Annotated in this window: 90 protein-coding genes, 2 tRNA genes and 3 rRNA genes (1 of these 95 only partly in view); 52 read left to right on the top strand and 43 right to left on the bottom strand. The window is 40.0% G+C overall.

Translation table 11 applies throughout. The features are described 5' to 3' along the window. Both wecC and wecB read right to left on the bottom strand, forming a co-directional pair. On the bottom strand, positions 1–44 hold the start of the coding sequence (gene wecC / locus F959_RS15910) for a UDP-N-acetyl-D-mannosamine dehydrogenase (protein WP_004882130.1). It extends 1,210 nt beyond the left edge of the window; the window shows 44 of its 1,254 coding nt (coding positions 1–44); it begins with the start codon at positions 42–44; its stop codon lies off the left edge, out of view. Positions 45–76: 32 nt separating this feature from the next. Then, positions 77–1,207: a non-hydrolyzing UDP-N-acetylglucosamine 2-epimerase gene (wecB, locus tag F959_RS15915; RefSeq protein WP_004882132.1), complete on the bottom strand. Its 1,131-nt coding sequence runs from the start codon at positions 1,205–1,207 to the stop codon at positions 77–79. 616 nt (positions 1,208–1,823) lie between these two features. Here wecB and F959_RS15920 point away from each other — a divergent pair. From F959_RS15920 to F959_RS15940, 5 genes are all read left to right on the top strand, one after another. Then, entirely contained in the window at positions 1,824–2,924 is a 1,101-nt protein-coding gene (locus tag F959_RS15920) for a polysaccharide biosynthesis/export family protein (protein WP_004882133.1), read from the top strand. Between the two features lie 5 nt (positions 2,925–2,929). Continuing rightward, complete coding sequence (locus F959_RS15925; protein WP_004882134.1) at positions 2,930–3,358, top strand: low molecular weight protein-tyrosine-phosphatase; 429 nt, start codon at positions 2,930–2,932, stop codon at positions 3,356–3,358. 19 nt (positions 3,359–3,377) lie between these two features. Continuing rightward, entirely contained in the window at positions 3,378–5,558 is a 2,181-nt protein-coding gene (locus tag F959_RS15930) for a polysaccharide biosynthesis tyrosine autokinase (RefSeq protein WP_004882135.1), read from the top strand. 176 nt (positions 5,559–5,734) lie between these two features. Beyond that, positions 5,735–6,442: a BamJ family beta-barrel-assembly machinery protein gene (locus F959_RS15935; RefSeq protein WP_004882136.1), complete on the top strand. Its 708-nt coding sequence runs from the start codon at positions 5,735–5,737 to the stop codon at positions 6,440–6,442. Positions 6,443–6,487: 45 nt separating this feature from the next. Then, a complete protein-coding gene (locus F959_RS15940) occupies positions 6,488–7,171 on the top strand; it encodes a BamJ family beta-barrel-assembly machinery protein (protein ID WP_017196978.1) in 684 nt (227 codons plus the stop codon). Positions 7,172–7,218: 47 nt separating this feature from the next. Here F959_RS15940 and murJ read toward each other — a convergent pair whose 3' ends face one another. Then, a complete protein-coding gene (murJ, locus tag F959_RS15945) occupies positions 7,219–8,769 on the bottom strand; it encodes a murein biosynthesis integral membrane protein MurJ (RefSeq protein WP_171056613.1) in 1,551 nt (516 codons plus the stop codon). Positions 8,770–8,831: 62 nt separating this feature from the next. Further along, positions 8,832–9,425 (bottom strand): 1,6-anhydro-N-acetylmuramyl-L-alanine amidase AmpD, encoded by a 594-nt coding sequence (gene ampD / locus F959_RS15950; protein WP_004882139.1) that lies wholly within the window; start codon positions 9,423–9,425, stop codon positions 8,832–8,834. Between the two features lie 145 nt (positions 9,426–9,570). Here ampD and nadC point away from each other — a divergent pair, with 145 nt between their 5' ends. Next, on the top strand, positions 9,571–10,416 hold the full coding sequence (gene nadC / locus F959_RS15955) for a carboxylating nicotinate-nucleotide diphosphorylase (protein WP_004882140.1): 846 nt from the start codon (positions 9,571–9,573) through the stop codon (positions 10,414–10,416). Here nadC and F959_RS15960 read toward each other — a convergent pair. The 6 genes from F959_RS15960 to F959_RS15980 form a co-directional block, all read right to left on the bottom strand. Further along, on the bottom strand, positions 10,413–10,604 hold the full coding sequence (locus F959_RS15960; RefSeq protein ID WP_004882142.1) for an ABZJ_00068 family colistin stress protein: 192 nt from the start codon (positions 10,602–10,604) through the stop codon (positions 10,413–10,415). The two genes, nadC and F959_RS15960, sit on opposite strands and share 4 nt — an antisense overlap. 206 nt (positions 10,605–10,810) lie before the next feature. Further along, positions 10,811–12,991: a phosphocholine-specific phospholipase C gene (locus tag F959_RS15965; protein ID WP_004882144.1), complete on the bottom strand. Its 2,181-nt coding sequence runs from the start codon at positions 12,989–12,991 to the stop codon at positions 10,811–10,813. A gap of 20 nt (positions 12,992–13,011) precedes the next feature. After that, on the bottom strand, positions 13,012–13,155 hold the full coding sequence (locus tag F959_RS16785) for a hypothetical protein (protein ID WP_171054742.1): 144 nt from the start codon (positions 13,153–13,155) through the stop codon (positions 13,012–13,014). 144 nt (positions 13,156–13,299) lie between these two features. Next, positions 13,300–14,016 carry a ribonuclease PH gene (gene rph / locus F959_RS15970; protein ID WP_004882145.1) on the bottom strand — a complete coding sequence of 239 codons (717 nt, stop codon included), beginning with the start codon at positions 14,014–14,016 and terminating at the stop codon, positions 13,300–13,302. Positions 14,017–14,113: 97 nt separating this feature from the next. Then, a complete protein-coding gene (locus tag F959_RS15975; protein WP_171056614.1) occupies positions 14,114–15,256 on the bottom strand; it encodes a fatty acid desaturase family protein in 1,143 nt (380 codons plus the stop codon). 33 nt (positions 15,257–15,289) lie between these two features. Then, positions 15,290–16,315: a ferredoxin reductase gene (locus tag F959_RS15980; RefSeq protein ID WP_004882149.1), complete on the bottom strand. Its 1,026-nt coding sequence runs from the start codon at positions 16,313–16,315 to the stop codon at positions 15,290–15,292. Between the two features lie 577 nt (positions 16,316–16,892). On the opposite strand from F959_RS15980, the gene F959_RS15985 reads away from it, so the two are divergent. Together F959_RS15985 and F959_RS15990 are read left to right on the top strand one after the other, a co-directional pair. Continuing rightward, on the top strand, positions 16,893–17,543 hold the full coding sequence (locus F959_RS15985) for a TetR family transcriptional regulator (protein ID WP_004882151.1): 651 nt from the start codon (positions 16,893–16,895) through the stop codon (positions 17,541–17,543). 107 nt (positions 17,544–17,650) lie between these two features. Beyond that, positions 17,651–18,289 (top strand): TetR/AcrR family transcriptional regulator, encoded by a 639-nt coding sequence (locus tag F959_RS15990; protein WP_004882156.1) that lies wholly within the window; start codon positions 17,651–17,653, stop codon positions 18,287–18,289. 51 nt (positions 18,290–18,340) lie between these two features. Here F959_RS15990 and F959_RS15995 read toward each other — a convergent pair whose 3' ends face one another. Further along, positions 18,341–18,961: a thiol:disulfide interchange protein DsbA/DsbL gene (locus F959_RS15995; RefSeq protein ID WP_004882157.1), complete on the bottom strand. Its 621-nt coding sequence runs from the start codon at positions 18,959–18,961 to the stop codon at positions 18,341–18,343. Positions 18,962–19,141: 180 nt separating this feature from the next. Here F959_RS15995 and ubiG point away from each other — a divergent pair, with 180 nt between their 5' ends. From ubiG to F959_RS16055, 12 genes are all read left to right on the top strand, one after another. Further along, a complete protein-coding gene (ubiG, locus tag F959_RS16000) occupies positions 19,142–19,855 on the top strand; it encodes a bifunctional 2-polyprenyl-6-hydroxyphenol methylase/3-demethylubiquinol 3-O-methyltransferase UbiG (RefSeq protein ID WP_004882158.1) in 714 nt (237 codons plus the stop codon). Further along, complete coding sequence (locus F959_RS16005; RefSeq protein ID WP_004882159.1) at positions 19,855–20,553, top strand: HAD family hydrolase; 699 nt, start codon at positions 19,855–19,857, stop codon at positions 20,551–20,553. Before ubiG ends, F959_RS16005 begins: the two co-directional genes overlap by 1 nt. Before the next feature lie 35 nt (positions 20,554–20,588). Further along, positions 20,589–21,335 (top strand): YciK family oxidoreductase, encoded by a 747-nt coding sequence (locus F959_RS16010; protein WP_004882160.1) that lies wholly within the window; start codon positions 20,589–20,591, stop codon positions 21,333–21,335. A 181-nt stretch (positions 21,336–21,516) separates the two neighbouring features. Further along, a complete protein-coding gene (locus tag F959_RS16015) occupies positions 21,517–21,903 on the top strand; it encodes an RcnB family protein (RefSeq protein ID WP_004882161.1) in 387 nt (128 codons plus the stop codon). A 111-nt stretch (positions 21,904–22,014) separates the two neighbouring features. After that, the gene (gene argA, locus F959_RS16020; RefSeq protein ID WP_004882162.1) at positions 22,015–23,370 is read left to right on the top strand and encodes an amino-acid N-acetyltransferase; all 1,356 of its coding nucleotides are present in this window, start codon (positions 22,015–22,017) and stop codon (positions 23,368–23,370) included. A gap of 315 nt (positions 23,371–23,685) precedes the next feature. After that, the gene (locus F959_RS16025) at positions 23,686–24,678 is read left to right on the top strand and encodes a sulfonate ABC transporter substrate-binding protein (protein WP_004882163.1); all 993 of its coding nucleotides are present in this window, start codon (positions 23,686–23,688) and stop codon (positions 24,676–24,678) included. Positions 24,679–24,690: 12 nt separating this feature from the next. Further along, positions 24,691–25,680, top strand: coding sequence for an aliphatic sulfonate ABC transporter substrate-binding protein (locus tag F959_RS16030; RefSeq protein WP_004882164.1), 990 nt, complete (start codon positions 24,691–24,693; stop codon positions 25,678–25,680). 26 nt (positions 25,681–25,706) lie between these two features. Continuing rightward, positions 25,707–26,882 (top strand): FMNH2-dependent alkanesulfonate monooxygenase, encoded by a 1,176-nt coding sequence (gene ssuD / locus F959_RS16035; protein WP_004882165.1) that lies wholly within the window; start codon positions 25,707–25,709, stop codon positions 26,880–26,882. Continuing rightward, on the top strand, positions 26,879–27,682 hold the full coding sequence (gene ssuC, locus F959_RS16040) for an aliphatic sulfonate ABC transporter permease SsuC (RefSeq protein ID WP_004882166.1): 804 nt from the start codon (positions 26,879–26,881) through the stop codon (positions 27,680–27,682). Before ssuD ends, ssuC begins: the two co-directional genes overlap by 4 nt. Positions 27,683–27,695: 13 nt before the next feature. Further along, entirely contained in the window at positions 27,696–28,496 is an 801-nt protein-coding gene (locus tag F959_RS16045) for an ATP-binding cassette domain-containing protein (protein ID WP_004882170.1), read from the top strand. Between the two features lie 240 nt (positions 28,497–28,736). After that, complete coding sequence (locus F959_RS16050) at positions 28,737–29,348, top strand: TetR/AcrR family transcriptional regulator (protein WP_029424912.1); 612 nt, start codon at positions 28,737–28,739, stop codon at positions 29,346–29,348. Between the two features lie 836 nt (positions 29,349–30,184). Beyond that, entirely contained in the window at positions 30,185–31,105 is a 921-nt protein-coding gene (locus tag F959_RS16055) for a hypothetical protein (protein ID WP_017196975.1), read from the top strand. A gap of 202 nt (positions 31,106–31,307) precedes the next feature. Here the strand turns inward: F959_RS16055 and F959_RS16060 are convergent, their stop codons facing one another. Then, on the bottom strand, positions 31,308–31,874 hold the full coding sequence (locus F959_RS16060; protein WP_004882174.1) for a 5'-methylthioadenosine/S-adenosylhomocysteine nucleosidase family protein: 567 nt from the start codon (positions 31,872–31,874) through the stop codon (positions 31,308–31,310). A gap of 62 nt (positions 31,875–31,936) precedes the next feature. After that, a complete protein-coding gene (locus F959_RS16065; protein WP_004882175.1) occupies positions 31,937–33,070 on the bottom strand; it encodes a TDT family transporter in 1,134 nt (377 codons plus the stop codon). A gap of 207 nt (positions 33,071–33,277) precedes the next feature. Here F959_RS16065 and ribF point away from each other — a divergent pair, with 207 nt between their 5' ends. The 5 genes from ribF to F959_RS16090 all read left to right on the top strand — a co-directional run bounded on the left by ribF (position 33,278) and on the right by F959_RS16090 (position 38,835). Further along, entirely contained in the window at positions 33,278–34,279 is a 1,002-nt protein-coding gene (gene ribF / locus F959_RS16070; protein ID WP_004882176.1) for a bifunctional riboflavin kinase/FAD synthetase, read from the top strand. 62 nt (positions 34,280–34,341) lie between these two features. Further along, entirely contained in the window at positions 34,342–37,179 is a 2,838-nt protein-coding gene (gene ileS, locus F959_RS16075) for an isoleucine--tRNA ligase (protein WP_004882177.1), read from the top strand. Next, the gene (gene lspA, locus F959_RS16080) at positions 37,172–37,702 is read left to right on the top strand and encodes a signal peptidase II (protein WP_004882178.1); all 531 of its coding nucleotides are present in this window, start codon (positions 37,172–37,174) and stop codon (positions 37,700–37,702) included. The genes ileS and lspA overlap by 8 nt, the downstream gene beginning before the upstream one ends. Before the next feature lies 1 nt (position 37,703). Next, positions 37,704–38,186: an FKBP-type peptidyl-prolyl cis-trans isomerase gene (locus tag F959_RS16085; protein ID WP_004882179.1), complete on the top strand. Its 483-nt coding sequence runs from the start codon at positions 37,704–37,706 to the stop codon at positions 38,184–38,186. A 106-nt stretch (positions 38,187–38,292) separates the two neighbouring features. Beyond that, positions 38,293–38,835 (top strand): NADPH-dependent FMN reductase, encoded by a 543-nt coding sequence (locus tag F959_RS16090; protein ID WP_004882180.1) that lies wholly within the window; start codon positions 38,293–38,295, stop codon positions 38,833–38,835. 408 nt (positions 38,836–39,243) lie between these two features. Here F959_RS16090 and F959_RS16095 read toward each other — a convergent pair whose 3' ends face one another. From F959_RS16095 to F959_RS16140, 10 genes are all read right to left on the bottom strand, one after another. Further along, positions 39,244–39,648 (bottom strand): hypothetical protein, encoded by a 405-nt coding sequence (locus tag F959_RS16095; RefSeq protein WP_004882181.1) that lies wholly within the window; start codon positions 39,646–39,648, stop codon positions 39,244–39,246. A gap of 135 nt (positions 39,649–39,783) precedes the next feature. Further along, positions 39,784–39,898 (bottom strand): 5S ribosomal RNA (gene rrf, locus F959_RS16100). Between the two features lie 157 nt (positions 39,899–40,055). Further along, positions 40,056–42,947, bottom strand: a 23S ribosomal RNA gene (locus F959_RS16105). A 329-nt stretch (positions 42,948–43,276) separates the two neighbouring features. Then, positions 43,277–43,352 (bottom strand) — tRNA-Ala (locus F959_RS16110). 71 nt (positions 43,353–43,423) lie between these two features. After that, a tRNA-Ile gene (locus F959_RS16115) sits at positions 43,424–43,500 on the bottom strand. A 59-nt stretch (positions 43,501–43,559) separates the two neighbouring features. Further along, positions 43,560–45,096 (bottom strand): 16S ribosomal RNA (locus tag F959_RS16120). The 16S, 23S and 5S rRNA genes sit together here with 2 tRNA genes alongside, the layout of an rRNA operon. A 431-nt stretch (positions 45,097–45,527) precedes the next feature. Continuing rightward, positions 45,528–46,082, bottom strand: a complete 555-nt coding sequence (locus F959_RS16125) for a peptidylprolyl isomerase (RefSeq protein WP_004882182.1) — start codon at positions 46,080–46,082, stop codon at positions 45,528–45,530. Positions 46,083–46,219: 137 nt separating this feature from the next. Next, complete coding sequence (locus tag F959_RS16130; RefSeq protein ID WP_004882184.1) at positions 46,220–47,290, bottom strand: alpha/beta hydrolase; 1,071 nt, start codon at positions 47,288–47,290, stop codon at positions 46,220–46,222. Positions 47,291–47,649: 359 nt separating this feature from the next. Beyond that, a complete protein-coding gene (locus tag F959_RS16135) occupies positions 47,650–47,892 on the bottom strand; it encodes a hypothetical protein (protein WP_004882185.1) in 243 nt (80 codons plus the stop codon). A 384-nt stretch (positions 47,893–48,276) separates the two neighbouring features. Beyond that, positions 48,277–49,140: an MBL fold metallo-hydrolase gene (locus tag F959_RS16140; protein WP_004882186.1), complete on the bottom strand. Its 864-nt coding sequence runs from the start codon at positions 49,138–49,140 to the stop codon at positions 48,277–48,279. A gap of 106 nt (positions 49,141–49,246) precedes the next feature. On the opposite strand from F959_RS16140, the gene F959_RS16145 reads away from it, so the two are divergent. The 3 genes from F959_RS16145 (at position 49,247) to dnaK (ending at position 52,936) form a co-directional block, all read left to right on the top strand. Next, entirely contained in the window at positions 49,247–50,140 is an 894-nt protein-coding gene (locus tag F959_RS16145) for a LysR family transcriptional regulator (RefSeq protein ID WP_004882187.1), read from the top strand. A 159-nt stretch (positions 50,141–50,299) separates the two neighbouring features. Next, on the top strand, positions 50,300–50,845 hold the full coding sequence (gene grpE, locus F959_RS16150) for a nucleotide exchange factor GrpE (protein ID WP_004882188.1): 546 nt from the start codon (positions 50,300–50,302) through the stop codon (positions 50,843–50,845). A 144-nt stretch (positions 50,846–50,989) separates the two neighbouring features. Next, positions 50,990–52,936 (top strand): molecular chaperone DnaK, encoded by a 1,947-nt coding sequence (gene dnaK, locus F959_RS16155; protein ID WP_004882189.1) that lies wholly within the window; start codon positions 50,990–50,992, stop codon positions 52,934–52,936. A gap of 46 nt (positions 52,937–52,982) precedes the next feature. On the opposite strand, the gene F959_RS16160 is transcribed toward dnaK, so the two are convergent. After that, complete coding sequence (locus F959_RS16160; RefSeq protein ID WP_004882190.1) at positions 52,983–53,867, bottom strand: MBL fold metallo-hydrolase; 885 nt, start codon at positions 53,865–53,867, stop codon at positions 52,983–52,985. A gap of 172 nt (positions 53,868–54,039) precedes the next feature. On the opposite strand from F959_RS16160, the gene F959_RS16165 reads away from it, so the two are divergent. From F959_RS16165 to F959_RS16180, 4 genes are all read left to right on the top strand, one after another. Further along, a complete protein-coding gene (locus F959_RS16165; protein WP_004882191.1) occupies positions 54,040–54,951 on the top strand; it encodes a matrixin family metalloprotease in 912 nt (303 codons plus the stop codon). Between the two features lie 341 nt (positions 54,952–55,292). Beyond that, positions 55,293–56,204, top strand: coding sequence for a matrixin family metalloprotease (locus F959_RS16170; protein WP_004882192.1), 912 nt, complete (start codon positions 55,293–55,295; stop codon positions 56,202–56,204). 352 nt (positions 56,205–56,556) lie between these two features. Continuing rightward, entirely contained in the window at positions 56,557–57,462 is a 906-nt protein-coding gene (locus tag F959_RS16175; protein WP_029424913.1) for a matrixin family metalloprotease, read from the top strand. Positions 57,463–57,582: 120 nt separating this feature from the next. Beyond that, positions 57,583–57,966 carry a hypothetical protein gene (locus F959_RS16180; protein ID WP_165593500.1) on the top strand — a complete coding sequence of 128 codons (384 nt, stop codon included), beginning with the start codon at positions 57,583–57,585 and terminating at the stop codon, positions 57,964–57,966. Between the two features lie 45 nt (positions 57,967–58,011). Here F959_RS16180 and F959_RS16185 read toward each other — a convergent pair whose 3' ends face one another. The 5 genes from F959_RS16185 to F959_RS16205 form a co-directional block, all read right to left on the bottom strand. Continuing rightward, entirely contained in the window at positions 58,012–59,307 is a 1,296-nt protein-coding gene (locus F959_RS16185) for a lytic murein transglycosylase (RefSeq protein WP_004882196.1), read from the bottom strand. Positions 59,308–59,713: 406 nt separating this feature from the next. After that, the gene (locus F959_RS16190; RefSeq protein WP_004882198.1) at positions 59,714–60,685 is read right to left on the bottom strand and encodes an acyl-CoA desaturase; all 972 of its coding nucleotides are present in this window, start codon (positions 60,683–60,685) and stop codon (positions 59,714–59,716) included. Between the two features lie 311 nt (positions 60,686–60,996). Further along, complete coding sequence (locus tag F959_RS16195; protein WP_004882200.1) at positions 60,997–62,118, bottom strand: 5-(carboxyamino)imidazole ribonucleotide synthase; 1,122 nt, start codon at positions 62,116–62,118, stop codon at positions 60,997–60,999. 11 nt (positions 62,119–62,129) lie between these two features. Then, positions 62,130–62,642, bottom strand: a complete 513-nt coding sequence (gene purE, locus F959_RS16200; protein WP_004882201.1) for a 5-(carboxyamino)imidazole ribonucleotide mutase — start codon at positions 62,640–62,642, stop codon at positions 62,130–62,132. Between the two features lie 136 nt (positions 62,643–62,778). After that, positions 62,779–63,135: a DMT family protein gene (locus F959_RS16205; RefSeq protein ID WP_264653411.1), complete on the bottom strand. Its 357-nt coding sequence runs from the start codon at positions 63,133–63,135 to the stop codon at positions 62,779–62,781. 72 nt (positions 63,136–63,207) lie between these two features. Between F959_RS16205 and F959_RS16210 the strand changes: the two genes are divergently transcribed. Both F959_RS16210 and mpl read left to right on the top strand, forming a co-directional pair. Continuing rightward, entirely contained in the window at positions 63,208–63,735 is a 528-nt protein-coding gene (locus tag F959_RS16210) for a hypothetical protein (protein ID WP_004882205.1), read from the top strand. A 153-nt stretch (positions 63,736–63,888) separates the two neighbouring features. Next, complete coding sequence (gene mpl / locus F959_RS16215; protein ID WP_004882207.1) at positions 63,889–65,250, top strand: UDP-N-acetylmuramate:L-alanyl-gamma-D-glutamyl-meso-diaminopimelate ligase; 1,362 nt, start codon at positions 63,889–63,891, stop codon at positions 65,248–65,250. 233 nt (positions 65,251–65,483) lie between these two features. Here the strand turns inward: mpl and F959_RS16220 are convergent, their stop codons facing one another. From F959_RS16220 to F959_RS16235, 4 genes are read right to left on the bottom strand one after another with little or no spacing between them, the layout of a single operon-like run. Further along, positions 65,484–66,227 carry an SDR family oxidoreductase gene (locus F959_RS16220; RefSeq protein WP_004882209.1) on the bottom strand — a complete coding sequence of 248 codons (744 nt, stop codon included), beginning with the start codon at positions 66,225–66,227 and terminating at the stop codon, positions 65,484–65,486. A 19-nt stretch (positions 66,228–66,246) separates the two neighbouring features. Then, positions 66,247–66,945 carry a histidine phosphatase family protein gene (locus F959_RS16225; RefSeq protein WP_004882210.1) on the bottom strand — a complete coding sequence of 233 codons (699 nt, stop codon included), beginning with the start codon at positions 66,943–66,945 and terminating at the stop codon, positions 66,247–66,249. Further along, positions 66,942–68,063: a phosphotransferase family protein gene (locus F959_RS16230; RefSeq protein WP_004882211.1), complete on the bottom strand. Its 1,122-nt coding sequence runs from the start codon at positions 68,061–68,063 to the stop codon at positions 66,942–66,944. Before F959_RS16230 ends, F959_RS16225 begins: the two co-directional genes overlap by 4 nt. A 12-nt stretch (positions 68,064–68,075) precedes the next feature. Next, a complete protein-coding gene (locus F959_RS16235; protein ID WP_004882212.1) occupies positions 68,076–69,308 on the bottom strand; it encodes an acyl-CoA dehydrogenase family protein in 1,233 nt (410 codons plus the stop codon). A 105-nt stretch (positions 69,309–69,413) separates the two neighbouring features. On the opposite strand from F959_RS16235, the gene F959_RS16240 reads away from it, so the two are divergent. Next, entirely contained in the window at positions 69,414–70,349 is a 936-nt protein-coding gene (locus F959_RS16240) for a LysR family transcriptional regulator (RefSeq protein ID WP_004882215.1), read from the top strand. A gap of 38 nt (positions 70,350–70,387) precedes the next feature. Here the strand turns inward: F959_RS16240 and F959_RS16245 are convergent, their stop codons facing one another. Then, positions 70,388–71,584, bottom strand: a complete 1,197-nt coding sequence (locus tag F959_RS16245) for a low temperature requirement protein A (protein WP_004882216.1) — start codon at positions 71,582–71,584, stop codon at positions 70,388–70,390. A gap of 391 nt (positions 71,585–71,975) precedes the next feature. Here F959_RS16245 and F959_RS16250 point away from each other — a divergent pair, with 391 nt between their 5' ends. The 4 genes from F959_RS16250 (at position 71,976) to F959_RS16265 (ending at position 75,698) form a co-directional block, all read left to right on the top strand. Then, positions 71,976–72,929: a TerC family protein gene (locus tag F959_RS16250; protein ID WP_004882219.1), complete on the top strand. Its 954-nt coding sequence runs from the start codon at positions 71,976–71,978 to the stop codon at positions 72,927–72,929. Positions 72,930–73,138: 209 nt separating this feature from the next. Further along, positions 73,139–74,455: a guanine deaminase gene (gene guaD / locus F959_RS16255; protein ID WP_004882222.1), complete on the top strand. Its 1,317-nt coding sequence runs from the start codon at positions 73,139–73,141 to the stop codon at positions 74,453–74,455. Positions 74,456–74,680: 225 nt separating this feature from the next. Continuing rightward, on the top strand, positions 74,681–75,208 hold the full coding sequence (gene hpt / locus F959_RS16260; RefSeq protein WP_004882227.1) for a hypoxanthine phosphoribosyltransferase: 528 nt from the start codon (positions 74,681–74,683) through the stop codon (positions 75,206–75,208). Positions 75,209–75,446: 238 nt separating this feature from the next. Then, complete coding sequence (locus tag F959_RS16265) at positions 75,447–75,698, top strand: GlsB/YeaQ/YmgE family stress response membrane protein (RefSeq protein ID WP_004882229.1); 252 nt, start codon at positions 75,447–75,449, stop codon at positions 75,696–75,698. 51 nt (positions 75,699–75,749) lie between these two features. Here the strand turns inward: F959_RS16265 and F959_RS16270 are convergent, their stop codons facing one another. Beyond that, positions 75,750–76,448 carry a DsbC family protein gene (locus F959_RS16270; protein WP_004882231.1) on the bottom strand — a complete coding sequence of 233 codons (699 nt, stop codon included), beginning with the start codon at positions 76,446–76,448 and terminating at the stop codon, positions 75,750–75,752. Between the two features lie 439 nt (positions 76,449–76,887). Between F959_RS16270 and F959_RS16275 the strand changes: the two genes are divergently transcribed. Then, complete coding sequence (locus tag F959_RS16275) at positions 76,888–78,066, top strand: PilT/PilU family type 4a pilus ATPase (RefSeq protein ID WP_004882232.1); 1,179 nt, start codon at positions 76,888–76,890, stop codon at positions 78,064–78,066. Positions 78,067–78,122: 56 nt separating this feature from the next. Here F959_RS16275 and mnmE read toward each other — a convergent pair whose 3' ends face one another. From mnmE to rpmH, 5 genes are all read right to left on the bottom strand, one after another. Further along, a complete protein-coding gene (gene mnmE / locus F959_RS16280) occupies positions 78,123–79,478 on the bottom strand; it encodes a tRNA uridine-5-carboxymethylaminomethyl(34) synthesis GTPase MnmE (protein ID WP_004882234.1) in 1,356 nt (451 codons plus the stop codon). A 115-nt stretch (positions 79,479–79,593) separates the two neighbouring features. Further along, a complete protein-coding gene (yidC, locus tag F959_RS16285) occupies positions 79,594–81,351 on the bottom strand; it encodes a membrane protein insertase YidC (RefSeq protein WP_004882236.1) in 1,758 nt (585 codons plus the stop codon). 5 nt (positions 81,352–81,356) lie between these two features. Beyond that, the gene (gene yidD / locus F959_RS16290) at positions 81,357–81,677 is read right to left on the bottom strand and encodes a membrane protein insertion efficiency factor YidD (RefSeq protein ID WP_004882239.1); all 321 of its coding nucleotides are present in this window, start codon (positions 81,675–81,677) and stop codon (positions 81,357–81,359) included. 10 nt (positions 81,678–81,687) lie between these two features. Beyond that, a complete protein-coding gene (gene rnpA / locus F959_RS16295; RefSeq protein ID WP_004882241.1) occupies positions 81,688–82,083 on the bottom strand; it encodes a ribonuclease P protein component in 396 nt (131 codons plus the stop codon). A gap of 28 nt (positions 82,084–82,111) precedes the next feature. Continuing rightward, positions 82,112–82,246, bottom strand: coding sequence for a 50S ribosomal protein L34 (gene rpmH, locus F959_RS16300; RefSeq protein WP_000831329.1), 135 nt, complete (start codon positions 82,244–82,246; stop codon positions 82,112–82,114). Between the two features lie 671 nt (positions 82,247–82,917). Between rpmH and dnaA the strand changes: the two genes are divergently transcribed. The 5 genes from dnaA (at position 82,918) to cybC (ending at position 89,604) form a co-directional block, all read left to right on the top strand. Then, entirely contained in the window at positions 82,918–84,318 is a 1,401-nt protein-coding gene (gene dnaA, locus F959_RS16305; protein ID WP_004882244.1) for a chromosomal replication initiator protein DnaA, read from the top strand. A gap of 90 nt (positions 84,319–84,408) precedes the next feature. Beyond that, entirely contained in the window at positions 84,409–85,557 is a 1,149-nt protein-coding gene (dnaN, locus tag F959_RS16310) for a DNA polymerase III subunit beta (RefSeq protein ID WP_004882247.1), read from the top strand. Positions 85,558–85,584: 27 nt separating this feature from the next. Next, on the top strand, positions 85,585–86,667 hold the full coding sequence (gene recF / locus F959_RS16315; protein WP_004882248.1) for a DNA replication/repair protein RecF: 1,083 nt from the start codon (positions 85,585–85,587) through the stop codon (positions 86,665–86,667). Positions 86,668–86,716: 49 nt separating this feature from the next. Continuing rightward, positions 86,717–89,185: a DNA topoisomerase (ATP-hydrolyzing) subunit B gene (gene gyrB / locus F959_RS16320; protein ID WP_004882250.1), complete on the top strand. Its 2,469-nt coding sequence runs from the start codon at positions 86,717–86,719 to the stop codon at positions 89,183–89,185. A 29-nt stretch (positions 89,186–89,214) separates the two neighbouring features. Next, positions 89,215–89,604, top strand: coding sequence for a cytochrome b562 (gene cybC, locus F959_RS16325; protein ID WP_004882251.1), 390 nt, complete (start codon positions 89,215–89,217; stop codon positions 89,602–89,604). A gap of 115 nt (positions 89,605–89,719) precedes the next feature. Here the strand turns inward: cybC and F959_RS16330 are convergent, their stop codons facing one another. Both F959_RS16330 and F959_RS16335 read right to left on the bottom strand, forming a co-directional pair. Beyond that, positions 89,720–90,277: a VTT domain-containing protein gene (locus F959_RS16330; RefSeq protein WP_004882253.1), complete on the bottom strand. Its 558-nt coding sequence runs from the start codon at positions 90,275–90,277 to the stop codon at positions 89,720–89,722. Positions 90,278–90,583: 306 nt separating this feature from the next. Beyond that, the gene (locus F959_RS16335; protein ID WP_004882255.1) at positions 90,584–92,512 is read right to left on the bottom strand and encodes an ATP-binding cassette domain-containing protein; all 1,929 of its coding nucleotides are present in this window, start codon (positions 92,510–92,512) and stop codon (positions 90,584–90,586) included. Positions 92,513–92,723: 211 nt separating this feature from the next. Here F959_RS16335 and F959_RS16340 point away from each other — a divergent pair, with 211 nt between their 5' ends. The 6 genes from F959_RS16340 to erpA all read left to right on the top strand — a co-directional run bounded on the left by F959_RS16340 (position 92,724) and on the right by erpA (position 98,967). Further along, the gene (locus F959_RS16340; protein ID WP_004882256.1) at positions 92,724–93,728 is read left to right on the top strand and encodes a putative solute-binding protein; all 1,005 of its coding nucleotides are present in this window, start codon (positions 92,724–92,726) and stop codon (positions 93,726–93,728) included. A 49-nt stretch (positions 93,729–93,777) separates the two neighbouring features. Beyond that, positions 93,778–94,785 (top strand): putative solute-binding protein, encoded by a 1,008-nt coding sequence (locus tag F959_RS16345; protein WP_004882258.1) that lies wholly within the window; start codon positions 93,778–93,780, stop codon positions 94,783–94,785. Positions 94,786–94,996: 211 nt separating this feature from the next. Then, on the top strand, positions 94,997–95,998 hold the full coding sequence (locus tag F959_RS16350) for a putative solute-binding protein (RefSeq protein ID WP_004882260.1): 1,002 nt from the start codon (positions 94,997–94,999) through the stop codon (positions 95,996–95,998). A gap of 217 nt (positions 95,999–96,215) precedes the next feature. Continuing rightward, positions 96,216–97,223 (top strand): putative solute-binding protein, encoded by a 1,008-nt coding sequence (locus F959_RS16355; protein WP_004882261.1) that lies wholly within the window; start codon positions 96,216–96,218, stop codon positions 97,221–97,223. Positions 97,224–97,506: 283 nt separating this feature from the next. Beyond that, on the top strand, positions 97,507–98,511 hold the full coding sequence (locus tag F959_RS16360) for a putative solute-binding protein (RefSeq protein WP_004882262.1): 1,005 nt from the start codon (positions 97,507–97,509) through the stop codon (positions 98,509–98,511). A 120-nt stretch (positions 98,512–98,631) separates the two neighbouring features. Next, a complete protein-coding gene (gene erpA / locus F959_RS16365; protein WP_004882264.1) occupies positions 98,632–98,967 on the top strand; it encodes an iron-sulfur cluster insertion protein ErpA in 336 nt (111 codons plus the stop codon). A 55-nt stretch (positions 98,968–99,022) separates the two neighbouring features. Here the strand turns inward: erpA and F959_RS16370 are convergent, their stop codons facing one another. Next, positions 99,023–100,156: an anhydro-N-acetylmuramic acid kinase gene (locus tag F959_RS16370; protein WP_004882266.1), complete on the bottom strand. Its 1,134-nt coding sequence runs from the start codon at positions 100,154–100,156 to the stop codon at positions 99,023–99,025. A 61-nt stretch (positions 100,157–100,217) separates the two neighbouring features. On the opposite strand from F959_RS16370, the gene tyrS reads away from it, so the two are divergent. Next, positions 100,218–101,450, top strand: coding sequence for a tyrosine--tRNA ligase (gene tyrS / locus F959_RS16375; RefSeq protein ID WP_029424915.1), 1,233 nt, complete (start codon positions 100,218–100,220; stop codon positions 101,448–101,450). Positions 101,451–101,825 lie beyond the last annotated feature (375 nt).

Here is a 101,825-nt window from a genome sequence, read left to right on the forward strand (position 1 = left end):
TAACCTAACCCTATAACACAGATATGCTTAAATGAACTACTCATACTAAATACTTTTAAAATCAAATGGTTAAAAACTAAATAAAATTTACTTTTAGGAAATCAATAATTCGCTGGCAAGCAGTCCCATCTCCATAAGGATTGTGCGCTTCTGCCATACTGGCGTAAATTGTTGTATTTTCTAACAACTCACTTACAGCAGATTGAATCGCATTCACATCCGTACCCACTAATCGTACTGTTCCCGCATCTACCGCTTCAGGACGTTCAGTAGTATCTCGCATCACCAACACAGGCTTGCCTAGAGAAGGGGCTTCTTCTTGTATACCCCCTGAATCAGTCAAGATTAAATAGCTACGATTCATTAAGTAAACAAATGGTAGATAGTCCTGAGGGGCAATCAGAAAAACATTATCAATATTTGCCAACAACTCATTCACAGGTTGTTGTACATTTGGATTTAGATGGACTGGATAAACGATTTGAATATCAGGATATTTTTTAGCGATATTGGCCAAGGCAGTACAAATATTGAGGAAACCTTGACCGAAGTTTTCGCGACGATGTCCCGTAACTAAAATTAATTTTTTGCTTTTATCTATAAAACTAAATTCTTGTTCAAATTTTTGAATAAGTTGTTGTTCTTGCTCCACTTTAGTTTTAACTTGTAGTAAAGCATCAATCACTGTATTACCCGTAATCACGACTGTTTCAGGGTTAACATTTTCCTTAATTAAATTATTATAAGATGACCGAGTGGGCGCAAAATGAAAGTTTGCAAGAACACCCGTGAGTTGACGATTCGCTTCTTCAGGCCACGGCGAGTAAAGATCTCCTGTGCGTAAACCTGCTTCGACATGACCAATTTTAATTTTGTGATAATAACCTGCTAGAGAAGCTGCGAAAGTTGTAGCCGTATCGCCATGGACCAAAATAAGATCAGGCATCCACTCTGCAAATACCTGTTCTAACCCTTTTAAAACACCCGAGGTTACATCAGATAAAGTTTGTCCTGGTTTCATCAAATTCAAATCAAAGTCTGGTGTTAATTCAAATAAACTCAGCACCTGATCCAACATTTGACGGTGTTGACCTGTCACACAGACTTTAGTTTCAAAATCTTCATTAAACTGTTGTAACTTCAAGGCCAAAGGGGCCATTTTTATCGCTTCTGGTCGAGTACCAAATACTAATAAAACTTTTTTCACCCAATCCACCTTTTTTATATATGACTTTTAACTATGGTTTAAACTCGATTAATCCATAAAGTGCAGCATTTTCACTCATCAAACTTATAGCATATAATTGCTCAAGAACTACAATTCTAAAACAAGTTTAAATAAACAAAAATCAGATAAAAACAAATTATATCAACATCTTAAATAAACATATCTAATGTTGTTTTTACCAAAGTTCTATCACATTAATGTATTACAATAAGATTCTTTAACTTTTCTAATACATTGATGTGAGTTAAATTTAACTCATTATGTCACGGATATCCTATCTTCCAATTACTTTAATTGCTTTAATCAAAAGTTTGCATCTCTGTAATTACCAAGAAACGGGCGTACTATAGCAGATTTTTAATACGTCCCCTATCTGAATTGTATGATTGTGTTTAACAATATATTTTCCTTTGTTCTCAAATCGCAATAGATTAGTTTTGCAAAACTTATTATTAAATTTTTTAGATAAACTAAACATACAAACCGAAATGATTCTCCGATGATTTTTTACTATTTTTCAGCTAGAATTAGCGCAATTCTAAGTCCAAAGATATGTTGTTATGTAACAACAGATATAACTATTTAAGGGTCAAGTGTGAAGCATTATCAACTTTTTTCCATTCTTGCGATTAGTATTAGTGCTACAGGCTGTGCTGTTACTTCTGGCTTACAAACATATGATATTCCGAGTGAAGGCATTTACACTACTGATCAGGGAACGGACGTCAATGTTATAAAAATTACGCAGGATAATTTACCTGCAATTCAACCTGCCCAAATCGACTATCAAAGCAATTACTCAACACTATTTAAACAACAACAACAAGCCTACCGTCTAAGTTCTGGTGATGTGCTTTCTATTCAACTGTGGGCATATCCTGAAATTACTCCACCAGTGAACAATTTGACCAATGATCAATCAATTCAAGCCAATGGCTACCCAATTGACTACAATGGTTTTGTGCAAATTCCTTTAGTAGGCCGTTATAAAGCCTCAGGAAAAACATTAACGCAACTTAATACGGACTTACGTAACCAGTTTGCTCGCTATTTAAAAAACCCCGATGTGATTGTAAGAGTACTGTCTTATCAAGGGCAGCGATATTCAGTCCAAGGGAGTGTACTTAAAGGTGGTCAATTCTTTTTAAATGACCAACCTATTAGTATTTATAGTGCTTTAGGTATGGCTGGTGGTGTCACAGAGAAAGGCGATAATACATTTATCCAGCTCATTCGTAATGGCATCACTTATGATCTTAATACCATCGCTTTAGAGAAAGCTGGCTATTCGCTCAATAAATTATTGGTACAACCTAACGACACGATTTATGTAAGTACCAAAGAAAACCAAAAAATTTATGTAATGGGTGAGTCTGGTAAGAATCAGGCCTTACCAATGCGAGATCAAGGCATGACACTAAGCGATGCGTTGGGTGAAAGTTTAGGACTCAATCCTCTCTCAGCTAGTGCGAGCCGAATTTACGTTCTCCGCACAAATCCAAATGATCGCCATACTGAACTCTATCATCTAAATTTAATGAGTTTAGGGGATTTCGGTCTTGCTAATCAATTTAGATTGCGAAGTAATGATATTGTTTATGTCGATGCAACTGGGTTGACTCGCTGGCAGCGTGTTATCAACCAAATCATTCCGTTCTCTAGTGCTCTATATAATATTGATCGCTTAGGGCAATAATATAAATGAATATTAAAAACGTTTTAGTTGTTTGTGTGGGTAATATTTGCCGTAGTCCAATGGCCGAATATCTACTTAAACAACAACATCCTAACCTGAGAATTGAATCTGCTGGCATATCTGGCATGATAGGACATGCTGCTGACGATAAAGCTCAGCTTTGTATGCGGCGATTAGATATTGATATGAGTACTCATATTGCTAAAAAACTGAATTCAGAGCACCTTAAACAGGCCGATTTAATTTTAGTGATGAGTAACAATCAGCAAAAGCATATTGAGCAAACTTGGCCATTTGCAAAAGGGAAAGTTTTCCGTCTAGGGCATTGGCAAAACAAAAACGTGCCTGACCCATACCAACACGATCAAGCTTTTTTTGATCAGACCTGTCTGCTAATCCAACAATGTGTTACAGATTGGAAAAACTATATTTAACTTTTTTAGATTTAAGATTATGAGCCAAAATACCAATACTGAAGATACAATTGACCTGAAAGAGCTTTTCTTTGCTTTAATCGCACAATGGAAGCTTATTGCACTGTGTATTATTCTGAGTTTGGTCTTTGCTTTGTTATACCTACGTGCAACTCCTGATACTTATTCAGTAGATGCCTTGGTTCAAGTGGAAGACAGTAAAGGAGCCTCTGCTGCTCTGCTTGGGGATCTTTCACAGATGATTGAGCAAAAATCGCCCGCTCAATCTGAAATTGAAATTTTAAAATCTCGTTTAGTTCTTGGTTCAGTGATTCAAGCCCTCCATCTCGATCTAGAGATTGCAAGCGAAAATAATACTTTTTCTCATCGATTACTCAATAAAACTGATTACGAGACGGAATATTCTCCTAAAACCGTTACTTTTAATGATGGAGAAAAGTTTTTTAATATCAATCAATTTGATGTTCCCAATTCCTATTTAGATAAAAAACTTAGTTTAAGTTTTAAAAATAATAATTTTCGTTTGGTCGATCCAAAGACAGATGAGATCGTTCTAACAGCTCCTTTAAACAAATTAAATCAACTAAAAAATCAATTTGGTACTTGGAAAGTTGCAATTTTTACAAATGATACGTTTGATGCTAATTATTTCGTACAAAAGAATTCACTGCCTGCCGCAGTCCAAGCCATTCTTTCAAACTATTCCGTCGCTGAAAGAGGAAAACTAACTGGAATTCTGGGATTAAATTATCAAGGTCAAGATAAAGAACATATTACTAAAGTTTTAAATGCGATTTTGGCTGCCTATAGCGCGCAAAATGTAGAGCGTCGTTCTGCGGAAACAGCACAAACTTTAAAATTCTTAGATGAACAACTCCCAGACTTGAAAAAACAGTTAGATGATGCCGAACGTGTCTTCAATAAATTCCGACAACAATATAATACGGTTGATGTGACTAAAGAATCTGAATTGTATTTAACTCAGAGTATCACTTTAGAAACTAAGAAAATTGAATTACAGCAACAGCAAGCTGATCTAGCAGCAAAGTACACTGCTGAACACCCTGCAATACGCGAAATCAATGCTCAAATTACCGCACTTGACAAGCAAATTACCCAATTAAATAGCACCTTAAAACAGTTACCAGATATTCAGCGTCAATACCTCCAACTTTTTCGTGAGGTTGAGGTCAAAACTCAATTATATACTGCACTGCTCAACTCTTATCAGCAATTACGTATTGCAAAAGCAGGTGAAATTGGTAATGTTCGGATTGTGGATACTGCTGTAGAACCTGTAGAACCAATCAAACCTAAGAAATTACAAATTTTAATTCTTTCTATTTTCCTTGGTGGCTTCTTAGGGACTCTGCTTGCATTATTACGAAATATGCTACGTACTGGTGTCAAAGACTCGACACAAATCGAGAGAGAATTTGATCTTCCTGTTTATGCTACTGTTCCAAGATCTCCTGTACAAGAAACTCGTATGAGTATCTTGAAAAAGAAAAAATCGATCCCGATCTTAGCTGTAAAACATAGTGATGATATTGCAATTGAGAGCTTACGCAGTATCCGTACGGCGATCCATTTCTCTCTTGCGAGTGCAAAAAATAATATCATTATGATCGCTGGTCCAGCTCCAGAGGTCGGAAAATCATTTATTTCGACAAATTTGTCAACTATTTTTGCTCAAAGCGATAAAAAGGTTCTTCTGATCGATGCAGATATGCGTCGTGGCTATATGCATAAATACTTTGATGTTGATATAAAGCCAGGCTTATCTGAATTTTTGAGCAATCAAGCTGAGTTAAGCCAAGTAATTCATCAGACTGAGGTGAATGGACTGAATGTCATCACACGTGGTAAAAGTCCAACAAATCCATCTGAAATGTTAGGTTCTCAAAAATTTAAAGCATTGCTTGATGAACTTAGCCAACAATATGATCATATCATCATTGATACGCCGCCGATCTTGGCCGTAACGGATGGGATTATTATTTCTCAATATGCAGGCGTGAACTTATTAATTGCTCGTTATTCTAAGTCGCAAATGAAAGAGCTTGAGCTTAGCTTAAATCGTTTTGAGCAAGCAGGCGTCAAAGTGAATGGCTTCATCTTAAACGATATCCAACGTACTGCTGGCGCTGGTTATAGCTATAACTATGCTTATGCCTATAAAGCCAATAAAGAAGACTAACTTAACTTGCTTTAAAGTGAGTAAAAAGCCAAATCAATTGATTTGGCTTTTTTGTTAAAAACAAAAACCTAATAAAAAATACACGTATTATTCAAATGGGTTATTCAATGGATCAGCATAGACATGCTAAGATCAATGCCATATTTTTTTACTAAGAACTCATATCGGGACATCTCATGAGTAAAGCTTTACCTTTTGTTGTTGCAGCCGTTTTAGGCGGTGCAGCGCTTGTTCCTGTTTATTACGCTACACAACATCCAACAACTGAACTTGGGGCTAAAGCTGATAAAAATGCAGCACCTGTAGCAAAAATCAGTTATGCCTTGGGTTATGAAGTTGCAAAGCAAACTCCTCCTGAATTAGATACAAATTCATTTATTACTGGTTTCCGCGATGCACATGCGCAAAAACCAGCAGCATATACAGAAGAAGAGCTACAAGCAGCTTATGTTGATTTTCAAAAAGAAATTCAACAAAAACAGTTAAATGAAACGAAAAAAGCAGAAGCAACAAGCAATAGCTTTTTAGCTGAAAATGCCAAAAAAGAAGGTGTTAAAACAACTGCTTCAGGTCTACAGTACAAAATTATCAAAGAAGGTACTGGTAAACAGCCATCTGCCACCTCTGTCGTTAAAGTTCACTACAAAGGTCAGCTCACTGATGGTAAGGTCTTTGACAGCTCTTACGATCGTGGCGAGCCAATTGAATTCCCGCTCAATCAAGTGATTCCTGGTTGGACGGAAGGTCTACAACTGATGAAAGAAGGCGGTAAAGCAACGTTATACATCCCTGCAAATCTGGGATATGGCGAGCAAGGCGTACCAGGTTCTATTCCACCGAACAGTACATTAATTTTTGATGTTGAATTAATCTCTGTAAAATAATTGATATAAGGAGAGCATGTGCTCTCCTTTATTTTGGAAGAAATAATGAAAAAACTAAGTCTAATTTTAATTGCATCAGCTATTGGTACGGTTCAAGCAGCACCGACAACATTAAAAAGCCCCCAAAAGGAACAGTTGGGCTATAGTTATGGATACTTGATGGGTAAAGGAAATGCAGAAACCCTGAAAGATTTAAATATTGAAACCTTTGTGCAGGGCTTAAAGGATGCGACCCAAGGTAAAACAGCATCATTAAGCGATGAAGAAATGGCGAATGTTTTAAATCAATATAAAAAACGCCTTGAAGCAAAACAGTTGATTGAATTTCAAGAATTAGCGCAACAAAACGAGCAAGCTGGTCAAGCTTTTTTAGCTGAAAATGCCAAAAAAGCAGACATCATCACAACAAAATCAGGTTTACAGTATCAAGTCTTACAAGAAGGTAAAGGTAAATCACCTAAAGCCACCTCTATGGTAAAAGTGAATTATGAAGGCCGTTTGCTTGATGGCACTGTTTTTGATAGTTCTATTGCACGCAATCATCCTGCTGAGTTTAAACTCAATCAAGTCATTTCTGGCTGGACCGAAGGTGTTCAAACCATGAAAGAAGGCGGTAAAAGCCGTTTCTTCATCCCTTCTGATTTAGCATATGGTGACATTGGTGCTGGTGATGGAATTGGCCCGAACAGCACACTGATTTTTGATATCGAACTGATCGAAGTGAAATAACAAAAAACCCTCCATCTCGGAGGGTTTAATTTTAGAATAATTGAGTATTAATGTTTTAAATGTCTTGGTCTAAAACCCATTGCCACTAAACCAATTAAATAGGCCAAAACGCCAACCACACATAGACCAATCACTTCTGCAATACGGAACCATTGTGAAACATCGCCTTGATACCATGTTAAGGCATACCACAAAGCTGCAATCATGGTCATATTCGCTACCGCAAATTGGAAAAATAATTTCTTCCAATGCGCGCCAAAACGGTAGATATGACGCTTATGTAAATAGAAATAGAGCATTCCTGCATTCACCAAAGCAGAACCTGATGAAGCGAGGGCCAGTGCCATATGCTCTGCATGCCAATCAATTAATTTAAAGAAACCAATAAATACCACGTTTAAAATAGCATTTGCTGCAACCGCCATTAACCCCACACGCACTGGCGTTTTAGTATCTTGCTGTGCATAAAATCCTGGTGCAAATACTTTGATCAACATAAATGAAATCACCCCAGCACTCATACATTGCAATGCTAAAGCCGTCATTTGAGTATCTTCTAATGTAAACTCACCACGCTGAAACAATGCTTGAATAATCGGTGTCGATAACATGAATAAAGCAATACTGGCAGGGATACCGACTAACATAATAATTTTAGCGGCCCAATCGATCATGCTCTTAAATTTGGCTTGATCTTGCTCGGCATGACGTGCTGATAATGAAGGCAAAATCACCGTGCCAATTGCCACACCAATCAACCCCAATGGAAGCTCCGTCATTCGCTCAGCACTATAAAGCCAAGACACCGAACCATCTTGCATGAATGATGCCCAGATTGTATTGAGCAATAAATTAATTTGCGTTACTGAGACACCAAATAAAGCTGGCAACATCAGCTTTAAAATACGATCTACACCTTCATGTTTAAAATCAACTTTTGGTGGAATAAGTAAGTTTTTCTTCCATAACTCAGGAATTTGAATCGCAAGCTGTAATACACCTGCCACAATGACTGCCCAACCAAGTGCCATAATTGGCTCAGCCATGAACGGCGTTAACCACCATGCCCCTGCGATCATTGCAACATTTAATAAAACAGGTGCAAATGCAGGTGAGGCAAAAGAGCCATAACTGTTTAGAATACTACTTGCAAATGCCGTTAATGACATAAACATCAAATATGGAATCGTTAAACGAAACATATCAACGGCTAATGCAAATTTATCAGGATCGTTATGGAAACCAGGTGCATACAAATAAATAATGGCAGGTGCAGCAACCATTGCCACAAACGTTAATAGGGTCATGGCTGTCAATAAGCAGCCAAATACCCGACTAATTAAAATCTGAACTTCGGCATGCGCACGACTGGTCTTATATTCTGTTAAAACAGGAATAAAGGCTTGTGAAAATGCACCCTCAGCAAATAAACGCCGAAAAAAATTAGGAATACGAAATGCAACAACGAATGTATCGAAGTCCTTCCCTGCACCAAATACGTTGAGTAGTACTACATCTCGTACCAATCCCAACACTCGGGATAACATTGTCATTGCACTGACAATGACAGTCGATCGCCACAATGCCATCGCATTCACCTACGGCTTATCTTTTAAAAAGCGTTATTGTAATGAAAGTCCAAATAGATTTCGTTGTGAAATCATAAATCGAACGATGTTTTTTTGGATAATTTTGCTGCTGATAATTGGAAACGGAACAACGGCCAGTCAAAAAATGGTCCGGGATCAGTCTTACGTTTCGGTGCAATATCAGAATGTCCTGCAATATGATTTTGAATTTTTGGATAAGCTTGCTGAAGCGTTTGTACAACCTCTACCAGTGATTGATATTGTTCTTTTTCAAATGGTAAATCATCACTTCCTTCCAGCTCAATTCCAATCGAATAGTCGTTACATTCTTTTTGAGCCAAATAACTAGAACGTCCCGCGTGCCAAGAACGGTCATTAAAATTCACAAATTGGATGACCTCACCTGTTCTCAAGATCAATAAGTGTGCAGAAACTTGCATTCCCTCAATGGTCTGGAAATAAGGATGCAATGACCAATCTAATTTATTCTGAAAAAACTGCTGAATATAGCCCCCACCAAATTGTGAAGGAGGCAAACTAATATTATGAATTACAATCAGTTGGATATCAGTGCCATCTGGACGTACATTAAAATTTGGAGATGCTATTTGAGTTGCCCCAATTAATACACCATCCTCAACTTGAGCAAATTTAGAGTGTTGCATTGTCATTCGAATCAGCAATTTAATATTTCTATGCTGCATTCTGACATGCTTTATCACGAATAATCGAGACGAAATACTTATTTTTTATGTTGAGAATGCTAATATAACGCACAAGTTTTTTGGCCAAAAATATACTGGAAATGGTATGAGTATTCCTCAATCTTTGCTTGAACAATCTATTCAAATCAATATTCAACAAGCATTACAAGAAGATATTGGGGATGGTGATATTACTGCCATGTTAACACCTGTAGATGAACAAGCGACTGCCACGATCATTACTCGTGAAGAAATGATTCTAGCGGGACAACCTTGGGTTGATGCGTTAATAAAGGCATATGACGAAACTGTACAAATTACATGGTTAAAGCAAGAAGGTGATGTTGTTGCAGCAAATGAAGCTTTTCTAAAGCTTGCTGGTTCAGCACGTAGCCTTCTTACCGTTGAGCGTCCAGCGTTAAACTTTGTACAAACGCTTTCAGCCGTTGCGACCAAAACAGCAAACTACGTTAAACAGCTTGATGGATTAAATACAAAATTATTGGATACACGTAAAACCTTACCCGGATTACGCATCGCACAAAAATATGCTGTGGCTGTTGGCGGTGGACAAAACCATCGTTTAGGTCTATTTGATGCATTTTTAATTAAAGAAAATCACATCATGGCAGCTGGTGGTATTGCCCAAGCGATTGTCAAAGCACATGACATTGCACCGGGTAAACCTGTTGAAGTTGAAGTTGAAACTTGGGACGAGCTGAATCAGGCGCTTGAAGCTGGGGCTGATATTGTGATGTTGGATAACTTTAGCCAACAACAAATGATTGATGCGGTGAATCATGTCGCTGGACGCTGTAAATTAGAAGCATCAGGTAATATCACCATTGAAAATCTACGTGAAGTCGCAACGACAGGTGTGGATTACATTTCAATGGGCGTGCTCACCAAAGATGTAACCGCTGTAGATTTATCGATGCGTTTTAACGCTTAACCTTGTTCGGATTTATTCTCTTGCTCTGAACGTTTTGGCTGAACCGAAACCTCAGGCATCTCTATTTTTCTTTCTTCAGCTCGCTCAGTCCATGCTGATTTGGCTTCGGTTGAATCAGTAGGTCTTGGGTCAGCAGCCATCAAGACAAAAGTAACTGCGGTCAAAAATACGAGAAATACTTGTAACATTCTCATCCCTATTTTGTTTTCTTTCAATTTTATAAATTTAACAAAGCAAAATGAGTCAAATTTGCGTGCTCTGTTACATTATGAAATGCGTCAGTTAAGGTATGTAGAAAATGATAACATCATGTTTTTACATCTCTAACCAGAATAAAGTAAAAACAGCCTAAACTGTGTTTAGACTGTTTTTTTGCAATCGCAAAATTAAAACATCATGAACCAACAAAGCCCATGTATGGATCAGAAATTGAATCTTCATTTGTTTCAATACGACCAGCAAAACGACGGCTATAACTTGGCTCGTTGACCATAGTCACCGTGAAATCATACCAGCCACCAAACTCGCTCATATCCCAGCTTAACTCTTTCTCTGCTGCAGCTGTTTCGATTTGCCATGTTTGACTTGGTAAATACGCATTGGCTTTTACGATGAATTTTGCAGTTTGAGCTGCATCATTACGCACTTTTAAGAAAAGTTTCGGATCACACTCTTCCATACACACGCGTATCTCAGGTAAGGCAGCAGATTGCTCTGCTTGAGATAAATCACCAGTAAAACTTCGATGGAAACCATTTGGCCCAAGTACCCATAAGTCATAACGACTTTCTTTGGTTTGCCAAATGTCATCCAATTGTTTGCCTGCTTCAACCATATAGCGGCGAGGCACAGCATCCAGATTCAATTTGTCATAGACATGGAAAACTGCAGCATGTGTACCTGTATTGGAGAACATCAACTTTACAGTTTTCGCAGCAACATCAACTTTGGCACTGGTATGAAGGATATATGGCAATGCACGTGATGGACGAATGCCTGTTTCTTGTATTGGATAAGCTTGATTCAGCGGGCGGCTCACCTGAGCTAAACCTTCTTGCGCTTTACGAATTGCATCAGCTTCAGCTTTGGTTTTCTTCCCTGATAGATCTGGCAATGGAACAATATTCGGTGTTTCAAAATCAAAAGCTGTCGTTAAATCACCACATACTGCACGACGATAAGGGCTGATATTCGGTTCTTCTACATCAAAGCACTGTTCCAAGAAACGAATCACCGAAGAATGATCAAATACTTGTGAATTGACCCAACCGCCACGACTCCAAGGGGAAATGATATACATTGGAACACGAATCCCTGGTCCATATACCCCAACCCCATTACTCACTTTTGGATCTGTAAAGTTTGGCTGTCCCGATGATGCCTTGTCATGTGTTGCATATTCATACGACATCTGCGCTTCAGTTAATGTCGACTTACCACAGACCTCACCAGACACATCAATTGATGGTGCACTTGGTGATGGCACATGGTCGAAGAAACCATCATTCTCATCAAAATTAATTAAAAAGACAGTCTGACTCCAAATTTCTGGACGCTCCGTTAAAGCATTCAAAACCTCTTGAATATACCAAGCGCCCTGAACTGGGCTTGAAGGTCCAGGATGTTCACTATAGGTCGCTGGAGCGACCAACCAGCTCACTTGAGGTAATTGACCTTGGGCAATATCCTCTTTAAATGTCCCAAGAAATCCGCCATCAGGCATGGTGTTGGCAATCCCTTTATATAATGGTTGATTTGCATCAATCGCAGGATCATAGGCTGGACAAATGGTACTGTTATTGACAGGTTTACCAGACAACTCATTGGCACGACGATACTGTTTAAAACCTGCTAAAGGATTATCTGTAAAGTTATCTGGCATGTTTTGGTAAACTTTCCAGCTTACGCCTGCTTGTTGCAAACGTTCTGGATAAGTTGTCCAATCATAACCTGTCGTTGATGGACCTATCGCATCTAAATCATTGACTACACTGGCCACATTTCCTGTAGTTGGGCCATTCGTTCCCGTCCAAATAAACATACGATTGGAATTAGTTCCTGTATGCATCGCACAGTGATATGCATCACATAAAGTAAAGGCATTGGCTAAAGCAAACTGAAACTCAACTTCTTGCTGTTTGTAATATCCCATAGACTGAGGTTGTTTATATTGCACCCAACTACCCATACGACCATGATCCCACGCGTACTGCCCATCGGTCCATGAATGCGGTGTTCCACTGACACGCTGTGCGTTACCGCGCGTACTGTCTAAATGGTAGGGATAAACTTTGTTTTTGTTCGCATCATATTGCTCCCAAACTTTACGTCCCTGAGTTAAAGGGATGGTAAAACGGTCACCAAAACCACGTACGCCTTTCAAGGTACCAAAATAATTATCAAACGAACGGTTTTCTTGGGTCAGAATCACCACATGTTTAACGTCTTTAATTGTTCCTGTTTCTACTTTGGCATCAATCGCTAATGCTTTTTGAATACTCATTGGAAAGCTCGTTAAAGCGGCTGTTCCAAAAAGTGCTTTGGTTGAATTTAATAAAAAATCACGACGGTTCATTTGTTATTTCCTTATTCTTATTATGGGGCGCAATGGATTTTACAGTTCGAGGTTGGCGGCTCTGGTGTTGGCGTAGGTTTATTGTTATCGCCACTATCATTGTCATTACACGCACTTAATAAGAAGACACTACTACTCAGCAGCACTAAAAGGAAATTTCGCATTTTACTATCCGTTAAAATATTCGTGCAGATAGTCAATACAATATAAATGACAGTTGAATGATTGTTTTATAGCAATTCAATGACATTGAAGATAAAAAAAAGGCGGTCTAAAAAAACCAGACCGCCCGCACTATCAACTGGAACTTACCAACCGAGTGCTTGCTGTTGCTTCTGAATCAATTCCAAGATTCCTTTCTCTGCAAGCTCTAACATGGCATTGCACTGCTGGCGCGTGAACGGTTTTTCTTCAGCCGTTCCTTGAATTTCAATAAACTCACCAGCTTGTGTCATCACCACGTTTAAATCCGTTTGGCAATTTGAATCTTCTTCGTAGCAAAGATCGAGTAGGACTTCGTCTTGATACATCCCGACCGAAATTGCTGCAACCAAACCCTTTAATGGGTCTTGTTTAATTTTTTTGTTGCTCAGTAACACATTCATCGCATCAACCAAGGCAACCGCTGCACCTGTGATTGCTGCAGTACGTGTACCACCGTCAGCTTGGATAACATCACAGTCAATCGTAATCGTGTTTTCACCCAACTTTTTCAAATCAACCATGGCGCGAAGGCTACGACCAATTAAACGTTGAATTTCCTGAGTACGACCTGTCTGCTTACCACGTGCTGCCTCACGGTCACTACGGGTATGTGTTGAACGCGGTAACATACCGTATTCAGCAGTGACCCAACCTTGACCCTGACCTTTCAGAAATCGCGGTACTGAATTATCAATACTCGCCGTACACAACACTTTGGTATGACCAAACTCAACCAAAACTGAACCTTCCGCGTAACGGGTATAATTACGCGTAATTTTTACTTCACGTAATTGGTCTAATGCTCTTTGGTCAATACGCATAACGATTCCTTAAAACTATGGCTCAAATATCATTGCGCCATAGTATAGCTCAATTACACGTACTTTCAGTTTTACTTATTCGTTACAATTCACCAGTTTAAGCAAGCTTCAATTTTGCTTTCAGTTTGCTGAATGCTTGAGTTAGGTTTGCACCCATATCATTTGGCAATGAGCACTTCGCTAAACGTACCCAAACGGTCCAGAACTGTTTCATAAAGTTTGCTTCGTTATAGTTCACGCCATATTCAGCACATAAAGCTCTGATTTTTGGTGCAACTTCTTCATAACGATTGGCTGGCATATCTGGGAATAAATGATGCTCAATTTGATGGCTCAAGTTACCACTCATAAAGTGCATCCACTTACCGCCTGTAAAGTTACTCGAACCACGGATCTGACGTAAGTACCACTCTGCTTTGCTTTCATTTTCAGTGTTATCCGCTTCAAATGTTTCAGCATCTTCAGTAAAGTGACCATTAAAAATCACGGCTGATGACCAAAGATTACGGATAATATTTGCCACAGCATTCCCTGCTAATACAGGAATAAAGTTAATAGTCGCAATCGCTGGAAAGAACACATAATCTTTTAAGACTTGACGTTTAGCTTTCTTACGGAACTCAGCTGCATCTGCCCAAACTTGTTTCCACGTTTTGGTTTTATATACCAAAGCATCTTCAAGATGTAAATTTTGCACGCCCACATACCATTGGAAGAAGAACATCAATTGTAATGCCAATGGGATATTGAACAGATGACGCACTTCCCACTTCTGATCTTCTGTTACACGTAAGATGCCATATCCCACATCATGGTCTTTACCGACAATGTTGGTATAAGTATGGTGCATATAGTTATGGGTATAACGCCAGTCATTACCTGAACAAGTGTTGTCCCAGTCATAATCTTCGCCACGTAAACTTGGATCATTCAACCAGTCAAACTGACCATGCATCACGTTATGACCAAGTTCCATATTCTCTACGATCTTAGACACACCAAGCATGGCTGTCCCCAACAACCATACTGGTGGGATCCAACCACCGAACATCAACATTCCACGAGATGCGATTTCGGTATAACGCACGAAATTACGTACTTTATAAATATATTTTGAATCTTGTTCGCCTAGATTCTGCATCACATCTAAACGAATCTGTTCTACACGACGACCAAACTCTTCTATTTGCTCTGGTGTTAGATGAGCTGATTTTGATGCTGCTTTAAATTCTAATGCCATATTCATTGCGATAATCCTCAAATGTCTTTGTTTTTATAGGTCAATCGTGACTGGGCTAAGGGCTTGGCTCACACATAATTTGATCGCACGGTTTGGCTGATCATCAATTTCACCTGTGAGCACGTTTTGCGTTACACCACTGACTTTGGTACAGCTACAACGATTACATACCCCCATTCGACAACCATGTTGTGGACGTAATCCTGCTTGTTCTGCACTACTTAAAAGATTTGTCGTTGCAATAAAGTTTTGTTGCGAACGACGGAATGTAATGTTCTGAGCTTCATTCGACTGTTCAAGTTGAACAGGTTGGAAAAACTCTTGATGAAAATTTTCGACTACACCATGTTGCGTATAAATTTCTTGTGCTTGGCGCATCATGCTGTGATGACCACAAGCATAGGCTTGCAATTCAGCAAAATTCGGAACCAATTGCTTTAATAACGCATCATCTAAATGCTGCTTTTGTTCAGCCGTATTAAAAAAGTGATATTTCACTTGTGGATATTGCTGCGCCAAATCCAAGATTTCTTGGTGGAAGACTTCAGCACGGTTGAAGTACACCACATGTATTTCTTTTAACTGTTGTGCAATTGCTTGTTTCACTAATGAATAAATTGCAGTAATCCCAGAACCTGATGCGATGAATACCGCAGGTTGCTGTCCTTGATGAAGTACAAAATCACCTTGTGCTTGAGAAATCTCAACACTTTCGCCGACATGTAAAAGTTGTGCTGCACTTGATACAAGACCTTGTACTTTAATGCCTAAACGGATTTCACCTTGTGCAGTGATATCTATAATAGAGTAGCTACGTTGGTGATATACGCCTTGGATCATCAAGGTAATCAAAACACTTTGCCCTGCACATACACGAGAAAGGTCAAAGTTATGATTTGGTTTTAAGGTCAATAAAACCATATCTGTACTTAATGGACGCACAGCTGTCACTTCAGCAAGAATGCGTTTCCAAGCAAATGTTGGTTTTATTTTTTGCAAAATAAAATCAACGAAATCTTCTCTTACCCAATGTGGCTGATAACCTAACTTTGCATTCATACGTTCCTCGTTTTGTATCTGGCTATTTATATTGAGTGAACAAATGTTCATGTAGTGAACATATGTACACTATATTTATTTGTGTTCACTGAGTCAACACTTGTTCACTAATTTTTTGAATATTTTTTATACTTTTTAATAAGTTTTTAAAAAGATTAAGAAAATAGTTTTTGATCACATTGTATTCAGTCCTGCACCAATACATCTATGCATCTTGATTGAACATCATCCGCTCCCGTTCAAATAACTAATCAGCTTTTTGATAAGCTGATAAAGACTTCTCAGCGCTCAGATTGTTTTCTTCTTACGAGGCTTCAGAGGGCTTTTCAAGACACAGTAGCTTTATTTAACCCCATATTCACGGCACAACTGTTCATCTTCTTGCGAAGTTTTAAACGCTTCTCAGGACAAAAGTTGCTTTGTTTAATCCTTATATTCACAGCACAGCTGTTCATCTTCTTGCGAAGCTTTAGACGCTTCTCAGGACAAAAGTTGCTTTGTTTAATCCTCGCTCAGGGCTAAAAAAATCCTGTTTTTTTTGCTAGACTCTGCTGTACGGTTTCAATGAGTCTTATTCATGTCGATTAGAGATGAACGAAAACAACAAAGTCGGCAGGCTCTACTAGATGCAGCACTCCACCTGAGTACTTCAGGGCGCTCATTTAGTAGTATTAGTTTGCGTGAAGTTGCACGTGAAGTTGGTTTAGTACCAACTGCGTTTTATCGTCATTTCCAAGATATGGAAGCTTTGGGGCAAGAGCTTGTTGACCAAGTTTCGCTGCACTTAAAAAGTTTGATTCATCAACTTGGACAAAGTTATTTACAGCATAGTGGCGGTGCGAAAACACGTACTAGTATTGAGCTATTTGTACAGGCAGTTAACCACAGCCCACAACAATGGCAGTTTATGATTGCGGAGCGTTGGGGTGGTTCAGAATCCGTTCGGATCGCAATCGCACGCGAAATTGAGTTTTTAATTGAAGACCTTGCTATCGACTTATGCAAGCTTGAGACCTTTAAGCACATCAAAGAAGCCAAAGATCTGCAAGTCCTATCCACCATATTAATTAATATGTCATTTACATGGGCAATGACATGGATCAATTTACCAAAACAATTTACGATTGATCATCTACTGGAACAGCAAAACCTCTTTATTGATAATGCAGCGACGCAAGTACGCTTATTATTCCGCGGTATCTCAAATTGGGAACCACAAAACGCTTGATCATATCAAAGCTAAAGTTTGATATATAAAAGCATTGCTTAGCATTATGATTGTGTTCAACAATTATGCGATGCCGTTTAGAACACTATGAGGAGCTTATAAGCATCATGAATCCTGATCGTCATACCCAGTTCTTAATTCGTAAAGAAAAAATTTTGCAGGTTGCGGAAAAATTATTATTAGAAAACAACCAAGAAATGACCTTAGATGAACTGGTTGCCGAACTAGATATTGCTAAGGGCACTTTATACAAGCACTTTCGTAGCAAAAATGAATTGCTACTTGAATTAATCATTCAAAATGAAAAAGAAATTCTAAAGATTTCAGACCAGTACAACACTGACTTCAAAGAATACGCACCTCGCTATATGTTGCATCACCTGATGGCACCTAGTCGTACGATTTTGCTGCATCAGCTCGAAGAGCATTTAACGATGACCGAATCAAAGTTAAAGCATCTATTTGATGAGCTTTATGAAGTTCGCCAGCAACGGATTGTTTCTTTGAAAGATATGACTGAGAAATATTTAAAATCTCAGAACTATGATATGTCGATTCGTGACTATTTATCTTATATCTGGTCACTGACTTATGGCGCTGCATTGCTTTTAAACTCAAGTTATTATCAACGTTCAATTGGTTCACGTCAGAAATTAATCAACCTCTATGTCAGTCAAGCGCTCTCTTTGCCAACGCAAACCGTGCAAATTGATTTAAAAGAATTTCATCTCGACGAAAAGAATTAAAAGAAAAAGGACTGTATTAACAGTCCTTTTTTAATCTTTGCGAAACACAAATTATTTTACTTTACGCTCTTTTTCCAATAAGTAATCAATAACTTGAGTCACTTTACCGTCTTCGCCCTGTACAACGTATTTACCGTTTACAACAACTGCTGGTACACCCGTCAACTGATATTGTTGAGCCAATTTATTTGACTCAGCAATTTTTGCTGTAATCGGGAAAGAATTAAACATGCTATTAAATTTCGCTTCAGGGACACCATAACGCGCAAAGAATTTCGCTTGTGATGCTTGGTCAAAAATCTGCTGACCACCTTCATGAATTGCATGGAACAAAGGAATATGTGTTTTCTTACGCACGCCAAGCGCTTCAGACACGTAGTAACCACGCGCACCTTGTTCCCATACTTTGTTCATTGCCGCTGGTGTACGAAGGAAATAAACATCTTTTGGAATTTTCTTCAACCACGTTTGCATATGTGGCTCAAGCTTGAAGCAGTGCGGGCAACCGTACCAGAAAAATTCTCGAACTTCGAGCTGTCCTGCAGGTGCAGCTGTCTTACCTGGATTTGCAACCACGATATAATCTTTACCAGCAACAAAATCCGCAGCCATTGCATTCATTGAAAATGCCATTACAGCCGCACTTAAACCACCTAATACTAACTTTTTCATTGAGTTTGCTTTTCCTCTAAGCATTTTTCGTAAGTTTATATGCTAAATATAAAACAAACACGACCAATTCGTTTTGCTTCTGTGAAGTTTTTTATTGGATTTATCGCTTTTTTTTCCAGAATCGCTACACTACCAACAGATTAAACCGAAATAATCATCCTAAAATATAGAGGTGACACCATGTCGCAATTGAATGTTGACCCACAAGAAATCGCAAAATTTGAAGCACTGGCTGCCAAATGGTGGGATCAACATTCTGAGTTCCGCCCTCTACACCAAATTAATCCATTACGCTTAAATTGGATTGATGAACGTGTTGGCGGGTTAGCGGGCAAAAAAGTGATCGATGTCGGCTGCGGTGGCGGAATTTTGGCAGAAAGTATGGCTCGCCGCGGTGCAAATGTCCTCGGTATCGACATGGGCGAAGCACCACTTGCTGTTGGTCGCTTACATGCACAACAAGACAATGTACAAAATATTGAATATCGCCAGATTCCTGTTGAACAACTAGCGCAAGAACAAGCAGGTCAATATGATGTAGTGACTTGCATGGAAATGATGGAACACGTTCCTGATCCAGCATCCATCGTAAAAGCTTGCCAAAGCTTAGTCAAACCTGGTGGTCATGTGTTCTTTTCAACCATTAACCGCAACCCTAAATCTTATTTATTTGCCATTATTGGTGCCGAATACGTGCTGCGTTTACTACCAAAAGGTACGCATGATTATCATAAATTTATTCGCCCTTCTGAAATGGCACATGATATTCGTAATGCAGGATTGACCTTAAAGGAAATGACTGGACTTCATTACAATCCAATCACCAAACACTATTGGTTAGCACCAAATGTTGATGTGAATTATATGGTTCATACTACGAATACAGGTGCTTAATGAAAGCTGTTTTATTTGATCTTGATGGTACCTTAATCGATACTGCTGCGGATTTCATCCGCATCATCCAGCAGATGTGTCGTGATGAACAACGTCCTGTTGTTGATGCTGAGACCATTCGCACCCAAGTGTCTGAAGGCGCGCGTGCCATGGTCAAACTGGTCTATCCAGAATTAGATGTCACCGACCCTGTATTTTTAGCACATCGCCAACGTTTTTTAGATGTGTATGGTGACAATATTGTGGTCGATACCGATCTCTTTTTAGGGATGTATCCTTTGCTTGAGGAGCTTGAAGCACATCAAATTCCTTGGGGAATTGTCACCAATAAACCACGCGGTTTAAGTGAGTCACTATTGGCAAAATTGAATCTCACTGAACGTTGTGCAGTGCTGGTTTGCCCTGAGGATGTCAGCAAGACCAAACCTGATCCTGAACCCATGTATCTTGCAGCAAAACAGCTCGATATTGATGTGCAAGAGATTATTTATGTAGGCGATCATCCGCGTGACATTGATGCAGGTCGTAATGCGGACATGTACACCATCTTAGCGGCTTATGGTTATTTACCTGTTGAATCACGTGACGATCTCGCAGCATGGCAAGCTGATGCCATTATTTACACCATCCCTGAACTCCATCAACTGCTTAAACAGAAAATCACTGTTTTGTCAGAAAATCAGGGTATGATGGGTTAAACATTATATTGAAGATCATAACAGGAGGCATAACAATGAAATATTCAGAATATCAACCTCGTCCTGATCTATTAAAAGATCGTATTATCCTGATCACTGGTGCAGGTGATGGGATCGGACGTGCTGCTGCTATGAGTTATGCCCTTCACGGCGCAACAGTTGTTTTGCATGGCCGTACCCTCAATAAGCTTGAAGTGATTTATGATGAAATCGAAGGCTTAGGAGCACCCCAACCTGCGATTTTACCCTTACAACTTTCAACGGCATCAAGCCACGACTATGAACTTTTAGTCGATACGCTTGAACAACAATTTGGTCGCCTTGATGGCATTTTGCATAATGCAGGTATGCTCGGCGATCGAGTTGAACTTGCGCATTATCCTGTTGATGTTTGGGATGATGTAATGGCGGTCAACTTACGTGCGCCTTTTGCATTGACCCAAGCGTTGCTGCCATTACTTGAAAAATCGGAACACGCTTCTGTGGTATTCACTAGCTCAAGTGTGGGCCGTGAAGCACGTGCACTTTGGGGAGCATATTCTGTTTCTAAAGTTGCAACTGAAGCCATGAGCAAAATCTTTGCTGCAGAAAATACGTATCCAAACATTCGTTTTAACTGTATCAACCCAGGTGGCACACGTACTGCAATGCGTGCAAAAGCCTATCCTGAAGAAGATCCAAAAGTGCTTCCAACGCCTGATAGCATCATGCCAGCCTATCTCTACCTTATGGGTGATGATAGTTTAGAGATGAACGGGCAAAGTATTGATGCACAAGGTTAATTAATTTTATAGAATAATTCTAAATAACATTGAACACTGTCGTTAAAGATGTTGTTTTCAGCGAAAGGACTAAAGTCTCTTCATTATTTTAATCGAATAATGAATTGATCTTCACAGTTTCTCTGCATTTTTAACGTACAGTAGTTCACATGAGAGACATCCGAAATACATAAGGTGCATCATGAAAAAATTTTTCATTATCTTGATTTTAGGTTCAACGACCATCTTTAGCAGTATGGCTAGTTTTGCAGGTCCGCATTTTGATCGTGATGAAGCTCAGCGTGGTGGTGGCTGGCAAAATGGTCGTGGCTTTGATCGTCCAGATGGTGAAAATCGTCAACGTGAACGTCGTATGCGTGAAGAACGTGGTGTCGAGCGTTTAAAACAACATCGTTGGCAAGCAGGCTATGTGATGCCTCAACACTACCGTGGAAATGGTTATAAGGTTGATTATAAAGATAATAATCTACCAAAACCAGGCCGTAACCAACAATGGTATAAAATCAATAATGACTTTATTTTAGTCAATGCTGACGATAATAGTATTATCCGCATCATGGGCTTTTAAGCTTTTTTGATCATCCAATTCAATTAAAGTTGCCTCGTGAGTTTGAGAATAGATTTATCTTTTCATTTTTTTGGTTAGAATCAGATAAATTGATGTATCTCTGAGATGAACATGGCGAACCAAATGACTGAAACTTCAAATAGTACAACGCAAGATTATGTACATTGGTTTCGCCACTCTGCACCGTATATTAACGCGCATCGTGATAAAACTTTTGTGTTAATGTTTAGTGGTGAAGCCGTTCAACACCATAACTTTCAACATATTATTCACGATATTGCGCTGCTACATTCTTTAGGTATTCGCTTGATTCTCGTGCATGGAGCACGTCCACAGATTAACCAAAATCTACTCGAACGTCATATCGAAACACCTTTTCATCAAAACCGTCGTGTCACGACTCGCGAATCTCTACGTGGTGTCATGAATGCTGTCGGCTCAATTCGCCTCGAAATTGAAGCATTGCTGTCGATGGGACTTGCCAACTCACCGATGTATGGTGCTCGCATTGATGTCGTATCAGGCAATTTTGTCACAGCCAAACCGTATGGCATTCGTGAAGGTATTGATTTCCAGCTGACGGGAGAAGTTCGCTCCGTAGATACAGATGCCATTCAACGTCATTTAGACAATCACAATATTGTTCTGCTTGGTCCAACAGGCTATTCAGCCACAGGTGAAGTCTTCAACTTACTCGCTGAAGAAGTTGCGACCAAAACTGCGATTGCCTTGAAAGCAGATAAGTTGATTTTCCTTGGGGAAAAACAAGGGCTAATGAATGAGCAAAAACAGTTACTTCGTGAACTAAGTTCTCGGCAGCTTGAACCCTATATTCAACAAAATCAGCAACAATATCCAGAATTTGCTTTACACCTAAAGCAAGCACAACAAGCCTCTTTATCTGGTGTTCATCGCGTACATTTAATTTCTTATGCATATGATGGTGCTTTGATTGAAGAGCTATTTACCCGTGATGGTATTGGTACGCTGATTACAGATGCACACTATGAAGAGGTGCGAATTGCCAATATTCAAGATGTGGGTGGTCTAATTAACTTACTTCGCCCTTTGGAACAAGAAGGTATTCTGGTTTATCGCTCACGCGAACGCCTTGAAAGTGAAATTGAACAGTTTGCGGTGATTGAACGAGACGGCATGATCTTGGCCTGCGCTGCACTATATCCGATTCCTGCTGGATCAAATGAAATTCGTTCAGCGGAAATTGCCTGTGTTGCTGTCGATTCAAGCTATCGGAAATCCAATCGTGGTAGCCAGATTTTGCAATTTTTAGAAATTAAAGCCAAGCAACAAGGTATTCAGCAACTCTTTGTTCTGACCACTCGGACAGCGCATTGGTTCTTGGAACAAGGCTTTATTCCTGCCAGCGTAGATGATTTACCGAATGCACGCCAAGCACTCTATAATTATCAGCGGAATTCTTTGGTGTTTAAAAAAACGCTAATATGAAGACTAAATATGGTGAAGAGATATGTTTATTTCTGATAAATAGCTCTCTTCATCATCATGATCTCTGCTTAATTAGTAGATCAGAAATAAATAACACCTAAACTAAAAATTAAAATTTAACATAAAAAACAATATTTTATCCAAATAAACTATTGTTTTTCTTATTCTAACTATCGATAAAGTTATGCAATCTTCTATTTTGCTTTTTTCATCATAAGCAAAGCCTAATTAGTTATTTTTTATGCAATAAAAAAAGTTTTAGCTTAGTTGCTCATCTTATTTAAATCTTTTGATTTGTCGGGGAGCGCAACTCACATGGCTATTTCTATTCATCGTTCATGGGCAACATCTACAATCATTGCAGCAAGTCTTGCCAGTGTAATGGGTGTTGCAGGTTGTGCAAAAAAACCAGAGCAGCAGGAGACAACAAAACAAGAAACCACAACATTAAATATCGGCTTTCAAAAGTATGGCATCTTGCCGATTGTTAAAGCAAAAGGTGAATTAGAAAAAAATCTTGCTGCTCAAGGTGTAAATGTTAAATGGGTTGAATTTCCAGCTGGCCCACAACTTTTGGAAGGATTAAATGTAGGTAGCGTGGTATTTGGCGAAGCAGGTGAAGCACCGCCAATCTTTGCTCAAGCCGCCAATCCCAATCTGGTCTATGTCGCGAACCAACCTGCAGCACCACAAGCCGAAGCCTTGATTGTACAAAAAAATTCTCCTATTCAATCCATCCAAGATCTGAAAGGTAAACGTGTGGCGCTAAATAAAGGCTCCAATGTTCACTATCTTCTACTCAAACTCTTAGAAGCAAACAATCTCAGTTTAAAAGATATTCAAGCCGTTTATCTTCCGCCAGCGGATGCCCGCGCGGCATTTGAAAAAGGTGCTGTAGATGCTTGGGTGATTTGGGATCCATTTTTCGCCGCAGCTGAACATCAAATTCATGCGCGTGTCATTGCAACAGGGGAACATTTAGTCAGCAATCACCAATTTTATTTGGCTGATCGTCAATTTGCTGAGCGTCATCCACAGGTTTTAAATACGGTGGTGACAACACTCAATCAAACGACAGATTGGGTCAAAACCCATCCTGACGATGCAGCAAAATTACTGGAAAAACCAACAGGGCTTGAGTTTGATGTTTTGAAAAGCTCAATTTCACGTATGGGTTTCGGAGTTCAACCCATCTCTAATAAAGTCGCAATAGAACAGCAATATGTTGCCGATGCTTTCTTCGCACAAAAACTGATTCCCAAGCAGCTTGTGATTCAAGATGCCGTATTAAAGAACAACGTTCAATAATAGGAGAGCATCATGACGTTGTTAGCGAAGATTTCTGTTATTAGTTTACTGATCTCTGCATTTTCACTCAGCGGCTGCCAAAAAACTGAGCCGCAAAGTACGGAGAAAGTAACTTCAGCCGAAGAAAATACAGTGGTCAAAACCCTGTCTATTGGCTTTCAGAAATCATCACTGAATTTATTGGTAGCTAGACAGCAACAACTGTTTGAGCAAGTATTTCCGAACGCCAAAATTGAATGGCGTGAATTCCCAGCTGGGCCGCAAATGTTAGAAGCACTTGCCGTCGGTGCTATCGATTTTGGCTATGTTGGCAATACCCCACCGATCTTTGCTCAAGCCGCAGCAAAACCGTTGAGCTACGTGGCTTATGAGGTGGTTGCACCCAAAGGCCAAGCTGTATTGGTTCATGCCAACGATAAAATAAATACCCTGCAAGATTTAAAAGGCAAGCGAGTTGCGGTACAGAAAGGTTCCAGTGCACACGAACTACTCGCCAAAACCCTGCAAAAAGCGGGGCTATCTTGGCAAGATATTCAACCGATTTGGTTACCTCCTGCCGATGCACGAGCAGCATTTGATAAGCAGGCCGTAGATGCGTGGGCAATTTGGGAACCCTACTTAGGAACTGCAGAGTTACAAGGCCCTACAAAAACTTTGGTCGATGGCTCTGCTTTTCCAACCACTTATTCTTTTTATATCGGCAATCCTGACTTCATTCAAAAGCATCCAAATTCAGCGCAGAAACTCATTAACAGTGTAAATAACGCAGATCAATGGATTGTAAAGCATCAAGATCAAGCCTTACAGATTTATGCACAAAGTACAGGTCTGAGCACCCCTGTCGCCCAACAAGTTCTCAATAAACGTCCAAAACCTTCACCTGTATATGCACTCAACAGTGAAGTGATCAAAAGTCAGCAGCAAATCGCCGATTTATTTAAACAAGAGCAACTCATTCCTGTGCACATCAATATTCAGCACAGTGTCTGGTCTGCCCAATAGTCATAATTTTCACAAGGAACATCGACATGAATATTTTCTGGTTTATCCCCACTCATGGTGACAGTCGTTATTTAGGCACCAGTAAGGGTGCTCGTCAGGTCGATCATGCTTATATGAAACAGATTGCCGTTGCCGTGGATAATCTCGGTTATACAGGGGTATTGATTCCGACTGGCCGTTCTTGTGAAGATCCATGGATCACTGCAGCAAGTCTGATTGATGCGACTAAGCAACTTAAGTTTTTGGTAGCACTACGCCCGGGTATTACCACCCCTGCACTTGCGGCACGTATGGCAGCCACTTTTGACCGCCTCTCCAATGGGCGTATTTTGCTGAATCTGGTGACTGGCGGTGACGAACAAGAACTGAAAGGTGATGGTCTATATGAAGATCATAGTACCCGTTATCAGACCGCATCCGAATATGTGAAAATCTGGCGTGAAATCCTGACTCGCTCACATACGGGTGAATCATTTACATTCCACGGCGAACGCCTCAGTGTCGATGACGCCAAACTGCTCTATCCACCTGTACAACAGCCATACCCCCCCCTCTGGTTTGGTGGTTCTTCAGAAGCTGCAACAGAGTTGGCAGCTGAACAAGTTGATACCTATCTGACTTGGGGTGAACCTCCTGCTGCAGTAAAGGAGAAAATTGAATATCTACGTGCTAAAGCAGCTGCCAAAGGTCGCACACTTACTTATGGCATCCGTTTGCATGTGATTGTACGCGAAACCAATGAACAAGCATGGGCCGCCGCCGATGAACTAATTCAATATCTGGATGATGCCACAATTGCGGCGGCACAGAAAAAATTTGCACAGATGGACTCAGTCGGTCAGCAACGTATGGCTGCACTACACGGCGGACGTAAAGATCAATTGGAAGTATCTCCGAATTTATGGGCAGGCATTGGCTTAGTTCGTGGTGGTGCTGGGACTGCTTTAGTTGGTGACCCTGAAACAGTTGCCGCTCGTATTCAAGAATATGCGGACTTAGGCATTGATACCTTTATTTTCTCTGGCTATCCACATTTGGAAGAATCAATCCGTTTTGCAGAGTTAGTGTTCCCATTCCTCCCACTTAAAACTCGTGAAAAATTGGCACAACCTCATCTCACAGGTCCATTCGGAGAAATCATTGCCAATAACTATGTGCCCGAAGAGGAAGTGCCAAAAACCTTGGTCAAGGAGGACGCATGAGTGCAAAACCTTTTTTGAATGATGTTTCACGTGGAACACAAAGAATAGGTAAAGGTCTACTGCCGTGGTTATTCCCAATTCTGCTGTTTCTGATTTGGCAAACAGCATCTAGCTCTGGGTTGCTACAAAATCGAATATTACCTGCCCCAACTGCTGTTGTGAGTGCTTTCTGGCATTTGCTAGTCAGTGGCGAACTTTGGCAGCATGTCAAAGTCAGTGCAGGTCGGGCGCTACTCGGTTTATTAATTGGTGGTGGGCTCGGTCTGATACTAGGACTACTCAATGGCTCATCGCGTGTAGCTTCAACCTTGCTGGATACTACCCTGCAAATGATCCGTAACATCCCTGCACTGGCACTGATTCCACTGGTAATTTTATGGTTTGGTATTGATGAAACAGCCAAGTTATTTTTGGTTGCGATCGGCGTATTTTTTCCGATCTATATCAATACCTATCATGGTATTCGCTCTGTCGACCCACAGCTCATCGAAATGGGTAAAAGCTACGGTCTGAATCGTTGGCAGCTTTATCGAGACATTATCTTACCGGGTGCGATGCCCTCGATTTTAGTTGGACTGCGCTTTTCTCTAGGTTTGGTTTGGGTACTCTTAATCGTTGCAGAAACGATTTCAGCACAGTCGGGAATTGGTTATATGACCATGAATGCACGCGAATTTTTACAGACCGATATTGTCTTAGTCGGTATTTTACTCTACGCCCTACTGGGTAAATTAGCAGATGTATTGGCACAAGCGCTAGAACGCTATCTATTGCGTTGGCACGCAGGCTATCAAAAATAAAAGGCACAGAAATATGAGTAACTTAAATTTAAACTTTTACGATAGCAGTCTCATTCAACCAATAACAGAACCAGAAACTTCTACAGTACCCGCCAATGGCGCTGATATTTTGATTGAGCAACTGTATAAATTTTATGGTGATGTCAAAGTTCTTGAGGATTTAGACCTCAACATTCAAGCGGGTGAATTTGTTGCTATTGTTGGACGCAGTGGTTGCGGCAAAAGTACGCTACTGCGTTTGATTGCTCAGTTAGAAAATGTCAGTTATGGAGAAATTAAATTTCAATCTGCTCGCAATTTCCGTGAGGGCATTACGAGCGCTGATATTCGCGTGATGTTCCAAGATCCTCGATTATTACCGTGGAAAAGTGTTCTGCACAATGCTCAACTGGGTTTAGCTAAAGAACAATATGCGCTTGCAGCAACATTATTAGAAAAAGTAGGCTTAAAAGACAAAGCCAATCAATGGCCAGCACAGCTTTCTGGTGGACAGCGCCAACGTGCTGCTCTTGCACGCGCACTTGCACATACACCACGTATTTTATTGCTGGATGAGCCATTAGGCGCATTAGATGCTTTGACGCGTTTAGAAATGCAAAATTTGATCGAATGTCTATGGAAAGAACAAGGTTTTACTGCAATTTTAGTCACACATGATGTCAGTGAAGCAGTGCAATTGGCAGATCGAATCATTTTGCTGGATCAAGGTCATATCGCACGGAATTTCCAAGTAGACCTCCCCCGTCCCCGTAAAAAAAGCATTGCTTTCACTCAGCTTGAACAACAAGTACTTGATGCAGTTTTAGCAACCTAAAACTGCTTTTTATATTTAAAGGCATGCCAAATAATAGAATTTCAGTGTTCTTGCAAGACCAACACAGATTAATTTTTTACAAAATATGTATTCATATATTGAGATTTCAAGAATTATCAATTACGTAGGGAATTTTCATTTCATCGTAAAGTTTTTTTCGACAAAAAAAATGCGTTATTGTGCACAAATCCGACAAATTATCTTACAATGTCAATGACATTTTTTGAATCAAGCTCTCAGATGGAACAGAAAAAAAGTACACAAAAGCGCAATCAATTGCTGAATGCTGCCCTAGATGTTTTTTCCGTCTATGGGTTCAGTGGTGCAAGTTTGGATGAGATTGCACAGCTTGCAAATATGCATAAATCGAATATTTTCTATTATTATGAAAATAAAGAGTCTCTTTACGTTGAAGTTCTTACAACAGTTTTACAGAAGTGGCTTGCTCCTTTGCAAAACCTTGAGTCAGAACTTGAGCCCACTGAAGCATTAACACACTATCTAATTCAAAAATTAGAAAGTTCAAGGGATCAGCCAAAAGCTTCTCGTTTATTTGCATTAGAAATTATTCAGGGTGCTCCGCATATTCTCCCTATTTTAAAAGGTCCTTTGAAAAAGCTATTTAAACGTAAAACCAAAGTGATCCAAACTTGGCAAGAACAAGGCAAAATTGCAGCAGAAATCGATCCTGAATTGCTCATTATTAATATATGGGCGATCACTCAAAATTACGCAGATTTTTCTACACAAATGGAAATGGTCACTGGGAAAACCTTACGCAATCGCAGTATGTTTCAACGCACCATCGAACACACCGTACATATGATGTTGTACGGTGTATTACCACGTTAAATTTTTGCTGTGAAATCACCTTAATTCTAATGGTTGAGATGCAATAAAAAAGCGACTTCGATAGTCGCTTTTTTTTATTCAATACATGAGGATGTTATTAAGTTGATCTAAACAAAATAATGGAACAATGATAAATAGACCTATATCATGTAAAATCAGTTTCCGTGAGCAGAACACAGAAATGATATTTACTAAGATATTGATACTAAATATAAAATATTAAAGGTTTCGTATAAGCTGTGTTATGTTAATTTTAAAAAAACTTACAAATTAGCCAACTAATATCTATACAAAATAGGATGGATTATGTTGAATAAATATCAATCATCTTCAGTTTAAAACAATGATTTCCCTGCGGGAACAACAGCATTCTTTGGTCAGCTTTCAATAGCAACCTGTTTACCTATCTATGAGGCAAAAATTATATAAAGGAAAAATCCGTGATGGATTAGAAAGTCCTTGTTCTATCAGCACAGGCAATAAGGAGTATTGCCGAAACTCTCTCAACCGCTTAGCAAAGTCAAAGCACGAAGTGCGACGCTTTGGGACACGAATTGAGAAGTTGAGTACATTTTTTTAGATATTTTATGTGTTGTATTCGAATATTTTATTCATTTGCTCAGACTATTGAGGTTCTATAGATAACCAAGTTATTGTTTTTTTAGATATTGCAGAGTATTTAATAGCATTAATTACCTTATAGTTATTACTGTCATATTGAATTCTGTTTCTCTGTTTAAAAATAATTGTGATTTTTTATGCTTAGAATAAAAAAGAAATTCATGATCTATAGTAAGCTATGTTATAGCTAATCATTTTACAAATGAAGTTTAACAATGAAAAAAAACATCCTGGCAATATTTATACCCGTTTTAATGACAGCCTGTGAGGAAAATAATTCTACTAATGGCAATGAAAATCAAATTAAAAGAGAAAACTCTGTAAACTCGCTTTTACAAATAAGTGATGAAAATTCACAATTGAAATCACTCAAAAGAAAAATAACGAGCATAGATGATACTCAACCAGTATATCTTTATTCTCAAAATTTTGATTTTGAACAGGAAAGTTACAAGAAAAGTTATGAGCTGATTTATCAGTTTAAAGTTGAAAGTAATTACTCTCTTAGTATTTCTTTTGAAGAATCAAAAAATCAACCTTCAAAAATGCAATTATGGATAGATAATAATAATCCCGACTTGGCTTTAGTATTTTCTTGTGGTGATCAACAAGTGCCTATTTGTGATAATATTTCTATGAAAATAGATCATAAAACAGGCAGTAGTAAAATTATTTTTAACCAATCTAAAATTTATGATTACGATAAAAAATATTTAACATTATCAGGTTCAATTTCAGGTCACCTCCAGCAGAATCCGACAGTTGTTAATATACCAACATCAGGTTCATACAATATGATATATAGAATTTCCGATAATAATCAAGATATACCGATGACACAACCTAACTTTAGGTTCTATTCTTTTACTAATCATAATATTAATCGTTTTATAACATCAAAGTCTATTTTTGAAAATTTTCTATATATTAAAACTATCAATAGCATTGTGAATGAAGTTTGGTACGCTATCCCAATAGGTCTAGGTCTTCCTTTATCTATATGGGAGCGTAAAAGTAATACTAATATTGGAAATATTTCATTTAATCCAATCAATTTAACAGTAAATTTTAACCAATTTAAAATGTCTAATGATGGTTATCCAGACATTTATCTTGAAGGCACTGTTGGACCTTAAACGGCTTTGTTGCACAAACCTATCACAAAGCCAATTGGTTTGACCAAAGGGAGAAACCATAGCACCGTATGAAAATCGCTAAATACAGGCTTACAAGAGAATACAGCGGAGCTTTCAAGATGGTTTCACCACTTTTTTGCAATCGCTTCCTGAATGATCTCTGCCTTTAATCGTTCCCAAAAAAGCCCAAGATGAACACCTTTTAAAAATGTGCCTGATACAACGCCAATAATTTTTGTGCGCCAAGCAACAAGTTCTCTTCCCAATCCAAATGAGCAGTATCATTTGCACCATCAGTAATGTATTTGACTGAGATCAATCGTACACCGAGCTTTTTACACACTTTAGCCAAGGCATAGGCTTCCATGTCCACAAGATTACAACTGACCTTTGGTACTCCTGTTTCAAACGAATCACCCGTACCACAAATTCCCTTTGGTAAGGATTCAAAGTGGGGTTGTGCATGAATCTCTGCTGGAAAATGCTCATCCATCGGTGTCACCCCAACAGCAAAACCTAAAGGTGAAACATCCATATCACGTTGCACAAAAGTCGTAACCTCGACCAAGCTATGCGCATCAAAGTGCGAACTGCCTGCACTACCTAAATTGATCAGCGTTTTACAGCCTGTTTTTTGAATCACGTCAAAGGCTTTGAATGCTGCATTAATTTTGCCGATTCCACTGTAATGAACGTCAATGCCTGATTGCTCAAATAAACCTTTCGACTCATTTGGCAACGCCATAATCAGGGCAATATCAGCATTCATAAAAAAACTCGTTCAAATCAAAATAGAGACACAAAAAAGGTGTGCTTCGGCACACCTCGATATTATTGCATCTTCTGCTGTAAGGCGACCAAACAAGGAGAGAAAAATAATTGACCGCTATACGCCCCCGCTATGGTTTTCTTCACCACCAACGCCCACAAGCCAACTAACAATACACTTAATATCACCGCCACATACTGTAAGAAGTCGATATGTAACTGATGTGCTAAGTTAAAGATCGCTAAAACAAACACGCCGAATGGGAACGTTAAACCCCACCAACCGAGATTAAATGGAATACCTGTGCGTGTATGACGTAAAGTTGTAAGAATTGCAATTCCAAACCACCACAAACCAAAACCAAATAATACTAAACTTGCCACAATACCCAGGGCTGGAAGTAATACTGCTAATCCATCAAAACCCATCACTTGCATAATTCGTGGCGCTTGCTCACCAAGCAATAATAAAGCTAATGCTCCCGTTCCAATCGGTCCTAAACATAACCAACTAGAAATCGCGACTTCTTTCTCTGGCAATTGGTGCAAAGCCAAACGCAACATTAAAATGGTTAAGATCGCAAAAGCAGGTAGTACTGAAATCCCCCACAACACATAGCCTGTTATCAAGATCATTAACGCATGTTGGTTAGCTGCTAAATGTTGCAATAAAAGACCAGCAGAACTGGCTGCAACTTCACACGCTACGATCGGGAGTAACCATACTGCCGTCATACGATGTAGCTGATGATCTTGGCAGCTAAACATACAAAACGGCACAATCCATGCGATCATCACTGCGAGCAAAACATCGAGATACCAAAGGTATTCAGCAATATATATTGCAATATCCCCGTAGAGATGAATACCAAAACTGAGGAAACCATTGGCAATAGTGGCTAAACCCATGGGAATAGCGCCTAAAAACAAGCTCATATTGGCATGATTAAAAATCTGTTTTGCTTCATTTGGAAATAAAATCCAACGTAAAGCATAAAGCATGCTAAAAGTGCTAAATAACAAAATATTAAACTGCCATAATTTAGTTGCAAGCATAAACAAAACAGATGAAGCAAAAGGCAGCTGTGCTAAAATCATTGCGACAACGCCTGTTCCCATGGTTGCAGTAAACCAGTTTGGGGTAAAATGGCGAATCACATCCCTGCTCTGTTCTAGCTGATAAAATGGCTTTTTCATCTCTATCTCGATATAAAGCGACGATAGCGTTATATTAAAAGAGATTTTAAATAAGAAAAATTGATTTATTTTTATTTAATGAATAAATTAAATTGATATAAAAGTTTTAAATATTGAAATTTTTCTGTGTAAAAACACAACAACAAGACGAAACGCCGAGATTATGGCAATATATAGCCTTTGCAAAATTCACTGTATTTAACGCCCATGAAGTTGCTTCGTCTCAACGCATTATCGCCAGATTTTCAGTTACCTCCGACTGCGGTAACGATTGGCAATTTTGATGGTGTCCATCTCGGTCATCAGGCGATGATTGCTCAATTGCAAATGTTAGCCAAAGCACAAGGCTTAAAAACATTAGTCATGATTTTCGAGCCGCAACCACTTGAATTTTTTAAAGGTTATGACGCACCTCCGCGCATTAGCTCATTACGTGAAAAAGTCGAATATTTAACTGAACTGGGTGTCGATTACATCGCAGTCGCAAAATTTGATCAATATTTTAGAAGTCTCAGTGCAACACAATTTGCTGACTTGCTCAAATTAAAGCTTAATGCACGAAGTCTAGTGCTGGGCGATGATTTTCATTTTGGTAAAGATCGTCAGGGCAATAGCGAATTTTTACGTGATTATGGTTTTGATGTCACAAATTTAAATACCGTTGCCTTAAAAGGTGAACGCGTCAGTTCTACTCGTATTCGCCAAGTACTACAAGAAGGCGATCTTGCTTTAGCCGCACAACTACTAGGTCGTCCTTATAGCATTACAGGTCGAGTTCAATACGGGGATCAGATTGGTCGTACTCTTGATTTTCCAACCATTAACGTGCGTCTAAATCGCCATAAACCCTGTTTAAATGGCATCTATGCAGTGGATGTGGTCTGTGAAAACGCGTCATTGAGTGAAAAAATTAAACATTCAGATCCTGCGCTCAACGGTATTGCAGGCTATCAAAATGATAGTTTATTTGGTGCAGGTCATGTGGGGACACGTCCTGCCATCCAACAAGCACAGCCAGAATGGCGATTAGAAGTACATTTCCCTGATGTTTCTGCTAATCTGTATGGCTTATTGATGCGGGTGACTTTTCTTCACTATTTACATGGTGAATTGAATTACCCTTCGCTTGAAGCACTCAAAGTCGGAATTGATGATGATGTACAAAAATTACGTGATTATCGTAATCGTACTTCAGAATTTCCTTTTTAAATTTAATTTTCATTTGTAATACATGTCAGTTTACAAACTGATCAAACTGGAAGAAAACTTGCATGAGCGATAAGCAAACTCCTGAAAATGCAGTGGATTATAAAGCCACACTCAATTTACCTCATACTGAATTTGCGATGAAAGCAAACTTAGCTGTGCGTGAAGCTAAATGGTTAGAAGAGTGGTATGCCGACAACATTTATCAGCAGATTCGTGAATCGCGTATTGGCAAGAAAAAATATGTACTTCATGACGGCCCTCCATATGCCAATGGTCAAATCCATTTAGGTCATGCAGTCAATAAAGTTTTAAAAGACATCATCATTAAAAGCCGCGTTTTAGATGGTTTCGATGCACCCTATGTACCGGGTTGGGACTGTCACGGTCTACCAATCGAACTGAAAGTCGAAGAAAAAGTCGGCAAAGTCGGTGTTAAAGTTGATGCTTCAACTTTCCGTAAAGCATGTCGTGAATATGCCTATTCACAAGTTGAGCTACAAAAGAAAGACTTCGTGCGTATGGGGGTATTTGGTGACTGGGACAATCCTTATCTCACCATGAACTTCAAACAAGAAGCGGACATCGTACGATCACTAGGTGCAATTGCCAAAGCTGGTCATATTGAACCGGGTCTAAAACCAGTCAACTGGTGTATGGACTGTGGCTCTGCACTCGCAGAGGCGGAAGTTGAATACGAAGATAAAAAATCGGATGCAATTGATGTTGGCTTCAGCGTTGTTGATCTCAAAGATTTAAGCACACGTTTGGCTGTTGATGTGCAAGATGCAACTGATATCGTGATTTGGACCACTACACCGTGGACTTTGCCTGCTAACCAAGCTGTAGCACTACACGCTGAAATCGACTATCAATTGGTTCAAGTGACCACTGAACGCGGCACGCAAAACTTTATTCTAGCTAAAGATTTGGTTGAATCTGCGATCGAACGCTACAAACTAGAAAATCCAGTGGTATTGGCTGATTTTAAAGGCGCGGCAATCGAAAATCTGTTATTGCAACACCCACTGTTAACAGATCGTCAAGTACCTGTGATTTTAGGTGAGCATGTCATCGCAACAAGTGGCACAGGTGCTGTTCATACCGCACCCGGCCATGGTGTAGACGACTATAAAGTCGGTTTACAGTACAATCTAAAAGTAGATAATCCAGTGGGCGGCAATGGTGTCTATTTGCCAACAGCTCCGATCTTTGCTGGCGAGCACATCTATAAAGCAAATCCTCAAATCATTGAGGCATTGGGCGCAGTGGGTCGTTTATGGGCACATCAACCAATTAAACACAGCTATCCGCACTGCTGGCGTCATAAAACACCAATTATCTTCCGTGCAACACCGCAGTGGTTTATCAGTATGGATGCAAATGGTCTACGCCAAAATGCCTTGAAGGCGATTAAAAATGATATCGAATTTGTGCCTGATTGGGGACAAAGCCGTATTCAGTCGATGATCGAAGGTCGTCCTGACTGGTGTATCTCACGTCAACGTACTTGGGGCGTGCCAATCCCATTCTTTGTACACAAAGATACCAATGCATTGCACCCACGCACGCCTGAGTTGATCGAAGAAGTGGCTAAACTAATCGAACAAGAAGGTATCGATGGTTGGTATAACCGTGAAGCGAGTGAGTTCATCGGTGCTGATGCAGAACAATATAATGCGGTACGCGATACCCTAGACGTTTGGTTTGACTCTGGAACAACACACTACGCTGTGCTGCGTGAACGTGATGATCTTCAAGATCCAGCAGACTTATATCTTGAAGGTTCAGACCAACACCGTGGCTGGTTCCAATCTTCATTGCTGACTTCAATTGCAATCAATGAACGTGCACCATATAAAGGCCTACTCACCCATGGTTTCGTGGTTGATGAGAAAGGCCGTAAGATGTCTAAATCATTGGGCAACATCATTACCCCACAAGACATTATTAAAGATATGGGTGCGGATGGTTTACGCTTCTGGATTGCTTCAGCTGACTACCGCTATGAAATGACGGCAGGTAAAGAAATCTTTAGCCGCGCCTCTGATGGTTATCGTCGTATTCGTAATACTTTACGTTTCTTATTGGCAAACTTAAATGGTTTCAAACCATCTACAGATGCACTGCCAGTAGATCAGTTAATTGCATTGGATCAATACATCTTACAACGCGCTGCTGAGGTTCAAAAAACCATTCAGCAAGCTTATGAAGAGATGAATTTCCATATTGTGACCAATGCACTGACTAACTTCTGTATCAATGACTTGGGTGGTTTCTACCTCGACATCATCAAAGATCGTCAATACACCACCAAAGCAGATTCTCAAGCACGTCATTCTGCTCAAACCGCGCTCTATCATATTGTTCAAGCCTTTGTTCGCTGGATATCACCAATCCTAAGCTTTACTGCACAAGAGGCTTGGCCGTTGATTCCTGAACAAACAGGAAAATATGTATTTACCGCTGAATGGTATGATATCCCAACTGCATCAACTGCAAACCTGCTTTCAGAAGCAGATTGGCAAACATTGATTAGCGTAAAATCAGCAGTAAATAAACAGATTGAAGCCGCACGTAACGCTAAACTCATCGGCAGTAACTTATCTGCCAAAGTCGAACTTTGGGCAGATGAAGCATTACAGACATTATTAAATCAATTGGCCGATGAATTACGTTTTGTCTTGATCACATCTCAAGTCATCGTTCACCCTTATGCTGAACAAGGTGAAAGCACAGATCTTGCTGGTCTGCGCGTTCAAGTTTCAGCAGCAGATGGTGAGAAATGTGTACGTTGCTGGCATGTATTGCCTGATGTAAATACGCATGTTGGTCATGCAGGTTTATGCGCTCGTTGTATCATCAACGTCACTGGTGGTGGCGAAGTGAGAAAGTATGCCTAATTCACAAGCAAAAAAAGGCTTGTTTCAGTTTTATCCGCACAATTTACTTTGGCTCGGGCTTTCAGTCCTTGCCATTGTGTTGGATCAATGGACGAAATGGATTGCTAGTACACATTTAAATTACGCCGATCCGATCCCAGTTTTACCATTTTTAAACTGGACTTTACTGCATAACTATGGAGCTGCTTTCAGCTTTTTATCAGATGCGGGTGGTTGGCAGCGTTATTTCTTTACCTCTTTAGCGGGTATCGTATCGATCATTTTTGTGTTTTGGTTAATGCGTATGCCGAAGAAAATGGTGATTTTACCGATGGCGATTGCCTTGATTCTGGGCGGTGCGATTGGTAATTTGATTGACCGCGTCAGTCTGGGTTATGTGGTCGATTTTATCCATGTCTATTACCAGAACAGCCATTTCCCAGCATTTAACCTTGCAGATAGTGCCATTACTTTGGGAACGATCTTGCTGCTGATCGATACTTTCTTCTTAGAGAAGAAACGCAACCAAAATACGGATGCATAACATGAACGAAATTATCCAACCAAACGAAGAAATCCGTATTCAAGATGGCTCAAAAGTTGACTTACATTTTTCTGTATCCATTGAAAATGGTGTTGAAATCGACAACACGCGTGGACGCGAAGAACCTGTAAATCTTGTGATTGGTGATGGTAACTTACTGCCAGGATTTGAAAAGGCATTATTTGGTTTACGTGCAGGCGATCGTCGTACTGTACATTTACCGCCAGAAGATGCATTCGGTCCTTGGAATCCTGAAAATATTCAAACCTTCGATACCGTCAAATTTGAACAACGTCCAATTGTCGGTCACATGATTGAATTTGAAGATAAAGCCAAAGCAACCTTGTTTGGAATCGTAAAATCGGTCAATGATGACATTACAGAAATCGATTTTAACCACCCATTGGCAGGCAAAAATATTACCTTTGAAGTGGAAATCTTCAAAGTTACCCCTGCAGGCCAGCAAGGCATCAAATTGATGTAACAAAAAAGCTCTCAAATGAGAGCTTTTTTTTACGCTGAAGAAAAGTATAAGATCATTTAAAAGCATTCATTTTTTAAGATCAAAGCAATAACACAGGAATTTAAGTATGCTGATTTATATTATTGTTGGTAGTGTTCGGGAAGGTCGCACAGCGATTAAAGTCGCCAATTGGGTGCAGCAAGCAACCACTGAACTCGCATTAAAAGATATTCAAACAGAAATCGTCGATCTTAAGGAATGGGACTTACCCCTATTTGCAGGTTCTCATCCACCAGCAACAGGCATCTATGACCAACCCAAACAACAGCAATGGGCAGATAAAATTGCACAGGCACAGGCGTTTATCTTCATTAGCCCTGAATATAACCATGGCTATAGTCCAGCACTCAAGAATGCCTTGGATTATGTCGGTAAAGAATGGCAAGGTAAACCTGCAGCCTTTATCGGCTATGGTTCAACCAATGGCTCACGTTCAATCAGTCAAATTCGCCAAGTAACTTCAAGCTTAGGTCTAGTTGATCCAAATGCTGTGATTGAAATTCGCGATATCTTTAAACGTAATAAAGACGAGAACTTTGAAGCTAATGAGTTTGAAGTAAAAGGATTAGCAGCGTTGATCAGAAAACTACAGAAATATAATCTCGCTTAATTATGCGCCTAAGCGTACATTGATCAGTGGGATTGACGTCTATCCCACTGCCGACTTGATCGCTAATATATGAGAAGTATAAAGAGACAGGAAGTCTCATTGAAAGCACATTGGATGTGATGTCGTTGATAGGATATCGGCGACAATAAAAAAAATATAAAGCAGCCCCGTCAGGATGATGTGGCTGCTTTTTGTCTATTATTTTAAAGGTGATTTAAAAACATTTAGGATACGCAACCACATCTTGATCTCCTGCCATTACTGCAAGCTGTAATACGGTAATTCTTTTTAAGAATCTGCATAAACTACGATGACCTAATCATCATTCTCAGTGGTTGTTTACAGCGTTATAACCTTCATGATCAGTTAATAGGAACTTCTTTACATTATCGCATGATATCTTATTGCTTATTCATCATTACAACTTAGCCACATGCCAATTGTATTCTTATCAATGACACATAAAAAATAATCCTGAGTATGATTCGTCACAGGTCTCCATCCATTATCTATAAAATTACTATAATACCTAGGATTAGCAAACTCCTTAAGAAACGCATCAAGAATATGTTGTAATTCAAATTTTTCTAATTTTTTATCAGAACCATAGCAAATAGCTTCATTTGCCATTTGCATAAAAAGTTCATTAAACCCCTTAATACATACCTCATGCAATCCCATTTTTGGTAAGGTTATATTTTCAGTGTGACTTAACCAAGGATAAAAATCATATTCTCTTACCTCATGAATAACTAATCCAATAGCTTGATAATCAACTTTATTAGAAATATTAGGGGTATATACATATCCCAAATAACAATCTTCCCATATCTCTCTATATTGCTCAAAAATTTCTTTAATTACTTTTCTTCCTTCTTGTAAAATTATTCATTCTTCACGTAAAAAACACCCCCTCTGCGCTAGCGGAGGGGGTGTTTAGTATTTAAAAGCTGGCGATGACTTACTCTCACATGGCAAGTGCCACACTACCATCAGCGCTAAGAGGTTTCACTTCTGAGTTCGGGAAGGGATCAGGTGGTTCACTCTTGCTATTGTCGCCAGCAAACTGTTTTGGCTTTCGGTGGTCTTACGTTTTGCCACTTAGTACCGAAAGAGTTATTAACGGATTAGTTAAATTGGTCTGTATTGTAACTAGTTTCTTCACTAAATCAAGTTATGTATTGAATTTATCTTGAATACAACAACTGTTTGGGTGTTGTATAGTCAAGCCTCACGAGCAATTAGTATTGGTCAGCTTCATACGTCACCGTACTTCCACACCCAACCTATCAACGTCCTAGTCTCGAACGGCTCTTTAGAGGAATAAATTCCTAGGGAAATCTTATCTTGAGGTAGGCTTCCCGCTTAGATGCTTTCAGCGGTTATCCCTTCCGAACATAGCTACCCGGCGATGCGACTGGCGTCACAACCGGTACACCAGAGGTTCGTCCACTCTGGTCCTCTCGTACTAGGAGCAGATCCTCTCAAATTTCCAGCGCCCACGGTAGATAGGGACCGAACTGTCTCACGACGTTCTAAACCCAGCTCGCGTACCTCTTTAAATGGCGAACAGCCATACCCTTGGGACCTGCTTCAGCCCCAGGATGAGATGAGCCGACATCGAGGTGCCAAACACCGCCGTCGATATGAACTCTTGGGCGGTATCAGCCTGTTATCCCCAGAGTACCTTTTATCCGTTGAGCGATGGCCCTTCCATACAGAACCACCGGATCACTAAGACCTACTTTCGTACCTGCTCGACTTGTGGGTCTCGCAGTTAAGCGCGCTTTTGCCTTTATACTCTACGCGTGATTTCCGACCACGCTGAGCGCACCTTCGTACTCCTCCGTTACTCTTTAGGAGGAGACCGCCCCAGTCAAACTACCCACCAGACATGGTCCTCGCCCCGGATTACGGGGCAGAGTTAGAACCTCAACATTACCAGGGTGGTATTTCAAGGACGGCTCCATTGGAACTAGCGTTCCAACTTCAAAGCCTCCCACCTATCCTACACAAGTAAGGTCAAAGTTCAATGTCAAGCTGCAGTAAAGGTTCACGGGGTCTTTCCGTCTAGCCGCGGGTACACTGCATCTTCACAGCGATTTCGATTTCACTGAGCCTCTGCTGGAGACAGCGCCGCCATCATTATGCCATTCGTGCAGGTCGGAACTTACCCGACAAGGAATTTCGCTACCTTAGGACCGTTATAGTTACGGCCGCCGTTTACTGGGGCTTCGATCAAGAGCTTCGCTTACGCTAACCCCATCAATTAACCTTCCAGCACCGGGCAGGCATCACACCCTATACGTCCACTTTCGTGTTTGCAGAGTGCTATGTTTTTAATAAACAGTTGCAGCGGCCTGGTTTCTGCGGCTGCCAACCGCTCAGGGAGCAAGTCCCATCACCGTCAGCAGCGTACCTTCTCCCGAAGTTACGGTACCATTTTGCCTAGTTCCTTCAGCAGAGTTCTCTCAAGCGCTTTGGTCTACTCGACCTGACCACCTGTGTCGGTTTCGGGTACGATTCCTGTGTAACTGAAGCTTAGAGACTTTTCCTGGAAGCATGGTATCAGCCACTTCACTGTACAAGTACAGCTTGCTATCGACTCTCAGCATAGAGCACCCCGGATTTGCCTAAGATGCATGCCTACTGTCTTCCACCTGGACAACCAACGCCAGGCTGACTTAACCTTCTCCGTCCTCTCATCGCATTACACAGAAGTATTGGAATATTAACCAATTTCCCATCGACTACGCCTCTCGGCCTCGCCTTAGGGGTCGACTCACCCAGCCCCGATTAACGTTGGACTGGAACCCTTGGTCTTTCAGCGAACGGGTTTTTCACCCGTTTTGTCGTTACTCACGTCAGCATTCGCACTTCTGATACCTCCAGCATACTTCTCAATACACCTTCATCGGCTTACAGAACGCTCCCCTACCACGTATACTAAGTATACATCCGCAGCTTCGGCACATAGTTTTAGCCCCGTTACATCTTCCGCGCAGGCCGACTCGACTAGTGAGCTATTACGCTTTCTTTAAAGGGTGGCTGCTTCTAAGCCAACCTCCTAGCTGTCTATGCCTTCCCACATCGTTTCCCACTTAACTATGATTTTGGGGCCTTAGCTGGCGGTCTGGATTGTTTTCCTCTTGACTACGGACGTTAGCACCCGCAGTCTGTCTCCCGGATAGTACTCATTGGTATTCGGAGTTTGCATCGGTTTGGTAAGTCGGGATGACCCCCTAGCCGAAACAGTGCTCTACCCCCAATGGTATTCGTCCGAGGCGCTACCTAAATAGCTTTCGGGGAGAACCAGCTATCACCAGGCTTGATTAGCCTTTCACCCCTATCCACAAGTCATCCCCTGGCTTTTCAACGACAGTGGGTTCGGTCCTCCAGTTAGTGTTACCCAACCTTCAACCTGCTCATGGATAGATCGCCTGGTTTCGGGTCTACACCCAGCAACTAAACGCCCTATTAAGACTCGATTTCTCTACGGCTCCCCTATTCGGTTAACCTTGCTACTGAATGTAAGTCGCTGACCCATTATACAAAAGGTACGCAGTCACACCACGAAGGTGCTCCCACTGCTTGTATGCATGCGGTTTCAGGATCTATTTCACTCCCCTCACAGGGGTTCTTTTCGCCTTTCCCTCACGGTACTGGTTCACTATCGGTCAGTCAGGAGTATTTAGCCTTGGAGGATGGTCCCCCCATATTCAGACAAGGTTTCACGTGCCTCGCCCTACTCGTCATCATTGTGTGTGCCCTTTCGTGTACGGGAATATCACCCTCTACGTTCGCACTTCCCAGAGCGTTCCACTAGAACACACACAACTTAATGGGCTGCTCCCCGTTCGCTCGCCGCTACTAAGGGAATCTCAATTGATTTCTTTTCCTAAGGGTACTGAGATGTTTCACTTCCCCTCGTTCGCTTCAATAACCTATGTATTCAGTTATTGATACCCGCCTTATAGCGGGTGGGTTCCCCCATTCAGAAATCTCCGGATCAAAGGATATTTGCCGCCTCCCCGGAGCTTTTCGCAGGCTATCACGTCTTTCATCGCCTCTGACTGCCAAGGCATCCACCACATGCACTTAATTACTTGACTATACAACCCCAAACAGTCGTTAACACATACAAGTGAGTGTTACCGTTGCAAACTTAATTGCTACTATTCGTTGTCTGTGAACTTAATCACCATACAGCTTCAATCTAAATTCATATACCAAAACGCTTGATTCAGTGTTTTTGCTAGTTCTCAATTTCATTCTTTCGAATGAATTGAGTGAACAATTTATTTCAGACTCAATTCTACTAATCTGTTAATGATTAACTACCACCTCGTCGGTGCGTAGTAAACTGTGATAAATCACAGAAGTTAATAAGCTTTCAACTTACTAAGTTCTGTAATCTTTAGCCCGTACTCCGTAAAGTACGTGGTGGAGACTAGGAGAGTCGAACTCCTGACCTCCTGCGTGCAAAGCAGGCGCTCTACCAACTAAGCTAAGTCCCCAGCTTACAATCATAATGAACGACATATCTTCTCATCTAGCAGCTTGTGATTATTTATCACTTCGTCAGTAGTGGTGGGTCTGACAAGACTTGAACTTGTGACCCCACGCTTATCAAGCGTGTGCTCTAACCAACTGAGCTACAGACCCTCAGATACATCTTCGAAGAACAACTTGTTGTGGATTCTTACCAGTCACCAATCTTTCGTTAAGGAGGTGATCCAGCCGCAGGTTCCCCTACGGCTACCTTGTTACGACTTCACCCCAGTCATCGGCCACACCGTGGTAAGCGTCCTCCTTGCGGTTAGACTACCTACTTCTGGTGCAACAAACTCCCATGGTGTGACGGGCGGTGTGTACAAGGCCCGGGAACGTATTCACCGCGGCATTCTGATCCGCGATTACTAGCGATTCCGACTTCATGGAGTCGAGTTGCAGACTCCAATCCGGACTACGATCGGCTTTTTGAGATTAGCATCCTATCGCTAGGTAGCAACCCTTTGTACCGACCATTGTAGCACGTGTGTAGCCCTGGCCGTAAGGGCCATGATGACTTGACGTCGTCCCCGCCTTCCTCCAGTTTGTCACTGGCAGTATCCTTAAAGTTCCCATCCGAAATGCTGGCAAGTAAGGAAAAGGGTTGCGCTCGTTGCGGGACTTAACCCAACATCTCACGACACGAGCTGACGACAGCCATGCAGCACCTGTATCTAGATTCCCGAAGGCACCAATCCATCTCTGGAAAGTTTCTAGTATGTCAAGGCCAGGTAAGGTTCTTCGCGTTGCATCGAATTAAACCACATGCTCCACCGCTTGTGCGGGCCCCCGTCAATTCATTTGAGTTTTAGTCTTGCGACCGTACTCCCCAGGCGGTCTACTTATCGCGTTAGCTGCGCCACTAAAGCCTCAAAGGCCCCAACGGCTAGTAGACATCGTTTACGGCATGGACTACCAGGGTATCTAATCCTGTTTGCTCCCCATGCTTTCGTACCTCAGCGTCAGTATTAGGCCAGATGGCTGCCTTCGCCATCGGTATTCCTCCAGATCTCTACGCATTTCACCGCTACACCTGGAATTCTACCATCCTCTCCCATACTCTAGCCATCCAGTATCGAATGCAATTCCCAAGTTAAGCTCGGGGATTTCACATTTGACTTAAATGGCCGCCTACGCACGCTTTACGCCCAGTAAATCCGATTAACGCTCGCACCCTCTGTATTACCGCGGCTGCTGGCACAGAGTTAGCCGGTGCTTATTCTGCGAGTAACGTCCACTATCCAGTAGTATTAATACTAGTAGCCTCCTCCTCGCTTAAAGTGCTTTACAACCATAAGGCCTTCTTCACACACGCGGCATGGCTGGATCAGGGTTCCCCCCATTGTCCAATATTCCCCACTGCTGCCTCCCGTAGGAGTCTGGGCCGTGTCTCAGTCCCAGTGTGGCGGATCATCCTCTCAGACCCGCTACAGATCGTCGCCTTGGTAGGCCTTTACCCCACCAACTAGCTAATCCGACTTAGGCTCATCTATTAGCGCAAGGCCCGAAGGTCCCCTGCTTTCTCCCGTAGGACGTATGCGGTATTAGCATTCCTTTCGGAATGTTGTCCCCCACTAATAGGCAGATTCCTAAGCATTACTCACCCGTCCGCCGCTAGGTCCAGTAGCAAGCTACCTTTCCCCGCTCGACTTGCATGTGTTAAGCCTGCCGCCAGCGTTCAATCTGAGCCATGATCAAACTCTTCAGTTAAAATCATTTTGCACCTTAGTTAAGACAAGGTGCTAATTCTGGCTCATCAATTACTGACAAAAAATTTGCTCAAATAAACTTCGAGAAATTTCTACCAATTATCAATGATAATATATATCGATTGATCAACTAGTAAAAATCCACACAAGTTGTTCTTCTATTCTCTTAATGATCTCTTTATCGCCTCGTCAGCGATAAATAAAACGCAATAAATATTTAACAACTTAACCGTAAAGCTAAGTTATTTTTGCTTCATTGCGTCGGGATGTGTGCATTATAGGAGATTTTTTTTGGTGCGCAAGCTTTTTTAACTCTTTGTTTTATCAAGTGTTCTTTTTTTACACACAAATAGCTTTAAAAACACCAAAATAAAGCAGCAAATAATTGAAATAAAAGCAGAAATATATTTTTAATATTTCTGCTTTTATATTTTATTTCTTATTCTTTATCTGTACGCTGATAATTTTAATTGGTTGTTTAGGTACATCTTGATGCATTCCATAGTTTCCTGTTGGTGCATTAACGATTTTATCAACGATCTCCATCCCTTTCGTTACCTTACCAAATACAGCATAGCCAGCATCCATATTCGAACGATTTAGAAAGTTGTTATCAGCCACATTAATGAAAAATTGGCTTGTAGCAGAATTTGGGTTACTGGTACGCGCCATTGCCAAAGTACCACGATTATTTTTCAGTCCATTATTTGCTTCATTGACGATTGGAGCTTTTGTTGCCTTCTCAATCATATTGGCATCTAAACCGCCACCTTGAACCATAAATCCAGGAATAACTCGATGGAAGATTGTTCCTGAATAAAAATTGCTTTTTACATAGTTCTCAAAATTCTTTGCAGATACTGGGGCTTTATCATCAAATAATTCGATTTCAATATTACCCATGCTGGTTTTCATATCCACCATCGTATTTGCAAATAAATGACTACTCGCCAAAATTAGAGCTGTTGTAATGAACAGTTTTTTCATGATTGCTTTTCTCTGTACAGAAATAGATTTGTTGTAGCGAGTCATCTTAGTTTTATCAATCTATTTTTGCTATTTCTATTTGTTATCTTCTAAAAACACAAAACCGATGTTTCACGTGAAACATCGGTTTGAAAGTATTAGTGATGCTTATCCCAAAACTTTCTGAAGTTCTTAGCTATCTCGATCGTATTTCGTTTAGCCTTGCTCGAAATTGGAGTTAAATTAATAAAACCGTGAGTTTGTTCAGGGTAATCGATGTATTGCACTTTAACACCGCTTTGTCTGAGCTTATGGCTATATATTTCACCTTCATCATGCAGTAAGTCATGTCCAGCAGTAATCACATATGCTGGCGCAAGCTTTTTAAGACTGCCATAAGTTGGAGAAATAAGTGCGTCATCCAAAGTAACATTGTGCTGCGTTGCATAATAATCCGTAACGTAGTCTACATCTTTACTTGTTAACACCAGCCCTTCTCCATATGCATAAAATGAAGGATGTCGACTTTTGAAATCGACAACTGGATAAATAAGTAATTGTGCTTGCGGTGCGTATGACTTACCTGCGGCGTGCTGTGCAACAACAGTACTGATGTTTCCACCTGCACTATCGCCAGCAACAGCAATACGGTTTTTATAAATTTTCAACTGACGGCGGTTTTGATAAACCCATGCTAATGCATCTTCACATGATTTGATTAGGAGTTGCGGCGACACTTCTGGCGCAAGTGGATAGTCAATACTTAAGACTTGTACTTTTGCATATTTGGCAATAAGTCGACAGACTTCATCATGAGTATCTAAACCACCTACCACAAAACCTCCTCCATGATAAAACACAATCATTGGAAGTTTTTTATTTGGTGCAGGATGATAATGTCTTGCGAAAACAGTTCCACTTTGTAGTGGTAAGCGGATATCCTCAACTGAATCAATCGATGTTGATTTATTTAAAATCGCCAACATTTGCGCATCAAATTGTCGGCGTGATTCGATTGGATCATCTCCAATAAAGCCAATGCGTCCTTGTTTAATCTGAACAGCCATAAGGCATTTGGTAAATGCATCCAAATCTGGATATTGATACGGATAGCCTAAAAGTTTAGCGAGGGATTCTTGTACGATCTTGGGCAGCTTATCAAGTGCTCGTGCAGCAGGACCTTGTCCTTTATCTAAAATTGTTTGAATTTTTTGAGGTAATGCTGTCACTGTCGTCCCCTTCTCTCACTCTGTCCATAATTCTTGTTCTCGTTGACTATATGCTTTTATAAAGTCATAGATCAAGAATAAGATTTCAAAATATGTCGTACGCTAAAGGGCTATTCTTTAAAAGTCATTAACCATTGTGCTTATTCGATTTCGTTTTTTCTGCCAATTAACAACAGATTTTAATGCTTTGTTTAGAAATTATAAAACCAGAACTGAATGACTCAACTCTGGTTTTATAGCACTTAAAAAGTGTCATTTTTATGAATAAAGTCGCTATGCATGATGTATAGCAGTACATCTATAAATTGATTTTTGGCATCTAACATTCAATCTATTGCAAGCCGACTTAGCATAAAAAATTATTGGCCTGCTGCATCAGCACCAGCTGAGCCAGATACTGAACCTGAAATATCTGCTGAAGCACCGCCTGGTTGAACATCTACAGACGTACCAGCTTGTACACCAACACCACCTTGTACGCCTGTTGGGCCTGCACTAGTTTGAGCTGAACCAGAAGCATCTAAACCACCTTGAGTCGAACAACCCACAGCTGTGAATGCAACACCAGTTACAACCATAGAGATCAATGCTAACTTTTTCATTGTGTATTTCCTTTCATTATGACAAATAGCAAAGTTATCTTTGCGTTGCCTATCATTCACAATTTTTTCTGCTGGCGTGATGCGGATTAGTAGCGGTTTGTTATTTATACAGCGTGCTTTTGCAACTTTTATTTAATCAATTAAAAGCAGATTTCACATATTTTCCTGATCATAAAAATTGGCTAAGCACTTATCTATTCATAACTTTTGTTGATATAAACTGAATTTATTAAAGAAAAATTCGAACATCTTCATTTTTTATAATTTATATAAACCTCGTAGAACATACCCAAAAGCTTACAATTACAAAGAATAGGTTAATAGTTACTTTAATCTAAATAAAAGCCGCAATCAGAAGATTACGGCTTTATGATTAATTTAGGCTTAAGGCCACTGCATCTCACCTTTAACAACTTTAGCACCTAACTCAAGACTACTTGTTTCAGTCAGCGTCGGATATTTCTGTTGCATGGTTTTAATCAACACTTCTGAGTTTTTGCTAGATTTAACGGCTTGTTCGTATTGCTTTAAATAATCAATTGAAAAGTTCACCGCATTTAAACCTTCAGCAGCACCAGCCTTCATATGTGCAGGAACAACAGTTTGCGGTTTAAGTGCTTTGATCGATTCCAATGTTTTGATCACTTCAGCACGATCTTTCGTAGTTGGGGTATCTGCTGTCCAAAGGTGAATACCTGAAGATACTGAAATGCCGCCAACCACTGCTTTTACACTTGGAATCCATAAATAAGTCAGTTCTTTTTGACCCTTGATTTCGATGGTTTCATTCTCAAGTTTCAATGTTTTGGCTGTGTATGCTTGTGGAACAATAATTTTGCTTGGAGCATTGGCACCCATTTTTGGACCCCAGTAATCCACTTTAAGCGCTTGCGTATCCTGAATATGTTTAACCGTTTCAGGCGTAGCAATGATTTGTACATTCGGGAAATATTGTTTAAATACATCTAAACCAAAATAGAAATCTGGATCACCATAACTCACAAAAATTGTTTTCAGCGTTTTTCCACTGTCCAGAATATCCGCTGCAATACGAAGCGCTTCTGATTTTGAAAATTGAGCATTGACCAACAGGACTTCTTTATCCCCTTCAATCAAGGTAGAAGTGACACCAAAATGCTCAGGCTTCGCTAAAAAGTTTTGAAGGGTTAAGTCTTGGGCAAATGTCGTTGATGCTGCTGTTAATGTTGCAATCGTTGCGAATGCAATTGCATAAGGATTCGTTTTCATATGTTGTCTCCGATCTGATAGGAAACACTTTAAATTGCAATTATTGCTGAATAAACCCACTAAATTAAGATAAAATGTTGCATATCTTGCAACAATCAAAATAAATATGGATACCTTAAAAGCCATTCAAGTCTTTGTCTGTATTGCACAACAAGGCAATCTCAGCAAAGCTGCAGAACATTTAGACTACTCTAAAGCAATGGTGTCGCGTTATTTGGAACACCTTGAACAAACATTTTCCACTCGACTGTTTCAACGTAATACTCGCAAAGTTTCACTGACACCTGCAGGTGAAAAAGCACTGGTCTATTGTGAAAATATTTTACAACAACAACAACTCTTGGAAAGTTTAGCAGCGCCAGAACAACATAGCGGTACTATTCGTTTTACATGTGGCTTGTTCTTATTTCAATTGGGTGTCAATGAATGCATCAAGCAATTTAAAAAACGTTATCCGCACATTCATTTTGATGTGTATTTAACTGAAAATACCGTTGATCTAATGGATGCCCAAGTTGATCTCGCACTTAGGATTACGCAAAAAGTTGCTGATGGACTAATAGCCCGCCCTGTCTGTCAAATTGAATCTGTGTTCTGCGCACATCCACATTATTTAAAAGATCACCCTCCTCTCTCTCATCCCAGCCAATTGATTCAGCATGAATGTATTGCTCATCATACCCACAATCAATATTGGACGCTTTTTGATACAGATCAGCAACCACAGAACTATCCGTTAAATGTTACGTTTAAGAGCAATGATGTGATCGCGCTCTATCAGATGTGTCTCAAAGCGCAAGGTGTTTCCATGCTACCGACTTTGTTAGTACGTCAAGATTTTGCCGAGCAGCGCTTAGAACGAGTGTTTGCAGATTTTTCTGCGCCCGATCTCACCTTGTCTTTGGTGTATGCATCAAGACAACATTTACCAAAAATAACCCAAGAATTTATTGCTTTCGTCATCGAAAACTTAAGTTTTTACTTAAATAAGCAAAATTAAAAGATTTAAATCGACCTGAACGCTTGAATTTTGTCGCGTTGCCCATACTTCATCCGTATCTATGAATGACCTATACGTGGCAGTTCGGGTTTGACCCTATGAGCATCAATGCCAAAAGGACTGTACATGTTTGAGAACTTTTTTAAACGGAGATCATCAATGGCTAATGAGCACAATGAGCAAGCTCAAGACATTCAAAATGAGCAACAGACTGAACAAACTCAAGCTGAAGGTGTAGAGCAAGCAAACGAGCTTAGCGTTGAAGATTTACAAGCGCAAATCACTAAACTCGAAGAAAGCCTAAAACTCGAAAAAGCACGTACTGCCAATGCCGTTTACGAAGCACAGAAAAGTGTTGAACGTATTCAACGTGAATCAGAAAAGCATAAAGACACTGTGCTTGAGAAATTTGCGAAAGAGCTATTGGATTCTGTCGACAACCTTGAACGTGCGATTCAAGCAGCTGGTACAGAAGAAACACCTGTATTAGAAGGTGTAAAACTGACTTTAAAATCGTTGCTTACAACGCTAGAAAAATTTGGTGTGGTGGAAGCAGACACAAAAAATGGTTTTAATGCAGACCTTCATCAAGCGGTTGGTATCGATCCAAATGCTAAAGCCAATGAAATTGGTACGGTTTTACAGAAGGGCTATACCTTAAATGGTCGCCTACTCCGCCCTGCAATGGTCATGGTCGGACAATAAATCCAGTATTTTGAGAGTTTTTCAGTTTTTTTTCATAAAAATGCTTGAAAAAAAACGATTGACTCTCATATCGAATAACAAGCAAATCCCCTTTACCGAAAAGCATATGAGGGGGATTCACAAAATTTTAGAGGAACACATCAAATGGCGAAAATTATTGGTATTGACTTAGGTACTACCAACTCATGTGTTGCTGTACTTGAAGGCGACAAAGTAAAAGTAATTGAAAACGCAGAAGGCGCACGTACAACTCCATCGATTATTGCATATAAAGATGGCGAAATCTTAGTTGGTCAAAGCGCTAAGCGTCAGGCTGTAACAAACCCGAAAAATACATTATTCGCAATCAAGCGTTTAATCGGTCGTCGTTACGAAGATCAAGCAGTACAAAAAGACATCGGTCTTGTACCATACAAAATCATCAAAGCTGACAATGGTGATGCTTGGGTTGAAGTAAACGATAAGAAACTTGCACCTCAACAAATCTCTGCTGAAATCTTGAAAAAGATGAAAAAAACTGCAGAAGACTATTTAGGTGAAACAGTAACTGAAGCAGTCATCACTGTTCCTGCTTACTTCAACGATGCACAACGTCAAGCAACTAAAGATGCAGGTAAAATTGCAGGTCTTGATGTTAAACGTATCATCAACGAACCAACTGCTGCGGCACTTGCGTTCGGTATGGACAAAAAAGAAGGCGATCGTAAAGTTGCTGTTTACGACTTAGGTGGTGGTACTTTTGACGTATCGATCATTGAAATCGCAGACTTAGATGGCGACCAACAAATCGAAGTATTGTCGACTAACGGTGATACATTCCTTGGTGGTGAAGACTTTGACAACGCATTGATCGAATTCTTGGTTGAAGAGTTCAAAAAAGAGCAAAGCGTAAACTTGAAGAATGATCCACTTGCGTTGCAACGTTTGAAAGAAGCTGCTGAAAAAGCAAAAATTGAGCTTTCTTCTTCTAACGCAACTGAAATCAACCTTCCATACATCACTGCTGATGCGACTGGTCCTAAACACTTAGTGATCAACGTAACTCGTGCAAAACTTGAAGGTTTAGTTGCTGACTTAGTTGCTCGTACGATTGAGCCTTGCCGTATCGCGCTTAAAGATGCTGGTCTTTCGACTTCTGAAATCTCTGACGTAATCTTGGTCGGCGGTCAGTCTCGTATGCCAATGGTTCAACAGAAAGTTCAAGAATTCTTCGGTAAAGAGCCACGTAAAGACGTGAACCCTGACGAAGCTGTAGCGATTGGTGCTGCGATTCAAGGTGCGGTATTGTCTGGTGACAAAAATGACGTTCTTTTATTAGACGTAACACCTTTAACTTTAGGTATCGAAACAATGGGCGGCGTATTAACTCCGATCATTGAGAAAAACACCACGATTCCTGCGAAGAAATCTCAAGTGTTCTCTACTGCTGCTGATAACCAGCCTGCCGTAGACATTTCGGTTTACCAAGGTGAACGTAAAATGGCTCAACAAAACAAATTGTTGGGTAACTTCCAATTAGGCGATATCCCACCTGCTCCACGTGGCGTACCGCAAATTGAAGTATCATTCGACATTAACGCTGACGGTATCTTAAAAGTATCTGCAAAAGATAAGAGCACTGGTAAAGAGCAATCAATCCAGATCAAAGCAAACTCAGGTTTGTCTGATGCTGAAATCGAAGCAATGATCAAAGATGCTGAAGCAAATGCTGAAGAAGATCGTAAGTTTGAAGAACTTGCTAAAGCACGTAACGAAGCTGATGCATTAATTTCAAGCTCACAAAAAGCGGTTAAAGATCTTGGTGAACAAGTAACTGCTGAAGAAAAAACGGCGGTTGAAACGGCGGTTTCTGAACTTGAAGCAGCAACAAAAGAAAATGATGTTGATGCAATCAAAGCGAAAACTGAAGCGTTACAAAACATCTTGATGCCTATTACACAACGTGCTTATGAGCAAGCTCAACAAGCAGGTGGTGGCGCTGAAGGTTTTGATCCAAATGCATTCCAAGGTGGTGATGCGGGTCAACAACAAAAAGCGGACGATGGCGTTGTAGATGCTGAGTTCACAGAAGTAAAAGATGACAAAAAATAATTTGTCTCTTTAAAAAAGACCGCGCGAAAGCGCGGTTTTTTATGCTTTAAGATTGATCACTTTGATCAAAATACAGCTCACCCAAAATCGGCATAAACAAAGGGATTACACCACAGGCTTTAATTTCTTCAATAAACTCAGGAATATTCACCCCGGGCAATAACTGAGGTGGTGCATCAATCGGCGTGACCATCGTATCCCAATGACATGGAATGATATATTTCGGCTTCAATAGCCTCACAACGTCTTTGACATAATTAGGGCGATATTTCCGTCCAATCGCGCATAAACACACAATATCAGCTTGCTTCGTTTGTAATTCCTGCTCAATAAAATCCGCCGAATCAATATGTACAATGCTTAAATGTCCTGTATCAATCCACCAATTAAATACCTGTCCATGCTTCAAATGGTGAAACTTAGGTGGATAAGGCGGAGGTATGGTCATATCTCCCGGTAATGGAACACGACCAAACAAGGCCTTACCATGGATTGATGGCAAGCCAACAACTTGCCATTTGCCACAATTAATAATTTCTCTCCCTTTTGTTTGAAGCATTTGCTGTTCAGATAACCCTGCTGAGCGTGCATACATCATGGTGGCCTGAGAACCAATTAAGCGTGCTCCTGTTTGTTTACAAACCTCAGGTGCATCAAGAATATGATCATAATGTGCATGACCAATTAGCACATCATCGGCATGGGGGATATATTTGCGGACTAAAGAAGGATCACTCAATAAAGGCTGCGTAAAGGTCTGTCTTAAATTCGGACGACAGATAAATGGATCTAAAACCAAAGTACGATACTGATCTGAAAGGATAAATCCAGCAGTTCCCAAATATTTGATTTTTAAATTTTTAATGTTTTCCTCAGCAGGAGAATCTGCTGTCCATTCAGTATCAGGCGCTTTCAGTAAATATTTCAGCATCTCTATTCCTTGAATTTCTTTTATATCCTTCGTTATTGCTTTTTAATATCCAAAATGCATCTGTATTTTTCAGTATCGTCCTATTTTGCTATATTGATTTAGATTGCTTATATTTGAACATATCTTCACCTTTAGAATAATCTTTATTCTATGTCGAGAAAAACAAAATAAAATGATTCGTTTTTTTACTATTCTTGGACTGGTATTTTTTCTGTTATGGTCAGGCTATCAGACGCATCAACATCCGCAACTCAAGTTCAATTCACTTTTAGATCGTATTACTCATCCTTTTGATACACGTTTGCGTTATAGAATCGTTGATGTTGATCCTCGTTTTAAACTCACAACAGAACAAGTGAAACAACTGAGCGTGCAAGCCACACAAATTTGGAAAGATGGAACTGGTCAAGATTACTTCGTCTATGATCCAAATGCACAATTAGCTATCCATTTTATATACGATGAGCGTCAAATTGAAAGTGAACAACGCCGAGAACATTTGAGCCAGCTCGAAACAGGTCAACAACAATGGCTGGATAAGAAGCAACGACTTGATCAAACTGAACAGGAAATTCTGAATAATAAACAGTTTCTCGATTTAAAACAGCAACAACTCAATCAACAAATTCAGCAATATAATCAAGAGCAACTGATCGCTCAACAACGCCCTGCATCCATAGTTGATCGGGACTATTTTCAACGAAGACAACAAGCCTTACAGGACAATATTCAACAAGTACAGCAAGAAATCACCCAATACAATCAGAAAATTAGCACTTTGAATCAGCAAGTTGATGAATTAAATCAATTAAACCAACAGCTTGATCAGTCTGTTCACCAATATAAACAACGCTTTCAACCACATTTATTTCATAAAGGGTTATTTAATGGTAGAGAAATTCTAATCTATGAATTTGAATCCGAAGATGATCTACGCTTAACGCTCGCGCACGAGTTAGGTCATGCTCTTGGGCTACAACATGCAAATGATCCAGCCGCGCTCATGTACCCATTAATGAAAGATCAAAATGCTGAAAATTTTCGCCTGACCCAAGCTGATCGTGAGCTTTTAATCAACCGATAGCATGGATAAAAGTGAAAGCTTTAACTAAAAAGTGAAGTATTTCTCACTCTTTATTTTGCTTACAAAAAAACAACAAAAGTGATTTTTATTGATTTCCTTCTGTTTTTCTACACTTTCAGCCAATCAATAAACTACAAGATTATGATTTGTATCATTTTATTTAGAATAAAAAGACATAATATATTCCATCTCAGTTTTATTTTGTTGTGTTATTCACAGCATTCATTTTTTTATTTTATGGAAAAAAGTCACACTTTTAAACCTTGTTTATTAAGTAGATAGCGTTTTGACGGCAAAATAATATTGCTCAAAAATAAACCTTATTTGGGGGAGTTTGGCTCATGCGCAAACAAGGTTTAGCCGTTATAGTTGCATGCTTATGCATGGGTCTACCCAATCTAAGCTATGCCCAAAATGCATCACATACAGCGGGTTCACATACACATGAATCTATGCAAATGCCATTGCATTACCGAATTGCCGACATTGACCCACGCTTTAATTTAGATAGCCAACAAGTTTTGGAGCTTACACAGCAAGCTGCGAAAATTTGGGAACAAGAAACAGGACAAAAAAACTTTGTTTATGATCCACAAGCTGAATTTACGATTAACTTTGTTTACGATGAACGCCAACAACATAGTAAAAATCGTGTAGAGAACTTAGATCAGCTCAATCAACAACAACAACAATGGGAAAATCAAAGGCTACAACTACAACAAGTGAAAGATGAGATCCAGAAAATGACGGCGCTCATAGCAAGTAAGCAAACCCAACTGACCTCTCAGTTTCAACAATATAACGCTGATGTACAACGCTTTAATCAACTTCGCTCTTCGTCTAAGCAAATGGCTGACCAGCTCGCACAACGCCAACAAGAACTACAACTTCAATCCAATTCTTTAAAGCAAGAAATAGCTCAACATAAACAAAAAACTCAACAGTTAAACCAAGCAATTCAAAGCCTAAATCAAAATAATAAACAATTAGTGTTATCAGCAAATCAATTTAACAAAAACTTTCAACCTCGTTTATTTCATAAAGGCCATTTCAACGGTAAACAAATCTATATTTATGAATTTACGTCTAAAGAAGATTTACGCTTAACACTGGCTCATGAACTCGGACATGCGCTCGGTTTAGAACACACTGATGATCCAACGTCTATCATGTATCCAGTCATTCAAAAACAGAACTTACAAAAGTTTGAACTCACCAAAGCCGATCAAGAACTGGTACGTGCGATGAATTAAATAATAAGTCATCGCACGACTGTTCGTTAAACGAAATTTTTCACCAAACGGTATATTTATTGAACAAATAAACATTTATTTTACGTGAAAAATAAAATATTAATAAATTTTCAAATTCACATAAAATACTAAAAAATTCGATGTGTATAATTCAAAATAAATGACTGTGTTTCATGTAAATTTCGTCTAATTCATAATCAATACTCGAATTTATGTTCAATATTTCTATAAATCCATTTATCTTTATTTTATGGAAATATTGTATAAATTGATGAATTACTCTCTTTTTTATAAGTTTGACTACTAAACATATCTGATTAAAATACGTCCTTTTTCAATTTTATCTCCCTGTATGTACCCCTTTATTTTTATGTTGGCTACATGTTTTTTCATGCTGCTCTCTCCTTCAGCTTTAGCTAAAGTTTCTTCTAGTTCAGCATCTCCTCAGATTCGCTACAGTACAGAGAATCCTTTACGCTATCGAATCGCAGAGCTAGACCCGCGCTTAAATCTCAACAAACAACAAGTAATCGAGCTAAGCCAACAAGCTGCCGCAATCTGGTCAAAAGACACAGGACAAAACTATTTTGTTTATGATCCTTCAGCAACATTTGTCATAAATTTAGTATTTGATCAACGTCAGATACGCAGTATAAAACGCGCTGAGAATTTACATCAATTAGAAAAACAGCAACAAATTTGGCTCGATCAGAACCAACAATTACAGATACTTAAACAGCAACTGCGCTATGCTGATACACAATTAGAATTACAAAAAACCGAATACCAAGCACAAGCGAAATCCTATCAAACCGCTATAGAACAACTGAATGCTGCTCACTCTAAAAAGACATTGGCAAAAAAATTGCAAAAGCAACAACACGCACTTGAAAGTCAAAGCCAGCTTTTACAAGCACGTATCTATGATTACAATCTAAAAGTGCAACAACTTCAAAAACAATCCGAAAAATCTAATCAATTACGTCAGCAACTCGTTCAGTCAGTCGATGAATTTAACCAGACATTTAAGCCACAAGTACTCCATAAAGGACAGTTTGATGGTAAGCAGATTTTTATTTATGAGTTTTCATCACTGGATGATCTACGCCTCACTTTAGCTCACGAGTTTGGTCATGCTTTAGGTCTGAAACATACTCAAGACCCAAAATCTTTAATGTATCCAAGAATTAAAGAACAGGATGCTAAAGACTTTCAGCTGACCAATACCGATTTAAAACTGTTAGGCTTAGCTGACTAAATTTAGTAGATAAATCAACTAAATTATAGAGATGATGTTTTTAAACTTAGGTAACAAGAATGGGTCGCTTATTTTGTTTTTTTCATGCTATTGTGTTGATAAAACATCATCTTAGTCTTAATGGAGAACAACATGAGTTACTATCATATTCTCATCGAAGTGAGCGACCATATCAGTACGATTGAGCAAACTCGTGATGTTGAAATCATGGACATCCAAGACATTAGTCCATATCTCCATTCTATTTTAATTCCTTATTTTAATGAGCAAGAGGTTGAGCTCGAGGATGAAAATGTTGGTTATGATGAAATTCTACATTTAGAAGTAAAACAAACTTTATTACCGATTGAACATTTAATTGAAGAAGAACAAAAACAACTCCCAAGCGATACTGATGTCACCATTTCAGCTTATGAAATCTTTAATGATCGCGATCTAAGTCAAGATGTGACTGCCGTCATTTTTGATATTTTAGAAGCAGTTAAACTCGACGCTGCACCTTAAAATAAAAAGGTCTGCTTATGCAGACCTTTTTATCATCTCTTAGATTTATTGCATCATTTCTTTTGCCTGTTCTTGGCGGAAAGCTTGCAAGATTTGTTGTCCTGCACGGCCTGTTGGATTTAAGCCTAAACGAGTTTGTTCTTGGCGAATCGCTTGACGACTTTTATCACCAATCAATCCATCTACAGCACCAATATCGTAGCCACGTTTAATTAAAAACTGTTGAATTTCACGACGTTCCGCACGAGAAGTCCCTGCATCATCGGTTGGCCAAGCCGTTAAAAATGGTGTCCCACCTTTCAAACGATCTGATAAATGTGCAATCGCTAAACCATAACTTTCTGCTGCATTATAGCTGTAAATCGCGTCAAAATTTTTAAATACCAAAAAGACTGGCCCACTTGCTCCTGCTGGCGCAATCAATCCCGCTGGTGTACTGCCAGATAAATTTCCTTGAATTAAAGCGGTGCCATCTGCACGCGTTACACCTTGTGCAATCCAATGATTTAATGATTTTTTATTACGACGACTTTCACCTGAAATCGACATCCCTTGTGGAATTTTAACCTCGAAGCCCCATGGCATTCCCGTTTGCCACCCTGCTCTTTTTAAAAAATTCGCTGTCGATGCCAATGCATCTGTGGTACTTGAAACCAGATCACGGCGACCGTCACCATCAAAATCAACCGCTAAACGCTCATAAGTTGATGGCATAAATTGGGTGTGCCCAAATGCACCCGCCCACGAACCATATAATTGATCTTGTGTTAAATCACCGCGTTGTAAAATACGCATCGTCGCAAAAAATTCACCACGGAAATAACTTTGACGGCGGCCTTCACAACTCAAAGTACCTAGTGCTTGTAATAAAGGATATTTACCAGAAATATCACCATAGTTACTTTCCACACCCCAAACGGCCACAACCGTTTCAGCAGGTACACCATAGGTCTGCTCTATCCGTCGAAGCACATCGCGATGTTGTGCAAGTTTTTGCTGTCCAGCTTGAACACGCTCGTTATCAACCAGACCCGATAAATAGTCCCAGATCGCCGTAGAAAACTCAGGCTGATAATTTAATTTATCAATGACGGAATAATCAGGCGTTAAATTTTGCGTGTAACGATCATAAGTCGCACCCGATACGCCAGATGAAATGGCTTGGGAACGCAAATTGGCAATACATGCTTGGAAATTTGAGTTTGGTGAATAAGTACTGTTAGATAGTGCTGTTGTTGTCGGCGCTGACACCGTTGCACCATTAATAACAAGCTCTGCATGAGCTTGGTTGAAAAAAGCAAATAAGGCAGTGCCTATAAAAAAAGAAAAATGTTGTTTCATGTCTAAAACCAGAATTTTTAAATTTAAATTTCTCCCTCACCATAACATGCCACTCCCAGATGTATAGTTTGGAAACGTAAATTTGAATTCATTTCTTGTCTTTTGAATTTAAAACACAACTTTTAAATTCATAATTCGATCTAATTTTTAAATTCAAAATAAAACACCCTCTATTTTTGAATTTAAAAACGCAAACTCGTAGCCCAACTCATTTGAATTCAAATTCAGGATCATACTTTAAATTCAAAATTGTAAATAAAAGTTATCCACAAGCTCAATTCTCCATACTTTTTAAATTTAAAAATACACAGCCACAGTCAGGCTAGTTTTAAATTCAAAATAATCACACATAAAAAAAGCTTAATGAAGTTAACCCCACTAAGCTTTTATTCAACGCTAGCTATAGCTAATCAATCAAACTCAATACAGGACATTTAAAAGGAGCCTTACTCCCTTTACCCTGTACTGCTCTATAAGTCAGTGCTTTTAAATTATGGCGATGCGGTAAATTTTCAGGCAATACAATATCCCAAACCAAGCCCAAATTGTTTAAAGCATTTAAAGCCCACCAGCCAGGATCAGGTTGATTCTCATAGATCCCCAAAATTGCTGATTCAGGATAAGCATGATGGTTGTTATGCCATGATTCACCCATGGTAATATAAGAAGCCCATTTCACATTATGTCCTTGAACCGCAGCACCCACCACCTCATTGTCCATTTCTCCATGATTATGAGCAAAATAACCAATCAACCAATGCCCCGTCACAGAAACAACAATACGCGCAGAAATCCCCCAAATGACCCATGCAAAACCACCACAAATAAATAAAAGAATTGCCAATGGAAGCTGTTGCATCATCCACGTTCTTTCCATAAATTGATAAATCCAATTATCTTTCAAATGAGATTCAGGCCTAAACACAGGTGGATGCTTTAACTTAAGGTCACAATGTAATTGCCACCAACCATCCTTGATAATACGTTCACCATGGCGTAAATAAGAATGGCATTGCTTTTGTCTTTGTGCCCAGTCTCTTAAGTCATGGGTATGCACCATCCCAAATGGTCCAGCCAAGCCAACCAATACACCTAGATGAACTAAAAAATATTCTAGCCATTTTGGGCACTTATAGCTGTCATGAATCAATTTACGATGCATTCCCAAAGAATGCCCAAAACACAAAGTAAAAGCAGTCGTTAATATAAATACCAATAGTGCATCCAAAGAAAAAGTTAACGCACCACCAATCAATGCAATCACCAAATGACTAAATACCCATAACGATTTTAAAGGTGACCACCGTACCTCACCATCCATCGCACTGGTTAAAGGGCTCTGCATTTTTATTCGAGCAATTTCAATTTTTTCAGACATCAAACCCTCCCACAGGCTTAGCCAACTTTTTTATTTAGAATCTTTTTTATCTATTTGTTATAGCGATTATCCCAAAGTAAGTAAATCACTGTTTTCTTTTATACAATTCCAAATAAGACAACTCAACATCAACCACACACAGAATAACAACTCAGGTCGGTTTTAAATTCAAATCAGACCTTTTATTTTAAATTCAAAATCCACAATCAAGTTATCCACAACCCTTATTTCTCAGATTTTTAAATTTAAAAATCAATCTGCAATAAAAAAACGATCCGAAGATCGCTTTTTTTACGGCATTGTGGATAAGTTTAGAGACTCATATCAGCCGTCAATGCTAAAGGTACAGGTAAAATCTGTGCTAATTGACGGCATAGACCTGTTAAATCATCAGAATTATTTGGCATCAAGGTAATATGGCCTAACTTGCGCCCAGTACGCTCTGACTTATTATAGAGATGTAAATGTGCACCTTGTAGCGCCAATACATCTTCAGATTTTGGATGTTGACCAATAATATTGATCATCACTGTTGGGCGAACTACATCGGTTGAACCTAAAGGTAAACCCGCCACAGCGCGGATATGATTTTCAAATTGCGAACAAATTGCACCTTCGATCGACCAATGACCTGAGTTGTGTACACGACATGCCATTTCATTGGCATATAAACCTTGCTCAGTCACAAATAACTCGAGTGTAAGAACACCGACATAATTTAAGTGGTTCAACAAACGGGTAATATAATCTTGCGCAACAGGTTGCAGATCTGTGCTATTTGGCGCAGGTACAATCGAGTGTGACAAGATCCCATTATGGTGGTGGTTTTCAGCGAGTGCCCAAGTTTTGACATCACCATCTTGACCACGAACCGCAATAATCGAAACTTCACGACTGAATTTTACAAAACTTTCAGCGATCAAGCTTTTCGCTGGACCAAGTTCAGCCCACGCTGTATCAATCTGATCTTCTGAACGAAGCACAAATTGACCCTTGCCATCGTAGCCACCTGTCACCGTTTTCAGCACGATTGGTAAACCTAGATCAGCCACCGCTTGTTTTAAGCTATCTAAGCTATCCACAGCACGATACGGCGCAACAGGAATATTCAATTCATCAAATAAAGATTTCTCAGCCAAACGATTCTGAGCAGTTGCCAAAGCAAGGCGAGGAGGGTGCAGCGTCTTGGTTTGTGTCAAAACATCTACATCAGCCACAGGGGTATTTTCAAACTCAAGGCTGAAAACATCCGCACTGGCAATAAAATCCTGTAAACCTTGCTCAGTTTTGCTTGAAAAAACTGGACCTAGAATCGCAGCTGGGCATTCAGTTTCCGCTTCAAAAAAGCTGCATTGAATATTAAGAGGCAATGCTGCTTGCGCCATCATGCGTCCAAGTTGACCGCCACCAAAAATGCCAATGGTTTTATTCATGATCAGCTCCGTTAAACTTGACCAGGAATGTTATTGCCTGACACTTTTTCGGTTTGAGCAGTACGGAAGTCAGCAACATTTTTAGCAATTTCAGGACGCGTTAAACCTAAGATTTGCGCTGCCATAATCGCAGCATTGGTCGCACCTGCTTGACCAATCGCTAATGTTCCTACTGCAATACCAGCAGGCATCTGTACGATTGAAAGCAATGAATCAACGCCATTTAAAATTGAAGATTTAACAGGAACACCAAGTACAGGTAAATCAGTTTTAGCTGCACACATACCCGGTAAATGCGCTGCACCGCCAGCACCCGCAATAATCACTTGAATACCACGATCACGTGCTGTTTCAGCATATTCAAACAAACGATCTGGTGTACGGTGCGCAGAAACCACTTCAGCTTCGAAAGGTACACCCAATTGTTTGAGCATATTTGCAGTATGTTCGAGTGTTGCCCAATCCGATTGAGAACCCATGATAATCCCGACTAAAGGTTGGCTATCTGTTGCGACCGCATTCATTGGCTTTTCCAAAACATGATAAAAATAGAGAAGTATCTCGACTTGCGCCAAGCACGAAGGAAGAAATTGGCAAATATTATAGCGTTTTTTTCAATCATCCCCAACAAAAGAACGCTGCGAATGATGTTGAATCAAATTAGCTTTGATTGCGGAAAACAAAGTAGACACAGCCCAATAGACAGAACATCGCCCAGACGTAATCTAGCTTGAATGGTTGTTTGAATAGAAAAATCATAAAGGGGACGAAGACGATCAGCGTTACCACTTCTTGGGTGATTTTCATCTCACCCAAACTCCAGCCATTTGCATTGAGCAGTTTGGTTGCTGGAATCATAAAACTATATTCAAGTAGGGCAATACTCCATCCAAATAAAATGGCTTGCCAAAGAGGTGCATGATGCAAAAATTTTAAATGCCCGTACCATGCTAAAGTCATAAAACAATTGGAAATGATAAGAAAGCATAGAGCTATAAGAGTCGGACTCAATTGTATTTACTCTAAAAATTTTGTAATAATTTTATAGTAAAATCCATTTTTGAATAAGATTTGAGAAGCACAAGAATTATGAAAAAGTTATTTCTATTAACTATTCTACTGTTTTCGATGAGCAAAAACCACGCGATAGAATTAGATTTAGATAACCAAAATGAAGCTCTATCTGATTTAGCAAAAATGTTCTATAGTGAAAAAAATGACCCTGTATATCATTTTGAATCCTTAGATCCTCAAAAACTAGATTATTCTTTAGAAAGTTTAAAATTTATCGATAAATATTTGTCAGATTTAAAGAAAAATAATTTAGATCAAATCTCTGATGACCAAAGATTTAAAACTATTCTACGTACAGGTGCATATGTAGGAGAAACGATCAGAAAAAATGATAAAAATAGAAATTGGTATTGGATTGATTATGAGACAGCGAAGGAGTTAAATCCTGAACTTTTTAATAATTTAGATCACTCAATTGAACTTGCAGCAATACTAACAGATGGTGAACGTTTCATCTTTCCACTAAATAAAGTTGTTAAATTTCTAAAAAATGGTGAAGAGGATAGCTTATATTTTTTTGCGACTACAACGATGAAATTTTAACACTTCTCGCTTAAACTTTAAGTGAAAAAACAACAACGAATTTTGACTATCTTTTCACTGCAAGCCTTGCTATCGTTGCGATTGATTTTTATTGATAATGACAAATACAGACACCAAGTTGTGCTGTATCAAAAGCAGTGGAGTAGGCGAGTTATGCATCTGCATATTTTGGGTATTTGTGGCACATTTATGGGGTCTCTGGCTCTATTAGCACGAGATTTAGGACATAAAGTCACAGGTTCAGATGCCAATGTTTATCCGCCAATGTCTACCCAACTCGAAAATGCAGGTATTGAACTAATGCAGGGCTACGATCGTAGCCATTTACAACCCCATCCTGATCTCGTGATTGTCGGTAATGCCATGAAACGTGGTATTGATGCCGTTGAATACATGCTTAATGAAGGTCTACCTTATATTTCAGGCCCGCAGTTCTTGGCTGACCATGTTTTACAAGGCAAACATGTACTCGGTGTTGCTGGTACTCATGGTAAAACCACAACGACCACGATGTTAGCTTGGGTACTCGATCAAGCAGGTTTAAATCCTGGATTTTTGATTGGTGGCGTACCGCTTGGTTTTAGCGAAAGCGCACGTTTAGGTGGTGGCAAATACTTCTGTGTAGAAGCAGATGAATATGATTCTGCGTTCTTTGATAAACGCTCTAAATTCGTTCACTATCATCCTAAAACTGCGATTTTAAATAACCTTGAATTTGACCACGCTGACATTTTTGATGATCTTGCTGCAATTCAAAAACAATTCCATCACCTCGTGCGTACTATTCCAAGTGAAGGCCGTATTATTGCGCCAATCACTGAAACTAATATTGATGAAGTACTGCAGCAGGGCTGTTGGACGCCTGTAGTTCGTACTAGCCTTGAGCCAAATGATCAAGCGGCTTTATCTGCTGAACTGATCAGTGCCGATGGTAGCCACTTTAAAGTATTAGAACAGGGCAACGTGGTTGGCGAAGTACAATGGAATATGACAGGACAGCATAGCGTTGCTAATGCATTAGCCACTATAGCAGCGGCTCAGCATGTCGGTGTTAGCCTTGAGCAAGCTTGCGAAGCCTTATCTAACTTTGGTGGTGTGAAGCGTCGCATGGAGCTTTTGGGAACGGTTCGTGGTATCGAAGTCTATGATGATTTTGCTCATCACCCAACTGCCATTGAAACGACTTTAGACGGTGCACGTAAACGCTTAGGTGAACGTAAGCTGTGGGCGATTATCGAGCCTCGTTCAAACACCATGCGTATGGGCAGCCATAAAGATGGTTTGGCACATTCGGCGCGTTTAGCCGATGAAGTGATTTGGTATCAACCAGAGGGCTTGGATTGGGATTTACAACCTATCATCTCTGCTTCATCAAACAAAGCCGAAGTCAGTCGCTCACTGGATGACATTATTGCTCGTGTAGTCAATGAAGCAGGTGAGGGTGATGCTGTAGTGATTATGTCGAATGGTGGTTTTGGTGGATTGCACCAAAAGTTGATTACGGCTTTATCTTAATCGAGCTTTTCATAATTTTAGAACGGTATTCACTATCGTGACAGGCGGCATGGATGCCGCCCGTTGGACTGTGGTATAGGGATATACCATCAGTCCAACAAAAGATTTTTGTTACTTTTCATCTTTGAAAAGTAAGGAAATGCCTATATCCAAATATGTTAATGATTCAGCTTATATTATGAGGCTGTGAAATCTTGCCAATTAGAGATATATCTAATCCATTTTAATGGCAATCAACTCAATTTATTCACAAGTTTCAAAGGCAAAATCTTCATTGCAATGCCCATTGGCAGCCACGGCCACTGCGGTACATAGGCCTTCACAGGTTCTTTCTCAATCGCTTTCACCAACGCCTTAGACCCTGTTTTCTCATCCACCTCAAACGGTAACTTCTTCGCACCTTCATTTAGCTCAGTACGAATATAACCAGGGAAAATCGTCGAGACTTTGATTGGTGTATGCAACAACTCGGCACGAATGCCCTCTGCCAAATGCGCGACAGCTGCTTTACTCGCAGCATAAGTCGATAAATGCTTTGGCAAGCCACGCATCGCACTCATCGAAGAAATGACTACCAAGTGCCCTTTATTTTGTGCCCTAAAGATTTCAATCGCTGCTTCACACTGCGCCAACGCCGAAATAAAGTTGGTTTCCGCTGTAGCACGATTTACGTCAAAATGACCTTTACCAATACGGCGACCGTCACCTATACCAGCATTGACAATAATGCGATCAATACTGCCAAATTCTTGCTGGAAAGCTTTGAAAACCGTAAAGACATCATCGTAATGAGTCACATCAAGCGTCTTAATTTTGACCTGAATAGAAAACTGACTTTGCAGCTCTTGTTGTAATGCTTCTAAACGTTCCAAACGTCGTGCACACAACGCCAGATTGTAGCCTTTGGCAGCAAACTCTCTTGCCATACCTGCACCTAAACCTGAACTTGCACCTGTAATTAAAATTGTCTTTGCCATGCCTGCCACCTATTTTTATTTAAATCCATGTTAAAAGTTCAGCATCACGTGCTTTTAAATAATGATGCTCATTAAAGCTGAGTAATTGCAACCGACCATCTACCCAACGCAGTGTTGTGACGCTGGCGTTAGCAATCGACCAATTCAATGCAAAAATCTGTTTCGCATTCAACCCCAAGACTTTGCCCACAGCCACAGAAATGACTCCACCTGAGCTAAATACTACGGCTTGCTTGTATCCTGTTACATCAATGTTGGCACAAAGGTTTTGCAAAGCCGTTTCTACACGTGCCTGAAAGGCTAACCATGTTTCATGATATTCATGGTCATATTGCTCTCCAATCCAGCGGTCAATCGCGCCATCAAAAATTTTAGCCAGATAGGCACGTGGATTGGTAACTTGAGCGACATCTTGCTTCAATAATTCAGGTTGATTAAAACGCGGCTCGTACTGAGCAAACACATGCTGATGATCAAACTCATTCCAAGCAGACTCTGTTTGCACCACAATGTCTTGAAAACTCTGAGCCAGAGCCAACTGCGCGGTTTGCTGATGACGCTGCATTGATCCTGCAATCACGAGAGGAGTATGTTTTAGTGTTGATTGAAAGAAATCACCTACCACCTGTGCTTGCTGCTCACCTTTAGCAGATAGTAGATCATAGCTCGCAGCTCCAAACGAGGCTTGCCCATGTCGCACTAAATAAATCGTGCTCATCGTTTTAAAATATCCTGTAATTTTGCTGCATATTCAGGGATTAATTGCTGTGCTTCTACATTATTTTCTGCGATGAGTTTTAATGCTCGAATATGTAAAGCCTGAATCATAATCCAAAAATCTTTAAAAGCTGGATTATCGGTTTGTTGATGGTAATAACGATAATAAATTTGCTGAGCAATCACGGCTAAACGGAATAAACCAAACACTTCATAAAATGCCCAGTTCGTCGACTGTAAGCCTGTTTTTTCCAGATAGTAATCGACCACTTGCTGACGCGTCAGCATTCCTTTTAAGTTAGTCGGCTGACGACGGCTGGATTTCATCAGTGCGTCATCATCGTCTTGAATCCAATAGGCGAGGGCACTGCCCAAATCCATTAAGGGATCACCCAACGTTGCCATTTCCCAATCCAGTACACCAATCACTTTTGTTGGATGTTGCGGATCTAAAATGACATTATCAAAGCGCCAATCATTATGAATCACACAAGTTTTAGAGTCGGCAGGGATGTGCTCCTGTAGCCATTGGCGTACAAAAGCAAAATCAGGCACATTCGGCGTTAATGCTTTTTGATAACGTGTATCCCAGCCTTCAACCTGACGGCGGCAATAACCTTCACCTTTGCCAAGTTTTTCCAGTTCTGTACCTTGATAAGGCACTTGATGCAACTCAATCAATTTATCCAAAACATTGAGACAAAGCTGCTGCACTTGCGGTTCATCCAGTTGTAATTCTTTAGGCAAATTGGCACGCGGGATAATGCCTTCAATTCGCTTCATCACATAGAAATCACAACCAATGACATGTTCATCTTGGCACAATGCAAGCATTTCAGGCAGGACAGGGTAGAAAGGTGCAAGATACTTTTGCACATGGTATTCACGAGCCATGTCATGTGCTGATTTTGCCTTTGTACCTTTCGGTGGGCGGCGTAAAATCAAATCGATATTGTCATATTCAAGACGATAGGTCCAATTCGATGCGCCTCCTGAATATTGGGTTACCTGTGCTTGACCTTGCAAGATGATACCCTGATTTTTCAACCACCTTTCAACCGCCGAAATATCCAGTTCTTCACCGTGACGAACTTGCGCACCCACATCAATTACTGTCATTTGCTTATATCCTTATCCGCGACCATAACCACGTTTTTTTAACTCTAATTTAGCAATCATGCCTTTATGCACTTCATCAGGTCCATCGGCTAAACGTAAACTGCGCGCTTGATTAAAAAATGCAGTCAGTGGAGTGTCTCGTGACACACCCTCACCACCGTGAATTTGAATCGCCATATCAACGACATTTTGCAACACAGTTGGCGCAACCACTTTGATCGCTGAAATCTCAGTTAACGCTGCCATATTGCCTAGAGTATCCATTTTATAAGCTGCATACAGGGTCAATAACCGAGCTTGGTCGATTTGCACACGAGCATCCGCTACACGTTCCAAGTTACCCCCGAGTTTAAGAATTTCTTTCCCAAATGCTTTACGTGACATGCCTCGATCAATCATCAACTCTAGCGCTTTTTCTGCTGCGCCTATACAACGCATACAGTGATGAATCCGTCCAGGTCCTAAACGCCCTTGGGCAATCTCAAAGCCTTGTCCTGCACCACCGATAAAGTTACTGACAGGCACACGCACATTGTCAAAATTGACCTGCCCATGTCCATGTGGTGCATCATAATCACCAAATACAGTAAGCATTCGTTCAATGCTGACACCTTGAGTATCAATAGGCACCAGTACCATTGAGTGCTGATGATGACGATCTTTGCTTGGATCTGGCGTATAGGCCATGAAAATGATCACTTTCGCATTCGGATCACCTAAACCTGACGACCACCATTTACGCCCATTCAGGACGATTTCATTACCCTCAATCACAGCCGTTGCTTGCATATTGGTCGCATCGCTCGATGCAACCGCAGGTTCAGTCATACAGAACACTGAACGAATTTCAGCATTCAATAGAGGGTGCAACCATTGTTGTTTCTGCTGTTCGCTACCATAGCGCCATAACACTTCCATATTGCCGCTATCGGGTGCATTACAGTTAAAAACGGTCGGCGCAAGTAAACTACGTCCTGTGAGTTCGGCAATATGTGCGTATTCCTGCACAGATAAACCTACGCCGAGTTCTGCATCAGGCAAAAACATATTCCATAAGCCAGCTGCTTTGGCTTTCGCTTTGAGTTGTTCAAGTTGAGCTGGCCATTGCCATTTGGTCCAATCACTATCGACATTTAAACGATGTGTTTCATCCCAAAATGCTTTTTCTATTGGTTCTATTTCTTGTTGGATAAATGCCTGTGCGCGAGCAATAAAATCCTGTGCACGTTCAGATAATGCAAACATTATCATCTCCCTAAATGAAAAATTTGGCGAAAAACACTTCGCTGCTTTACATCACCATAAGCGAATATTTATTATGAATGAAATGATTTTATTTTATTCAAAACTATGAATCAGATTCATAATACAACCCCATTAGAAGTGGGAAATTTTCATCGTATTGATATTAATTTATACCCACTTTTCATCGCGATTTTTGAACAAAAAAGCATTTCCAAAGCGGCGCAATTACTCTGTATCAGCCAATCTGCGGTTAGCCATGCATTACAGCGATTACGTACACAACTACAAGATGAACTGTTTGTTCGCAGCGGACAAAAAATGCTGCCAACGCCGTATGCTGAGCAAATTTATCAACCAATTCAAAATGCACTGCTCACGATTCAGAATATTGCAATTCCACAGCAAGACTTTGTACCAAGCATGCTGCAAAGCATTAAAATTGCCATACATGATGAAATTGAACCAATTATTTTTCCGCAATTGGTTCATCATTTTGCTCAACTCAATCTTGATATTCAGTTTCTGAGTTCTAAGTTAGATCGTAAAAATATGCTGGCTGATTTATCAGCTCAACAAATTGATTTTGTGATTGATCTGGTGCAACCGTATCAAGCCAATTTACAGTTTGAAAACTTAATTGATGATCATTTTGTGGTGTGTACACAGCAAATGCAGATGGATTTATCACACTATCTCTCCGCACCACATATCGGTGTATCATCAAGGCGCACAGGCTTATTGCTTGAAGATATTTATCTCAATCGTCAGCAACTGTCGCGGCAAATTTTCTTGCGCTGTCAGCATTATTCCACGGCGCTACAAGTGCTTGCCCAATACCCCGATGCAATTCTAACCATTCCACAAAGTATCCTTAAACATCTGCATTATGCAGAAAATTTAAATATTCATCCGCTACCCATCGAATTACCTAAAATTAAGATGGGCATGTATTGGCATGACACAGTTCGGCACAATCCTCGTCATCAGTTTCTTCGAAACGAAATTTTGAAAGTTTTTGAGCCAACCAATTTAGCGCATTAAAACGCTAAACTTGGTTTTAGTTCGAATGAAGAAGAACTTTAATGCGTTGTAATGCTTAGCTCATCATCACAATTCATCAAATACACTTTAGAAATCATCAGCCGAAGAATATATATAACTGCCATTGCAAAAACGATATAGCCAATATCAGCAAATAAAAAAGGAATCGAAAACAGGATCAATACAGTAATTGGATAAACCCAACGCCTCCATCCTGATAAATAAAACGCCTCATAAAACAGCCAAATATAAGTGCTGTATACCGCCAAACTGGCCGCAATAATTAATCCCATCATTTGGCTTGAAATATGTGCATGTTGTATTGAAACATCAACCGCGGCAGCTAAAGCAGCACCTAATACAGCAATACTGATAAAGATAAAAAAGTGGCCATAGCCCCATAAAAACGGCTGCACACCACGGCGTTGATGGTGATGATGACTACGATCAAAATAGACCCACCACATCGCAAACATCATCAATAAACCGCCAATAATTAAAAATACTTCTTGGTAATTGATCACACGATTCGAAAAGGCTTCCTGTGTAGCGGCAAAACTGCCAATGATGGATTCGCCTAATACAATAATGGTCAGTAGCCCATAACGTTCGACAATATGATGTGGATGCCATGGCGTGGTTGCATGCTTTTCTGCATAAAAAGGAACGGCTAATTCAAAAAAGACCAGAATAAGAAATAACCACGTAGTCATGTGAATAGAGCTAAAATTACCAATCAGCCAGCCTAACTGAACCAACACGATACCGATTGCATAACGATAAGCAGTCACTTTGCGCTCGGGATCATGCTTTGCCACACGTATCCATTGAGTGACTAAAGCCAATCGCATAATCACATAACCAATGATAATCACATCGAAATTGTGTTGTTGAAAAACGGCTGGAATCCCAGCTGCCATCACTAATGACCCCGCGATTTGCACAAAAGTAAGACAACGATAAAGCGTGTCATCATTGTCATACGCCGAAGCAAACCACGTGAAATTCATCCATGCCCACCACAGAGCAAAAAACACCATACAATAGGTCGGCAGAGCATGCCATAAATGCCCCTCAACCATGGCATGATGTAGTTGCTGCCCAGCAGTCGCAATGGCAACAACAAAAATAAGGTCAAATAAAAGCTCTAACGGGGTAGCAGCACGATGTGCTTCTTCAGGGTCACGAGGGGCAAACAATTTCAGGGGTTTATTTAGTATTTTTTCAGCACTCATTTCTTATTTCTCAAAACAAAATAAAGCTCTTCACGTATAACTTAATCGATCTGGGCTGTTTTACCTATTGCTTCGATCATACAAAAATCATGTTTAAAATTTATGCGTTGAACATTTGCTTAAATAGATTATTTGTGTAATTCTACGCACATATTTGGATGTCACCATCCATACAAAATTTGTTGACAAGGGGAGTAGCCTCCTCCAAGCCTAAGAGCTCAAATACTTAGGTGTCAGAGCTTCGTCATTACACTTTGCAAAAAGTCGGACTCTGAGCATCACAATCATTTGTGATGTAGGCAAGACCTTGATCATGTTGAAACAGATGTATTAATTCATCTGGCAACTGGTCAAGGTTTTTTTATGTCCATTTGCCAGATAGGGAGTTGTGATGGAAACTATCGGCAATTTATGGCTGTATGTTGCGTTCTTTGGCATTGTCATCGTCATGCTATTGATCGACTTTTTAGGCTTTAAACAAAAGCAAAACCAAGATGTTCCAATTAAGCAGGCGGCGTATTGGAGTATTGCTTGGGTCACTGTTGCCATGCTCTTTGGCGGTGGTTTGTGGTTCTACCTTCAGCAAACGTTGGGTGCGACCATAGCGAACCAAAAAACCATGGAATACTTCGCAGGTTATCTACTCGAAAAATCACTTGCGATTGATAACGTCTTCGTGTGGCTGATGATTTTCGCTGCATTTGCGATTCCACCCGCGCTACAACGTAAAATTTTACTTTACGGCGTACTTGGGGCAATCGTTCTAAGAACTATCTTTATCTTTATCGGCGCTTGGTTTGTTCAAGAATTTTCTTGGGTACTGTATATCTTCGGCGCGTTCTTGGTCTATACAGGCTTTAAGTTCCTCAAAGGACAAGATGAAGAAACCAATATCGAAGATATTAAATTGCTGAAATGGCTACGCAAACATATGCGTATTACGCCAAAACTAGAAGGCAATAAATTCTTCATTCGCCAAAATGGTGTGCTTTGGGCAACGCCTTTATTCTTGGTGTTAATCCTTGTTGAAGCTTCAGATGTAATTTTTGCTGTTGACTCCATCCCTGCGATTTTTGCTGTTACCAGTGACCCGTTTATTGTTTTAACCGCAAACTTAATGGCAATCTTGGGTCTACGTGCAATGTTCTTCTTACTCGCAGGTGCAGCAACCAAGATGCATTATTTACCGTATGGCTTGGGGATTATCTTATTGTTCATCGGTGCGAAAATGTTATTGCTCGATGTGTTCCACATGCCGATTTGGATTTCACTCGGTTTTATTGTCCTCGTGCTCAGTATTACGGCTTATCTCTCTATACGTCATAACAAACGTCAAGCGCAATAATTATAAAGCATTTAAAAAGGGTCTTTATGGAAGGCCCTTTTTTGCTTATGTGTTGATAAATCATCTATTCCAATATTCAATCAAAATGAATTGATTCAAATAATGACTCACATTTATACACGTTTTAAGCACTTAAAATAGGCGAATAATCCAGTAACTTTGGCAAAATCAGGTACAATCAACCGAAAAAAGTAAAATTGTAGGTTGTTATGACTTTGGCTACTCCTATCACGGTGATTCGTGGTCGCTTCTTAGATATTCAAAACACTGTTTCTCAAGCCGCAGAAATTACCGATCAAGTTCGCTATCTCGAAGATGGCGTCATGATCACTGAACAAGGTAAGATTCGTTGGTTTGGCGCTTGGGAAGATGCTCAGTCTGAACTACCTACAAACGTTGAAATTCAGCATTATCCAGAACAACTTATCATTCCTGGCATGATTGATACGCATATCCATTTTCCGCAAACTGAAATGGTCGGCGCATACGGCGAACAGCTGCTCAGTTGGTTAAATACATATACCTTTCCAACAGAAATCCAATTTCAAGACAAAGCTTATGCGCAAGAAATCGCTAAATTCTTTGTGAATGAATTACTCAAAAATGGAACAACAACCGCACTGGTATTCTGTACGGTTCATCCAGAATCAGTCGATGCCCTGTTTGAAGCTGCACAACAGTACCAAATGCGTTTAATCGCAGGTAAAGTGATGATGGATCGTCATGCACCTGAAGCACTGTGTGACACCGCAGCAAGCGCTTACGACGACTCTAAAGCACTGATTGAGAAGTGGCATGGTCAAGGTCGTGCCTTGTATGCAATTACACCTCGTTTTGCACCTACCTCAACCCCTGAACAACTCGAAAAAGCAGGGCAGCTCAAAGCACAATTCCCAGATGTTTATGTACACACCCATTTAAGTGAAAATAAAGATGAAATCGCTTGGGTGAAAGATTTATTCCCAGAACAAAAAGGCTATCTCGATGTCTATCACCATTATGGCTTAACTGGACAACGTTCGGTCTTCGCACATTGCGTTCATTTGGAAGATGCTGAATGGAAGTGCATGCATGATACGGACTCAGCAATCGCATTCTGTCCGACCTCAAACTTATTCCTAGGCAGCGGTTTATTTCCATTGAAAAAGACTTGGGAGCAAAAAGTTAAAGTTGGTTTGGGTACAGATATTGGGGCAGGGACGTCTTTCAGTCTCCTACAAACGGTAAATGAGGCTTATAAAGTCCAGCAACTGCAAGGGGACAAACTCTCTGCTTTTGAATCCTTGTATCATGCCACTTTAGGAGGCGCGAAAGCCTTAGACTTAGATGATAAGTTAGGGAACTTTAATGTTGGTAAAGAAGCTGATTTTGTAGTGCTCAACCTCAAAGCAACAGATTTGCAACAACTGCGTCAGTCACGCTCAAAGTCGATTGATGATAGCTTATTTGCACTATTTACCATGGGTGATGACCGTAATATTGAGGCAACTTATATTTATGGACAAAAAGCATATAGTGCCAACTAAACAAACATCCAAACAAAGACTTGGGTGGGTGTTGTTGGTTTTAGGCTGTGCTGTTCTTTTGAAACGTGACAGCCGTCAGCCGAAAAATGATACATTTTCTGCACCATCAAAAGGTGCATGAAGTGTGATTTTGTTTTAGAATTCTCACATTAACTCAAGATTTCGAGGTGTTGCTGGTCAACACCTTTTTTATTTTTCCTGTTTTTAAATTTTAGGACTCTATCGATGACTGTTGCAATGCGCGTAATGATTTCCAGTGAAGAGATCCAAGCCAAAGTGAAAGAACTCGGCGATAAAATCAACGCACACTATGCTCAAAGTGATAAAGAACTGGTATTGATTGGCTTATTGCGTGGTTCAGTTATTTTCATGGCAGATTTGTGCCGTGCCATAGAAAAGCCACATGAACTCGATTTTATGACGGTTTCGAGTTATGGTGGCGGAACGACTTCAACACGTGATGTCAAAATTTTAAAAGACCTTGATGGCGAAATTCATGGTAAAGATGTTCTGGTTGTCGAAGACATTATCGACTCTGGAAATACATTAAGCAAAGTCGTTGAAATGCTGAAAACCCGTAATCCAAATTCAATTGAATTATGTACATTGGTCAGCAAGCCTTCACGCCGTGAAATTGATTTAGATGTAAAATTTCTTGGTTTTGAAGTTGAAGACCGCTTTATCGTTGGTTATGGCCTCGACTTTGATCAAAAATATCGTCATCTGCCATTTATAGGTGAGATCGGTCTTTAAGGGCTTTTGACATCTCTCGCAAATTGAATCTTTAAATAAATTTTTGGGGTTTATATTTTGCTAAGATGTCAGTTGTAATCAAGGTGCTGCAAAGCACCTTTTTTTGTTGGAAAATTTATTTAACTTGACTCAAGTTGCACAAAAATACGACATAAGTGGGCAATCCACTACAGACAAAAGTAAGCTCTATCAAGCAGGATAACAATAAATACCATTGTGAAAACAAGGAGAAAAGACAATGTGGTCTCTAATTGTGGCAATTGTAGTTGGTTTTTTTGCGGGCTTAATTGCACGTGCTTTGCACCCTGGAGATGATAAAGCAGGCTTCATCGTAACAACCTTATTAGGGATAGCTGGTTCATTACTTGCCACCTACGGTGGTCGATTACTTGGTTTATATGGAGAGAATTCGGCGGCAGGTTTTATCGCCTCAGTCATCGGTGCCGTTATTATTCTATTTATCTACAACCTTGTGACCAAGAAAAGTTAATCTCAGGTTAAAACTCCCAATTCATCGTTAATCAATGAATTGGGAGAGTTTTTATAATTCTAATTCTTTCCAAATCATTTGGATTTCTTCGGCACTACGACCACCGACCATTTTTAAGCCATTGCCAAAAATTAAGGTTGGTGTGCCCTGTACCCCCAATTTACGACCTAATTCTAAGTTACGATCTATTGGATTCGCACAAGTTTTGGCTTTGGGCTGAACATTTTTCTGCAATAGATTTTTCCATGCATATGCAGGATTTGCTTCACACCAAACTTGTTTAGACACGGCAATTGACTGTGTTTTTAATGGATAAATGAAAGTGTAAATGGTGACATCATTTAGCTTATCCAGCTCTGCCTCTAGTTTTTTACAATACGGACAATTAGGGTCAGAGAAAATTGCCAATTGTCTTTTGCCATTGCCTTTCACTGTTTTGATCGCATCTTTGAGAGGAAGTTGTTTCCAATCAATTGAATTCTGCTTTAATACTAAATCTTTAGTGAGATTCTTTTGATCTTTAAGACGAACCATTGATCCGATGAACATATGCTCGGCATTTTCATCTAAATAAATGATCTGATTATCGAGATTGGCACTATATAAACCAGACATTTCAGTAGGCTGAATATTGGTAACTTGAATATTGGGATATTGTTTACTCAAATTGCTTTTTAATGTTTCCACATTTGCAAAGCTGAAAGCAGAGACGCAGCCTAACAGTGAAAAAATCCCAATTTTCTTTAACATGACGCAAACTCAATTTTAAAATCAGCGGCTATTGTAATCACTCTGATTTATTGAGACTGCAAAGCTTACGGAGTCACAACCAAAATCAAACCAATCGCCCCATGTTTCACGTGGAACGTTCTATTCATTTCAATCAATTTGATGGAGTTCTCAAGTTAAAGCATATTTTAAGTAAAAAGCTGACAATTTTTATCACATCACATTGAAATTATTACTATAAATTTAAAACCAAGTAGATCGTAGAGTTGATCTTTGGAATAATCTCATCGAAATTAAATCATCTCTCTAAACCAAAGATTCATAGCAGCGTAATCACCAATTTTGTCATATTGCGCTGCTTAATTTTTAAGAAACAAGGATATGTTCTCTTAAATCTGTGTTTTTAGTTTCATCCAACTTAATTGCAATTCTAAATGCTTTAAAAAATCTGGGTATATCAATGTACAATGCTGAATTATTAGAAGAAGCCAAAACCTTTATGTTCCATATGCTCACTAAAGTTGTGGAATATGGTGGCTCTGATTTATTTATAACCGCTGATTTTCCGCCGAGTATTAAATTACAAGGTCTAATGCGACCTTTGGGACAGCAGGCTCTAACAGCTGATAAAACCAAATTATTTGCTTATAGTTTGATGAATGAAAAGCAAAGACAAGAATTTGAAAATGAATGGGAATGTAATTTCGCCATTAATGTTCCCAATGTTTCACGTTTCCGCGTCAATGTATTCAAACAACAACTTCAAATCGGGATGGTCATTCGTACCATTACCTCTGAAATTCCAACCTTTCAAAAACTAAAACTACCTGAGTCACTTAAAAATGTGATCATGGAAAAACGTGGTTTAGTGTTGGTCGTTGGTGGTACTGGCTCAGGTAAGTCAACCTCTTTAGCAGCCATGATTGATCATCGCAATGAGAATTCAGCAGGCCATATCATCACCGTTGAAGACCCTGTGGAATATGTACACAAACACAAAAAATCGATGATTACGCATCGTGAGGTTGGCGTTGATTGCCACTCATGGCATCACGCTTTGAAAAACACCTTACGCCAAGCGCCTGATGTCATTCTGATTGGAGAGATCCGCGATACTGAAACCATGGAACATGCGATTGCTTTTGCGGAAACAGGACATCTCTGTTTAGGGACTTTACACGCAAATAATGCTAACCAAGCCTTAGACCGTATAATTAACTTCTTCCCAGAAGAGCGCCGTAATCAATTGCTGATGGATTTATCATCCAATATGAAAGCCATTATTTCACAGCGCTTAGTTCGTACTGAGGATGGTAAAGGTCGTCGTGCAGCAATTGAGATTCTACTCAATACCCCATTGATTGCAGATAATATTCTAAAAGGACAATTCCATGTGCTTAAAGAAATTATGAGCAAATCACGTGAATTGGGTATGCAAACGTTTGATCAGGCCTTGTTTGATCTCTATAACGAAGGTGCGATTAGCTATGACGAGGCGTTGCGAAATGCAGATTCAGTCAATGAATTACGCTTACAAATCAAATTGAAAAGTAACCGCCAAGAGGGTGTACCTGTCGCTGCAACTGCACTCAACATGGTAAAGGAAGAAGAAAAAGCTGAAGAGCAAGAGGAAGCTTAAATATAAAAAAGCGTAGGTTTGAATAAAATCTACGCTTTTTTCATAATTATAAAAATTTATTTACCAATACAAAAAGAACCAAAAATCTTACCTAATAGATCATCAGCACTAAAATCACCCGTAATTTCGCCCAAGGCATTTTGTGCCAATCGCAATGATTCAGCAACTAACTCACCTGCGTTAAACACCACCAACTGCTCACGCGCCTCAGACAAATAGCGCTGAGTGCGCTTCATTGCATCTAAATGACGCGTTCTCGCAATAAAGGTGTCTTCCTCTGGCTGAAAGCCTGCATGCGCTGTAATCGCATCTATAAGCGCCTCAACACCCATATCCTGTTTAGCAGACACACTGATATGACGGAAGCCCTGATAATCACTTAAAGTCGCATCCTGACCCGTTAAATCGCATTTATTGCCAATTAACAGTAAACGCTTCGGCTCAAGATGATCGGCAAAATATTCACGTGCTAGCTGTAACGGTTCATCGCCTTGATTTAAATCATAAACCAGTAGTAATAAATCCGCCTGTTCAATTTCCTTAATGGCACGACGAATCCCTTCTTGTTCGACAATATCACCTGTTTCACGTAAACCAGCGGTATCAGTTAAAGTAATTGGTAAACCATTCAAACTGATTTTTTCATGCAACACATCTCGAGTCGTTCCCGCAATATCCGTCACAATCGCACGCTCATGCCCTGCAAGTGCATTTAACAGGCTCGATTTACCCGCATTTGGCTTACCCGCAATGACGACCTGTAAACCCTCACGTAACAGCTGTCCTTGACGTGCAGATTGCTGTACCGCTTTAACCGAGTCTTGTACATCATCCAATAGCGCTAAGATCTTACCATCCGCAAGGAAATCAATTTCTTCTTCTGGAAAATCAATCGCTGCTTCGACATGTAACCGTAAATGAATGAGTTTTTCTAAAACCGTATTAATTTTGGTTGAAAATACACCTTGTAATGAACGAACCGCAGAACGTGCAGCCGCCTGTGAGGTCGCATCAATCAAGTCAGCAATCGCTTCAGCCTGCACCAAATCCATCTTGCCATTTTCAAAAGCGCGCATGGAAAACTCACCCGCTTTTGCAGCAGTCGCACCCAAATCGAGTAAACGTGCCAACAAGGCATTCTGGATGACTGGACCACCGTGACCCTGCAACTCCACGACATCTTCACCCGTGAACGAATGAGGATTCGTAAAACATAGCACAATCCCTTCGTCCATGATGGAACCATCAGCATCATAGAACTGACGAAAACCAGCCATACGTGCAATAGGAAGACTTTTTTGCGTCAGTTGCGCTGCAATCGCATAAGCTTTTGGCCCAGACAGACGAATCACGCCCACACCACCACGACCTAAAGGGGTAGCAATCGCAGCAATTGTGGTTTGATGTTGCATGTTAAATTCACCTAGAAAAAGCAAGGATGATGTAATCAAGCACCCTTAATACAGACAAAGAAAAATCCGCCTAAGATTACCATCTTAAGCGGATTTATTCAGTAAAAGTTCGAGATTAAGACGCTGACTCAACCTTGTTGAGACGGTCTTTTTCGACACCTTTGTTAATAAACCATTGTTGCAAAATGGTAATACTGTTGTTGACGATCCAGTAAAGCACTAAACCAGCAGGGAAGAACAACATGAATACCGTAAACATGATTGGCATGATACGGAATACTTTTGCCTGCATTGGATCAGTCGGTTGCGGGTTTAACATTTGCTGCACAAACATGGTCACACCCATGATCAACGGCAAGATAAACCATGGATCCATCGCAGATAAATCCTGAATCCAACCTAACCAAGGTGCATGACGGAGTTCTACAGATTCCATCAATACCCAGTACAACGCTAAGAAGATTGGCATTTGTAATAATAACGGTAAGCATCCAGACAGTGGATTTACTTGCTCGCGCTTATATAACGCCATCATTTCTTGAGAGAAGCGCATGCGGTCCTCACCAAATTCTTCTTTCATGCGCTGCATTTCAGGTGCAATCACACGCATTTTTGCCATCGAACGATAACTTTTCGAAGAAAGTGGCCATAAAATCGCTTTCACCAAGATCGTCAAGAAGATAATTGACCAACCCCAGTTACCAATGATGTTATGGAAGAATTGCAAGCCCAAGAATAAGAGTTTTGCAATTGGCCATAACCAACCATAATCTACAGTTTGGTTTAAACCTGCGGCTAAATCTTTAAGCTCAGATTGAATTTTTGGACCAGAATAAAGTTTCGCATCCACTTCCATTGATGTACCCGCAGGTACATTAATCACTGGAGAAGTGAAGCCCATGATATTCATGCCATCAGCAGACTGACGTGACTCTAGTTTCGCAGTATAAGGCTGACCATTCGCTTGAGTAAGTTTTAAATCACCAGGAATCCACGCACTGACGAAATAGTGCTGAACCATAGCAACCCAGCCACCTTTGGCTTCAACATTCAACTTTTCATCGTTAAAATTCGCAAATTTCAACTTGTTATAATGTTCTTCAGGTGTACCCCATGCCCCACCTAGGTAAGTACCTAAAGTGAAAATACCTTGCGAAGACTTGCCAGGGTCATCCGAATTATCACGTTTCAACTGACCAAACATTTGACCTTGCCAGTTTTGCTGGCTACGGTTAATCACTTGATGTTTTACCGTAATTGGATAATCACCTTGCGTGAACGTAAACGTCTTGATGACTTCAACGCCTTCAGGTGTTTTAAAAACCAATGGAACGGTTAAAACTTGACTGGTTTTCCCATCTTGAGCAGCAACACTTTTTGCATCAGCCAAGGTATAAGATGTTTTTTCCACATCATACATTGGACGACCATTACGGCTGCTATCTGGTCCATTTAAGCCAATTAAACCTGATTGAGCAACGTAAGTACGTTTCGCATCACTTTCAAGCATAACGAATGGTTTTTCGCTGTCTTTACTTTCGTCATGGCTTAACAATTCAATACGGACAATATCACCACCTTTCGGATTGATCCAAAGATGATAAAGATCGGTTTTTACCGAAATCAATTGCTGAGTCACAGAAGGTGTTTCTGTGGCTTGCGATGTAGTCACATTTGCTTGTGGCAAGTCTGAAGCCGCTGTTGCATTTTGTGTATTTGGCAAATCTGCAGATACATCATGTGCAGTCACAACTGCCGCAGGTTGTTGCGGTGTTGTTTGCGCATGACCATAATCTTTTTGCCAAGCCAAAATTAGCAAATATGCGGTAACAAACATGGCTCCAAGAATTGCAAATCTGGCCCATTGTTGCATATCTATTATCCCAAATGATTAAAGAGATTTTGCTTGAATAAACGATCACGAAAGGGTACAGCAACGTGATGCTTTTGAGAATCTATTTGATGAAACGAAATAAAACGAAGTGCTTTTGGTGGCACAGGATCATATCCAGAACCGCCCCAAGGATGACAACGACAGACGCGTTTCGTTGATAGCCATACACCTTTTACTGCACCATGTGTTTGCAATGCTTCAATTGCATATTGTGAGCAAGTGGGAATATAGCGACAACGAGGACCCAATAATGGACTAATTGCGATTTGGTAACATCTGATCAACCAATGCAGTAAACGTACCATTAGAGATTCTCTAATTTTGGAGGGGTGCCACAACGACTTTAGAATGCTTCTTTGCTAAACGTTGTAATTTTTGCCAAGCAAAATCTAATTGTTGAAGTAATTCTTTATTTGCGATTGCTTCTATACCAACTTTAGGCATCACTACAATATCGATATCAGCATTAAATTGCGCTTGATGTAAACGAAAGCTCTCTCGAGCAAGACGTTTTATTCGATTTCGCTCATGTGCACGACGCACCTTTTTTTTAGCAACGACAATACCCAAACGGCTTTTAGGCTGTTCGGTTAATTTTGCTAAAAATAGGAAATGGGGTTGATGCACTTTAAAAAGCGCACCATCAAATACGCTTTTATAATCTGCAGCACAACGAATACGAGATTCAGTGCCAAAACTGTAAAGTGTCATCACCCAAGTCTGGTCTACTTAACAGTAATTAAACAGTTAAGCTATGACGACCTTTCGCACGACGACGAGCTAAAACTTGACGACCAGCTTTAGTTGCCATACGAGCACGGAAACCATGAACGCGTTTACGCTTTAATTCAGATGGTTGGAAAGTACGTTTCATATCGAAACTCCCAAAATGATCTTTCTATAAAGGTCCGCGATTTTATTGTGCAATGTTTACGCTGTCAATGAAAAATCAAAAACTTTACATTTTGTTTGTGCTGTTTTGAACCAACTACAACTCTCTCATTTTCTATAATTTAAGTAGCAACAAAAAATATACACAAGCTATCTATTTAAATTATATCGCAATTCATTTATATTCACAGCCTATAAACATTGTTATCAACAACATACCTCTCAGTTTAAATTTATTTCTTGGATTTTGAATTTAAATTTCGATATGCTCAGTTATCCACAATTCGAATCATCCTTATAAGTAAATTCAAATTTTAAAATTTAAATTTATTCTTATTAGTGTGGATTTATTCTGTGGAAAGTTAATTTTTTTTAAAAACAAACATGCGTTTAGCTTGTGGATAATGGTGTTTTTATTGCCTTTATGGATTGTGGATAACTCGAAGTGCGAAACTATCCACAGCTTCTGCAAAAAGTTATGCACATGTGCTTTTAAATTTAAATTTATTAACGAATGTTTTATTTTTCAGCGAAAGTTCTATAAATTTGCCTGACAGATGTGGATAACTTGGTTAGAATGGCGACCCCTTTGAAAGATGAGGGTGCGTGGTTTTTATTTTTTGAATTTAAAAAATGGATAGATAGGGGATGCACATGCTTTGGACAGACTGCTTAACTCGCTTGCGACAAGAGCTCTCTGATAACGTCTTTGCAATGTGGATTCGTCCTTTGGTTGCTGAAGAGGTTGATGGTGTGATGCGTTTATATGCACCTAACCCTTATTGGACCCGCTATATTCAAGACAATCATTTAGAGTTAATTTCTATTCTTGCTGAACAACTTTCTGAAGGTCGCGTTCGTCAAGTCGAAATTTTGGTGGATTCTCGCCCAGGAACGATTTTGTCGTCTAATGAGCAACCTGCGACTACAACTGCCGCTCTAAGTTCAACACCGCCACCATCAATACAAACTAAAGCCAAAAAAGAACCTGATTTAGTCCAACCAAGTCAAAACGTCAGCAAAATTCCAAAGAAAAGACAGTTAAACCCATTGTTTACTTTTTCTTTGTTTGTCGAAGGTCGTTCCAACCAAATGGCTGCGGAAACTTGTCGCAAGGTGTTGACGCAACTGGGAGCATCTCAGCATAACCCTTTATTTTTATACGGTCCTACAGGTCTTGGTAAAACGCACTTAATGCAAGCCGTTGGTAATGCTTTATTACAGGCAAAACCAAATGCGCGTGTGATGTATATGACTTCAGAAAGTTTTGTTCAAGATTTTGTGAGTTCATTGCAAAAAGGCAAGGTTGAAGAATTTAAGAAAAATTGCCGTTCATTAGATTTATTATTGGTGGATGATATTCATTTACTCGCAGGAAAAGAAGCGAGTCTCGTTGAGTTTTTCTATACTTTCAATGCTTTACTTGATGAATCTAAGCAAATCATCTTAACCTCAGACCGTTATCCAAAAGAATTAACCGAACTTGATCCGCGTCTAGTTTCTCGATTCTCTTGGGGGTTATCAGTTGGTGTTGAGCCACCAGATATTGAAACTCGTATCGAAATTTTATTAAAGAAAGCAGAAAATAGTGGTGTAGATTTACCTCGAAATTGTGCATTATTTATTGCTCAACAAGTGGTTGCGAACGTTCGTGAACTTGAAGGTGCTTTAAATAAAGTGGTCGCGATTTCACGTTTTAAAGGTACTGCGATTGATCTAGATGTGGTGCGTGAATCTTTAAAAGATGTTCTGGCGATTCGTGCACGAACGATTAGTGTTGAAAATATCCAGCGTGTGGTCAGCGAATATTTCCGTATTCCGCTGAAAGAGTTAACAGGGCCTAAACGAACTCGTATTTATGCACGTCCACGTCAGTTGGCGATGGGTTTGGCTCGAGAATTAACAGGGGATAGTTTCCCTGAAATTGGTATGGCATTTGGTGGACGTGATCACAGTACGGTGATGCATGCCTGTGAAAAAGTAGTGAGCTTGCGGGAAGAAGATCCTATTTTTAATGAAGACTATAAAAATTTACTTCGCTTGTTACAAAGTTAATCTATTTTTCAGAGTTGCAAACTGCTTTTAAGTGCAGCATAGTACACTGCTAACATTCATATTCAGCTTCCGTTGTAAGAGGAAAAAATCGTGCGTTTGAAAATCGCTAAAGAAAGTTTACTCAATGTTTTATCACATGTGGTGGGGGCTGTAGAACGCCGTCATACTTTGAACATTCTTTCAAACGTAAAAATTCAAACTACGCAACAAGCTTTGACCATTACTGGTTCTGACTTGGAAGTTGAATTGGTTGCAAGTACGACCTTAGCAGAAGGTGCTTGCTTAGAAGCGGGTGAAACGACTGTACCTGCACGTAAGTTGGTTGAAATTTGTAAATCTCTGCCTACTGCGGCCTTGATCGATTTGCAAATCACAGAAGATCAGCGTTGTATTTTAAAGTCAGGGAATAGCCGTTTTGTTTTAGGTACATTGCCTGCAGAAGATTATCCATTACTCACCACTGAAAACAGTCAGGGTACACAAGTTCAAGTCACTCAGCGTGAATTAAAACGTTTATTTGAAAAAACAGCGTTTGCAATGGCGGTTCAGGATGTACGTTTTTATTTGACGGGTACATTGTTAGAAATTGATCAAAATCAACTGCGTACAGTGACGACAGATGGTCATCGTTTAGCGTTATGTGAAGTATTGGCTTCATCAACTGCATCAGCTCCGATTCAAGCGATTGTTCCCCGTAAAGCGGTGGGTGAATTACAACGTTTACTTAGTATTGAAGATGAACAACTCACTTTATTAATTGGTCGTGAGTTGTTGAATGTCACGATTAATACCCCGAGCCGTGATAAAGAGCAGGGTGATATTGTTGTTCGTTTCACGACGAAATTGATCGATGGTAAATTCCCAGATTATCGCCGTGTCATTCCTAAAGGTGGGGATAAGCATGTGTTTATAGCGCATGATGTATTTAAGCAATCATTGCAACGTGTTGCGATTCTAAGTAATGAAAAATTACGTGGTGTTTTCTTAAACTTTAATCAAGATTCATTGCAATTACGAGCGAATAACCCTGAACAAGACGAAGCGGTTGAAGATTTAGCGATCCAATATCAAGATGCGCCATTAGAAATGTCATTTAATGCACAGTATATCCTTGATGTTTTAAGCGTTTTAGATGGTGATGATGTGAAAATGAGCATGACTGAAGCCAATCAATCTGTGTTGGTTCAGGATCCTGCACATCCAGATCAAACTTATGTTGTGATGCCAATGCGAGTTTAATTTGTATTGATGATTCGAGTCTAAATCATGCAAATCACGCGTTTAAATATCGAACGTGTACGGAATCTAAAAGCGGTTGCACTCAATGAGTTGCAACCGTTTAATATTTTTTATGGTGCAAATGGTTCTGGAAAGACCTCTATTTTAGAGTCAATTCATTTATTGGCGACAGGTCGCTCGTTTCGCACCCATATTCCCAAACATTACATCCAATACGATGCCGCAGATGCCATTGTTTTTGCGCAATCAGCGAATGAACGAATCGGAATGCAGAAGCTTGCGTCTGGTGAGCAGCTCATCAAAGTCAATGGCGATACGATTGCGACACAAGGGCAGCTCGCAAAGTTACTGCCTCTTCAGCATATTGATCCGCAAAGTACCGATATTATCGATCATGGTGCGAAACCACGGCGGCAGTTATTAGACTGGTTGATGTTCCACGTGGAACCTGATTTTTATTTTGCATGGCAATATTATTCACGTGCATTAAAGCAACGAAATAGTTTACTCAAAACACGGCGTAATTTAACTCTGGCTGATTTAGAGCCGTGGAATAAAATGCTCAGTGACTATGGCGAAATTTTGCACTCACAGCGTGTTGGAATTGTGGAGCAATGGAATCAGTTTTTCCAAGAGGATTTACAACAGTTATTGCCAAATCTTGAAATTGAGTTGGAGTACAGTGCTGGATTTCACACTGAGCAAGGATTACTCCAAGACCTCATTCAACAGCATCAAAAAGATCTAGATCGACGTTATACCGAGTATGGTCCACATCGGGCAGATCTGCGTTTAAAAACTCCTTTTGGTAACGCTGATGATGTGTTATCTCGGGGGCAAAAAAAGTTGTTAATCATGGCATTAAAACTGTCACAAATTGCAATGCTGCATGCGAGTAATAAGGAAACTGTGGTATTATTAGATGATCTGACAGCAGAGTTAGATTTAGCTGCACAGCAACGTTTAATTGAGCGACTGAGTCAGTTAGGAAGTCAGGTTTTTATGACAACCTTAGACCATGCGTCGGTATTAAAACACTTACATGATTTGTCGATTTCTTTTCAATTGTTCCATGTTGTTCACGGTCAAGTCAGTCTTGCTGCGCCATAATTTTATTTCCTCATCTTTGGATAGATTAGATATTTACTAGGGAGTAACCATGAGTTCAGAGTCTCAATCAGTCTCTCAAACAGAACAAACAAATGAAAAGGCTTATGATTCCTCTAGTATTAAAGTATTACGTGGATTAGACGCGGTTCGTAAACGCCCTGGGATGTATATCGGTGACACCGATGACGGAACGGGTTTGCACCATATGGTGTTTGAGGTGGTAGATAATGCCATCGATGAAGCTTTAGCTGGACACTGTGATGAGATCCTTGTGACGATTCATGAAGATGAATCTGTCAGTGTGTCAGATAATGGCCGTGGGATTCCAACTGACATTCACCCTGAAGAGGGGGTATCTGCAGCAGAGGTGATTTTGACCATTCTGCATGCGGGTGGTAAGTTCGATGACAACAGCTATAAAGTATCGGGTGGTTTACACGGGGTAGGTGTTTCTGTTGTAAATGCGCTCTCTAAAAAATTGCATTTGACGATTCATCGTGCTGGGCAAATCCATGAGCAAGAATACGCGCATGGTGATCCACAATATCCTTTAAAAGTTGTGGGTGAAACTGATACATCGGGAACAACCGTTCGTTTCTGGCCGAGTGAATTGACCTTTAGCCAAACGATTTTCAGTGTTGATATCTTGGCTCGTCGTTTAAGAGAACTTTCTTTCTTGAATGCTGGTGTACGTATCGTACTGCGTGATGAACGCGTGAACCTCGAACATATCTATGATTATGAAGGTGGTTTATCTGAGTTCGTTAAATACATTAACGAAGGTAAAACCCATCTGAATGACATCTTCCACTTCACTACAGATGCAGACAACGGCATTGGTGTCGAAGTCGCATTACAGTGGAATGATAGCTATCAAGAGAATGTCCGTTGCTTTACCAATAACATTCCACAAAAAGATGGTGGTACACACCTTGCAGGTTTCCGTGCTGCATTGACCCGTGGCTTAAACAGCTACATGGAAAATGAAAGCTTACTGAAAAAAGAAAAAGTGGCAGTCACGGGTGATGATGCGCGTGAAGGTTTAACTGCAATTATTTCAGTCAAAGTGCCAGATCCAAAATTCTCTTCGCAAACCAAAGAAAAATTGGTGTCGAGTGAAGTGAAACCTGCTGTTGAACAGGCAATGAACAAAGAGTTTTCAGCTTATTTGCTTGAAAACCCACAGGCTGCTAAGTCGATTGCAGGCAAAATTATTGATGCAGCACGCGCTCGCGATGCTGCTCGTAAAGCGCGTGAAATGACTCGTCGTAAGAGTGCATTAGATATTGCCGGTTTACCAGGGAAATTGGCCGACTGTCAGGAAAAAGATCCAGCATTGTCTGAACTGTATCTGGTCGAGGGTGACTCTGCGGGCGGTAGTGCGAAACAAGGTCGTAACCGTAAAATGCAGGCCATTTTACCGTTGAAAGGTAAGATTTTGAACGTTGAACGTGCACGCTTTGACAAGATGATTTCCAGTCAGGAAGTGGGTACTTTAATTACTGCTTTGGGTTGTGGTATCGGACGTGAAGAATACAACCCAGACAAATTACGTTATCACAAAATCATTATCATGACCGATGCGGACGTGGATGGTTCACATATTCGTACCTTGCTATTGACCTTCTTCTTCCGTCAAATGCCTGAGCTGGTTGAACGTGGTTATATTTATATCGCGCAACCACCTTTGTACAAGTTGAAGAAAGGCAAGCATGAGCAGTACATCAAAGATAATGAGGCGTTGGAAACATTCCTGATTTCAAACGCGATTGATGAACTTTCATTGCATATTAGTGCTGATGCACCTGCGATTACAGGTGAAGCACTTGCGAGTGTGATTGCCGATTATCAGGTTTCGCAAAAGAGCTTACAGCGCTTAACTCAGCGTTATCCGGCAAGCTTGCTTGATGGCTTACTTGAGTTAGAGGCATTTAAAGCAGATCACAATGATGATCGTGAATATGTTGAAACTTGGGCTGAGCAATTACGTGCTGCGATTGAAAAATTACAACCAAGTTTGCGTCCTGAAATCACTTTAGAAGCATTTGAACGTGAAAATGCGCAAGGTGAGAAATCAGCGCATTACTGGCCACGCGTTACTGTGTATGTACATAACTTACCGCACTCGTATTTACTAGATGCTGGTCTATTAAATTCTGCTGAATATGCACGGTTGTTGAAAAACTCGAAGAGCTGGTTCAAGTTAATTGAGGAAGGTGCTTATTTACAGAAAGGTGAGCGCCGTATTCAAGTCGGTAACTTCCATCAAGTTTGGCAGCATATTTTGCAAGACTCACGTCGTGGCATGATGATCCAACGCTATAAAGGTTTGGGTGAGATGAACGCTGAGCAACTTTGGGAAACCACAATGGACCCAGAGAACCGTAATATGCTTCAAGTGACTATTGATGATGCGATTGAAGCAGATCGTATGTTCTCATGCTTAATGGGTGATGATGTAGAACCACGTCGTGCCTTCATTGAAGAAAATGCGCTCAATGCTGATATTGATGCTTAATCGATTTGTTTTAGTTTAAGGATGAATGCATGAATAAACGGATATTGATGTGTGCTTTGGTCTCAGGTTTTTTATTCCTAAGTCAAGCTGTTTCTGCGCATCAACTTGAAAAGGATATGCATGTTTTAGCCAAAACAATAACTGCCTTTGCTCAAACAGATGACTTGGCTGAGGCGAATAAGCAGCTTGCTTTAATGCGCAAAGCAGCAGTTTCTTCCAAAGCATCTTTACCGCATCAATTGGAAGGTTTAACGCCTGAAAATGATCAGGTTAAAAGCTATCAAGGTGGTTTAGATCAACTAATTGCTGAAATTGATGCAGTGACTGCACTGGTCGAAAAAGGGCAGTTAGAGGATGCTAAAGTTGAAGCTTTGAAGTTGGTCAAGCTTCGCAATGAATATCATCAACAGTTCAAGTAATTTGAGTATGCATTGAAGCAAAAAAACGTTGCTGAATTTGATCTATAAAAAAGAGCTTAAGATATCAATGATTTTAAGCTCTTTTTTTATCGAATGTAGATGTTTCACGTGGAACTTATGGATCAACAAAATCACTGACTTGAATCAGAGCATGTCCAAATAAATAACCTGCACCGACTAAAACGCTAATCCACAGAAAAGCACCTAAAATATTGTAAAGGACGAATCGGGTGTAATTCATATTGCTAGAACCTGCTGCCAATGGTGCAAAGGAACGGGCAAAAGGAATAAAGCGCGCAAGAAGGATTGTTTTACCGCCATGTGTTAAAAAGAATTTATTGGTTTTTTGAAGATACTTTTGTTTGATAAAACGTGAATCCATATTGAAGATGCGATCACCAAAATGACGACCAATATGATAGTTCACCATATAACCTAAAGCCGCGGCGACAAATAGCAGGCTAATCATATAACCAAGATGCATAATTTCTATTACAGCGCACAATGCGCCAACGGTGAGTAAAAGACTATCACCAGGTAAAAAGAACATAAATACAAAAGCTGTTTCAGAGAAAATAATCAGAAAAAGAATTGCATAGATCCATAAACCATATTCTTGAACCAAGACAGGGAGGATATGTTCAAAATTAAAAATAAAATCTAAAGAATTCATTCAGTTTGTATGATTCCAAAAATAGAGTACTCACCAAATTGAAGTACCAAAATATTAAATAAATTTAACCCTCAGGATTTGCTCGAAAGTTATAACTTTACAATAATGGGAGCTGAGTATATCGAGCCTGAAACCAAAGCTCAATTTTCCGAGAAAATTATCGTTTCTACCTTAACTGAGTTTGTCGCTAAATTCATGACAACTTTATAAGTATTCAATGTACTTTTTAGTATCTTAAACATCAGCTGTTTCATAGATGATGAAAAACCCCATCATGTTCGCATGACATGATGAGGTGAGATCATATTAACCTTCGAAAGAGCTTTCTAATTCTTCTAGTTCCATCATTAGCTCTAATAGTTGTTCTTCTTGCTGCTCTAATTTCGCTTTAAGCTCAGTTTGCTCATTCATGAGCTTAATGAGGTCATCTTTACGATTTGCTTCATAAAGTGCTGTATCGGCTAATGTGTGTTCAATATCCGCTAAACGAGGTTGTACTTTTTCTATTTGAGCTTCAACTTTTTCGATGTTTTTTCGAATAGGTCGCGTCATTTCTCTACGACGTGCAGCTTCTTTACGCTGAGCTTCTTTATCGATTTTGACAACTGGTGCTTGCGTAGTCGAAGCTTGTTGTTGCAAAGCGTTTTGAGCGTTGATCTGTTGCTGTCGCGCTTCACGTAACCACTTCGCATAGTCTTGAAGATCACCTTCAAACTCAGTACATTTTCCTGCATGGACTAACAGTAAATCGTCACAAACACTGGCGATTAACTGGCGTTCATGTGAAACAAGGACCACAGCACCTTCAAAATCTTGTAAGGCCATGCTGAGTGCGTGGCGCATATCTAAGTCTAAATGGTTGGTTGGTTCATCCAGAATCAGCACGTTTGGACGTTGCCATACGATCAGTGCTAATGCTAGACGAGCACGTTCGCCACCAGAGAAACTTTCACATGGCGTATCCATACGCTCGCCACTAAAACCAAAACCACCTAGAAAAGCGCGCAGTGATGCTTCACTGATCTGTTTGTCCGCAATGCGAGCAAGCTGTAACATTGGACTTGCATTAGCATCTAAGGCATCCATTTGATGCTGAGCAAAGTAACCAATATTGAGCAATTCAGATGCTTTTCGTTCACCTGATAGCAGTGGTAAATCACCAACCAAGGTTTTAATGAGTGTTGACTTACCTGCACCATTCATCCCAAGCAAACCAATACGTGAGTTAGGCGTAATTTGCAGGCGGATTTTCTCAGCAATTATTTTATCGCCGTAACCAATTGTTGCTCCATCAAGACTGAGCAATGGCGAACTCATTTTTGTTGGTTCACGGAAACTAAAGGTAAAGGGTGTATCAATATGTGCAGGTGCGAGTTGCTGCATACGTTCAAGTTGTTTGATACGACTTTGTGCTTGACGAGCTTTAGTTGCCTTTGCTTTAAAACGATCAATAAATTTTTGTAGATGAGCACGCGTCTCTTGCTGCTTTTCAAAAGCCTGTTGTTGTTGTGCTAAACGTTCGCTTCGTGTAGTTTCAAAAGTTGAATAATTGCCTGTGTACAGCGTCAATTCTTGATTTTCGATATGTAAGATATGATCGGTAATTGCATCTAAGAAATCACGGTCATGCGAAATTAAAACCAATGTGCCTTCATAGGCTTTTAACCAATCTTCTAACCACAAGATCGCATCCAAGTCCAAGTGGTTGGTCGGTTCATCGAGAAGTAATAAATCTGAACGACTCATCAACGTACGCGCCAAGTTCAAACGCATACGCCAACCACCAGAGAAACTCGCAACATTTAATCGTAATTGATGATCCAAAAAGCCTAAACCTGCCATTAGCTGTGCCGCTTTGGCTGGCGCAGCATACCCATGGATTTCATCAAAACGCCCATGTAATTTTGCTAAATCATCGTTACTCAACTGATCTGGATTGGCAAGTTTTTCTTGAATACTCCAGTATTCCTCGTCACCAGAAAGCACAAAGTCCAATGCAGGCATTTCTAACGCTTTAATTTCTTGTGCCATATGTGCCACCGTCCACACCGATGGGCGAGTGAGATTGCCTTCATCTGCAACAAGATCACCGAGTAAGGCTGCAAATAAAGTTGATTTACCTGCCCCATTTACACCTGTTAAACCAATTTTCCAGCCTGGATGAAGCTGCATAGATGCTTTTTGGAAAAGAACACGGCCGCCACGGCGTAATGAGACTTGGTCTAATTGGATCATGAGTGTGCAAAATAGCGAATAGATAGCCGCATTTTAAGATGATCAGCTGTGAATGCAACTTTTTATCGAGTGTGGCAATTCTAAAACAGAGTTTTATGAAAAGAATTAAAATAGAGTAAAAACTCTATTTTTGTCGTGTAAATCAGATTATTATTTAGTTTATATGAAAAAATAAGTAACAAGACTACAAGTAGAGCAACAGGGTTTAAGGATGAACAAGGGATTTTTTGCACTGGGGGCAGTGTTTTTTTTGGGAATGAGTACACAGACAAATGCTGCAAGGGTTTGTGTTTTTGATCTTTTGGGTAAATCAGGTGAAGCTTATCAAGTCATGGAAGAATGGGCGCTAATGGCTAAAACTTGGCGTACTGAAATTGATTTGGTGAGTTACCAGAACGAAGCACAAGCTGAAAAGGATTTTGAACAAGGCAAATGCGATGGCGTGTATATGACCTCAATGCGCGCGCGAAGTTACAATAAATTTGCAGGGTCTGTTGATGCGATTGGCGCTGTTCCTAGTTATGCGATTGCACAGAAAGCCATTAGTTTTGCTTTGGATAAACGAAATCGTCATCGCTTATCGAGCAAAATTGGCAATCAAAGCTTTGAAGTCGCAGGTATTTCACAAATTGGTTTAGCTTATATTTATGTAAAAGATAAAAAGTTAAACACCATCGAGCAAATTAAAGGTAAAAAGTTTGCGGTTTTAGGTTATGACGAAGCACAGAAGATCGTTGTAAAAAGCCTTGGTGGTCAAGCGGTACTATCTGATATTTCTGACATCGCCAAAAAATTTAACAATGGTCAGGCCGATATCATGGCAGCGCCAGCTTATGCCTATAAACCGTTAGAGCTTGATAAAGGTTTGGGTAATGACGGTGCTATCATTACCTTTCCCGCAGTGAATATGACGATGGATCTCATCATTCGTCCAGATAAGTTCTCCAGTAATTTTGGCGAAAACTCAAGAGCTTGGTTTTTGAGCCGTCTCAAAAGTAATTTCGCAGTGATTCAAAGAATAGAAGCAGACTTACCTGCCAAATACAAAATAAATCTCAGCAATGAAGATAAAACCCGTTATCAGCAAATTTTACGTGAAGCACGCATGGGGCTTACCAAACGTGGAATTTATGATGCAACGATGATGAGTGTATTAAAGCGAGCACGTTGTACTGTTGAGCGAACTAATTTTGAGTGCAGCCTTGGGGGCGAATAATTTTAATTTTTTTGTGCGTTTGATCATTTTATTTTTATAGGGTAACGAAATGAAAAAGGGGTTATTTGTTTTATCTGTTTTGGCATCAATGGGGTTGATGAATCAAGTACAGGCAAAGCAAACAGTATGTGTATTTGATTTACTTGGCAAAGCAGGAGATACCTTTAAGGTCACTGAGGAATGGGCTGTGATGGCTAAAAGCTGGCAAGCTGATATTCGTTTGATTCCATATCAAGATGAAGCCAAAGCGCAAAATGATTTTGATGCTGGGCGATGTGATGCAGTTTATATGACCTCTATGCGGGCACGTAAATATAATCGCTTTGCTGGTTCGATTGATGCAATTGGTGGCGTGACCAGTAATCATGTTGCGCAAAAAGCGATTAGTTTTGCGCTAGATAAACGAAATAAGCGCCGCTTATTAGCAACTGTAGATAATCAGAAATATGAAGTGGCTGGTATTTTGCAGTTTGGTTTGGCCTATGTGTTTGTACATGATAGAAATCTAAATACCATTGAAAAAGCCAAAGGGAAAAAATTCGCCTATTTGCATTATGACGTGGCGCAAAAGGTGATTGTAGATAGTCTCGAAATGGTTTCCGTTCCATCTGAAATTTCAGATTTTGTGAAAAAATTTAATAGTAACCAAGTCGATGTCATTGCTGCACCAGCTTATGCCTATAAACCTTTAGAAATTGAACGAGGGATTGCTTCAGGTGGCGCAATGTTTTCATTTCCTGTTGTGAATATTACGGGAGATTTGATTATTCGCCCTGAAAAATTCCCAACTAACTTTGGGATACGTTCAAGGGAGTGGTTTGTAACGCAACTTCCGAAAAGCTTTGCGATGGTGAAGCGCCTAGAAAATGAAATCCCTGCAAAATATAAACTGAAGCTTCCTAAAGAGGATGAGGTTCGTTATCAGCAAATACTAAGGGATGGTCGAATCAGCCTCACCAAACAAGGGGTCTACGATCCGATCATGATGAGTGTTTTGAAAAGAGCTCGTTGTACGGTCGAAAGAACCAGTTTTGAATGCTCATTAGGCGGAGAGTAAATCTCTTTTAAGAATACGTAATCATTTCCTTGAAATGATTACGTATAAAGTGAGCTCATTTCGTTATTTGTAAAAATGTGATGAGTATTATCAAAAATTAAAAAAACTCGACGTATGTAGAGAAAAATGCTGGGCTTTTAATCAAAACCTGACTATATTGATTTCTAGCTGATGGAAAAATATGCAAAAACAGCAAATAAGGGAAAACAAGATGAAAAAAGGACTTTGGGCATTGAGTGCTGCAACTCTATTTGTCGTGGCTACTCCTGTACAGGCAAAACAAGAAATTTGCGTATTCGATTTATTGGGTAAGGCTGGGGAGTCTTATAAACTGATTGAAGAATGGAAACTCTCTGCACAAACTTGGCAGGGTGATATCGAGTTAATTCCTTATCAAGATGAGGAAAAGGCAGAAAAAGATTTTGATGCGGGTAAATGTGATGGTGTCTATATGACCTCAATGCGTGCTCGTAAATATAATAAATTTGCAGGGTCTGTTGATGCTGTAGGTGCAGTGACCAGTAATGCGATTGCACAAAAAGCAATTAGCTATGTACTTGATAAGCGAAATAGACATCGTCTTACAGCAACTGTAAATGGTGATAAATTTGAGGTTGCAGGGATTATTCAGGTCGGTCTAGCGTATATCTTTGTGCGTGATAAAAACATTGATACGATCGAAAAAGCCAAAGGCAAAAAGTTTGCCTACTTACATTATGATCAGGCGCAAAAAGCGATTGTTGAAAGCATTGACTTAGTTGCGGTTCCTTCTGATATTTCTGACTTTGTGAAAAAGTTTAACAGCGGAAAAGTAGATGTGATTGCTGCGCCTGCATATGCATATAAACCTTTAGAGATCAGCAAAGGTTTAGCAAATGGTGCATTGTTTGATTTCCCTGTGGTGAATATCACAGGTGATCTGATTATTCGTCCAAGTAAATTTCCTGCTAATTTTGGTGCACAGTCACGACAGTGGTTTATTAAAAAATTACCAAGTAATTTCTCGATGGTACAGCGCCTTGAAGCAGGGATGAATGCCAAGAGGATTACACTGTCTAATGAAGATCGCGAGCGCTACCAAAAGATGTTGCGTGATGGTCGTATGAATTTAACCAAGCAAGGAGTATACGACGCTACGATGATGAACGTACTTAAACGTGCTCGTTGTACAGTCGAGCGAACTAACTTTGAATGTTCGCTAAGCGGAGAATAAAAGTAACCTTTTAGTTATGGCGTATAAGGTCATAACTAAAAGAAAAATTTTTATAACAAATATGTTTATAAAAAGAAGTTTAATTCATCAAGTGGGACAAAAATTAAACAAAGTTAAAAGAAAAATAGAGTACAAGCTCTATTTTTTTTCATAAAACATGATTAATATTTGCTTCGTACAAGGAGACAAACATAAAGTTTGTGAAAGGATGAAAAATATGAAAAAAATGGCACTTGCTATCGCAGCAACTTCAATCTTAGGTGTATCTGCTTCAACTCAAGCAGCTGTAGACGTGTGTGTATTCGACTTATTAGGGAAGTCAGGTGAATCATACAAAATGATGCAAGACTGGGCTTTAGCGGCAAAAGGCTGGGGCGCAGATGTTAACCTTGTTGCACTTACAGATGAACAGGTTGCGGACAATAACTTTAAAGCGGGTAAATGTGCTGCTGTAGCGATGACAGCAATGCGTGCTCGTCCATACAATAAATTTGCGGGTTCTATCGACTCTTTAGGTGGTGCACCAAGCAATGAAATCGCACAACGTGCAATCACATTTGTGCTAGATGCTCGTAATGCTGCAAAAATGACGACCAACCTTGGTGGTAACAAATACGAAGTTGCGGGTATCACACCATTAGGTGCTGCTTATATTTTTGTACGTGATAAAAACATCAACTCAATTGAAAAAGCAGCTGGTAAAAAATTCGCAGTATTGGGTTATGACGATGCACAAAAAATCATGGTGCAACGTGTAGGTGCTCAAGCTGTTCTTTCTGATATTTCAAACTTCGCTGCTAAATTCAACAATGGTCAAGTAGATATGGTTGGTGCTCCAGCTTATGCGTACAAACCATTAGAGTTAAGCAAAGGTTTGGGTACAAATGGTGCGATGTTCAACTTCCCTGTACTTCAGGTGACTGCGGATCTTGTCATTCGTCCAGAAAAATTCCCAGCAGGTTTTGGTCAAAAATCTCGTGACTACTTTGTGAAGCAACTTCCAAAAGCTTTCTCGATGATCAAACGTTATGAAGCTGAAATCCCAGCGAAATACAAAATGAAATTAACTGCTGAAGACACTTTAAAATACCAAAAATTATTACGTGATGGTCGTATGGATTTAACTAAGCGTGGTATTTATGATGCTGGTATGATGTCTGTATTGAAAAAAGCACGTTGTTCAGTAGATAAAGCGAACTTTGAATGTGCATTACCTGGTGAATAATCCAGAATTGCAAAAAAGCATACTTAAAGCCTAGATTTTTCTAGGCTTTTTGTTTTTGTTGTGTTGTCATTTAAGTCATTGTCTTTATTAATAAATATAGCAATCATAAAGACATAAAAAGCAAATGAAATCGTGAAGATTTAAAAATATGTTTTTAATCAGGAAGATTAAATACGATTGAATAGGAACATATATTCATTTGAGACCCATATCTAGGATTGAGTGGCATTCAGAATTTAAGAATATTCACAACAATCAGCATAGATGCAAAGGAAAAAATAAGATGCAATGGTTTAAAACTTTATTACTCGCAACAGGGATTGCTGCTGTGTCAGCAGGCACTCAAGCGAAACAAACAATCTGTGTATTTGATCTCGTAGGTAAGAGCGGTGACGTGTATGCCCTAATGAAAGACTATCAGCTTGCAGCAAAGAACTGGGGGGCTGATATTGATCTTCGTGTTGGCACAAATGAGGCTGTAATCGCTGAGGACTTCAAAGCGGGTAAATGTGATGGTGTCAGTATTACAGGGATGCGTGGTCGCCAATTTAACCAGTTCACAGGCTCTTTAGATGCGATTGGTGCGATTACAGATCTTAAGTTAGCTGTGAAAATCATGCAGGGTTTGGCGAGTCCGACTTTTGCCAAAGCCATGGTCAATGGTAAATATGAAGTTGTAGGTGTTATTCCAGTTGGCGATGCTTATCTTCTAGTGAATGATCGTAATATCAACACTGTTGCAAAAGCCGCAGGTAAAAAAATTGCGGTTCTAGACTATGATGAAGCACAAAAAATCATGGCAACACAAGTGGGTGCGCAGGCAGTAAGTTCTGATATTACAAATTTTGGTGCTAAGTTCAATAATGGTCAGGTTGATATTATTGGTGCACCCGCTGCAGCATTTAAGCCACTTGAACTTCACAAAGGTTTAGGCACGAAAGGGGCGATTGTAAATTATCCTATCCTACAAGTGACAGGAAATTTAATTATTCGTCATGACAAGTTTCCTGAAGGTTTTGGACAAAAATCAAGAGAGTGGGTGAAGTCACAATTGCCACGTGCATTTACAATCTTGGGTAAAATGAAAGCAGATATTCCGCAGAAATATTGGATGGAAATTCCTGATTCAGATAAACCTGGTTATCAAAAACTTATGCGTGAAGCGCGTATCAGCCTGACAGCAAAAGGAATTTATGATAAACGCATGATGAAACTGTTATGGCAGTTCCGTTGTAAAGAGAATCCGAAGAATTTTGAATGCGGTATGCAAGAAGAGAATTACAAATAATCTTGTAAAAAGTCTTTAATCGCACTTTAAAGTTCAAATACAGACCCGATAATGAGTATGTTATACTTATATCGGGTCTTTTCTTTTTAAAGACATACTGAATTCTGAGGACTCTCTATCATGAACGCTCAAGCTCTTGAATTGTCGGATAATGCGGCTAAAAAAGTTCGCCAATTGCGCGAAAGTGAAGGGAATAACGATCTCATGTTACGTGTATATGTAACAGGTGGTGGTTGTTCTGGGTTCTCTTATGGTTTTAATTTTGCTGAAAGCGTCAACGAAGATGATGCAGAATTTATCAATGGCGATGTGAAAATGCTAGTTGATTCACTAAGTTATCAATACTTAGTTGGATCTGTAGTTGATTATTTAGAAGGCTTGGAAGGTTCTCGTTTTGTGGTACAAAACCCAAATGCAACAACAACTTGTGGCTGTGGTTCATCTTTCTCGATCTAAAAAGATACTGAAATAAAAAAAAGCTTCTCAAAATGAGAAGCTTTTTTTATTTCTTTTATATCGCCGTAATCGTTCCAAGAATACGCCCACCAGCAGCGCCAGTCACGGCTGGTAAATTACCACTTAACTGATCTACAAAACGCATTGCCAACCACGCAAACGCTGTTGCTTCTACCCAAGTTGGCGCTAAACCGAGTACATCTGTGGTTTGTACTGACCAGTTATGTTTACGCAAACGCCAACGGAGTTGCTCAAGCAAATGCGAGTTATAAGCACCACCGCCACAGACATAAACCTCACCCGTTGGCATCAATTCTTTACTACGATAAATCGCTTTTTTAATCGCACGTGTGGTGAGTTTCATTAAAGTCGCTTGTACATTTTCGGGTGTATCTTCGATCTCGTCATAATCAAGATCATTGCGCCAGTCGATCATTTGATCATCAAGCCATTCAAGATTAAAGTCTTCCCGACCCGTACTTTTGGGTGGTTCGATTGCAAAGAACTCATGGGTTTGTAAACGATCTAGCAATGAACGAATTGGTTGACCATACGCAGCCCAGTCGCCATTTTCATCATAAGGATGACCTGTATGACGTTGGCACCACGCGTCCATCAAAATATTAGCTGGACCAGTATCAAAGCCGTAAACGGCTTCAGGATTATTAGCAGGCAGCATACTCACATTTGCAATTCCACCGAGATTGAGGATGACACGGTGGATACTGTCATGTTGGAACAAGGCTTGATGAAAAGCAGGCACCAATGGAGCACCTTGACCACCTGCCGCCATGTCACGACGACGAAAATCTGATACAACAGGAATCTGAGTAATCTCAGTAATAATATTAGGGTCGCCGATTTGTAGCGTGAAACCATGTTCAGGACGATGGCGAATGGTTTGCCCATGAGAACCAATGGCTTTAATTTGCTTTCGGTCGAGCTTGTTATTTTCAATAAGTTGGTTAATGCCATGACCAATCATTTGCGCTAAGGTCACATCAGCTTTGCCCATGCGATCAATTTCATTGTCATCAGGTAATGTTAACGCCATTAACTCATCACGTAACTCTGGCTCGAAAGGAAGCGTTAAAGTCGCATGAATGATCAGAGGCTCAAATGAAGCTGCAACAAAATCAACACCATCCATGCTCGTGCCTGTCATTACACCAATATAGATTGCGCTCATGTACAACTTCCCCTGCAAGATGCTGAAAAAATGTTAGTATATCGCACAAATTGAATAACTGATGTGTTTAGGTTTTGTGATGTCAAATTTCTTGCCCGCCGAAGAACAGCTTGCTCTCATTCAACGAGGCACGCATGAGATTATTTCTGAAGAAGATTTACTGAAGAAATTAAAAGAGAATCGCCCACTCCGTGTGAAAGCAGGTTTTGATCCAACGGCTCCAGATTTACACTTAGGACATACCGTACTTATCAATAAGTTAAAAACTTTCCAAGACCTTGGTCATGAAGTAACTTTCTTGATTGGTGACTACACTGCGATGATCGGTGACCCAACGGGCAAAAGTGCAACGCGTCCGCCGTTGTCACAAGAGCAGGTGATTGCCAACGCAAAAACGTACCAGGAACAAGTTTTTAAAATTTTAGATCCAAATAAAACCAAAGTACGTTTTAACTCAGAATGGTTTAATCAAAAATCTGCTGCTGATCTCATTCAATTGGCAAGCCAACAAACTGTTTCACGTATGTTAGAGCGTGATGACTTTACAAAGCGTTATAGCAACCATCAACCAATCGCAATTCACGAATTCCTTTATCCATTGGTTCAAGGTTATGACTCTATTGCGCTTGAAGCTGATGTTGAGTTAGGTGGAACAGACCAAACTTTTAATTTATTGATGGGACGTACCCTACAAGGTCGTTACGGTCAAGAATCACAAGTGTGCATTACTGTGCCGATTCTTGAAGGTTTAGATGGCGTGAATAAAATGTCTAAATCTTTGGGTAACTATATTGGTGTATTTGATACCCCAGGTGCGATGTACCAAAAAATTCTATCGATGCCAGATAGCTTGATTGAACGTTACTTTGATTTACTCAGCTTTAAGTCATTAGACGAAATCAAAGTTCTACTTGATGAAATGGCTGCTGGTCGTAATCCACAAGAGATCAAACGTATTTTGGCGCTTGAGTTGGTTGAACGTTTCCATGATGCAGAAGCAGCTGAAAATGCACATAAGAGTGCAGGCAACCGTGTGACAGAAGGTGAAGTTCCAGAAGATACTCCTGAAGTAACAATTTCTCGTGCTGAGTTTGGTGGTGAGATGTTTATTGCAACCATTCTTCGAGTTGCAGGTTTAAACCCGAATGCTGCCGCTGCAAAAGACGCTGTGGGTCGTGGCGCTGTTAAAGTCGACTGGAATGTGGTTGATATGAGCTACTCTGTAAAAGAAAACGTAACTTTAATCATTCAGTCAGGCAAAAAAGCGATTGCACGTGTGACTTTCACCGACTAAATCGAAATAAAAATAATAAAGAGCAGGCCTAGAGCCTGCTTTTTATACGTAAATAGATGATAAAAACAACGAAAACAATGAATTTGTAGAAAAAAGAAACATGCAAAAGAAAATAATGAAAAACAGGGTTGCAAGCGTTGAGGAATGCTGTAGAATGCACATCCATCGGCGGTGATGCAGATAAAAACTTGTTGATAAACAAGGATTTGGCTAGATTGGTTAGATTCTTGGGTTGGTTGATAAGTTTATAAAATATCTAAATTACCTGTTGACTTTGAAGAAATTTAGAGTAATATAGCCGACCTAGCTTGATGGTGATGAACCATTGAGAAGATCATTAAGAGAATAGAAGAACAACTTGTGTGGATTTTTACT

Source organism: Acinetobacter venetianus RAG-1 = CIP 110063, from assembly GCF_000368585.1.
Taxonomy (GTDB): domain Bacteria; phylum Pseudomonadota; class Gammaproteobacteria; order Pseudomonadales; family Moraxellaceae; genus Acinetobacter; species Acinetobacter venetianus.

Bases quoted from the DNA above. Each gene is read 5' to 3' on its own strand.
- F959_RS15925 (WP_004882134.1), top strand. From the start codon at position 2,930: ATGAATATTAAAAACGTTTTAGTTGTTTGTGTGGGTAATATTTGCCGT.
- F959_RS15930 (WP_004882135.1), top strand. From the start codon at position 3,378: ATGAGCCAAAATACCAATACTGAAGATACAATTGACCTGAAAGAGCTT.
- F959_RS15935 (WP_004882136.1), top strand. From the start codon at position 5,735: ATGAGTAAAGCTTTACCTTTTGTTGTTGCAGCCGTTTTAGGCGGTGCA.
- F959_RS15940 (WP_017196978.1), top strand. From the start codon at position 6,488: ATGAAAAAACTAAGTCTAATTTTAATTGCATCAGCTATTGGTACGGTT.
- ampD (WP_004882139.1), bottom strand. From the start codon at position 9,425: ATGCAACACTCTAAATTTGCTCAAGTTGAGGATGGTGTATTAATTGGG.
- nadC (WP_004882140.1), top strand. From the start codon at position 9,571: ATGAGTATTCCTCAATCTTTGCTTGAACAATCTATTCAAATCAATATT.
- F959_RS15960 (WP_004882142.1), bottom strand. From the start codon at position 10,604: ATGTTACAAGTATTTCTCGTATTTTTGACCGCAGTTACTTTTGTCTTG.
- F959_RS15965 (WP_004882144.1), bottom strand. From the start codon at position 12,991: ATGAACCGTCGTGATTTTTTATTAAATTCAACCAAAGCACTTTTTGGA.
- F959_RS16785 (WP_171054742.1), bottom strand. From the start codon at position 13,155: ATGCGAAATTTCCTTTTAGTGCTGCTGAGTAGTAGTGTCTTCTTATTA.
- rph (WP_004882145.1), bottom strand. From the start codon at position 14,016: ATGCGTATTGACCAAAGAGCATTAGACCAATTACGTGAAGTAAAAATT.
- F959_RS15975 (WP_171056614.1), bottom strand. From the start codon at position 15,256: ATGGCATTAGAATTTAAAGCAGCATCAAAATCAGCTCATCTAACACCA.
- F959_RS15980 (WP_004882149.1), bottom strand. From the start codon at position 16,315: ATGAATGCAAAGTTAGGTTATCAGCCACATTGGGTAAGAGAAGATTTC.
- F959_RS15985 (WP_004882151.1), top strand. From the start codon at position 16,893: ATGTCGATTAGAGATGAACGAAAACAACAAAGTCGGCAGGCTCTACTA.
- F959_RS15990 (WP_004882156.1), top strand. From the start codon at position 17,651: ATGAATCCTGATCGTCATACCCAGTTCTTAATTCGTAAAGAAAAAATT.
- F959_RS15995 (WP_004882157.1), bottom strand. From the start codon at position 18,961: ATGAAAAAGTTAGTATTAGGTGGTTTAAGTGCGGCTGTAATGGCATTT.
- ubiG (WP_004882158.1), top strand. From the start codon at position 19,142: ATGTCGCAATTGAATGTTGACCCACAAGAAATCGCAAAATTTGAAGCA.
- F959_RS16005 (WP_004882159.1), top strand. From the start codon at position 19,855: ATGAAAGCTGTTTTATTTGATCTTGATGGTACCTTAATCGATACTGCT.
- F959_RS16010 (WP_004882160.1), top strand. From the start codon at position 20,589: ATGAAATATTCAGAATATCAACCTCGTCCTGATCTATTAAAAGATCGT.
- F959_RS16015 (WP_004882161.1), top strand. From the start codon at position 21,517: ATGAAAAAATTTTTCATTATCTTGATTTTAGGTTCAACGACCATCTTT.
- argA (WP_004882162.1), top strand. From the start codon at position 22,015: ATGGCGAACCAAATGACTGAAACTTCAAATAGTACAACGCAAGATTAT.
- F959_RS16025 (WP_004882163.1), top strand. From the start codon at position 23,686: ATGGCTATTTCTATTCATCGTTCATGGGCAACATCTACAATCATTGCA.
- F959_RS16030 (WP_004882164.1), top strand. From the start codon at position 24,691: ATGACGTTGTTAGCGAAGATTTCTGTTATTAGTTTACTGATCTCTGCA.
- ssuD (WP_004882165.1), top strand. From the start codon at position 25,707: ATGAATATTTTCTGGTTTATCCCCACTCATGGTGACAGTCGTTATTTA.
- ssuC (WP_004882166.1), top strand. From the start codon at position 26,879: ATGAGTGCAAAACCTTTTTTGAATGATGTTTCACGTGGAACACAAAGA.
- F959_RS16045 (WP_004882170.1), top strand. From the start codon at position 27,696: ATGAGTAACTTAAATTTAAACTTTTACGATAGCAGTCTCATTCAACCA.
- F959_RS16050 (WP_029424912.1), top strand. From the start codon at position 28,737: ATGGAACAGAAAAAAAGTACACAAAAGCGCAATCAATTGCTGAATGCT.
- F959_RS16055 (WP_017196975.1), top strand. From the start codon at position 30,185: ATGAAAAAAAACATCCTGGCAATATTTATACCCGTTTTAATGACAGCC.
- F959_RS16060 (WP_004882174.1), bottom strand. From the start codon at position 31,874: ATGAATGCTGATATTGCCCTGATTATGGCGTTGCCAAATGAGTCGAAA.
- F959_RS16065 (WP_004882175.1), bottom strand. From the start codon at position 33,070: ATGAAAAAGCCATTTTATCAGCTAGAACAGAGCAGGGATGTGATTCGC.
- ribF (WP_004882176.1), top strand. From the start codon at position 33,278: ATGAAGTTGCTTCGTCTCAACGCATTATCGCCAGATTTTCAGTTACCT.
- ileS (WP_004882177.1), top strand. From the start codon at position 34,342: ATGAGCGATAAGCAAACTCCTGAAAATGCAGTGGATTATAAAGCCACA.
- lspA (WP_004882178.1), top strand. From the start codon at position 37,172: ATGCCTAATTCACAAGCAAAAAAAGGCTTGTTTCAGTTTTATCCGCAC.
- F959_RS16085 (WP_004882179.1), top strand. From the start codon at position 37,704: ATGAACGAAATTATCCAACCAAACGAAGAAATCCGTATTCAAGATGGC.
- F959_RS16090 (WP_004882180.1), top strand. From the start codon at position 38,293: ATGCTGATTTATATTATTGTTGGTAGTGTTCGGGAAGGTCGCACAGCG.
- F959_RS16125 (WP_004882182.1), bottom strand. From the start codon at position 46,082: ATGAAAAAACTGTTCATTACAACAGCTCTAATTTTGGCGAGTAGTCAT.
- F959_RS16135 (WP_004882185.1), bottom strand. From the start codon at position 47,892: ATGAAAAAGTTAGCATTGATCTCTATGGTTGTAACTGGTGTTGCATTC.
- F959_RS16140 (WP_004882186.1), bottom strand. From the start codon at position 49,140: ATGAAAACGAATCCTTATGCAATTGCATTCGCAACGATTGCAACATTA.
- F959_RS16145 (WP_004882187.1), top strand. From the start codon at position 49,247: ATGGATACCTTAAAAGCCATTCAAGTCTTTGTCTGTATTGCACAACAA.
- grpE (WP_004882188.1), top strand. From the start codon at position 50,300: ATGGCTAATGAGCACAATGAGCAAGCTCAAGACATTCAAAATGAGCAA.
- dnaK (WP_004882189.1), top strand. From the start codon at position 50,990: ATGGCGAAAATTATTGGTATTGACTTAGGTACTACCAACTCATGTGTT.
- F959_RS16160 (WP_004882190.1), bottom strand. From the start codon at position 53,867: ATGCTGAAATATTTACTGAAAGCGCCTGATACTGAATGGACAGCAGAT.
- F959_RS16165 (WP_004882191.1), top strand. From the start codon at position 54,040: ATGATTCGTTTTTTTACTATTCTTGGACTGGTATTTTTTCTGTTATGG.
- F959_RS16170 (WP_004882192.1), top strand. From the start codon at position 55,293: ATGCGCAAACAAGGTTTAGCCGTTATAGTTGCATGCTTATGCATGGGT.
- F959_RS16175 (WP_029424913.1), top strand. From the start codon at position 56,557: ATGTACCCCTTTATTTTTATGTTGGCTACATGTTTTTTCATGCTGCTC.
- F959_RS16180 (WP_165593500.1), top strand. From the start codon at position 57,583: ATGGAGAACAACATGAGTTACTATCATATTCTCATCGAAGTGAGCGAC.
- F959_RS16185 (WP_004882196.1), bottom strand. From the start codon at position 59,307: ATGAAACAACATTTTTCTTTTTTTATAGGCACTGCCTTATTTGCTTTT.
- F959_RS16190 (WP_004882198.1), bottom strand. From the start codon at position 60,685: ATGTCTGAAAAAATTGAAATTGCTCGAATAAAAATGCAGAGCCCTTTA.
- F959_RS16195 (WP_004882200.1), bottom strand. From the start codon at position 62,118: ATGAATAAAACCATTGGCATTTTTGGTGGCGGTCAACTTGGACGCATG.
- purE (WP_004882201.1), bottom strand. From the start codon at position 62,642: ATGAATGCGGTCGCAACAGATAGCCAACCTTTAGTCGGGATTATCATG.
- F959_RS16210 (WP_004882205.1), top strand. From the start codon at position 63,208: ATGAAAAAGTTATTTCTATTAACTATTCTACTGTTTTCGATGAGCAAA.
- mpl (WP_004882207.1), top strand. From the start codon at position 63,889: ATGCATCTGCATATTTTGGGTATTTGTGGCACATTTATGGGGTCTCTG.
- F959_RS16220 (WP_004882209.1), bottom strand. From the start codon at position 66,227: ATGGCAAAGACAATTTTAATTACAGGTGCAAGTTCAGGTTTAGGTGCA.
- F959_RS16225 (WP_004882210.1), bottom strand. From the start codon at position 66,945: ATGAGCACGATTTATTTAGTGCGACATGGGCAAGCCTCGTTTGGAGCT.
- F959_RS16230 (WP_004882211.1), bottom strand. From the start codon at position 68,063: ATGACAGTAATTGATGTGGGTGCGCAAGTTCGTCACGGTGAAGAACTG.
- F959_RS16235 (WP_004882212.1), bottom strand. From the start codon at position 69,308: ATGTTTGCATTATCTGAACGTGCACAGGATTTTATTGCTCGCGCACAG.
- F959_RS16240 (WP_004882215.1), top strand. From the start codon at position 69,414: ATGAATCAGATTCATAATACAACCCCATTAGAAGTGGGAAATTTTCAT.
- F959_RS16245 (WP_004882216.1), bottom strand. From the start codon at position 71,584: ATGAGTGCTGAAAAAATACTAAATAAACCCCTGAAATTGTTTGCCCCT.
- F959_RS16250 (WP_004882219.1), top strand. From the start codon at position 71,976: ATGGAAACTATCGGCAATTTATGGCTGTATGTTGCGTTCTTTGGCATT.
- guaD (WP_004882222.1), top strand. From the start codon at position 73,139: ATGACTTTGGCTACTCCTATCACGGTGATTCGTGGTCGCTTCTTAGAT.
- hpt (WP_004882227.1), top strand. From the start codon at position 74,681: ATGACTGTTGCAATGCGCGTAATGATTTCCAGTGAAGAGATCCAAGCC.
- F959_RS16265 (WP_004882229.1), top strand. From the start codon at position 75,447: ATGTGGTCTCTAATTGTGGCAATTGTAGTTGGTTTTTTTGCGGGCTTA.
- F959_RS16270 (WP_004882231.1), bottom strand. From the start codon at position 76,448: ATGTTAAAGAAAATTGGGATTTTTTCACTGTTAGGCTGCGTCTCTGCT.
- F959_RS16275 (WP_004882232.1), top strand. From the start codon at position 76,888: ATGTACAATGCTGAATTATTAGAAGAAGCCAAAACCTTTATGTTCCAT.
- mnmE (WP_004882234.1), bottom strand. From the start codon at position 79,478: ATGCAACATCAAACCACAATTGCTGCGATTGCTACCCCTTTAGGTCGT.
- yidC (WP_004882236.1), bottom strand. From the start codon at position 81,351: ATGCAACAATGGGCCAGATTTGCAATTCTTGGAGCCATGTTTGTTACC.
- yidD (WP_004882239.1), bottom strand. From the start codon at position 81,677: ATGGTACGTTTACTGCATTGGTTGATCAGATGTTACCAAATCGCAATT.
- rnpA (WP_004882241.1), bottom strand. From the start codon at position 82,083: ATGACACTTTACAGTTTTGGCACTGAATCTCGTATTCGTTGTGCTGCA.
- rpmH (WP_000831329.1), bottom strand. From the start codon at position 82,246: ATGAAACGTACTTTCCAACCATCTGAATTAAAGCGTAAACGCGTTCAT.
- dnaA (WP_004882244.1), top strand. From the start codon at position 82,918: ATGCTTTGGACAGACTGCTTAACTCGCTTGCGACAAGAGCTCTCTGAT.
- recF (WP_004882248.1), top strand. From the start codon at position 85,585: ATGCAAATCACGCGTTTAAATATCGAACGTGTACGGAATCTAAAAGCG.
- gyrB (WP_004882250.1), top strand. From the start codon at position 86,717: ATGAGTTCAGAGTCTCAATCAGTCTCTCAAACAGAACAAACAAATGAA.
- cybC (WP_004882251.1), top strand. From the start codon at position 89,215: ATGAATAAACGGATATTGATGTGTGCTTTGGTCTCAGGTTTTTTATTC.
- F959_RS16330 (WP_004882253.1), bottom strand. From the start codon at position 90,277: ATGAATTCTTTAGATTTTATTTTTAATTTTGAACATATCCTCCCTGTC.
- F959_RS16335 (WP_004882255.1), bottom strand. From the start codon at position 92,512: ATGATCCAATTAGACCAAGTCTCATTACGCCGTGGCGGCCGTGTTCTT.
- F959_RS16340 (WP_004882256.1), top strand. From the start codon at position 92,724: ATGAACAAGGGATTTTTTGCACTGGGGGCAGTGTTTTTTTTGGGAATG.
- F959_RS16345 (WP_004882258.1), top strand. From the start codon at position 93,778: ATGAAAAAGGGGTTATTTGTTTTATCTGTTTTGGCATCAATGGGGTTG.
- F959_RS16350 (WP_004882260.1), top strand. From the start codon at position 94,997: ATGAAAAAAGGACTTTGGGCATTGAGTGCTGCAACTCTATTTGTCGTG.
- F959_RS16355 (WP_004882261.1), top strand. From the start codon at position 96,216: ATGAAAAAAATGGCACTTGCTATCGCAGCAACTTCAATCTTAGGTGTA.
- F959_RS16360 (WP_004882262.1), top strand. From the start codon at position 97,507: ATGCAATGGTTTAAAACTTTATTACTCGCAACAGGGATTGCTGCTGTG.
- erpA (WP_004882264.1), top strand. From the start codon at position 98,632: ATGAACGCTCAAGCTCTTGAATTGTCGGATAATGCGGCTAAAAAAGTT.
- F959_RS16370 (WP_004882266.1), bottom strand. From the start codon at position 100,156: ATGAGCGCAATCTATATTGGTGTAATGACAGGCACGAGCATGGATGGT.
- tyrS (WP_029424915.1), top strand. From the start codon at position 100,218: ATGTGTTTAGGTTTTGTGATGTCAAATTTCTTGCCCGCCGAAGAACAG.